At 69.2% G+C, this 115,343-nt stretch carries 88 protein-coding genes and 1 pseudogene (2 of these 89 only partly in view); 39 read left to right on the top strand and 50 right to left on the bottom strand.

The window, feature by feature from the left end; translation table 11 throughout:
• The 3 genes in view from SK803_RS03610 to SK803_RS03600 are tightly spaced (each overlapping or abutting the next) and all read right to left on the bottom strand, a layout consistent with a single transcriptional unit that may run on beyond the window.
• Positions 1–529, bottom strand: the 5' portion of a protein-coding gene (locus tag SK803_RS03610) for a carbohydrate ABC transporter permease (protein ID WP_319964279.1). It extends 293 nt beyond the left edge of the window; only the first 529 of its 822 coding nucleotides appear in the window; the start codon lies at positions 527–529; its stop codon lies off the left edge, out of view.
• Entirely contained in the window at positions 526–1,470 is a 945-nt protein-coding gene (locus SK803_RS03605) for a carbohydrate ABC transporter permease (RefSeq protein WP_319964278.1), read from the bottom strand. The genes SK803_RS03610 and SK803_RS03605 overlap by 4 nt, the downstream gene beginning before the upstream one ends.
• On the bottom strand, positions 1,467–2,705 hold the full coding sequence (locus SK803_RS03600; RefSeq protein WP_319964277.1) for an extracellular solute-binding protein: 1,239 nt from the start codon (positions 2,703–2,705) through the stop codon (positions 1,467–1,469). Before SK803_RS03600 ends, SK803_RS03605 begins: the two co-directional genes overlap by 4 nt.
• 178 nt (positions 2,706–2,883) lie before the next feature.
• On the opposite strand from SK803_RS03600, the gene SK803_RS03595 reads away from it, so the two are divergent.
• Complete coding sequence (locus SK803_RS03595) at positions 2,884–3,645, top strand: GntR family transcriptional regulator (protein ID WP_319964276.1); 762 nt, start codon at positions 2,884–2,886, stop codon at positions 3,643–3,645.
• On the opposite strand, the gene SK803_RS03590 is transcribed toward SK803_RS03595, so the two are convergent.
• A complete protein-coding gene (locus SK803_RS03590) occupies positions 3,646–5,343 on the bottom strand; it encodes a cation:proton antiporter (protein ID WP_319964275.1) in 1,698 nt (565 codons plus the stop codon).
• Between the two features lie 131 nt (positions 5,344–5,474).
• On the opposite strand from SK803_RS03590, the gene SK803_RS03585 reads away from it, so the two are divergent.
• On the top strand, positions 5,475–6,653 hold the full coding sequence (locus SK803_RS03585; protein ID WP_319964274.1) for a chymotrypsin family serine protease: 1,179 nt from the start codon (positions 5,475–5,477) through the stop codon (positions 6,651–6,653).
• On the opposite strand, the gene SK803_RS03580 is transcribed toward SK803_RS03585, so the two are convergent.
• The 4 genes from SK803_RS03580 to SK803_RS03565 form a co-directional block, all read right to left on the bottom strand.
• Entirely contained in the window at positions 6,634–8,262 is a 1,629-nt protein-coding gene (locus SK803_RS03580) for a purine-cytosine permease family protein (RefSeq protein ID WP_319964273.1), read from the bottom strand. The two genes, SK803_RS03585 and SK803_RS03580, sit on opposite strands and share 20 nt — an antisense overlap.
• A 74-nt stretch (positions 8,263–8,336) precedes the next feature.
• Positions 8,337–9,311 carry a hypothetical protein gene (locus tag SK803_RS03575; RefSeq protein ID WP_319964272.1) on the bottom strand — a complete coding sequence of 325 codons (975 nt, stop codon included), beginning with the start codon at positions 9,309–9,311 and terminating at the stop codon, positions 8,337–8,339.
• A 295-nt stretch (positions 9,312–9,606) separates the two neighbouring features.
• On the bottom strand, positions 9,607–11,580 hold the full coding sequence (locus SK803_RS03570; protein WP_319964271.1) for a WD40 repeat domain-containing serine/threonine protein kinase: 1,974 nt from the start codon (positions 11,578–11,580) through the stop codon (positions 9,607–9,609).
• A gap of 123 nt (positions 11,581–11,703) precedes the next feature.
• The gene (locus tag SK803_RS03565) at positions 11,704–12,366 is read right to left on the bottom strand and encodes a class I SAM-dependent methyltransferase (RefSeq protein ID WP_319964270.1); all 663 of its coding nucleotides are present in this window, start codon (positions 12,364–12,366) and stop codon (positions 11,704–11,706) included.
• Positions 12,367–12,436: 70 nt separating this feature from the next.
• Between SK803_RS03565 and SK803_RS03560 the strand changes: the two genes are divergently transcribed.
• The 3 genes from SK803_RS03560 (at position 12,437) to SK803_RS03550 (ending at position 16,544) form a co-directional block, all read left to right on the top strand.
• A complete protein-coding gene (locus tag SK803_RS03560) occupies positions 12,437–13,348 on the top strand; it encodes a helix-turn-helix transcriptional regulator (protein ID WP_319964269.1) in 912 nt (303 codons plus the stop codon).
• A gap of 74 nt (positions 13,349–13,422) precedes the next feature.
• Positions 13,423–13,920: a GtrA family protein gene (locus SK803_RS03555; protein ID WP_406601476.1), complete on the top strand. Its 498-nt coding sequence runs from the start codon at positions 13,423–13,425 to the stop codon at positions 13,918–13,920.
• 146 nt (positions 13,921–14,066) lie between these two features.
• Positions 14,067–16,544 carry a helix-turn-helix transcriptional regulator gene (locus SK803_RS03550; protein WP_319964268.1) on the top strand — a complete coding sequence of 826 codons (2,478 nt, stop codon included), beginning with the start codon at positions 14,067–14,069 and terminating at the stop codon, positions 16,542–16,544.
• Here the strand turns inward: SK803_RS03550 and SK803_RS03545 are convergent.
• The 11 genes from SK803_RS03545 to SK803_RS03495 form a co-directional block, all read right to left on the bottom strand.
• Entirely contained in the window at positions 16,492–16,833 is a 342-nt protein-coding gene (locus tag SK803_RS03545; protein WP_319964267.1) for an EthD family reductase, read from the bottom strand. The genes SK803_RS03550 and SK803_RS03545 overlap by 53 nt on opposite strands.
• 10 nt (positions 16,834–16,843) lie before the next feature.
• A complete protein-coding gene (locus tag SK803_RS03540) occupies positions 16,844–20,902 on the bottom strand; it encodes a type I polyketide synthase (protein WP_319964266.1) in 4,059 nt (1,352 codons plus the stop codon).
• Positions 20,903–20,915: 13 nt separating this feature from the next.
• The gene (locus SK803_RS03535) at positions 20,916–35,711 is read right to left on the bottom strand and encodes an SDR family NAD(P)-dependent oxidoreductase (RefSeq protein WP_319964265.1); all 14,796 of its coding nucleotides are present in this window, start codon (positions 35,709–35,711) and stop codon (positions 20,916–20,918) included.
• A gap of 201 nt (positions 35,712–35,912) precedes the next feature.
• Positions 35,913–36,158: a DUF2630 family protein gene (locus SK803_RS03530; protein ID WP_406601479.1), complete on the bottom strand. Its 246-nt coding sequence runs from the start codon at positions 36,156–36,158 to the stop codon at positions 35,913–35,915.
• Positions 36,159–36,464 (bottom strand): nuclear transport factor 2 family protein, encoded by a 306-nt coding sequence (locus tag SK803_RS03525; protein ID WP_319964263.1) that lies wholly within the window; start codon positions 36,462–36,464, stop codon positions 36,159–36,161. It abuts the gene before it with no gap.
• A 43-nt stretch (positions 36,465–36,507) separates the two neighbouring features.
• Positions 36,508–36,696 (bottom strand): hypothetical protein, encoded by a 189-nt coding sequence (locus SK803_RS03520; protein ID WP_319964262.1) that lies wholly within the window; start codon positions 36,694–36,696, stop codon positions 36,508–36,510.
• Positions 36,693–37,784 carry an inorganic phosphate transporter gene (locus SK803_RS03515; RefSeq protein ID WP_319964261.1) on the bottom strand — a complete coding sequence of 364 codons (1,092 nt, stop codon included), beginning with the start codon at positions 37,782–37,784 and terminating at the stop codon, positions 36,693–36,695. Before SK803_RS03515 ends, SK803_RS03520 begins: the two co-directional genes overlap by 4 nt.
• 50 nt (positions 37,785–37,834) lie before the next feature.
• The gene (locus tag SK803_RS03510) at positions 37,835–38,179 is read right to left on the bottom strand and encodes a VOC family protein (RefSeq protein WP_319964260.1); all 345 of its coding nucleotides are present in this window, start codon (positions 38,177–38,179) and stop codon (positions 37,835–37,837) included.
• Positions 38,180–38,421: 242 nt separating this feature from the next.
• Complete coding sequence (locus tag SK803_RS03505; RefSeq protein WP_319964259.1) at positions 38,422–38,847, bottom strand: hypothetical protein; 426 nt, start codon at positions 38,845–38,847, stop codon at positions 38,422–38,424.
• A gap of 2 nt (positions 38,848–38,849) precedes the next feature.
• Positions 38,850–39,281, bottom strand: coding sequence for a hypothetical protein (locus SK803_RS03500; RefSeq protein ID WP_319964258.1), 432 nt, complete (start codon positions 39,279–39,281; stop codon positions 38,850–38,852).
• A gap of 42 nt (positions 39,282–39,323) precedes the next feature.
• Complete coding sequence (locus SK803_RS03495; protein WP_319964257.1) at positions 39,324–41,885, bottom strand: ATP-binding protein; 2,562 nt, start codon at positions 41,883–41,885, stop codon at positions 39,324–39,326.
• A gap of 163 nt (positions 41,886–42,048) precedes the next feature.
• On the opposite strand from SK803_RS03495, the gene SK803_RS03490 reads away from it, so the two are divergent.
• The 3 genes from SK803_RS03490 to SK803_RS03480 are packed head-to-tail and all read left to right on the top strand — an operon-like array spanning position 42,049 to position 43,877.
• Positions 42,049–42,897: a lytic polysaccharide monooxygenase auxiliary activity family 9 protein gene (locus tag SK803_RS03490; protein ID WP_319964256.1), complete on the top strand. Its 849-nt coding sequence runs from the start codon at positions 42,049–42,051 to the stop codon at positions 42,895–42,897.
• Complete coding sequence (locus SK803_RS03485) at positions 42,897–43,436, top strand: DUF305 domain-containing protein (protein ID WP_319964255.1); 540 nt, start codon at positions 42,897–42,899, stop codon at positions 43,434–43,436. Before SK803_RS03490 ends, SK803_RS03485 begins: the two co-directional genes overlap by 1 nt.
• Before the next feature lie 36 nt (positions 43,437–43,472).
• Entirely contained in the window at positions 43,473–43,877 is a 405-nt protein-coding gene (locus SK803_RS03480) for a PRC-barrel domain containing protein (RefSeq protein WP_319964254.1), read from the top strand.
• On the opposite strand, the gene SK803_RS03475 is transcribed toward SK803_RS03480, so the two are convergent.
• The gene (locus tag SK803_RS03475; RefSeq protein WP_319964253.1) at positions 43,874–44,245 is read right to left on the bottom strand and encodes an anti-sigma factor antagonist; all 372 of its coding nucleotides are present in this window, start codon (positions 44,243–44,245) and stop codon (positions 43,874–43,876) included. The two genes, SK803_RS03480 and SK803_RS03475, sit on opposite strands and share 4 nt — an antisense overlap.
• 366 nt (positions 44,246–44,611) lie before the next feature.
• Here SK803_RS03475 and SK803_RS03470 point away from each other — a divergent pair, with 366 nt between their 5' ends.
• The gene (locus SK803_RS03470; RefSeq protein WP_319964252.1) at positions 44,612–45,529 is read left to right on the top strand and encodes a sensor histidine kinase; all 918 of its coding nucleotides are present in this window, start codon (positions 44,612–44,614) and stop codon (positions 45,527–45,529) included.
• Here the strand turns inward: SK803_RS03470 and SK803_RS03465 are convergent, their stop codons facing one another.
• The 4 genes from SK803_RS03465 to SK803_RS03450 all read right to left on the bottom strand — a co-directional run bounded on the left by SK803_RS03465 (position 45,530) and on the right by SK803_RS03450 (position 47,057).
• On the bottom strand, positions 45,530–45,994 hold the full coding sequence (locus SK803_RS03465) for an MSMEG_6728 family protein (RefSeq protein WP_319964251.1): 465 nt from the start codon (positions 45,992–45,994) through the stop codon (positions 45,530–45,532). It lies immediately after the preceding gene.
• Positions 45,995–45,998: 4 nt separating this feature from the next.
• Positions 45,999–46,442, bottom strand: a complete 444-nt coding sequence (locus SK803_RS03460; protein ID WP_319964250.1) for a general stress protein — start codon at positions 46,440–46,442, stop codon at positions 45,999–46,001.
• A gap of 43 nt (positions 46,443–46,485) precedes the next feature.
• On the bottom strand, positions 46,486–46,620 hold the full coding sequence (locus SK803_RS03455) for a DUF3072 domain-containing protein (RefSeq protein ID WP_082373616.1): 135 nt from the start codon (positions 46,618–46,620) through the stop codon (positions 46,486–46,488).
• Between the two features lie 107 nt (positions 46,621–46,727).
• Positions 46,728–47,057, bottom strand: a complete 330-nt coding sequence (locus SK803_RS03450; protein ID WP_319964248.1) for a hypothetical protein — start codon at positions 47,055–47,057, stop codon at positions 46,728–46,730.
• Positions 47,058–47,171: 114 nt separating this feature from the next.
• Between SK803_RS03450 and SK803_RS03445 the strand changes: the two genes are divergently transcribed.
• The gene (locus SK803_RS03445) at positions 47,172–47,528 is read left to right on the top strand and encodes a DUF6401 family natural product biosynthesis protein (RefSeq protein WP_319964247.1); all 357 of its coding nucleotides are present in this window, start codon (positions 47,172–47,174) and stop codon (positions 47,526–47,528) included.
• Positions 47,529–47,574: 46 nt separating this feature from the next.
• Here SK803_RS03445 and SK803_RS03440 read toward each other — a convergent pair whose 3' ends face one another.
• The 3 genes from SK803_RS03440 to SK803_RS03430 all read right to left on the bottom strand — a co-directional run bounded on the left by SK803_RS03440 (position 47,575) and on the right by SK803_RS03430 (position 50,590).
• The gene (locus SK803_RS03440) at positions 47,575–48,402 is read right to left on the bottom strand and encodes a mechanosensitive ion channel family protein (protein WP_319964246.1); all 828 of its coding nucleotides are present in this window, start codon (positions 48,400–48,402) and stop codon (positions 47,575–47,577) included.
• 79 nt (positions 48,403–48,481) lie between these two features.
• Complete coding sequence (locus tag SK803_RS03435) at positions 48,482–48,658, bottom strand: hypothetical protein (RefSeq protein ID WP_319964245.1); 177 nt, start codon at positions 48,656–48,658, stop codon at positions 48,482–48,484.
• Between the two features lie 153 nt (positions 48,659–48,811).
• Positions 48,812–50,590: a hypothetical protein gene (locus SK803_RS03430; protein WP_319964244.1), complete on the bottom strand. Its 1,779-nt coding sequence runs from the start codon at positions 50,588–50,590 to the stop codon at positions 48,812–48,814.
• A gap of 143 nt (positions 50,591–50,733) precedes the next feature.
• Here SK803_RS03430 and SK803_RS03425 point away from each other — a divergent pair, with 143 nt between their 5' ends.
• The 7 genes from SK803_RS03425 to SK803_RS03395 all read left to right on the top strand — a co-directional run bounded on the left by SK803_RS03425 (position 50,734) and on the right by SK803_RS03395 (position 59,695).
• Complete coding sequence (locus tag SK803_RS03425; protein WP_319964243.1) at positions 50,734–51,726, top strand: LacI family DNA-binding transcriptional regulator; 993 nt, start codon at positions 50,734–50,736, stop codon at positions 51,724–51,726.
• 30 nt (positions 51,727–51,756) lie between these two features.
• Complete coding sequence (locus tag SK803_RS03420) at positions 51,757–53,355, top strand: FAD-dependent oxidoreductase (RefSeq protein WP_319964242.1); 1,599 nt, start codon at positions 51,757–51,759, stop codon at positions 53,353–53,355.
• Positions 53,356–53,370: 15 nt separating this feature from the next.
• On the top strand, positions 53,371–54,576 hold the full coding sequence (locus SK803_RS03415; protein ID WP_319964241.1) for an ABC transporter substrate-binding protein: 1,206 nt from the start codon (positions 53,371–53,373) through the stop codon (positions 54,574–54,576).
• On the top strand, positions 54,573–55,460 hold the full coding sequence (locus SK803_RS03410) for a carbohydrate ABC transporter permease (protein WP_319964240.1): 888 nt from the start codon (positions 54,573–54,575) through the stop codon (positions 55,458–55,460). Before SK803_RS03415 ends, SK803_RS03410 begins: the two co-directional genes overlap by 4 nt.
• Positions 55,450–56,298: a carbohydrate ABC transporter permease gene (locus SK803_RS03405; protein WP_319964239.1), complete on the top strand. Its 849-nt coding sequence runs from the start codon at positions 55,450–55,452 to the stop codon at positions 56,296–56,298. Before SK803_RS03410 ends, SK803_RS03405 begins: the two co-directional genes overlap by 11 nt.
• On the top strand, positions 56,295–57,185 hold the full coding sequence (locus SK803_RS03400; protein ID WP_319964238.1) for an alpha/beta hydrolase: 891 nt from the start codon (positions 56,295–56,297) through the stop codon (positions 57,183–57,185). Before SK803_RS03405 ends, SK803_RS03400 begins: the two co-directional genes overlap by 4 nt.
• A gap of 215 nt (positions 57,186–57,400) precedes the next feature.
• Positions 57,401–59,695, top strand: coding sequence for an excinuclease ABC subunit UvrA (locus tag SK803_RS03395; RefSeq protein WP_319964237.1), 2,295 nt, complete (start codon positions 57,401–57,403; stop codon positions 59,693–59,695).
• A gap of 12 nt (positions 59,696–59,707) precedes the next feature.
• On the opposite strand, the gene SK803_RS03390 is transcribed toward SK803_RS03395, so the two are convergent.
• From SK803_RS03390 to zapE, 4 genes are all read right to left on the bottom strand, one after another.
• The gene (locus SK803_RS03390) at positions 59,708–60,772 is read right to left on the bottom strand and encodes a family 2 encapsulin nanocompartment cargo protein terpene cyclase (protein ID WP_319964236.1); all 1,065 of its coding nucleotides are present in this window, start codon (positions 60,770–60,772) and stop codon (positions 59,708–59,710) included.
• A complete protein-coding gene (locus SK803_RS03385; protein WP_319964235.1) occupies positions 60,772–61,626 on the bottom strand; it encodes a geranyl diphosphate 2-C-methyltransferase in 855 nt (284 codons plus the stop codon). The genes SK803_RS03390 and SK803_RS03385 overlap by 1 nt, the downstream gene beginning before the upstream one ends.
• 183 nt (positions 61,627–61,809) lie before the next feature.
• On the bottom strand, positions 61,810–62,589 hold the full coding sequence (locus SK803_RS03380; RefSeq protein WP_319964234.1) for an ion transporter: 780 nt from the start codon (positions 62,587–62,589) through the stop codon (positions 61,810–61,812).
• Between the two features lie 60 nt (positions 62,590–62,649).
• Positions 62,650–63,591 (bottom strand): cell division protein ZapE, encoded by a 942-nt coding sequence (gene zapE / locus SK803_RS03375; RefSeq protein ID WP_319964233.1) that lies wholly within the window; start codon positions 63,589–63,591, stop codon positions 62,650–62,652.
• 32 nt (positions 63,592–63,623) lie between these two features.
• Between zapE and SK803_RS03370 the strand changes: the two genes are divergently transcribed.
• Positions 63,624–64,565 (top strand): pirin family protein, encoded by a 942-nt coding sequence (locus tag SK803_RS03370; RefSeq protein WP_319964232.1) that lies wholly within the window; start codon positions 63,624–63,626, stop codon positions 64,563–64,565.
• A gap of 99 nt (positions 64,566–64,664) precedes the next feature.
• Positions 64,665–65,066, top strand: a complete 402-nt coding sequence (locus tag SK803_RS03365) for an SsgA family sporulation/cell division regulator (RefSeq protein WP_319964231.1) — start codon at positions 64,665–64,667, stop codon at positions 65,064–65,066.
• On the opposite strand, the gene SK803_RS03360 is transcribed toward SK803_RS03365, so the two are convergent.
• Complete coding sequence (locus SK803_RS03360; RefSeq protein WP_319964230.1) at positions 65,063–65,977, bottom strand: lysyl endopeptidase; 915 nt, start codon at positions 65,975–65,977, stop codon at positions 65,063–65,065. The genes SK803_RS03365 and SK803_RS03360 overlap by 4 nt on opposite strands.
• A gap of 664 nt (positions 65,978–66,641) precedes the next feature.
• Here SK803_RS03360 and SK803_RS03355 point away from each other — a divergent pair.
• Genes SK803_RS03355 through SK803_RS03345 form a run of 3 tightly spaced genes read left to right on the top strand, consistent with a single transcriptional unit; the run spans position 66,642 to position 69,899 of the window.
• On the top strand, positions 66,642–68,300 hold the full coding sequence (locus SK803_RS03355; protein ID WP_319964229.1) for a discoidin domain-containing protein: 1,659 nt from the start codon (positions 66,642–66,644) through the stop codon (positions 68,298–68,300).
• 43 nt (positions 68,301–68,343) lie between these two features.
• Positions 68,344–69,423 carry an NAD(P)H-dependent amine dehydrogenase family protein gene (locus SK803_RS03350; protein ID WP_319964228.1) on the top strand — a complete coding sequence of 360 codons (1,080 nt, stop codon included), beginning with the start codon at positions 68,344–68,346 and terminating at the stop codon, positions 69,421–69,423.
• Positions 69,420–69,899 (top strand): carboxymuconolactone decarboxylase family protein, encoded by a 480-nt coding sequence (locus SK803_RS03345; RefSeq protein WP_319964227.1) that lies wholly within the window; start codon positions 69,420–69,422, stop codon positions 69,897–69,899. Before SK803_RS03350 ends, SK803_RS03345 begins: the two co-directional genes overlap by 4 nt.
• A 19-nt stretch (positions 69,900–69,918) precedes the next feature.
• Here the strand turns inward: SK803_RS03345 and SK803_RS03340 are convergent, their stop codons facing one another.
• The 6 genes from SK803_RS03340 to SK803_RS03315 all read right to left on the bottom strand — a co-directional run bounded on the left by SK803_RS03340 (position 69,919) and on the right by SK803_RS03315 (position 80,110).
• The gene (locus SK803_RS03340) at positions 69,919–71,463 is read right to left on the bottom strand and encodes a GMC oxidoreductase (protein ID WP_455032240.1); all 1,545 of its coding nucleotides are present in this window, start codon (positions 71,461–71,463) and stop codon (positions 69,919–69,921) included.
• Between the two features lie 440 nt (positions 71,464–71,903).
• Complete coding sequence (gene fxsT, locus SK803_RS03335; protein WP_319964226.1) at positions 71,904–76,220, bottom strand: FxSxx-COOH system tetratricopeptide repeat protein; 4,317 nt, start codon at positions 76,218–76,220, stop codon at positions 71,904–71,906.
• On the bottom strand, positions 76,217–77,245 hold the full coding sequence (locus tag SK803_RS03330; protein ID WP_319964225.1) for an AAA family ATPase: 1,029 nt from the start codon (positions 77,243–77,245) through the stop codon (positions 76,217–76,219). The genes fxsT and SK803_RS03330 overlap by 4 nt, the downstream gene beginning before the upstream one ends.
• Entirely contained in the window at positions 77,242–78,741 is a 1,500-nt protein-coding gene (locus SK803_RS03325) for a VMAP-C domain-containing protein (protein ID WP_319964224.1), read from the bottom strand. Before SK803_RS03325 ends, SK803_RS03330 begins: the two co-directional genes overlap by 4 nt.
• Before the next feature lie 83 nt (positions 78,742–78,824).
• The gene (locus SK803_RS03320) at positions 78,825–79,241 is read right to left on the bottom strand and encodes an effector-associated domain 2-containing protein (protein ID WP_319964223.1); all 417 of its coding nucleotides are present in this window, start codon (positions 79,239–79,241) and stop codon (positions 78,825–78,827) included.
• Between the two features lie 5 nt (positions 79,242–79,246).
• On the bottom strand, positions 79,247–80,110 hold the full coding sequence (locus SK803_RS03315; RefSeq protein ID WP_319964222.1) for a LysR family transcriptional regulator: 864 nt from the start codon (positions 80,108–80,110) through the stop codon (positions 79,247–79,249).
• Positions 80,111–80,185: 75 nt separating this feature from the next.
• Between SK803_RS03315 and SK803_RS03310 the strand changes: the two genes are divergently transcribed.
• Positions 80,186–80,803, top strand: a complete 618-nt coding sequence (locus tag SK803_RS03310; protein ID WP_319964221.1) for a dihydrofolate reductase family protein — start codon at positions 80,186–80,188, stop codon at positions 80,801–80,803.
• 84 nt (positions 80,804–80,887) lie between these two features.
• Positions 80,888–83,872 (top strand): TIM-barrel domain-containing protein, encoded by a 2,985-nt coding sequence (locus tag SK803_RS03305; RefSeq protein WP_319964220.1) that lies wholly within the window; start codon positions 80,888–80,890, stop codon positions 83,870–83,872.
• Here SK803_RS03305 and SK803_RS03300 read toward each other — a convergent pair.
• On the bottom strand, positions 83,850–84,551 hold the full coding sequence (locus SK803_RS03300) for a FadR/GntR family transcriptional regulator (protein WP_319964219.1): 702 nt from the start codon (positions 84,549–84,551) through the stop codon (positions 83,850–83,852). The genes SK803_RS03305 and SK803_RS03300 overlap by 23 nt on opposite strands.
• Positions 84,552–84,681: 130 nt before the next feature.
• Between SK803_RS03300 and SK803_RS03295 the strand changes: the two genes are divergently transcribed.
• Genes SK803_RS03295 through SK803_RS03285 form a run of 3 tightly spaced genes read left to right on the top strand, consistent with a single transcriptional unit; the run spans position 84,682 to position 88,719 of the window.
• Positions 84,682–85,968 (top strand): SLC13 family permease, encoded by a 1,287-nt coding sequence (locus SK803_RS03295; RefSeq protein ID WP_319964218.1) that lies wholly within the window; start codon positions 84,682–84,684, stop codon positions 85,966–85,968.
• A gap of 5 nt (positions 85,969–85,973) precedes the next feature.
• Positions 85,974–87,377 (top strand): acyl-CoA synthetase, encoded by a 1,404-nt coding sequence (locus tag SK803_RS03290; protein WP_319964217.1) that lies wholly within the window; start codon positions 85,974–85,976, stop codon positions 87,375–87,377.
• A complete protein-coding gene (locus tag SK803_RS03285) occupies positions 87,361–88,719 on the top strand; it encodes a carboxyl transferase domain-containing protein (RefSeq protein ID WP_319964216.1) in 1,359 nt (452 codons plus the stop codon). Before SK803_RS03290 ends, SK803_RS03285 begins: the two co-directional genes overlap by 17 nt.
• Positions 88,720–88,785: 66 nt before the next feature.
• Here SK803_RS03285 and SK803_RS03280 read toward each other — a convergent pair whose 3' ends face one another.
• Positions 88,786–89,439 (bottom strand): winged helix-turn-helix transcriptional regulator, encoded by a 654-nt coding sequence (locus SK803_RS03280; RefSeq protein WP_319964215.1) that lies wholly within the window; start codon positions 89,437–89,439, stop codon positions 88,786–88,788.
• 120 nt (positions 89,440–89,559) lie between these two features.
• Between SK803_RS03280 and SK803_RS03275 the strand changes: the two genes are divergently transcribed.
• Positions 89,560–90,780, top strand: a complete 1,221-nt coding sequence (locus SK803_RS03275; RefSeq protein ID WP_319964214.1) for an MFS transporter — start codon at positions 89,560–89,562, stop codon at positions 90,778–90,780.
• Here SK803_RS03275 and SK803_RS03270 read toward each other — a convergent pair.
• Positions 90,767–91,354, bottom strand: a complete 588-nt coding sequence (locus tag SK803_RS03270; protein ID WP_319964213.1) for a helix-turn-helix domain-containing protein — start codon at positions 91,352–91,354, stop codon at positions 90,767–90,769. The two genes, SK803_RS03275 and SK803_RS03270, sit on opposite strands and share 14 nt — an antisense overlap.
• A 68-nt stretch (positions 91,355–91,422) precedes the next feature.
• Between SK803_RS03270 and SK803_RS03265 the strand changes: the two genes are divergently transcribed.
• Positions 91,423–92,355, top strand: a complete 933-nt coding sequence (locus tag SK803_RS03265; protein ID WP_319964212.1) for an alpha/beta fold hydrolase — start codon at positions 91,423–91,425, stop codon at positions 92,353–92,355.
• Here the strand turns inward: SK803_RS03265 and SK803_RS03260 are convergent.
• Genes SK803_RS03260 through SK803_RS03240 form a run of 5 tightly spaced genes read right to left on the bottom strand, consistent with a single transcriptional unit; the run spans position 92,345 to position 97,657 of the window.
• On the bottom strand, positions 92,345–93,817 hold the full coding sequence (locus tag SK803_RS03260; protein ID WP_319964211.1) for an amidase: 1,473 nt from the start codon (positions 93,815–93,817) through the stop codon (positions 92,345–92,347). The two genes, SK803_RS03265 and SK803_RS03260, sit on opposite strands and share 11 nt — an antisense overlap.
• Positions 93,818–93,821: 4 nt before the next feature.
• Positions 93,822–94,688: an alpha/beta fold hydrolase gene (locus SK803_RS03255; RefSeq protein ID WP_319964210.1), complete on the bottom strand. Its 867-nt coding sequence runs from the start codon at positions 94,686–94,688 to the stop codon at positions 93,822–93,824.
• Positions 94,689–94,699: 11 nt separating this feature from the next.
• Positions 94,700–96,100, bottom strand: a complete 1,401-nt coding sequence (locus SK803_RS03250) for an amidase (RefSeq protein WP_319964209.1) — start codon at positions 96,098–96,100, stop codon at positions 94,700–94,702.
• Positions 96,097–96,672: a TetR/AcrR family transcriptional regulator gene (locus tag SK803_RS03245; protein ID WP_319964208.1), complete on the bottom strand. Its 576-nt coding sequence runs from the start codon at positions 96,670–96,672 to the stop codon at positions 96,097–96,099. Before SK803_RS03245 ends, SK803_RS03250 begins: the two co-directional genes overlap by 4 nt.
• 49 nt (positions 96,673–96,721) lie before the next feature.
• A complete protein-coding gene (locus SK803_RS03240; protein WP_319964207.1) occupies positions 96,722–97,657 on the bottom strand; it encodes a patatin-like phospholipase family protein in 936 nt (311 codons plus the stop codon).
• A 228-nt stretch (positions 97,658–97,885) separates the two neighbouring features.
• On the opposite strand from SK803_RS03240, the gene SK803_RS03235 reads away from it, so the two are divergent.
• The 3 genes from SK803_RS03235 to SK803_RS03225 all read left to right on the top strand — a co-directional run bounded on the left by SK803_RS03235 (position 97,886) and on the right by SK803_RS03225 (position 101,957).
• Positions 97,886–99,487, top strand: coding sequence for an ABC-F family ATP-binding cassette domain-containing protein (locus SK803_RS03235; protein WP_319964206.1), 1,602 nt, complete (start codon positions 97,886–97,888; stop codon positions 99,485–99,487).
• Positions 99,488–99,561: 74 nt separating this feature from the next.
• The gene (locus SK803_RS03230; RefSeq protein ID WP_319964205.1) at positions 99,562–101,211 is read left to right on the top strand and encodes an ABC-F family ATP-binding cassette domain-containing protein; all 1,650 of its coding nucleotides are present in this window, start codon (positions 99,562–99,564) and stop codon (positions 101,209–101,211) included.
• Positions 101,208–101,957 (top strand): DUF899 family protein, encoded by a 750-nt coding sequence (locus SK803_RS03225; protein ID WP_319964204.1) that lies wholly within the window; start codon positions 101,208–101,210, stop codon positions 101,955–101,957. Before SK803_RS03230 ends, SK803_RS03225 begins: the two co-directional genes overlap by 4 nt.
• Here SK803_RS03225 and SK803_RS03220 read toward each other — a convergent pair whose 3' ends face one another.
• The gene (locus SK803_RS03220; protein ID WP_319964203.1) at positions 101,958–102,686 is read right to left on the bottom strand and encodes a class I SAM-dependent methyltransferase; all 729 of its coding nucleotides are present in this window, start codon (positions 102,684–102,686) and stop codon (positions 101,958–101,960) included. It abuts the gene before it with no gap.
• 281 nt (positions 102,687–102,967) lie between these two features.
• Between SK803_RS03220 and SK803_RS03215 the strand changes: the two genes are divergently transcribed.
• Complete coding sequence (locus SK803_RS03215; protein ID WP_319964202.1) at positions 102,968–104,221, top strand: cytochrome P450; 1,254 nt, start codon at positions 102,968–102,970, stop codon at positions 104,219–104,221.
• Between the two features lie 7 nt (positions 104,222–104,228).
• Here the strand turns inward: SK803_RS03215 and SK803_RS03210 are convergent, their stop codons facing one another.
• The 3 genes from SK803_RS03210 to SK803_RS03200 are packed head-to-tail and all read right to left on the bottom strand — an operon-like array spanning position 104,229 to position 108,186.
• A complete protein-coding gene (locus SK803_RS03210; protein ID WP_319964201.1) occupies positions 104,229–104,906 on the bottom strand; it encodes a DUF899 domain-containing protein in 678 nt (225 codons plus the stop codon).
• 46 nt (positions 104,907–104,952) lie between these two features.
• Positions 104,953–107,451 (bottom strand): FtsX-like permease family protein, encoded by a 2,499-nt coding sequence (locus tag SK803_RS03205; protein ID WP_319964200.1) that lies wholly within the window; start codon positions 107,449–107,451, stop codon positions 104,953–104,955.
• 3 nt (positions 107,452–107,454) lie between these two features.
• Entirely contained in the window at positions 107,455–108,186 is a 732-nt protein-coding gene (locus SK803_RS03200) for an ABC transporter ATP-binding protein (RefSeq protein WP_319964199.1), read from the bottom strand.
• Between the two features lie 233 nt (positions 108,187–108,419).
• Between SK803_RS03200 and SK803_RS03195 the strand changes: the two genes are divergently transcribed.
• The 6 genes and pseudogenes from SK803_RS03195 to SK803_RS03170 all read left to right on the top strand — a co-directional run.
• A complete protein-coding gene (locus tag SK803_RS03195) occupies positions 108,420–109,796 on the top strand; it encodes a serine hydrolase domain-containing protein (RefSeq protein WP_319964198.1) in 1,377 nt (458 codons plus the stop codon).
• Positions 109,797–109,804: 8 nt separating this feature from the next.
• The gene (locus SK803_RS03190; protein WP_319964365.1) at positions 109,805–110,671 is read left to right on the top strand and encodes a serine hydrolase; all 867 of its coding nucleotides are present in this window, start codon (positions 109,805–109,807) and stop codon (positions 110,669–110,671) included.
• Positions 110,668–112,239 (top strand): ABC transporter substrate-binding protein, encoded by a 1,572-nt coding sequence (locus SK803_RS03185; protein ID WP_319964197.1) that lies wholly within the window; start codon positions 110,668–110,670, stop codon positions 112,237–112,239. Before SK803_RS03190 ends, SK803_RS03185 begins: the two co-directional genes overlap by 4 nt.
• Positions 112,236–113,183 (top strand): ABC transporter permease, encoded by a 948-nt coding sequence (locus SK803_RS03180; RefSeq protein WP_319964196.1) that lies wholly within the window; start codon positions 112,236–112,238, stop codon positions 113,181–113,183. Before SK803_RS03185 ends, SK803_RS03180 begins: the two co-directional genes overlap by 4 nt.
• Complete coding sequence (locus SK803_RS03175; RefSeq protein ID WP_319964195.1) at positions 113,183–115,093, top strand: dipeptide/oligopeptide/nickel ABC transporter permease/ATP-binding protein; 1,911 nt, start codon at positions 113,183–113,185, stop codon at positions 115,091–115,093. The genes SK803_RS03180 and SK803_RS03175 overlap by 1 nt, the downstream gene beginning before the upstream one ends.
• Positions 115,086–115,343, top strand: a pseudogene (locus SK803_RS03170) (ABC transporter ATP-binding protein) (its annotated part continues 471 nt past the right edge of the window); the annotation flags it as partial. The gene SK803_RS03175 and the pseudogene SK803_RS03170, both read left to right, overlap by 8 nt.

Raw genomic sequence — 115,343 nt, 5'->3', positions numbered from 1 at the left:
GCCCGCGCGAACAGCCGTCGACCTGCGCGGCTTCCTCCAGGTCGACGGGGATCGCCGCCAGGAACCCGCGCAGCGTCACGATGGTGAACGGCAGCGTCATCATGAAGTAGACGAGCGTGAGCATCCAGAGCGTGTCGAGCATGCCGGTGTCCCTGGCGATCACGTAGATCGGGATGAGCAACGCCTCCCACGGCGTCATCTGCGCGACGAACACCATGAGCACGAACGCCCTCCGCCCCTTCCACCGCAGGCGCGCGACGGCGAACGCCGCCAGCAGCGCGACGAGCAACGCCAGCAGCACCGCCCCACCCGCGACCAGGAGGCTGTTGCGCCAGAAGGAGAAGAAGCCCTTCGCGGCGATCGCCGTGCCGAAGTGGTCGAACGTGACCGAGGCCGGGAAGAACGTCGGTGTCGCGCCCTGGATGTCCTTGGTGGGCTTGAAAGCCGTGAGCACCATCCAGTACACCGGGAAGACGGAGATCACGAAGACGACGAGCGCCGCCGTGGTTTTGGAGATCCGGCCGATCATGCTTCCCGCTCCTGCCGGTAGAGCTGGCGGAAGTACGCCAGCAGCGCGAGCACGAGCAGCACGACCATGAGCATCGACACGGCCGCGCCCAGGTCGTAGCGCTGCAACGACTGCGCGACCTGGAACGCGTAGACCGGCAATGTCGTCGTGGCCTGCCCGGGACCGCCCTGGCTGATCACCCAGATCTGCACGAACGCCTTGACGACCCAGATCACCTCAAGGCACGTGATCAGGCCGAACATGGCGCGCAGCATGGGAAACGTGATGGTCGAGAACACCCGCCACGCGCCAGCGCCGTCGATCCGCGCGGCCTCGTACAGCTCCTGCGGCACGGTGATCATCGCCGCGTACAGCGAGAGCGCCGCGAACGGGATCGACTGCCAGACGATCAGCGTGACGAGGATCCCGAACGTCGCCTCGCCGTCGGCGAACCACGTGTAGTCGCGGTACTCCTCGAAGCCCATCGCCACCAGCGCCCAGTTCACGACGCCGAGCCGCGACTGGAAGAGCCACTGGAACACCGTGGTCGCCGCGATGATCGGCGTAGCCCAGGTGAGCACGAGGCCGCCCATCACGAGCAGCCTGAGCCACCTCCCGAGCCGGATGAGCAGCAGCGCGACCGAAGTGGACAGCACCATGATCAGCACGACGTTGATCGCGGTGAACCACAGCGTCCGCTTGACGACACTCCAGAACTCGGGATCGGACAGCACCTTGACGTAGTTCGCGAGCCCGACGAACTTCGCGTCGCCGCGCACCAGCTGCGGCAGACCGAACTCCTGCAACGAGATGATCACGTTGCGCACCAGCGGGTACAGCAGCAAGTACGCGGTGGCGAGCAGCGTGGGTGCGATCAGCACGTACGGAAGGATCGGGCGTTTGCGGCGTCTTGGCGCGGCCGGCGCAGTCGCCTGCACCGGCCGCTCGGCCAGGAGCGTCATTTGCCCGAGTTCAACGCTTGGGTGATGACCTCGTCGGCCCTCGCGGCCGCTGTCTTCGGATCAGTGCCGGTCAGCACCGCCGTCTGGAACTCCTTGATCGGGTTGCGCGCCTCGACCGCCGCCCAGTTCGGCGAGTTCGGCGTGGCGTGCCCGTTGGCCGCGCCGACCGCCATCGCCGCCGTGCCGGGGTCGCCACCGACGTCCTTCGCGAGCGACTTGCGGTTCGGCACGTAGTTCATCGCCTTCGCCAGCTCGACCTGCCACTTCTCCCCGGCGAGCGCCTTGACGACCTCGTAGGCGCCGTCCTGCCGGCTAGACGCGAGCGGGATGATCAGGTCGGAACCGCCGGTGAACACCGCGCCGGGCTTGTCCGCCGTCTTGCCGGGGATCGGGAAGAACCCGATCTTGCCCTCCAGCGCCGGGTTGGCCTTGGTGACGAGCTTGGCCGCGCCGGGCACCGCGATGAACTGCGCGACCTTGCCGCCCGCCACCACGTCGGTCTGCTGCGGCTTGGCCTCGTCGGAGTCCTTCGGCCCGTCGCCCAGCGCCTGCAGCTTCCGGTAGAAGTCCATGCCCGCCAACGCCTCCGGCGTGTTCAGCGAGCCCTTCCACTTGTCGCCGTCCTGCTCGGCGAGGTCACCGCCCTCGTCCCAGACGAAACCGGAGAGCGTGTACCAGTTCTGTCCGGGCAGGTAGATGCCCTGCTGGTCGCCCTGGTCGAGCTTCGCGGTGGCCGCGAGCCACTCCTCGCGCGTCTTGGGCACGACGACCTGAGCCGCCTCGAACAGGTCCTTGCGGTAGATCACCACCCGGTTCGCCGCGTAGAACGGCACCCCGAACTGCTTGCCGTCCACCGCACCGGGTTCCGACAGGCCGGGAATCCAGTCGTCCCCCTGCAGCTCGCCCTTCTTGCCCGACAGATCGGTGACACCCTTGCTGGCCACGTACTGGGCGACCTGCGTGTTGCCGACCTCGATCACGTCCGGCGGATCCGTGCTGGCCAGCGCACTGGTCACCTTCTGCGTGATGCCGTTCCACTCCTGGATCTGGATCTTCAGGTCGAGGTTCGCGTGATCACGTTCGAACTCGCTCTCGAACCTCGTCACGAAGTCCTCGGTGGCCGTGTCCTTCATCAGCCACACGGTGATCTCCTGCTTCTCATCACCCCCTCCCGCGGACGTGCCGCAGGCGGACAGGGCAAGCGCCAGAACGAGCAAGGCAGCGGAGCGCGACACGACTCACCTCTCGCTGGGATATGACCAATTGGTCAGGTCCAATGGAGTGGGTAGAAAGTGGCATAGACCACTTCTCAGGTCAATACCCTGCTCGGACGCGTGAGAGCGCTCCCGATCTTGCTCAGACTGGTTACTTACCACTGGTATGCGATACTGGCCGCCGACGAAGCGGAGAGGCATGGCCGAAGCGATCCTCAAACGCGAGCGGGTCCGCGACTACCTGCTCGAACTGATCGAGACCCACCCGGCGGGCGCCCCGATCCCCGCCGAACGCGTGCTGTGCCAACAACTCTCGGTGTCCCGCCCCACCGTCCGCTCAGCCGTGGAAGAACTGGTCAACACCGGCCTGCTGATCCGCCAGCACGGCCGCGGCACCTTCGTGGCCCGCGCCAAGATCACCCAGGAAATGGTCTCCGACACCGGCTCCATGTCGCTCCCCCAGGCCTCCGGAACCTGGTCGTCACAGGTGCTCGAACACGCCCGCATCCCGGCCGGCGCCCGAGTGGGCCGCCGCCTGCGCCTCTCCCCCGCCGCCGAGATCCACTACATCGCCCGCCTGCGCCTGGTCGACGGCGAACCCATGGCACTGGAGTACCTGCACGTCCCCGCCCTGGTCGCGCCCGCGTTGACGTTGCACGACATGGAGTCCGGCGACTTCTACGAACGCCTGCGCGAGCACGGCGTCCACGTCCGCGATGCCGTGCAGTCGATCGAGCCGACCGTGACGAACGAGTCCGAGGCCGCGCTGCTCGGGGTACCGGAGCTCGCGCCGGCGCTGTTGTTCGAGCGGCTCACGACGGACGAGGAAGGGCGGCAGGTCGAGTACGTGCACTCGATCTACCGGGGTGACCGGTATCGGATCGTGTCGAAGCTGACCTTGGGCGCGTCGCCGCGCAACACGGTGGACGTGCAGGCGAAGGTCGGCAACGACCCGTTCTGATCACAGGAACCGGGCACTCTGGCTGTCGATGAACGTCTGCGCGCGCTCCAGGGTGTGCGAGGCGTAAGTCCCGCTGGCGCGCGCGTCCAGCAACGCGTTCTGCTGAGCCTCCATCATCAACCGCTGCAGCTCACGGCGTTGGTGCATCGCGCTGTCCGGGTCCTGTTCGACGAACATCTTCTCAACCCCCTCACTCATCGCGAGCGTCCGTTCCCGAGTCTGCGCCAGCAGTTCCGAGTCGAACTCCTGACCGTTCTCCCGGCACAGCTCCGGGTTGCCCAGGAAACTGTGGGTCGCTGTCATCAGCTCGCCCGCCAGCCGCGCGTACTCCCGCCGTTCGTGTTCGTCGTCGTTGCCGCGGACGCCGAGCCACCGGATCACCAGCGGCAGCGAGCCGCCCTGCACGACCAGGGTGACGATCGCGACCGTGAACGCGATCAGGATCAGTTCCGTGCGGTGCGGCAGATCGGTGGGCAACGTCTGGGCGGCGGCCAGCGTCACGACACCGCGCATCCCCGACCACGCGAGCACCGCGCCGCCGCGCCAGCCGAGTCCTTCGCTCGCGTAGAAGGCGACGTCGGCCTGTTTGCGTTGCAGCGCGCGGACTCCCCGGTCGTACCGCTTCTCGTCGCCGGGACGGGGGCCGCGGGTGGTGAGGCGGTCCAGAAAGGACTCGATCTTGTCGGCGAACGCGTCCGCACGGCGTTGCTGACGGCGCAGCAGTGCGATCAGCGGGATCACGAACGCACCGCGCAGCACGACCAGCGCCAAAGTCACCAGCAGGCCGATCACGAGTGTCCGGGCCAGGCCTTCCTCAGCCACGTCGTTGACGACCGAGGTGAGCTCGAAGCCCATCAGCAGGAAGACGCCGTTCTCCAGCAACAACTGGATCGTGCGCCAGTTCGTGCGTTCGGAGATGCGGTCGTGCGCGGTGAACTTCCTGGCGCTCAGGTGCCCGGTGATCAGGCCGGCCACGACCACGGCGATCACGCCGGACGCGTGCACCTCCTCGGCCGGGATGAACGCGAGGAACGGCACGACGTACGAGATCGCGGTCGTCAGCACGGGCTGGCCCTGGATCCGCGACCGCGCCCACACCGACACGATGCCGACCGCCGCCCCGATCACCACACCCACGGACACGGCGAACGCGAAGTCGCCGACCGCCCCGCCGAACGACACGCTGGCCGTGATCGCGACGATGGCCGTGCGCAGCAGCACGAGCGCGGTGGCGTCGTTGACCAGTCCCTCGCCTTCGAGAATCGTCACGAGTCGTGGCGGCAGACCGAGCTTCTTGCCGATCGAGGTGGCGGCGACCGCGTCCGGCGGGCTGACCACCGCACCCAGCGCGAGGGCGGCCGCGAACCCGATCTCCGGCAGCAGCCACCAGATCAGCAGCCCGGTCCCGAACGCCGACACGGCCACCAGCAGCACCGACAGCGACCCGATGGTCGCGAAGTTGCGCCGGAAGTCCACGACCGGCACGTTCACCGCCGCCGAGTACAGGATCGGCGGCAGCACGACCGTCAGGATCCATTCCGGCTCCACGAACACGTGCGGCGCGCCGGGCAGCTGACTGCAGCCCATCCCGACGATCACGAGCAGCACGGGCGCCGCGACGCCGAGCTTCGGCGCGAAGTACGACACCGCCACGATGATCAGCACCGCCGCCACGGCGAGCAAGGCCAGCTCCTGCATGACGTGCAGTTTGTCTGATGGAGCGTGATCTTGCCCGCGAAGCAATGAGGGAAATCCCGGGGTGCTGATCACACTTCGCCGCGTGGTCCCCTGCGCCGACCGGAAAGTCCGGTTCAGAGGGGGAGATCACCATGCGCAGAACTTTGCTGGCAGCCGCACTGGCAGCCGGGACACTGCTCGCCGTCCTGCCTGGCCAGGCTTCGGCGGCGCTTTCGGTTGACGACGCCATCCCACCGGTCGCCGACCGGATCTTCGAACTCGGCCACGACCGCGGCTTCACCAGCCAGCGCACCGACTACCAGCACCGCGCCATCACGGTCCGCTGGTCCGGCGCCGTCCCGCAGGACGTCCAGCGCTACGCCGACGCCAAGCCCAACGGCGTGTCCATCACCATCGTGCCCGGCGCCAAGTACTCCCGCGCCCAGGCCGAGGCAGCCCGCACCAAGCTCCAGACCAGCGCGTACGGCCGTCAGCTCGGCATCGTCTCCACGTCGTTGCGCCAGGACGGCAGCGGCATCGAGGTCAACGTCGCGAACACCCCCACGACCTTCGCGGTCTCCGAGGCGCAGCAGGTCGCGGGCATCGAGGACGTGCAGATCAACTACGGCGCCCGCGCGCCGGAGGGCTACTCACGCCCCAACGACGCGGCTCCGTGGAAGGGCGGCGCCCGCATCCGCCACAGCGGCCGTGGCTCATGCACGTCCGGCTTCGCGGTGCTCAAGGGCAGCGTCGGCAAGCTGATCACCGCCCGCCACTGCGACCCGGCGGCCAACGCCGCGGTGACCGACGGCGCCGGCCAGCAGATCGCACCGGGCGGCGCGTCCGTCGCGGGCATCCCGGCCGTCGACTCGCTCATGATCGACCCGTCGGCCTCGCCCGCCACCACCGCGAAGATCTACCGCGGCGCCTGGAACAGCAACACGACCTCGACGGTGAAGAACTACGCGTCGAACTGGCCGGGCGACCCGGTCTGCAACTCGAGCTCCAGCACCGGCGAGCACTGCGGTGAGGTCTACGACGACAGCCAGAACATCAGCTTCGGCGGCGTGACGGTCAACGTCATCCAGGTGAAGGCGACCTCCGGGATCATGGGCGGCCAGGGCGACAGCGGCGGTCCGATGTTCAAGAAGCTGTCCAACGGCGTGCAGGCGCGCGGCATCCTGCTCGGCCCGGACACCGACTACGCCCAGACCACCTCGTGCGGCACCACCGCGCCGGACGCCCAGGGCATCTACTGCTCCCGCTACATCAACTACGTGCCGATCAGCACGATCCTCAACGCGTGGGGCGTCAGCCTGGAAGTGGGCTGACCGCGGGCAGGACGTGGCGGCCGTCGCGATCGGTGCTCAGGCACAGCGAGCAGATCTCGCCCCCGATCGCACTGGCCGCCATGTCCGGCCGCTCGTAGGACTCCCCGCACACCACGCAGTCGTACCGCGTCCCGCTCGGGTTCCCATCGGCGTCCAGCACCGGTTCCGCGATCCCGTCATCGGTGCGGCGCAGGTAGAACCGGCCACGGGTGAGCACCGCGAGCAGCGGCGTCAGCACGATCGGGATGCCGACCGCCACCAGCGGCGAGTAGGGCTGCACGGCCGCGCCGAACAGTCCGAAGTAGACGGAGATGGACAGGATCGACGACGCGAGGAACGACCCGACGCCCACCGGGTTGACCGCGTAGAGCATGCCCCTGCGGAACTCCGGCTGCTTCGGCGACAGCTTCAGCACGTACTTGTTGATCGCGATGTCCGTGGCCACCGTGACGACCCACGCCATCGCGCAGTTGGAGTAGAAGCTCAGGATCTTGTTCAGGAAGCTGAACATGTCCGCCTCCATCAGCACCAGCGCGACCGCGAGGTTCACCAGCACGAACACCAGCCGCCCCGGATAGTGCTTCGTGACGCGGGTGAACGAGTTCGTCCACGCCAGCGACCCCGAGTAGGCGTTGGTCACGTTGATCTTCACCTGGCTCAGCACCACCAGCACGAGCGCCAGCGGCACCACCAGCCACGCAGGCATGAACTGCTTGAACACCCCGGTGAACTGCTCGATCGGCTCCACCGCCGCGACCTTCCCGACCGCGTCGAGCACGTAGACCGCCATGAACACGCCGATCGCCTGCTTCAGCGCGCCGAACACCACCCAGCCCGGGCCCGCCAGCACCATCGCGGTCCACCACGCCCGCCGGTTCTCCGCCGTGCGCGGCGGCATGAACCTCAGGTAGTCGATCTGCTCACCGATCTGCCCCATCAACGACAGGCAAACGCCGGCGCCGAGCATCACCGCCGCGGTGTTGACACCGCTGTCCCCGTAAGCGAGAAAGCGGCTCACCGAATCCGGCTCCGAGATCACCAGGAACAGCAACGGCGCCACCATCAGCAGCAACCACAACGGGTTGGTCCAGCTCTGCAGCTTCGCCAGCACTTTCATCCCGTAGATCACCAACGGGATGATCACCAGCGTCGAGGTCGCATACCCCAGCCACAACGGCAACCCCAGCGCGTACCGCAGGCCCTGCGCCATGATCGAGCCTTCGAGCGCGAAGAAGATGAACGTGAAACTCGCGAAGATCACGCTCGTGATGACCGACCCGTAGTAGCCGAACCCGGAGCCGCGCGTGATCAGGTCGAGGTCGATGTTGTACCGGGCCGCGTAGTACGCCAGCGGAAACCCGGTCACGAAGATGACGATCGCCGCGAACCCGATGGCCAGCAACGCGTTCCCGGTGCCGTGGGTGAGGCCGATGCCGGCGCCGATCGAGAAGTCGGCCATGTAGGCGATCCCGCCGAGCGCGGACGCCCCGACGACCGCCGGTGTCCACCGCCGATAGGTCCGCGGGGCGAACCGCAAGGTGTAGTCCTCCAGCGTCTCCTTCGACGCCGCGGGGACGGGCGTGCGCTCCACAACCTCGTCAACCGTCATGGATCTCGACGCTAGGGAGCCCCCGTTTCAGCCGATCAAGGCGCGTGTGACGGGAGTGTTTCGCGAGCTTCCCACTACCTGGAACGCTCCACAGTGGACGGAGGGCTCAGGGCGTCGTGCAGTTCCCAGGCCGCGGCCTCCAGACCCGCGACCGCCCGAGCGCATCCCTCCTGGCCGACCCGCTCCAGCTCGACAAAGGCCGCGTCCAGGCTTCCGAAAGCGGAATCGAGCGCCGACTGGGCCCACCCCTGTTTCCACAGACGGTGCTTCAGGGCTTCCGCGTGGACGTGCGGATCCGTCGTCTCGCCGCGGTCGCCCGCGCGCAAACCGTTGATACCGGCGAACAACGCGGTGAGATGCAGCGTGACCGGATCCAGGTGCTCGTCGCGGTCGGCAATCCGCCAGCGCATCCCGAGGCCCGCGACCAGCGTGGCGAAGGGATGGACGCCCAGCTCCACCCGCTTCTCCCCGCTCTTGCTGAGGAACACGCCGACCTCGTTCACGACGTCTTCGGCGAAAACTCCTGCCACACCCACCGCGATCACCACGGGAGCGATTTCCCGCGCACGGGCACAAACGCGCCGCGCGACCACGCGCACCTTGCCGGGTCCGGCGTAAAGCGATGTCGGCTCGACCTGGTTGCGCACCCGCATCCCGAAGGTCATCAGGTCCAGTCGCGCCTCTTCGACCCGTCGCCGCTGATCGTCGTCCGTTCGCACCGCCTTCAACGCGATGACGGTCCTTTCGACCATCTCCCTGGCGGGTGGCGGCGGTGGAACGCGATACCCGAACGCCTCCAGCATCGGAGCGAGGTCGGCCGTCGCCCATCCCAGCATCGCGTTGAGCCGTTCGACCGGCAACGGTTCCGCCGCGGCGTCCGCCAGCCGGTCCCACAGGTCGCAGTCCCGCGCGACGGCGGTCAGCTTCTCCAGCAGATCGTGCAGTCGCTTCCGAAGCTCGGCCGTGGTGGTCTGCTCGAGCTCGACCACGCGGGCGAGCACTCGTTCGGCTTCCTGCATCTCGCTGGCCAGCCGCAGTTGAGCAAGCATGACGACCTCCACACCGACACCGGTCCGGTGAACCGCTATCGCCCTCCCGCGGACAGCCGTTACGGTCAAGATCATGGATGATCTGGTGACGTTCATGAAGGAACGCAGGCGCGCCGACGAAGCGGCCGCAACCGCGTGAGCAGCGCGATCCGCCACCATCACGACGTGGGCCCAGAAGGTGGCCACCCTCTGACCACCCACCAGATCCCGGCCGAGGTGCTGACCACCAGAATCCCGAGGCGTTCGCGGACACGTTGGACCGCAACGGAATCGACGTGGCCGAGCTGGAAGGTCCCTAGCGCGGCAGCTTCCAGATCCGGACGGACTTGTCGTCACCACCGCAGGCGATCCGCTCGCCCTTCGGGTCGAACGCCACCGTCTCGATCCGCGCACCGGCGCCGACCACGGTGGCACGGACGGACTTCGACGCCACGTCCCACAACTGCACCGCGTTGCCGTGTCCCCAGGTGGCGATCGTCTTGCCGTCCGGGTGGTACAGGGCCTTCGTGATGATGTCGTCGCCCTCGGTCCGGTCGAAGACGGCCTTGCTCTGTCCCGAGGCCACGTCCCAGAGCTGCATGCTGTTCTTGCCGTCGTCGTCGGGAACCGCGAGGGTCTTGCCGTCCGGGGAGAACGCCACGCCGTCGCCGGTCGAGTCGTTGATGGTCTGGACGGTCTTGCCGGTCGCCGGATCGACGATCTTGATCTCCTGGTACTTCGTGCCGGCGTAGGCGAGCATCTTGCCGTCCGGGCTGAACGCGAGTTCGCTGCTGCCGTTCGCCTCGGTCAGGCCGATCTTGACCTTGCGGGTGGCCACGTCCCACACCTTGAGGCCGCCGGTGTGGGTCAGGCCGACGATGGTCTTGCCGTCCGGGTGGAAGCGCAGGCACTTCATGATGGACCTGGCGTCCTCGAGCGCGCCGATCTGGGTGCGGTCGGCGAGGTTCCACAGGTACGTGGTGCTGTCGCCGGTCCGGTTGCCGCCCGCCGCGAAGATCTTGCCGTCGGGGCTGATCGCGACCGCGCACGCCGAGGCGCCGCCCGGCCCGTCCGGGTTCTGGACCGTGCCGATGAGCTTGCCCGCGGCGGCGTCCCAGATGCGGACGACGGCGCCGCCGCGGCCGAGACCGTCCTCGGCGCTGACGAGGATCTTGCCGTCCGGGGTCCACGCGATCGACGAGACGGACGCCTTGTGGTCGGAGAGCTGGATGTGCTCGGTGATCTCTTCCGGGAGCCCCGGTTTCGCCACCGACGAGGTCGTCGACTCCTCGGAGCCGCCCTCCTTGTTGGAGGCGAGCTTGTTGTCGTTCGTGGACGGCAGTTGGGCGCCGTCGCCGTCGTTGTTCTTCGAGGCGATCCACCACGCGGCGCCGCCGCCGAGAGCCGCCACCGCACCGGCTCCGGCCAGCAGGAACGTGCGTCTGCCGGGCCCGGATCTGACCGGGACCGGCACGACCATCGGGGCACCGGAGAGCAGCGCGAGGGCCTGGTCCACCGACGCGCGCTCGGCCGGGTTCTTGCGCAGCAACGCGCCCAGCAACGACGAGAGGTGCCCGGCGCGCACCGGGGGCGGTGGTTCCTGGGTCAGCAGCATCGACAGCGTCGTCATGAAGTCCTGGCCCTGGTACGGGGGCCGGCCCTCCACGGCGGCGTACAGGGTGGCGCCGAGCGACCACATGTCGGTCGCCGGGGTGATCGACGCGCCGGTGCCCTGCTCGGGCGCCATGTACGCCGGGGTGCCGACGATCGAGCCGTCGGTGGTCAGCGGCACGTCGCCGGTGAGCCGCGCGATGCCGAAGTCGGTGATCACGACCCGGTCGCCGGACAGCAACACGTTGGCGGGCTTGAGATCCCGGTGCACGATGCCGGCCTGGTGCGCCGCCCGCAACGCACCCAGCATCGACGTGGCGACGTAGGCGACCTGGTCGACGGGCAGCGCGCCCTGGACCTTGATGGCGTCGGACAGCGAACCGCCCCGCACGAACTCCATCACGATCATCGGCGCGCCGTTGCACTCGACGACGTCGTGCACGGTGACGATGCCGGGGTGGTTGAGGTGGCCCGCGAGCTGCGCCTCACGCATGGCGCGCTGGCACAGCAACGCCCGCTGCTGCGGGTCGAGACCGGCGGGCAGCAGCAGCTCCTTGACGGCCACCTCACGGCCGATGACCTCGTCCCGGCCGAGCCAGACCCGGCCCATCCCGCCGGTGCCGATCACCTGGATCAGCCGGTAGCGCTGCGCCACCAGACTTCCTGTCGCATCTGTCACGGCGCGCAGCTTAGATGGGAACACGCTCCCATTCGCGCGTATCCCTCAAGTTCGAGAATTACCGGAACTGTTGGTAGCAAAGAAACATTGTGTGTTCTCAATCGGTCGGCAATGGACCTGTCGCTAGTGGACTCTCGCGACCTCGATGCCGACCTCTCCGAACATCCGCAGCTTCCGCGCACGGGTGGGCTCCACGGTGAACCCTGCCGCCGCGATCCGCTTCGCCACCGCATCCCCCACGTTGTCCCGCAGATGGATGTGCAGGTCCCCGCTCGCTCCGCGTTTCCTCCTGCCGTGGCCATGACCGTGGTCGTGCAGGACGGCGTCGGCCAGCACCAGCACGCCGTCCGGTCGCAGCACGCGGCGCACCTCGGCGAGCATCTCGTCCTTCGCCGAGGTCTCCAGGTGGTGCAGCATCAGGCTGGAGAACACCACGTCGAACGACCCGTCCGGGAAGGCCAGTTCCTGCGCGAACCCGCGATCCAGCTGTGCGGTCAGTCCCGCCCGCCTGATCTTGCGCTCGGCCCTGGCCAGCATCTTCAGATCGGGATCCACCCCGGTCAGCTCCACGTCGCGGTGCCGTTTTCCGGTCGCGCGCAGGAGATTCCCCGTTCCGCACCCGACGTCGAGCACGCGCTGACCGTCCCGCAGCCCGGCCAGCGTGATCATCTGGTCGTGCACGCGAGCGAGACCGGACACCGAGTGCATCACGTCGTACAGCGGCATCAGGTAGTGCTTGCCCATTCCGGGCAGGTAGTCCCGTTCCTGGGACGATGTTTCGGCCATACGTCCATTCTGACTGGGCAGCCACCACGGTTTCTGTGCCGATCCACGGTTTGAGTGGGATGATTTGACGGTGCGGACCCGACGATCAGCCCTGCGCGCGGACGAACCGGCGACCTACACGTGGCAGCCGGTGCCCGGCGAGCTCTCCGTGGCGGTCATGACGCTGGGCCACGACGCCGACATCAACGGCGCCCACGAGGCGCACTCGCACGACTTCCCCGGCCTCGCCTTCTTCTCCGGCGACGGCGGCATCGTGCGGACCGGCAAACAGGTCCGGCACGTCGAGGCCGGCGACCTGTTCGTCATCGCGCCCGGCGACGTGATGGGCCAGGCCCACCGCGACGACCTCGTCGGCGCGCAGGGCTGGGGCGTGTTCTTCACCGCCGACGTGCTCGGCACGGACATCCCCGGCGCGCACATGGCGTGGCGCACCCACCCGCTGCTGTTCCCGTTCGTCCGCGGCGGCGCGATCGGTGCGTTGCGGCTCAAGGTGCCGCCGCCGGACCGCAGCGAGTGGATCGCCCGCATCGAGGCGCTGAACGACGAACTGACGCACCGCCGCGAGGGCTACCGGGAAGCCGTGTCCGCCCATCTGGTGCTGCTGCTGGTCGGGGTGTCGAGGCTGGCCGCGGACGTGGTCGGTGACCTGCGCGAGAACGCGGAACCGTTGCTGGCCGAGGTGTTCGACGTGATCGAGCGGCGTTACCCGGAACCGCTGTCACTGCGCGAGGTCGCGGAGGCCGTCCGCATCTCCCCCGGCCACCTGACCTCGACGGTCCGCAAGCGCACCGGCCGCACCGTGCAGGAGTGGATCACCGAACGCCGGATGGTCCAGGCGCGGCGGCTGTTGTCCGTGACCGAGCTGACGATCAGTGACATCGGGCGGCAGGTTGGGTTCCCGGACGCCGGCTACTTCGCCAGGACGTTCGGCAAGCTGCACGGGATGAGCCCGACGTCGTGGCGAAGGGTGAATGGCGGCTGAACTCCTGCGAACGGCCTGGCGAGCCGTGGGCGTTTCGTCGGATTCGGCGTGCGCGGTCGTGGCACTGTCGTGCCATGACCGGCGGGGAGCAGACCATCTTGAACACCAGCGAAAAAGACCTCGGGACGAGGTTCCACGACCTGATGGAGGTCGTCGTCCGGCGGCTGCCGTTCGGTCTCGCCAAGGTCGTCGCTCCCAGCTTCCTCGGCTTCGCGCTGATCAACGGCTGCACGTTCGGCATCGACCTGCTGCTGCTCGCGTTCTTCCGCGGCGGCCTCGGCCTGCCGGTGCCGATCGCCTTCACGATCGCCTACGTGCTGGCGTTCGGGCTGAGCTTCGTCCTCAACCGCGCGCTCAACTTCCGCTCGCACGCACCGGTCGGACCGCAGGCAGGCCTGTACGCGGTGGCGATCCTGATCAACTACCTGGCGTTCATCCTCGGCGTCGGCAGCGCGCTGACCGAGATCGGCCTCCAGTACCTGCTCTCCCGCGTCGTCGCCGGTGCCTGCGAGGCCGCCTTCATGTACAGCGTGATGCGCTGGGTCATCTTCCGCGACACCAGGGAGCACTGATTTCGTCAGCCTGGCAACCCGGCAATCAGTGCCAAATCAATGCCATGGCGTGACAGCTCAAGGTCGTCACTTTAGGTTCAGAACCAGTCATTCTCCGTCAACGGCGTAGCCCACCCGGCGGTGCGCGATGCCTGGAGGACCGGCTGATGCGACTGGTGGAACGGGAAGAACAGCTCGCTCGACTCGACCTGCTGTTCGCCGACTGCCTGGCGGGCCGGGGTCGAATCGCACTGGTCAGCGGCGCGCTCGGCAGCGGCAAGACCGCGTTGCTGCAGGAGTTCGGCGAGCGCGTGGCCTTCGCTGGAGCGGCTTTCGTCAGCGCGGTCGGGTCGTGGGCCGAGCGCGGGCTGCGGTTCGGGGTGATCAGCCAGATCCTGCACGACAAGGCCGTTTCCGCGCTCGGCCACCGGTTCGTGGGGGCGGTGCTCTACCGGACCGCCCTGCTCGGCCCCGCGCTGCACGTGCTGTGCCTCGGTCTGCTGGAACTCACCGAACGGGTGCCGCTGGTGATCGGCATCGACGACGTCGACCTCGCCGACCAGGCGTCGCTGAACTGCCTGCTGTCGCTCGCCAGGCGGCTGCGGTCGGCGCGGGTGCTGTTCCTGCTCACCGAGTCCCCGCAACCGCGGTCGTCGTTCCGGGTCGAGCTGCTCCGTCTGCCGCAATGCACCTCGGTGGTCCTGAAGCCCTTGACCGAACGTGGTGTCGCCGCGTGGCTCGGCGAGCGCGAAGCCGGGCGGATTCACGCGCTGACCCGCGGCAATCCGTTGCTGGTGCGCGCCGTGGCGGACGACGACCTCCCTCAGGCCGTGCTGCGCTGCCTGCACCGGGGCGGCCCGCTCGTCCGGCACACCGCGCGGGCGATCGCGGTGCTCGGCGAGTTCGCGTCGCCCACGGCGATCAGCAGCCTGATCGGGGTCGACACCCACGCGGTCACGCACGCCGTACAAGTACTGACCACGGCAGGTCTGGTGGACGGCGGCAGGTTTCGGCACGCCGGCACGCGGGACACCGTGCTTGCCGACACCACCCCGGCCGAGCGCGGCAGCCTGCACGCCCGCGCGGCACGCATGCTGCACGACCGGGGAGAGGCCGCCGACGTCGTGGCCTGGCACCTGCTCGAAGGCCCGCCGCGCCGGCACGAGTGGGTCGTCCCGGTGCTGCGGGCCGCTGCGCGGAACAGCCCGGCAGAGTTCGCTCTGCGCTGCCTCGAACTCGCGAGGAAGTCCTCTGTGGACCCGGTGGAGACGGCGGCGATCACCGCGGAACTCGCCCGGCTGGAGTTCCGGTCGAACCCGCTCGCGGCAGCTCGCCACCTGACCGCTTTGCGAGAGGCGATGCGGGCCGGGCACCTCGATCAAGCCGAGATCGTCATGGTGGTCAGCCAGCTGCTGTGGCACGGCCGCACCGGCGAGGCGCTCGATCTGGTGCGGGACGACCCGGACGTCGAGCTGTGGCTGGCTTCCGCGTACCCGTCGCTGGCCCGGTGGCGGCACCACCCCGACTCGCCGCTCACCATGCTCCTCCGTGGTGACGAGTCCGCTGCCAGTCGCGCCGAGAGGTTCCTGCGGCGTGTGCAGCTCACCGGGGACATGCCGTGGGCCGCGGTCTTCGCGTTGCAGACGCTCATCTACAGCGATCATCTAGACACCGCGACGGCGTGGTGCGACACGCTGCTGGAGCGGTGCGGCGATCACTTGGCGTGGCAAGCGATGTTCTGCAGCCTGCGGGCGGAAATCGCGCTGCGCCAGGGTGATCTGCGGGCCGCACGGCGGTTGGCCAGGGTGGCGTTCCGGCTCCTGCCACCGCACGCCTGGGGCACCGCCGTCGTGGGACCGTTGAGCTGCCTGATCCTCGCGTGCACCAGGGCCGGCCGATACGTCGAAGCCGCCGAGCACGTCGCCCAGCCCGTCCCGGAAGCGGCGCTCCAGAGCCGGTTCGGGCTGCACTACCTCCATGCGCGCGGCGAGTACCACCTGGCCACCGACTGGCACGAAGCCGCGCTCGCCGACTTCCGGGCGTGCGGCGACCTGATGCGCGCGTGGGGCCAGGACCACCCCGGTGTCGTGCCGTGGCGGGTGCAGGCCGCGCGGGCGTTGCTCGGCCAGGGCCGCCCCGACCGCGCCCGGCACCTGCTGGTCGACCAGCTGGCGTCGGCCAGCAGGCGATCACGCACGAGCGGCTTCGCGTTGCGCGTGCTGGCGTCCGTGAGCGAACCCGCGCTGATGGCGCGCATGCTCGCGGAGTCCGCCGAGATCCTCGACGAACGCGGTGACAGAGTCGGCCTCGCGCACGCCCTGGCCGACCTGAGCGCCGCACTCGGCCACCACCCGCGCGCCCGGATGATCGCCCGGCGCGCCTGGCACGTAGCCCACGAGTGCGACGCCCGCCCGTTGCTCCCCGCCGACGTGCCGGACGCGGCCGAACTGGTGGAGGAACTGACCGAGGCCCAGCGCCGGGTAGCCGCGCTCGCCGCCGACGGCCACACCAACCGGGAGATCGCGCGCAAGCTGTTCGTCACGACGAGCACCGTCGAGCAACACCTCACGCGCGTCTACCGGAAGCTGGAGATCAAGCACCGAAGCGAACTCCCGGCGGGATCTCGTCCACGACCTCGCCGCTGAACAGCACGAACCCGGCGTCGGCGAAGTTCGCCATGTCGGCCTGCGCGGCCTGCCCCTCCGGTGTGCTCATCGCGGCCAGCAACGCCTCGGCGGAGTCCGCCGTGATGTCCACCTTGACGTAGAACGGCGGCGGCGTGCCGTCCGGGTTCGGGCCGAGTTTCGTGGCGGTGGCACCGCGCAGCCCGAGCTCGACGACCTTGCGGGCCAGCGGCGTGTGCACGCCGAAGAAGTGCTCGTCGAACGCCTCCGGGTCGGCCGGGTGGTGGTACAGGCAGGTGAATACGTACATGGTGTTCCCTTCAACGTGGGAAATAGCCGGTCTGCTCGAAGAACCGGATGTAGGTGTCCAGCAGCTCGTCGGTGATCTCCGGGCACGGGAAACCGGCTTTGCCGGTGCCTTCGACGTCGTAGGTGATGGGCAGTTCTTCCGACCGCGTGCGGTCGGTGAACACGTCCAGCAACGGGTTCGCGGCGTTGCCGGGATCGCTGCGGATCCTGTCCGCCCACTGCTCCCTCGGCACTTCGTCGAGGTGATGGCCGTGGTGTCGCAGCCGCTTGACCAGTTGGCCGAGGCTCACGGGTTTCGCGTTGTACAGGTGGTACGTCGCGTTGCCGGACTGTTGGGACAGACCGACGATGGCCGTGCTGACGTAGTCGACCGGCGCGATCGTGAACAGGGCCTTCGCTTCCGCGGGAACGGCCTTCGCCTGCAAGCAACCCTGGAGACTGCGCCAGATGAAGTCGTTGGTCTGGCACGCACCGTTGTCCTGGCTGCCGCACACCGTGTCCGGCCGGAACACCGTGACAGGCAGGCCGCGCCGTTGTGCTTCTCGCACCAGCTGCTCGGCGACCCACTTGCTCTGCTGATACCCGGTCGGCAGCTCCTCCGCCGGCCCGGTCTCGGCCGCGGTCGCCTTCGGACCTCCAGGCTGCGCGAACACACCGGTGGTCGACACGTAGTGCACCGGCACCGCACGATGTCGCGCGGCCAGGCGCAGCACCTCTTCCGTGCCTTTGACGTTGGCCGCCTTGAGATCCTGGTACGGATACAGCCAGTTGACCTGCGAGCCCGCGTGGTAGACGACGTCGATGGTGCGCGCCAGTTCGTCGAACCGTTCTTCGCCGAGCCCGAGTGCCGGCTCGGCGAGATCTCCTCTGACGACCTCGACCCTGCCCAGATCAACCGCCAACCCGTACCAGTCCAGGTTCTTCTTCAAGCGCGCCAACGCTTCTGTAGCATCTCCGGCCCTGATGAGGCAGTGCACCCGCGCTGTCGTGCGGTCAAGGAGGTCCCGCAGCAAGAACGCTCCGAGGAAACCCGTCGCGCCAGTCAGGAAGATCTCTTCAAGCTTGCCGGTCGCCTTGACGGCCGGCCGAATGTCATCAGCCAGCGCGACTTCCTTGGTGAAGTCGGTCTTCTTGATCGTGCTTTCGCCGTTGAGGAACGCAGCCAACGCGGCGGGACTGGGCTGGTCGAACACGATGGTGGCCGGCAGCCGAAGCCCGGTCGCCCTGGCCAGCCGGTTGCGCAGCTCCACCGACAGCAGCGAGTCGAACCCCATGTCCCTGAACGACTTCCCGGCGTCGAACTCATCATTCTCAAGCCTGAGCACGGCTTTCGTCGTCACGCACACCAGCTCGAACAGGTCCTGGACTTCCTCCGCCACCGGCTCAGCCGTGTCGTTCGCGTCGAGCCAGTAGCGACGCCGCTGGAACGGGTAGGTAGGCAGCTTGACCTTGCGCGCTCCGGGAAACATCGCCGCCCAGCCAACCTCCACCCCACCCACGAACGCCTCCGCGAGCGCCCTCACGAACCGCTCCGGCCCACCATCGTCCCGATGCAGCGTCCCAGAGACAGCGGCTCCCTCCACCGTCTCCTCGACCGCGACCGTCAGCACCGGGTGCGGGCTGATCTCGATGAACCTGCGGTGCCCGTGGTCCGCGAGCGTCCGGACAGCCGACTCGAACAACACCGTCTGTCTCAGGTTCCGGTACCAGTACTCGGCGTTGAGTTCGGTCGTGTCCACCCACTTCTCATCCACCGTCGAGAAGAACTCGATCTCCGCCCGTCCAGGCCTGATGCCTTCCAGTGCCTTGATCAGTTCGCTGCGCAGTCCCTCAACCTGCGGCGAGTGCGACGCGTAATCAACCGGGATCCGCCGACCTTCAACGTCTTCGAGCGCTTCCAGGTCACCCGACAGCACAATCGACGTCGGCCCGTTGATCGCCGCCACCGACAACCGCGAATCCTTGGGCAGCTCCCGCACCACGACCATGCCGCCGCCCTTACCCGCAAGCCTCCGCGCGATCAACCTGCTGCGCCGCGCCACCACCTTCGCCCCGTCCTCAACGGACAGCGCCCCCGCCACCACCGCGGCAGCGATCTCCCCCTGCGAATGCCCAACGACCGCCCGCGGCTCAACCCCGTTCACCCGCCACAAATGCGCCAACGACACCATCACCGCCCACAACGCCGGCTGCACGACGTCAACCCGCTCCAGCGCCGCCGCATCCCCCAGCACCTCGAACAGGTCCCACTCGACCTCCGGCTCCAGGGCCCGCGCACACTCCCGCATCCGCTCCGCGAACGCCGGCTGAGCCGCGATCAGCCCTTCCGCCATGCCGACCCACTGCGCTCCCTGCCCTGGGAACACGAAGCAGATCTCGCCCTCGGCGTCCGCGACACCCTCGACCACCTGGTCACCCAGCACAACGGCCCGGTGCTCCAACATGGCCCTGGTGGTGACCAGTGAGAACGCCACATCGTCCGGCTCAACCTCAGGGCGTTGCTCGAGGAAACCCTTGATCTGCTCGATCCGCGCCCGCAACGCCTTGACGCTCCTCGCAGACACCACCAACGGCACCTGCCCCGCCGTGCCGCCACTCGCCCTTGCCCGCCTGGTTCCCGGAATCGATTCAGCCTCGCAGGCCCCCTGGGGGGATCGGGTCCCCACTCCAATCATCTCAACCAGGTCTGACAATTCCGGGCCGTCCCCACCCTCCAAGATCACGTGCGCGTTCGTCCCCGACACCCCGAACGACGACACCGCAGACCTGCGCGCACGCCCCCGCGACGGCCACGGCCGCACCGACGTGAGCAGCTCAACTGCCCCCACCGACCAATCCACGTGCGGAGTCGGCTCATCCACATGCAGCGTCATCGGCAACACCCCGTGCCGCATCGCCATCACCATCTTGATCACGCCACCGACACCCGCCGCCGCCTGCGCGTGCCCGATGTTCGACTTCAAGGACCCCAGCCACACCGGATCCGGCCTCTGCCCGTACGTCGCCAGCAACGCCTGCGCCTCAATCGGGTCACCAAGCACCGTCCCGGTGCCGTGCGCCTCCACCGCGTCCACATCGGACGGTTCCAGCCTTGCCCGCGCCAACGCCTGCCGGATCACCCGCTGCTGCGAAGGCCCGTTCGGCGCCGTCAACCCGTTCGAAGCCCCGTCCGAGTTGACCGCCGACCCCCGCAGAACAGCCAAAACCTCATGCCCGTTCCGCCGGGCATCAGAAAGCCGCTCCAGCAACAACACCCCGACACCCTCGGACCACGCCGTGCCGTCAGCCGCAGCAGCGAAAGCCTTGCACCGCCCATCGGCCGACAACCCGCGCTGCCGGCTGAACTCCACGAACACCGCCGGACTCGCCATCAGCGCCACCCCGCCGGCCAAAGCCAGCGAACACTCCCCGGCTCGCAACGACTGCGCCGCCAGGTGCAGCGCCACCAGCGACGACGAGCAAGCCGTGTCGACGGTCACCGCGGGCCCCTCGAACCCGAACGTGTAAGCAACGCGCCCCGACGCGACACTCCCCGCGCTCCCCGTCCCCAGATGCCCCTCCGCCCACGCAGGAATCCGGCCCGACAACCGCGACCCGTAGTCGTTGTACATCACCCCGGCGAACACCCCGGTCCTGCTGCGCCGCAACGACAACGGGTCGACCCCCGCGTCCTCGAACGCCTCCCACGACGTCTCCAGCAGCAACCGTTGCTGCGGATCGATCGCCAGCGCCTCTCGCGGCGAGATCCCGAAGAACCCGGCGTCGAACTCCGCCGCGTCGTACAAGAACCCGCCCGACCGCGGGTAACAGGTCCCACGCACCGCAGCATCGGGCGAGTACAACGCCTCCAGATCCCACCCGCGGTCCGCCGGGAACGGACCGATCGCGTCCACCCCGTCCGCGACCAGCCGCCACAGCTCCTCCGGCGACCGCACCCCACCGGGATACCGGCACGCCATCCCGACGATCGCGACAGGCTCGTCCAGCCGTGCCAGCAGTTCGTCGTTCTCGCTCCGCAACCGCCGGTTCTCTTTGACCGCGACCCGCAACGCCTTGACGACCTGATCCACGTGCCCCTCCGCCTCAGTGCCCACTGGTGCCCAGGACGAGCCGCACCAGGTCGTCGGTGTCCATGTCGTCGATCGCGTCGGTCTCGTCCACCACGTCGTTCGGCACCAGCTCAGCCCTCAGGAACTCGACCAACGCCTCGACAGTCGGATGGTCGAACACCAACGTCGACGGCAACCGCACCCCGGTCGCCGCACTCAGCCTGTTCCGCAGTTCGACGGCCGTGAGCGAGTCGAATCCGAGTTCTTTGAACGTCCGCCCGGCCGACACCCGCCCCGAGATCCCGAGCACTCCAGCGACCTCGTCGCGCACCAGGCCGAGCAACACCTGCCGCGAGTCCCCAGCCACCCGCACCGGCGCCTTCGACTCCGTCCGGACCCGAATCAGCCCACGCAGCAACGGATGCACCGTCACCTGAGCCGACGCGTCCAACGGCACAGGCACCACGACAGCCTCACCACACCCCAACGCCGCGTCGAACAAGCGCAACGCTTCCTCAGTGCCCAACGGCCGAATACCGCTGCGAGCCATCCGCGCGCGATCAGCATCGCCGAGGTGCCCGGTCATACCGCTCTCGTCCGCCCAAAGCCCCCACGCAAGCGTCACAGCCGGCAACCCACGCGCCCGCCGATGCCGCGCCAGCGCGTCCAAGAACGCGTTGGCCGCCGCGTAGTTCGCCTGCCCAGGCCCACCGAACGTGCCCGCGGCCGACGAGAAGTACACCGTCGGCACATCCGGCAGCAGCTCGTGCAGATACCAGGCCGCATCAGCCTTGCCCCGCCACACCCCGTCAACGCGCTCAGGCGTGAGCGACGAAATCACGCCGTCGTCGAGCGTTCCCGCCATGTGCACCACGGCATCCACCGGACTCTCAGCCAGCAGCCGCTCCAACGCCGCCCGGTCCGCCACATCACACGCCACCACCGAGACCTCGGCACCGAGCTCTTCCAGCTCAGCCCGCAGCTCCGCGGCCTCACCCCGCCTGCTGGCCAGCACCAACCTCGTCACACCATGCGCGACAACAAGATGCCGCGCCACGAACCCACCAAGCGTGCCCGTTCCACCAGTGATCAGCACCCTGCCTTCGAGGCGGAAACCCTCGTCCGTTACCGACGGCCTCGCGAGTCGTGGCACCAAAACCTCGTTGCCCCGCAACGCGAGCTGCGGTTCTCCGGACGCCACCGCCGCCGCCAGCAACCCCTCCGGAACTCCGTCCTCGACATCGACCAACACGACCCTGCCGGGATTCTCCGACTGCGCCGACCGCACCAACCCCCACACCGCCGCGCCAGCCAGGTCCGGATCGTCCCCCGTAGCGTTCTTCGTCACGAGCACAAGCGGTTCCTGCTCGCCCGCAGCCCATTCCTGCAGCACCGCCAACGCCTGATGCACGTGCTCCACCTCGACCACGTCACCCGGAGGTTCAGCCGACGCGACCGAAATCGGCGTCCACCTGACCGCATACAGCGAATCGGGCACGAGCCGATCAGACGACACAGGCCGCAGCACCAACGAATCCACGTTCACCACAGCACGGCCGTCCTCATCCACCGCGGCCAGCGACACCACGTCACTCGCGATCGAGGTCAACCGCACCCGCAACACCGACGCCCCACTCGCCGCCAACGACACCCCGTTCCAGGCGAACGGCAACCGACCCTCACAGCCGGTCTGCCCGTCCAGGAACATCGCGTGCAACGCGGCATCCAGCAGCGCCGGGTGAAGCCCGAAGCCCGTCTCCCGCCCCTGAAGCCGAACCTCCGCGAACACCTCCCCGTCGCCACGCCAGACCCGTTGCAACCCTTGAAACCGCGGCCCGTAGTCGAACCCGATGCCACTCAACCGCTCATAGAGGTCCCCAACCGCAATCTCTTCCCCAGCAGGCGGCCACTCGATCCCCACCTCCTGCGGCACACCAGGCGCCACCACCCCGCCGGCATGCAGGACCCACTCAGCACCCCGCGAATAGACCTCGATCGACCGCCGACCCGTGGCGTCCGCCTCACCAACCACCACCTGCAGCTCAACTGCCGCCTCTGGCACCACCAGCGGCGCCACGATGGTCAGTTCCTCCACCACACCACAGCCGACCTCCCGAGCCGCCTGCAACGCGAGCTCGAGAAACGCGGTGCCCGGCAACAACACCGACCCCAGCACCGCGTGATCAGCCAGCCACGGATGCGCGGACAACGACACCTTGCCCGTGAACAGGACCCCGCCCGAGCCCGCCAAGCTGGTCCCGTTGCCCAGCAACGGATGCCCGGCCGCACCGAGCCAGTAATGTTCATGCTGGAACGCATAAGCAGGCAGGTCGACCCGCTGCTTGCCAGGGCAGCACCGAGCCCAGTCGACGTTCGCACCGCCGACCCACGCCTGCGCCAGCGACTCCAGGAACCGATCCCAGCCGCCGTCATCCCGACGCAGCGACCCGACAACGGTCCCGTCAACGACGTCCTGAACCCCGATGGTCAGCACCGGATGCGCACTGACCTCGACGAACACCCCGTACCCGTCCTCGGCAAGCTGCTTCGTCGCCTGCTCGAACCTGACCGTGTTGCGCAGGTTCTCGTACCAGTACCGCGCATCGAGCCCTGCCGTGTCGAACCGCTCGCCCGTCAACGTCGAATAGAAGTCGATCTCAGCGCTGCACGGCTCAATCCCCTGCAACGCCTCAAGAATCTCGTCCCTCACGGCCTCAACGTGCGGCGTGTGCGACGCGTAGTCCACCGGAACCCACCGCGCATGCACGCCATCGGCCTCACAGGCCGCCAACAACCCTTGCAGCGCCTCGACCTCACCAGCAAGCACCGTCGCAGCAGGCCCGTTCACCGCCGCAACGTGCACCCGCCACCGCCGCGCGAGCACCGCAGCCCGATCAGCGGACGCCGCCACCGACACCATGCCACCCGTGCCCGCAAGCTTCGCAATCGCCGCGCTGCGCAGACAAACCACCTTCGCACCATCCTCAATGGACAATGCGCCCGCGACCACCGCAGCCGCGATCTCCCCTTGCGAATGCCCGACAACCGCCTGCGGCTCAACCCCGAACTCCCGCCACAACCCGGCCAACGACACCATCACCGCCCACAACGCGGGCTGCACGACCTCGACCCGGTCCAGCGCCGCAGCGTCCTGAAGCACCTCGAACAGCTCCCAGCCCACCCACCGTCCCAGCGCTTTGGCGCACTCCCCCATCCGAGCAGCGAAGACCGGCGACGACTCGGCCAACTCCACCGCCATGCCCACCCACTGCGAACCCTGGCCGGGAAACACGAACGCCACTCGCCCGGTGCCCCCGGCCTGACCGGAAGCGATCACGGCGCCGTCCAGGAGAACAGCCCGATGCGCGAACGTCGACCTGGCCGCAAGGGTGCCGCCAACTTCCGCCGCACCAAGGTCAGGATGTTCACTCACGAACGCCACGAGTCGCTCGACCTGCGCCCGCAACGCCGCCTCGGTCTTGGCCGAAACCACCCACGGCACCCCGACCGCCCGAATCGATTCGCGCTGAATCGATTCGGAATAACAGGCCCCCTGGGGGGATCGGGTCCCCACTCCAATCATCTCAGCCAGGTCTGACATTTCCTGGGCGCGCGGAGCCTCCAAGATCACGTGCGCGTTCGTGCCGCTCATTCCGAACGACGACACGGCCGCCCGGCGCGGCGCAGCCCCAGCGGGCCACGGCCGGGCCTCGGTCAGCAGCTCCACCGAGCCCGCCGACCAGTCCACGTGCGGCGTCGGCTCATCCACATGCAGCGTCCTCGGCAACACCCCGTGCCGCATCGCCATCACCATCTTGATCACGCCACCGACCCCGGCCGCCGCCTGCGCGTGGCCGATGTTCGACTTCAACGACCCCAGCCACACCGGTTCCGGACGCTGGCCATAGGTCGCGATCAGCGCCTGCGCCTCGATCGGGTCACCCAAAGCAGTGCCAGTTCCATGCGCTTCGACCACGTCGACATCAGCCACGGACAACCCCGCCGCCCCTAGTGCCGCATGGATCACCCGCTGCTGTGACGGACCGTTAGGTGCCGTCAGCCCGTTTGACGCGCCGTCCTGGTTCACCGCCGACCCGCGCATGACCGCAAGCACCTCGTGGCCGTTGCGTTGGGCATCGGAAAGACGTTCCACCAACAACACACCCACGCCCTCAGCCCATGCGGTGCCGTCAGCAGAAGCCGCGAACGGCTTGCACCGGCCATCAGGCGCGAGCGCGCGCTGCTTGCTGAACTCGGCGAACGCGATCGGGGTCGGCATCACCGTTGCTCCCCCAACCAGGGCGAGCGAGCACTCACCGTTCCGCAACGCCTGCGCAGCCCAGTGCAACGCCACCAACGACGACGAGCACGCCGTGTCGACCGTGACGGCCGGCCCCTCCAGCCCGAACGCATAAGCCACCCGGCCGGAAGCAACACTCGCCGCGCTGCCGGTGCCGAGATAACCCATGACCTCCTCGGGCACGCGGCCGTACAGTCGAGCCGCGTAGTCGTGGTAGACGACACCGCTGAACACGCCGGTTTTGCTGCCGCGCAACGACAACGGGTCGATGCCGGCCCGTTCCACGGCCTCCCAGGACACCTCCAGCAACAGCCGCTGCTGCGGGTCCATCGCGAGCGCCTCACGCGGGTTGATCCCGAAGAAGTCCGCGTCGAACTCCCCCGCGTCGTGCAGGAACCCACCCTCGCGGACGTAAGACTTCTCAAACTCCCAACCGCGGTCCACCGGTGGCCCGCTGATCGCGTCGCGCCCCTCGGCCACCAGCCGCCACAGGTCGTCCGGCGACGCAACGCCACCGGGGTACCGGCAGGCCATCCCGACGATCGCGATCGGCTCATCGGAACGAGCCACCTCAACCGATTCCCTGCGCTCCCCGCCCAGGTGCTCCGCCAGCGCCCGCGGAGTCGGATGGTCGAACAACAACGTGGCGGGCAACGCCATGCCGGTCGCGGTCGACAGCCTGTTGCGCAACTGCACCGCCATCAGCGAGTCGAACCCGCACTCGCTGAACGCGCGCGCCGGATCAACCGCGTCCACACTCTCGTGTCCAAGCACCACCGCCGCATGCGCGCGCACCAGGTCGAGCAGGTCACGCTCAGGAGCGCTCACCACGGCCGTTGGTGCCGAACCGTCCAACCAGTACCGCTTGCGCTGGAACGCGTAGGTCGGCAGGTCGACGCGACGCGCATCCGTTTCCTCGAAGAACCGCGTCCACTCCACCGGCACGCCACGCACGTACAACTCCGCCAACGCCGTCAGCAACGCAACAGGTTCGTGCCCGTCGCGCAACGCAGTGGCGAACACGCATCCGTCCACCGAGGACAGGTTGTCCGCAGCCAACGCGGTGAGCACGCCACGCGGCCCCAGCTCCAGAAACGCCGTCACACCTTCGTCCCCCAGGGTTCGCACCGCGTCGCCAAACCGCACGGTCCGCCGCACATGCTCAACCCAGTAGTCCGGCGAGCTGATCCGACCGGCCACCACCGGAATCGACGGTTCCCGATAGGTCAGGCCTTCCGCGACGCGCCGGAAGTCGTCCAGCATCGGTTCGACGAGCGGCGAGTGGAAGGCATGGCTGACGTCCAGACGTTTCGACTTGGCGAACCGAGCGGCAATCGCCAGCACCTCGCCCTCGTCACCGGAAATCACGACCGCATCCGGCCCGTTCACCGCCGCGAGGCCGACCCGCCCAGTCAGCAACGGCACGATCTCCCGCTCGCCGGCCTGGATCGCCACCATCGCGCCGCCAGCGGGCAACGCCTGCATCAACCTGCCACGCGCCGAGACAAGCGTCGCCGCGTCCTCAAGCGACAACACCCCGGCCACGTGCGCTGCCGCCAACTCGCCGACCGAGTGCCCCGCGAGGAAGTCAGGCCGCACCCCGAACCACTCCACCAGCCGGAACAACGCCACTTCCACCGCGAACAGCGCGCTCTGCGTGTCCGCGGTCCGGTCGAGCGAACCGCCACCGAACACCACATCCCGCAACCCGTAACCCAGGTACGCGCACACCTCGTCGAACGCCTTCGCAAACACCGGGAACGCCTCATACAGCTCGCGCCCCATGCCCGGCCGCTGGCTGCCCTGCCCGCTGAACAGGAACGCCACCCGGCGCCCCGCCACCGCGACACCCTCCACGACGTGCGGGCTCACCCTGCCCTCGGCAAGCGCCTCCAACCCATCACCGATGACCACGGCGCGGTGCTCAAGTGCCGCCCGCGTGGTGACGAGCGAGTAGCCGAGGTCCATTCGCCTGACGTCCTCGCACTCCAGCAGCTTGTTCGCTTGAGCCCGCAACGCTTCCGCGCTCTTCGCGGACACGAGCAACGGCGCCGCGCCTGCCCCCGCAAAGCCAGCCACGCCTGTGCGAGCCACGTCCTCGTCGCTCGCCCCGCGTACCTCCCCCGCTGCTCGCCCGCTACTCGGAATCGATTCGGATTGACAGGCCCCCTGGGGGGATCGGGTCCCCACTCCAATCATCTCAACCAGGTCTGACAATTCCGGCGCGCCCGCGGATTCCAAGATCACGTGCGCGTTCGTCCCCGAGACACCGAAAGACGACACCGCAGACCTGCGCGGACGGTCCACCGACGGCCAGGGCCGAGCTGAAGTCAGCAGCGACACCGCGCCCGAAGACCAATCGACGTGCGGCGACGGCGCGTCCACGTGCAGAGTCCGCGGCAACAACCCGTGCCGCATCGCCATCACCGCCTTGATCACGCCACCCACCCCAGCGGCAGCCTGCGTGTGCCCGACGTTCGACTTCAAAGACCCGAGCCACACCGGATCAGACCGCCGCCCATAGGTCGCCAGCAACGCCTGAGCCTCGATCGGATCACCCAGCACCGTCCCAGTGCCATGCGCTTCGACGAGATCGACATCGGCAACGGACAGGCCTGCCGACGCGAGCGCCCGCAGGATCACGCGTTCCTGCGAGGGGCCGTTCGGTGCGGTGAGACCGTTCGACGCACCATCGGAGTTCACGGCGGAGCCGCGGACGACAGCCAGTACGGGGTGGCCGTTGCGTTCGGCGTCCGACAGTCGCTCCAGCAGGAGCACGCCGGCGCCCTCGGACCATCCGGTGCCGTCGGCCGACGCGGCGAAAGCCTTGCAGCGGCCGTCTGGGGAAAGTCCGCGTTGGCGGCTGAACTCGACGAACGTGGCGGGTGTCGCCATCACCGCGACGCCGCCGGCCAGGGCTAGTGAGCATTCGCCGTTCCGCAGCGCTTGTGCGGCCCAGTGCAGGGCCACCAAGGACGAGGAGCATGCCGTGTCGACCGTGATGGCCGGGCCTTCGAGGCCCAGCGAGTAGGCGACGCGGCCGGACGCGACGCTGCCCGCCGTGCCGAGGCCGAGGTAGGCCTCGACGTCGTCCGGGATCTCGTCCAGCCGGGACGCGTAGTCGTGGTACATGACGCCGGTGAACACGCCGGTTTCGGTGCCGCGCAACGATGACGGGTCGATGCCGGCGCGTTCGACCACCTCCCAGGAGACCTCGAGCAGCAGGCGTTGCTGCGGGTCCATGGCGAGCGCCTCGCGGGGTGAGAGGCCGAAGAAGTCGGCGTCGAACTCGCCTGCGTCGTAGAGGAAGCCGCCGTGGCGCGTGGAGGACTTGCCTACGCGGTCTGGATCGGCGTCGTACAGGGCGTCGACGTCCCAGCCGCGGTCCGCCGGGAACTCGCCGATCGCGTCGACCTCGTTGAGCACCAGGTCCCACAGGTCTTCTGTCGAACGGACACCGCCTGGGTAGCGGCACGCCATGGCGACGATCGCGATCGGTTGGTCTGAGGAAACCTGCTTCGTGGTGACCTGGACCGGGCGGGTGCCACGCAGTTCCGCGTGGAGGCGTTCGGCCAGGGCCTGTGGTGTCGGGTGGTCGAAGACGAGCGTGGCGGGCAGGCGGAGGTCCGTGGCTGCCGACAGGCGGTTGCGGAGTTCTACGGCGGTCAGCGAGTCGAAGCCGAGTTCGGCGAAGGCGCGGCTGGGTTCCACGGCGTTCGGGGTGTGGCCGAGAACGGCGGCGGTGTTGGAGCGCACCAGGTCCAGCAGAGCGGGGAGCTGGTCCTGTCCGGGGACAGCTGACAGCCGGCTTGGGCGGCGGGCGCGGATCAGGTTGCGCAGCAACGGATTTGTCGAGGCCCGGAGGTCGAGCTGGGCCGCGACGAAGGTGGGTTCGTTCGCGCGCAAGGCCGTGTCGAACAGTGCGAGGCCGGTCTCGTCGGACATCGCGATGGTGTTGTCGCGGGTGCCCGCGCCGGCGAGGTGGGTGGTCAGGGCGCTCGTTCGCTCCCACAGACCCCACGCTATGGAGATCGCGGGCAAACCGCGTGAGCGGCGGTGCTGCGCCAGGGCGTCCAGGAAGGCGTTGGCGGCGGCGTAGTTTCCCTGGCCCGGGCTGCCGAACACGCCCGCCACCGACGAGAACAGCACCAACGGGACGGTGGGCGCGAGTTCGTGCAGGTTCAGCGCGGCGGTGGCCTTGGGGCTCAACACCGTGTCGAGGCGTTCGGGGGTCAATGAGGTGATCACGCCGTCGTCGAGGACGCCCGCGGCGTGGACCACGGCCGTCAGATCGGGAATGCCGTCGAGCAGCGCCGCCAGTTCGGCACGGTCGGCGGCGTCGCAGGCTGCGACTGTGACGCGCGCGCCCAGTTCGGCTTCCAGGTCCGCAGCGCTGCCAGTTCGGCTCGCGAGTACCAGCTGCCGCACGCCGTGCTTGGTGACGAGGTGCCGGGCGAGCAGGCCGCCCAGCGTGCCGGTGCCGCCGGTGATCAGGACCGTGCCATCACCCAAGTCGAAGTCCGAAGTGGACGATTTGGCACGTTCCAGCCGTGGAGCGTATGCCTTGCCGTCGCGCACCATCAGCTGCGGCTCGCCGGCCGCGATCGCCGCGGGTAGCACGGAGTCGGCGTCGATCAGGATGATCCGGTCTGGATGTTCGGACTGCGCCGAACGCACCAGGCCCCACACCGCGGCGCCGTCGGGATCGGGGTCGTCGAGGTCGACCGCGCCCTGAGTGAGCACGACGAGACGGGTGTCCTCGCCGATCCATCGCTGTAGCTGTTCCAGGGCGGCGTGGACGTTTTGCGGCGACACCACGACCACGTCATCCGGCATGTCGGTGACGTCGGGCAGCGTGATGGGCGTCCACGTGACTCGGTACAGCGAGTTCACGGGCGCCAGGTCCTTGAGCGGAGTTGGGCGCAGCACAAGGGATTGCACGGCCGCGACTGGCAGTCCAGCGCCGTCGGCCAGCTGTACCGCGATGTTCTCGCCGTTGCGGGTCAGCCGGACGCGGAGTGCGGTCGCGCCCGCCGTGAACAGCTCTACGCCGTTCCACGAGAACGGCAGAAGTGTTTGCCCCTGCTGCGTTTCTCCCCAGCCTGCCAGCGCGATCGGGTGCAACGCGGCGTCGAACAGGGCCGGGTGCAGGCCGAACGCGGCGGGATCGCCTGGCAGGCGCACCTCGGCGAAGAGTTCGTCGCCGCGTCGCCACAACGCGGTCAGGCCCTGGAACTCCGGGCCGTACTCGTAGCCACCGGCGGCCAACGTGTCGTAGGCGTCGCGGAGGTCGATGGCGGTGGCGTTCGCCGGTGGCCATTCGTGGAGGTCGAAAGGCTTCATGACGGCAGTGGTCAGCGTGCCGCTCGCGTGTCTGCGCCATTGCTCGCCTTGGCGGCTGTGCACGGTGAAGGAACCGTGCTGATCGACCGCGAGCTGGACTTCGACGGTGCCGCCTGCCGGGAGGACCAGCGGCGTCTCGATGATCAGCTCGTCGATCGCGTCGTAGCCGACTTCCTCGCCCGCGGCCAGCGCCATCTCGACGAACGCCGTGCCGGGCAACAGGACCGTGCCGGACACCGCGTGGTCGGCGAGCCACGTTCGTTGCGAGAGGCGGGCGGTGAACACTTTCGTGCCCGCGTCCGCGAGTTCGACGGACGTGCCGAGCAGCGGGTGACCGTCCGGGCCCGGCTCCAGCCAGTAGCGCCGGCGCTGGAAGGCGTAGGTGGGGAGGTCGACGTGGCGGCCGTCGAACTGCCAGTCGACGTGCACGCCCCGCACCCACAGCTGGGCGGCCGAGGTGCGGAAGCGGTCCTGGCCGCCGTCGTCGCGGCGGAGGGTGCCGAAGCCGGTCAGCAACACCGGGTGCGGGCTGATTTCGAGGAGGATCCGGTCGTCCAGTTCGCGGACGACCGGGTCGTACTGGACCGTCTCGCGCAGGTTGCGGTACCAGTACGCGGCGTCCAGGGTGCCGCCCCCACAGGTGGACAGGAACGGGATCGCCGGTTCGCGGGGCTCGATGCCGGCGAGCGCGGCCAGCAGTTCGTCGCGGAGTTCTTCGACGTGGGCGGAGTGTGAGGCGTACTCGACGGGGATCCGCTTGCCTGCCACCGTGTTGAGTACTTCCAGGTCGCCGGACAGGACGAACGAGTCCGGTCCGTTGATCGCGGCCACGGACAGGCGTGGATCCAGGTGCTCGGGCAGTGCGGTTACGGCGATCATGCCGCCCCTGCCGGCGAGCCTGGTGATCAGCTTGGCGCGCAGGGCTACCACGCGTGCTCCATCCTCAATGGACAGAGCGCCTGCCACGACCGCCGCCGCGATTTCGCCCTGGGAGTGGCCGATGACGGCTTTCGGTTCCACGCCGTGCGTCTGCCACAGGTGGGCGAGCGATACCATTACGGCCCACAGCGCGGGTTGGACGACCTCGACGCGTGCCAGTGCTTCTGGATCTTCCAGCACGTCGAACAGGTTCCAGTCGACGTGTGGTCGCAGCGCCTGGGCGCAGTCGGCCATGCGTTGGGCGAATGCCGGGGATTCGGCGATGAGTTGCGTGCCCATGCCGGCCCACTGCGAGCCTTGGCCGGGGAACACGAACACCACTTCTTGGTTGTCTGCCCTGCCGGACGCGAGCTCGGTGTGGCCGTGGAGCACCGCGCGGTGGGGGAAGGCCGAACGGGTCGCGAGGGTGGTGGCGACGTCTGCGGGGTTCGGCTCGTGCCTGTCCACGAAGGCGAGCAGTTGGTCGATCTGGGCTTTCAGCGCCGTTTCGGTCTTGGCCGACACCAGCCACGGCATCGCTCCGTTGCCGCTCCTGTCCTCACCCCTGCTCGCGGATTCCAAGATCACGTGCGCGTTCGTCCCCGACACACCGAACGACGACACCGCCGCCCGCCGCGGACGCCCCAGCGATGGCCAGGGCTGCGAGGCCGTCAGCAGCGAGACCGCGCCCGAAGACCAGTCGACGTGTGGTGTCGGCGCGTCCACGTGCAGAGTCCGCGGCAACAACCCGTGCCGCATCGCCATCACCATCTTGATCACGCCACCCACCCCGGCGGCAGCCTGGGTGTGGCCGATGTTCGACTTCAAAGACCCGAGCCACACCGGATCAGGCCGCTGCCCATAGGTCGCCAGCAACGCCTGAGCCTCGATCGGATCACCCAGCACCGTCCCAGTGCCATGCGCTTCGACGACGTCGACATCGGCAACGGAGAGGCCGGCCGACGACAGCGCCGCGCGGATCACGCGTTGCTGGGCGGGGCCGCTGGGCGCGGTCAGGCCGTTGGAGGCGCCGTCGGAGTTGATGGCCGAGCCGCGCAGGACGGCCAGCACCCGGTGGCCGTTGCGACGAGCGTCGGACAGGCGCTCCAGCAGCACCACGCCCGCGCCTTCGGACCAGCTGGTGCCGTCCGCGGCGGAGGCGAAGGCTTTGCAGCGGCCGTCGGCGGACAGGGCGCGTTGGCGGGAGAATTCGATGAAGGTGGCGGGTGTGGCCATCACGGCCACGCCGCCGGCCAGGGCCAAAGAGCAGTCGCCGCGACGTAGGGCCTGGGCGGCGAGGTGCAGGGAGACCAGGGACGAGGAGCAGGCGGTGTCGACGGTGATGGCCGGGCCCTCGAAGCCGAAGGTGTAGGCGACGCGGCCGGAGATGACGCTGCCTGCGGTGCCGATGTCGTCGCGGGTGCCGTAGTCGTGGTGCATGGCGCCGGTGAACACGCCGGTTTGACTGCCGCACAACGACAGCGGGTCGATGCCCGCGTGTTCGAAGGCTTCCCAGGAGACTTCCAGCAGCAGGCGTTGCTGCGGGTCTGTGGACAGCGCTTCGCGGGGTGAGATGCCGAAGAAGTCGGCGTCGAACGAGCCCGCGTCGTGCAGGAAGCCGCCAAAACGGGTGTCCAGGGCGTCCAGGTCCCAGCCGCGGTCGGACGGGAACGGACCGATCGCGTCCACCTCGGAGGACACCAGGTGCCACAGGTCTTCTGGCGAACGCACGCCGCCTGGATAGCGGCACGCCATGCCCACGATCGCGATCGGCTCGTCTGATGGCGCCGCAACATCGACGGCCGGAACGGAGCCGAACAGCTGGGCGTGCAGGTGTGCGGCGAGGGCTGAGCAGGTCGGGTGGTCGAACGCGCAGGTCGTGTCCAGCGGCACGCCCGTTGACGCCACCAGGTCGTTGCGCAGCTCTACCGCGCCGAGAGAGGACAGGCCCAGTTCGCGGAACGGGCGGTCGACCGACAGCGGCGAGGAGCACAAACGGGCTGCGGCGGTGCGAACGATCTCCAGCAGCACGGTGTCGCGCTCGGGCGGGGACAGCGAAGTCAGGCGGTCGCGCAAGGGTGTGCCGGACGGTTCGGTGGCGGGGACGGTGACGCGCAGGCAGGTGTGTGAGGTGGTGAGGGCGTCCAGCACATCGGCGGCGCCGTCGCCCCACTCCAGTGAGACCGCGGGCAGGCCCTGCGAGCGGCGGTGCCGGGCCGCCGCGTCGCAGAAGGCGCCCAGGTCGGGACGGGACGCGGGCCAGCACAGCACGAGCGGGGTGCTGACGGTGAGATCGGCTGTTTCCGGGGAGGTGTGGATGATCAGGGCCGCTTCGGAGGGTGTGCAGTCGCCAGGAAGCTCGCCGGCCATCGGGCCGGAGCCAAGGACTGCGACTGGTCCCAGCGACTCGTGCACGGCGGGCAACCTGACCAGCCTCGGCGCGAGCACCACGCCGTCACGCACGGCCAGTTGTGCTTCGCCGGACGCCACAACCGTTGGCAGGTCAACGGTATCCGTGTCAGTGTCGACGAGTACGACGCGGTTCGGTCGCGCCAGGCCCCACACCGAAGCAGCAGCCAGATCCAGAACACCCTCGGTGTCGTTCACGGCGATGGCGCGACGCGTCACGATCACGAACCGGGCGGACGGCGCGGGATCCGAGGCCAGCCACGCATCGGCCTGGGCCGCGAAGTCTCCACTGTGGACGATCGTGAGATCGAACTCAGACCCGGCAGCGACAACCGGCACCCACTCGACGCCGTGCAGCGGGCGGGAAGAGGCACGCAGCCGAGAAGGTTGCGAGGCCAGCCGGTGACGGAAGATCTTGCCGGACGGAGTTCGCGGCACGTCGGAAACCTCGCGCAGCTCCGCAGGAACCTTCGCCGCGGACAGCTGTGCACGACACCCGGAAAGCACGGAAGCGGGGTCAAAGTCCAACCCTGGCACCACATACGCGACGGGAACCTCGCCAAGCACGTCGTCGGGCTTGCCGGCCACGGCCGCGTCGAGGACACCGGGAAGCTGGAGCAACACACGTTCGATCTCGGCGGGATGGATGTTCTCGCCGCCGCGGATGATGAGTTCCTTGGTGCGGCCGGTGATCGTCAGGTAGCCCTGCGGATCGCGCCGGGCCAGGTCGCCGGTGCGGTACCAGCCGTCCACCAGCGCGGGAGGCTGGTTGTGGTAGCCGGTCATGAGGTTCGGGCCGCTGACCCACACCTCGCCCTCGGAGCCGCATGGGACGTCGACGCCGGAGGAGTCCACCAGACGCACGCTCACGCCCGGCACCGGCAGTCCGCAGGAACCCGGGACGCGCAGGCCAGAAGGCCAGTTCACAGCGATCATGCCGCACGTCTCGGTGCTGCCGTAGCCGTCGAGCAGCGGTACGCCGAAGGCCGCTTCGAAGCCGGCGGACAGCGCGGCCGAGCAGACGGAACCGGCGGTGAGGCAGACGCGCAACCCAGACGCGACACCTCCGGCACGCACGAGTTGGTGGTACATAGTGGGAACACCGGCCAGGAACGTGACGTCCGAGCGCAGCTCCGCCAGCACGGCTTCGACGGAGAACCCGCTCTGGATCCGTGCGGTGGCACCGACCGCGGTCACGCCCAGCACGCACAGGCCGTGCGCGAGGCTGTGGAACAACGGCGCGGGCCACAACACCACGTCGGAAGGCGAAAGCCCGTAGATCGGCGCATAACAGGCGGCGACCGACCACAGGCAGCTGCGCTGGGTCGACAGCACGCCCTTGGGTTTGCCGGTGGTGCCGGACGTGTAGAGCATCCACGCGGGCTCGTCCAGCCCGAGATCGTCCCGAGCCGGAGCGGAACCACCAGACGCCAGAACGGAGAACGACAACGCGTCAGCGGGAACCGAGTCACCGACGACGATGAGCGACCGGACATCGAGGCGCCGCAACTGATCCAGGTGCGCCGCATCGGTGATCACGACCGCGGCACCGCTGTCCGACAGGAAGTGCGCGATCTCGGCAGAGGAGGAATCCGGGTTCAACGGCACGCCGACCGCGCTCGCCCGCGTGATCGCCAGGTAGCTCTCGATCACCTCGACCCGGTTGCCGAGCAGGATCGCCACCCGCCCGCCGCGCGGCACCAGACCGGCGAGGTGACCGGCCAGCCGCCGGGTGCGCAGCTCCAGGTCCGCGTAGGTGACGGAGCGCCAGGGGTCCGAGAACGCGACCTTGTCACCTGAGTGCGCGGCGTGCGCCTTGAGCAGGTCGGGCAACGGCCGGATCAGCTCGGCACGCAACATGGACGCACACCTCCGTGAAGTCTCGGTGCGTCCAAGCCTCGCCGCGAAACGCGGCCGCCGATCCCCCTAAGCGACCCCTAGGGCGGCGGGGTCCAGCTCACTCGGCCTCACCACGCCGATCGGCGTTCGCACAGGCCGAGCGCAAACAAAAAGCGCCACCGGGAAATATCCCAGTGGCGCACGTGAAAAGCTGGAAAACGGCTACTGCAGGTAGCCCTCGACCTCACCGACGGAACGGGCCGGCACGTCGTCCGCGTCCTGACCCTGCGAACGGGCCGCGCGGCGTCGGCGCAGCAGGTCCCAGCACTGGTCGAGAGCTTCTTCGAGGGCGCGCAGGCGGTCCTTCTCCTCGGCGGAGGAGATCTCGCCCGTCACCACGCGTTCGCGGAGCTCGTGCTCCTCGGCGACCAGCTCGTTGATGCGGCCCAGCACGGATTCGTCGGTTATCTACGCCTGTCCCGTCTCGAAGCGCTTCACTCGCCCCGACTCTACGTCGAAACGCCAGTACGTGCGCATCTCGCCCCATGTGTCGTTGCGGTACCGGATGATCAGGGACTTTCCGTCCGCGGAGGACGATTCGACCTCCATGTGGCCGTTGTCGTCGAAGATCTCCTTGGCGGTCCACGCGCGCAGGTCGCGGTCGGTGCCGTCGTCGTACATGGACGCGTCCGGCGTGAGCAGGCCGAAGAACGCCGTCCTGTCGCCCGCGTTCACCGCGGCGATGAACGCGTCCACGGTCGGATCGCTGGTCATGAGTGCCTGTATACCGCTGACGCCGGATCGTCGCAGGGGCCAGTCAATGCACGGCGACCAGATAGATGCCATACGCGATGAGGGCGGCACACGCCACAAACGACACGGCAGGCACAACGCGGTGACCTCGGTCCGCGACGGCCAACCCCGCCGAGAACAACGTCACCACGCCCGCGCCGAGCACCAGTGACACGGCGAAGACCTCGCCCAGCCCGGTCCAGTCGATGTTCATGAAAGCGCTCCTCGGACGTTGTGCGCGCCGACAGGATTGCGCCGGGACAGGATCCAGGCCCCGGCGCCGACGACCACGCCGATCACCGCCACCACGAGCACGCCGGCGGTCCCCCGCGCGGCGGTCTCCCCGGCCAGCGCACCGACGACAGCGGCCGCGGGCAGGGTGAGCACCCAGGCCGCGGCCATGCGCCCGGCGACGGTCCACCGCACGTCCGCCAGCCGCTTGCCGACTCCCGACCCGACCACGCCGCCCGCGCACACGTGCGTGGTGGACAGTGCGAAGCCCAGCTGCGAGGACGTGAGGATCACGGCGGCCGCACCGGTCTCGGCCGCGAAACCCTGCGTGGGCTCGACATCGGTGATGCGGCGGCCCATGGTCTGGATGATCCGCCACCCACCCAGCCACGTGCCCAAGGAGATCGCCAGCCCCGCGGACACGATGACCCACAGCGGCGGTTCGGCGCCGGCCGGCAGCGATCCGGCCGTGATCAGGGTCAACGTGATGACACCCATCGTCTTCTGCGCGTCGTTGGTGCCGTGCGCCAACGACACCAATGAGGCTGACGCGATCTGCCCGTACCGGAACCCACGAGTCGCGGTGGACGCACGGCGAGTCAGGCGATAGGCGACGAACGTGCCGACGGCCGCCACCAGCCCCGCGATCAACGGCGACGCAACGGCGGGAACGAGCACCTTCTCGACCACGGCGGTGAACCGGACCGCGTCCGAACCCGCCGCCACCCAGGTCGCGCCGATCAGGCCGCCGAACAGGGCGTGCGATGAGCTGGACGGCAGCCCGAGCAGCCACGTCGCGAGGTTCCACACCACCGCCCCGACCAGGCCGCCGAACACCACGGCGGGCCCGATCCGCGTCTCGTCGACGAGCCCGCTCGAGATGGTCTGGGCGACCTCGATGGACAGGAACGCGCCTACCAGGTTCAGCACCGCCGACACCCCGACCGCGACCCGTGGCGGCAACGCGCCGGTCGCGATCGAGGTGGCCATGGCGTTCGCGGTGTCGTGGAAGCCGTTGGTGAAGTCGAACACCAACGCGGTCACCACGACGACGACAACTACGACTTCCATGAACGCCGGAGTTGCCGCACGGGGTGAACACACACCCACATCGAGATGAACTACGGCAGGGCTGCCAGCGACAGGCTGTTCCCGTCCGGATCCAGCACTTCCACGTGCCGGACGCCGTTGGAGTACGTCTCGACGGGCTCGTGGGTGACGCCGCGCTGAACCAGCCGGGCCAGAGTCTCGTCGAACTCGGTCCCGGACACCCCGAACGTGATCGTCGAACCGCCCACCCGGGACGACCGCACGTCACGGTCGTCGATCACGAGGCAGGCGTTCTGCCCGACCTGCCAGAGGTACTCCTCGCCGATGATCTCGTCCGCCTCGCGGCCGAAGAACACCTCGTACCACTCCCTCGACCTGGCCAGGTCGCTCACACACATCACGCTGTGCAGGTCCACGCGGTCCACCCTCCCAGTTCTGGTCGAGAGGGTGGACCACACGTGCGGACGGAACTCATCGGTGTCAGCTGCTTCGAGGCAGGTTCACGATCGACGGGACAACGGCGCTGCCGGTCCAGACCCCCAGGCCGGACCGGCGGCGCGTCTTCGGATTCAGCGTGTCCATCACCGTCAGAGCGTGTCTCCCGGCCCCCTGACCAGGAAAGACGTTCGGACGACCCCGGACACATCCGGTCAGCCGGTCAGAGCCGCCACGGCGAGCAGTTCTCCGTGCCCGCTCCGACGCACACCCTCGCGTAGAGCGCGTCGGCGTCGCCGAAGACGGCGGAGGCGTCCACGGTCGCGCCGAACCCGGACGCCACGGCGACCTGCTTCACCCACGACTCCCCGCCCGCGTCGGCGCGCACCCACAAGTACGCGTCCAGACCGTCGTCAGCGGTGTCCTTGAGGTACGAAGGCTCGCGCACCATCGGTGCCTTGCCGTAGAACCTGCCGTACACGGTCGCATCGGCACCGGGCATGGACACGGCGATCACGAAGTGGCACTGGTCGTCGGCGCCAGGGTCGTACACGGGATCGCCGCCGCATTTGTTCAAGGCCTGGGCGGCAGGGGCGACGCACAGCCCGACCGCCAACGCGAGAGACAGCGAGACAGACAGCTTCTTCATGGTCAGCCCACCCATCGCGAGCAGTTGGCTTCACCAGGACCGAGACACACCCGCGCCTGGAACGTCGTCACGAACACCCCGTCCGGCGAGGTCCACTCGACGTCGGTCCGCGCGCCCGGTCCCGAGGCGACCGCGATCGGTTCCTTGTGCTTCGTGCCGGTGTACGGCCCGTAGAGCACCCACAGGTAGGCGTCGAGGCCGTCGTCGGCGGTGTCCTTGACGAACGTCGGAGTGCGCAGCACCACCGTGAGTTCCGCGGCGAACTGCCCCTCCGCGTGTCCCTCGCCGCCGGCCGGCGAGTCCAGGTTCAGCACGAACCTCCCCGGACACCCCGATCCGGGGTCGTACACCGGATCACACGTGGCGTGCGCGGGCGGCGCCACGAACGCCCCCAGAGCCAGCGCGGCAGCCATCGACACAGTCACTTTTCTCATGAGCCCCCTTGTGCTCACGGATCTACCAAGCGCGGCACCGGCTCACAAGCTGTTCGGACGATCCCGGACACCCCGATACCCCGCGTCCGCCAGCACCTCGCTCGCCCGCCGACGGGTGTCCTCAGCGGCCGCCCAATCACCGCGAGCCTCATATGCCCTGGTCAGAGCCACCAGAGCCAGTCCGGTCATGACGTTCTGGCCGGACTCCCGAGCCCGATCGCCCGCCTCGGCCGCGTCCCTCAGCGCCGCGTCGACGTCACCGGCGGCCAGATCCAGCCACGCCAGCTCGACCAGCGCGTCCGCCACGCCGTGCCCGTACCCGATCGCCACCGCCATCCGCCACGCCCGCCGCAGCTCGTCCCGGCGGCCGCGGACCGAGGCGGCGGTGATCACCGCGTCGATCTCCACCCGGCCGGAGCCCTTCGCGAGCGACAACGCCTGTTCCGCGCACCGCAGCGCCTCGTCCGGCCGTCCGGCGTCGCGGTGCACGCGGGCGAGGTCGTCGAGCGCCGCCGCCTCGCTCACCCGGTCCTCGTGGTCGTGGTTGAGCTGCCGGGCGCGTTCCAGGAAGTGCGCCGCCTGGTCGAGATCGCCGAGGTAGCGGTGCACGACACCGAGCGCTCCCAACGAGTTCGCGGCCGACCGCAGCTCGCCGATCTCCTCCCGCAGCTCCACGGCGGCCTGCAGGTCGGCGGCGGCCTCGACCAGCCGTCCGAGCCGCATCTCGGTCTGCCCCAGGTTCCCGAGTGCACGCGCGCGCCTGGCCGTGTCACCGATTTCGGCGTAGAAGGCGAGCTCCTCGCGGAAACACCGCACCGCGTCGTCCAGCGAACCCAGCTCCGCGTAGACGCCGCCCAGGTTGCCGAGCGTGCTGAACTCGCGGAACCGGTCCCCCGCCGCCCGGCTGAACTCGACCGCGTGCTCGAAGTGCTCGGCCGCGGCGCGGTAGTCGCCCGTGCCCCAGTGCGCGGTGCCCAGCGACAGGTGCATCGTCGCGGACGCGCTCGCGTCCCCGCGTTGCGTCGCGGCGGCCAGGCCCACGCGTGCCACCGCCAGCCATTCCGCGGTGTGGCGCCGCAACCAGTAGCAGCCGCGCAACGCGTCGGTGAGCAGCCACGCCATCGGTGCGCCCGCTTGTTCGATCATCGACACCAAGGTCGCGCGCTCGGTGTCGAACCACTGCAACGCTTCGGTGGCACCGGCAAAAGCGTGCTGAGGGGTGACCGTCGCGAGCACCGAGAAGTCCGGACGCACGGCGCGTGCGGCTGCGACCGCCATGTCGAGGTACTGCTCGTAAAGCCTCACCAGCGAACCGTCGGAAGGACTGTCCTCAGCCGTGTACCGCTCACGGGCGTAGAGGCGGAGCAGGTCGTGCAGTCCATACCGGCCGGCCGCCCTGACCTCGACCAGGTGTGCGGCGACCAGGGTGCGCAACGCGGCCTCGGCACCGGGAACGTCGAGCAACGCGGCGGCGGCACGAGCGGGCAGTTCCGGTCCTGGTGCGACCCCCATGCGCCGGAACAACGTCCGGGCGAGCGGATCGAGCGCCGCGTAGGAGTGGCCGAACGTGGTGCGCACCGCGGCGTCCTCGTCGCCCTCCACCTCCAGCGCGGTGAGGCGGTCCCCCGCGGTAAGCTCCGCCATCAGTTCCGCGATCGTCTGATGTGGACGGTCGGCGAGGTTCGCGGCGGTGATCCGCAGGGCGAGCGGGAGATAGCCGCACAGCCGGACGAGCTCGTCGACGGCGTCCTCCTCGCGCAGCACCCGTTCCGGGCCGAGCACGCTGATCACCACGGCCGGGCCCTCCTCCGGGGTGAGCACGCCGAGTTCCAGCCGGTGCGCGCCATCGCGCGCGACGAGCCCTGCCAGGCGATCCCGACTCGTCACGACCGTCATGCAGCCCGGCCCGCCCGGCACGAGTGGACGGACGTGTGCGGCGCTCGGCGCGTTGTCCACCATGACCAGCACACGCTTGTCGGACGTGATCGACCGGTACATCCCGACCATCGCGTCCTGCTGCAACGGGATGTCCTCACCGGGCACGCCGAACGCGCGGATCGCCAGCGCCAGCGCCTGGTCCGGGGTGACCGCCGGGCCGGACGAGTACCCGCGCAGGTCCAGGTAGACCTGACCGTCCGGGAACCGGTTCGCCACCTGGTGCGCCCACTGCACGGCCAGCGCGGTCTTGCCCACGCCGGGAATCCCGCACACCACCGCGAGCCTGCTGCCGCCCTCCAGCAACGCGGTCAGTTCCTTGAACGCCTTGGCGCGACCGCTGAAACCCGGCACGACCGCGGGCAGTTGCCGTGGCACGTGAGCCGATACCGCGGGGCTGCGGGCCGGTTCGGACTGCGCCCGGCGCCACGCGGCGAGCCACGGCTCCGCCTCGGTCGTCTGGAACGCCTTCAACAGCCCCTGGAAAACCTCCAGCGCCGGCGCGGTCTTCCTCCGTGGACTGAGCGCGTCGGCCAGGGTGCTGCGGGCGAGCCCGGACAGCTTCTCCATCTGCCGCAACGACGGATTGCCCGCCCACACCTTCAGAGCGCGCAACGCGGCGATCAGCTCGTCGAGCGTCTGCACGTCGTCCGGTCTCGGGCGGGACATGACTGAAGCCTAATGATCTCGGCGGTCCCAGGTGGCGCGATCGGACCCGGTTGGCTCTCGAAGTGGTCCGACCACTTGTTTACACTCGTGAACGGGCCGCCGAACCCGCCGCGCGAGCACGTCCGCAAGGAGTGCCCGCCGCCTCCCCCTGCCAGGAGGAGCTATGAAGGCACGGAATCGGCTCGCCCTAGCGAGTCTCACCGCATCCGCCGCTCTGGCCGTCGCGTTCCTCGTCCCCACCACGGTCGCCAGCGCCCACGGCACGATGTCCGACCCCGCCAGCCGGGTCTACACGTGCAAGAACGAAGGCCCGGAGAACCCGAAGTCCGACGCGTGCAAGGCGGCGGTCGCCGCCGGTGGCACGCAGGCGTTCTACGACTGGAACGAGGTGTCGCTGCTCGACGCGGGCGGGCGCCACCGCCAGATCATCCCGGACGGCAAGCTGTGCAGCGCGGGCCGCGACAAGTACCGCGGACTCGACCTGCAACGCGCCGACTGGCCCGCCAAGCGCGTCTCGGCTGGCTCGCTGACCGTCACGTACCACGCGTCCGCACCGCACTCGAACAGCAACTTCGAGTTCTACATCACCCGTGAGGGCTGGAGCCCGACACAGCCGCTGCGCTGGTCGGACCTCGTGCACCTGCAGACGTTCAACAACCAGAACCCGACCACGTTCACGAACTGGACGCTGAACATCCCGCAACGCTCCGGCCGCCACATCATCTACTCGATCTGGCAACGCGTCGTCGGCAGCGCGGAAGCGTTCTACACGTGCTCGGACGTCGACTTCGGCGGCGGCGGCAACCCACCCCCGACGACCACGACCACCACGCCTCCGCCGACCACCACCACGACTCCCCCGCCGTCGAGCGGTACCTGGGCGGCCGGCACGACCTACCAGATCGGCAACCAGGTCACCTACAACGGCGTGAACTACGAGTGCCAGCAGGCGCACACCGCCCTCGCCGGGTGGGAGCCGCCGAACACGCCCGCGCTGTGGCGTCGTCTCTGATGCGGTTCGCCGCACTCCTGCTCGTCCTCGCGATGTCCGGTTGCGCCGCTTCGCCGGTGCGGCCGGACACCGTGTTGCGCGGCGATCCGCTGGACGTGATGTTCCTGCAGATGATGGTTCCGCATCACGAGCAGGGCGTCGCGATGGTCGCGCTGGCCGGGGACCGGGCACAGGACAGCGACCTGAAGATGCTGGCCGCGGCCATCGCGTCGACCCAGGCGACCGAGGCCGACACGATGAAGGGCTGGCTGAGCTCGTGGGGTGAGCCGCTGACCGCGCCACCGGACTCGCACGCCGGTCATGGCGGCATGCGCCGGTCCGACCCCGAGGAGGTCGCCAGGCTGGCCGCGTTGCGCGGCGCGGAGTTCGACCAGCGGCTGCTCAACGTCATGATCGCCCACCAGGACGACGCCGTGCAGATGGCGCGGTGGGAAGCCGGCGGTGGCGCCCACGAGGAGGTGAAGGAGCTCGCGGGCCGGATCGGGAAGTCCCGCACCGCGCAGATCGGCATGATGAAGAAGTTCCTCGACAGGGCCTGACGGGGTACCCGGTCGGCAGCCAGTAAGGAGGCCGACATGCAGCCAGTCCCGTTCATCCCCTGGAATTGGCGTGACCCGTCCTGGACGGACCAGCCGGAACACGACGAGGAGATGCTCGCCCAGCGTCCCGACACCAGCCTGATCGGGTACGAGGTCGAGGCGACCGACGGAAGCATCGGCAAGATCGACGAGGACAACGCCAAGGTGCCGCACGACTGCCTGATGGTCGACACCGGACCGTGGATCTTCGGGCGCAAGGTCGTGCTGCCGGTCGGCACCGTGCAGCGCGTGGACCACCAGGACAAGAAGGTCTTCGTCGACCGCACGAAGGAGCAAATCAAGAACGCTCCTGAGTACGACCCGGACAACCACGAGGACTACCGGAAGCGCACGGACGAGTACTACAGCGAGAGCTACCGGTTGATGCCGCCGATGCTCTAGCGGGCAGTCTCCGGCGCCGCGAACTCGGGCACGCGCGGGCGCACACCCAGCACGTCCGTCAGTTCCAGCACCTGCAACGGCCGCAGCACGGCCGCGGTGTTCGCGACGACCATCAGCGCGCTGCCCCGTCTCAGGCACATGTCCTGGTGGTCCAGCAGCAGTCCGATGCCCTGGGCGCCCAGGAAGTGCAGATCCGTCAGATCGACCACGACGGGTGCGGGCGGGGCGACCGCGTGAACGGCGCCGTCCAGCAACGTGGACAGCTCTTCGGCCGTGGAGCAGTCCAGCTCACCGGCAACGCGTACGACGACAGCGGCGCCCACGCTTTCGCTTCTGGTGCGGAAGGGGACATGCTCGTCGGTGCGCATACGCAACCTCTCGCTGGGAAAGCACGACCGCCACGGGCTGGCTGCTCAACCCGGATCGACCGTAGCGCAGTCCGGCGGTGATCGCGGTTCAGCCGCCTGTACGGGGCTGATCGGACGAGAGGTTCCCTCGGATGGAGCACGGGTGGTCACCGCGGGATCGGAGGCCACCACGCTGGTGTGTCCGCCGGGTTACCATCGATCGGAGCTACCCGCGGCGAAAATCGCGCGGCTCAACTCCCCGCACCCGGCCGACAACTCACAGTGCGCGCTGTTCTCTCGCGACTCCGTGAGCCGAGGACTTCAGGAGCTGGCACTGGACAACACGGCACCCGCCCGCGGCGCCCCGCAAGACGTGGGGCGCCCCAGATGACGGGCTTCTTCCACGAGACCGCGCTCTACGGCTCCGACGACGACTTCCTGGCGATCGCGGTGCCGTTCGTCGAGGGTGGCCTGCGCGCGGGCCAGCCGACCCTGATCGCGTGCGCGGCGAAGAACAGCACCCTGCTGCGCGGGGCGCTGGGCGAGGACAACGCCGTGATCTACCTGCCCGGCGCCGACCAGTACGCCCGGCCCGCCGACGCGATCGCCAGCTACCGCGAGATCTTCGGCGGCCACGCCAAGGCGGGCGCGACCCAGATCCGCACGATCGGCGACGTGCCGCACCCCGGCTTCGGTGTGCCGTGGGACTGGTGGGGCCGCTACGAGAACGCCGTCAACCAGGCGTTCGCGGAGTTCCCGCTGTGGGGACTGTGCCCGTACGACACCAGGATCACCTCGCCAGAAGTGCTCGCCGACGTCGCACGCACCCACGAGTACGTCGCCACCGCCTCTGGTGAGCATCTGCCCAACCCGGACTTCTGCAATGGCCAGCCGCTCAGCACACCCGTCCCGGACGTGCTGGAACAGGCCGCCCCGCGGGTCTCGTTGATCAACCCGACGCCCGCGGCCGTACGTGAGGCGGTCGGCGCGGCGATCGCGGGCACCCTGCTCACCGAGGACAACGCGCACGACGTCGTGTACGCGGCGAGCGAGATCGTCACGAACGGCCTGAGCCACGGCGTCGCGCCGGTGCGGTTCCGACTGTGGGCGGACGACTCACGCGTGGTGGTGACGGTGACCGATCAGGGTTCCGGCCCGGTGGACCCGCTGGCCGGTCTGGTTCCGACGGCGGCGAGCCGGTCGGCCGGGCTGGGGCTGTGGATCCTGCACCGCACGTGCGACTACGTGTCGATGGGACGCGACGAGGACGGGTTCACCGTCCGGGTGAGCGTCGGCGGCCACTAGTCAGGCCACGGCGGAAGCCGGCCACACGTACGGCAGGTCGTCCGGCACGTCCGGGAAGAACCGCCGGTAGTGCTCCGGATCCTTGCGCACCAACGCGGACTGGTGGCTGCGATGCAGTGCGTCGTCTCCCAGCCAGCCGGGCAGGTCCCCCGCCGCGGCCAGTTCCTCCTGGGAGCGCACGACCGTGATCCCCTTGGCCCGCGCCAGATCCGACCGCATGGTCACCTCGCAGGTGTCGAGAAACCCGTGCTCCCGCCACACCGAGCAGACCTCCAGGCCGTACCGCACGAGCGCTTCCTCGTGACCGGACCACATCCGCACAGCGGGGTGGTGGCGCCAGCCGTGTCCCGGCACCACCAGCGCCCGCTGCACCTGCAACGTCTCGACCCGCTGCTTGCCGAGCCTGCGTCTGTCCAGCACGCGGGCCGTCTCGGCGAAGTCCGGGTACGGCAGGAAGGTCTGCACGGCCTCAGAGGACGTACCGCGCTGCCCGGGCGGCCTGCGCCTGGTCGACGTGGACCTCGTACCGCTGCGCCTGCAACGTCATGACGCTGGAGAAGTCCCGCCGTCCACGCGTGCTCCAATGCGCGACGAACCCGAAGACCGCACCCCAGAACGCACCGATCACGAGACTGATCAGCAGCAACCACAGCCACCCGGCGCCGGCGGTGAACAGCCCGAACAGCAGTCCGATCAACACACCAAACCACGCGCCGCTCACCGCGCCTGCCGCCGCGGCCCTGCCACGGGTCATCCGCCCGGTGACCTGCTCGACGGTCCTCACGCCCTCACCGACGATGCGCACGCTCTCAACCGGGAAGCCGTCGTCCGACATCCGGTCGACGAGCCGTTGCGCGTCGCCGTAGTCGGGGTAGCTCGCCAGCACGTTCGACCCGGTCACCTTCTGTTCCATGTCCACACCGAACGGTTACCCGCGAACAGGGCGCCTGACACGATCAACTGCCCCGTCCCGTCTTCTCCTGCAGACGGTCGATCAGCTGCGAGGCCTCCACCTTGGTCAGTTCACCCGGCACCTCCTCGCCGGCTTCCTGGGCGAGTGTGTGCAGGTAGGACTCCTGCGGACCGGTCATCGGCTCGTCACCGGTCGTCCAGTCCTCCGGGTCCTTCTCCGGCGTGCGGTTCACTGTCGTCCCCTTTCACTCGAACGCCCGTTCGAGATACCCAGGGCGACAGCGGATCAACCACGCAACGCGACATCACCGGGAAGAGCCGGGCTCGGCACGACCACCGGCCGTTGCACGCGGGACAGCATGCGGTGCGCGACCGTCAGCAACGTCCGCGCTTCCAGTCTCTCGCCGTAGCCGAGGTGTTCGTCGGCGGCCTGGACGCTGGCCAGGACCTGCTGCGGCACAACGGCATCGACGGTCAGGCAGCCTGCCAGCGCCTCGCGCAGACCCGTGCGGGCGTCGTCCGCTTCGATGTTGGCGAGAGCTGTGCACACGGCGTTGTCCAGCTTCTCCAACGCGGTCACGCGCACCTGTTGCAACGACATGTCGTCGAGGGTCATCACACACCTCCGCAGCCGGAAATTCCGCGCCGACTGCTTGACGCACCCGCGTGCGAGTACCCGGTTCGAGCGCCCTCAAACCAGGGCTTCACCTGCCGCCGCTACCGTGGCGGGATGCGTGTGACCTGGCGTGAGAAGAACGCTCGGCAGTGGATCTCCGAGCTGTCCGACCGGATCGGCATGGCCGGGTGGGCGGCGCTCGCCGTCACACCCGCGCTCGCGGCCGAGGTCGACCAGCACGGCGCCGCGGTGCGCGACATCCTGCTGTTCGGCGTCGAGGGTGCCGGTGCGGTGGGCGCGGTCGTGCTGCTCGCGGCGTACGGGCGGGGGCTGCTCGACAACGCGGCCGATCTCGAGTGGACACCTGCGTCGTGGCTCGGCGTCCGGCTGATGGCGATCTGTCAGCTCGCTCACGCGCACGACGTGAAGCCGCTGACCGACGACACGTACGCGCTTCCGAACGTCACATGAAAACGAGGCGCACCCCAGCGGGCGCGCCTCGTCGTGACACGGTCGATCAGACGTCCTCGGGCCTCCGCGAGCCGAGCACCGGGTCCTGCGCCGGCACCGACCGCTCGGTGACGGGCACCGGCTCGGTCACGGGATCCGGCGCGACGGAAGGGGTCTCCGTCCGCGGGCGGACCGCGTCCTCACGGCCGCGCTGGTAGGCCTCCGCCTGAGCCTTGGCCTGCGGCAGTTCCTGCTCCGCGCGCCCGAGCCAGCCTTCCCACCGCTGCTGCATCGGCCGCACCAGGCCACCGCCCACGCCGACGACCAGGATGCCGCCGACCGTCGCGAGCACCGCGATCAGCACCGGCGTGGTCACCGTGGTGGCGACCCCGATCTGGTTCAGCGCCGCGATGATGCCCAGCGCCCAGATGAAGATCGACGCGATGTTGGCCAGCACCCGGCCGTAGGAGAGCCCGCCGAGCGCACCGCCGATGAAGTCCTTGACCGCGTTGGCGACCGCACCGGCCACCACGACGATGATGATCGCGACCGCGGCCTTCGGCAGCCACGACACGATGCCGGTCAGCAGCTCGGAGACGGGGTTCGGGCCCCACACGCCGAACGCGATCTGCAAGGTGATCAGCAGCAACGCGTAGTAGACCAGCTTCGCGAGCAGGTCAGAGGCGTCGTACTTGCTGTTCGCGAGCATCTGCCGGATGCCGCCGCGTTCCACGAGCCGGTCGAAGCCGACCTTTTCGAGCACCTTGTCGACGAGCTTGGCCACCGCCTTGGCGACGAACCAGCCGATCAGCAGGATCAGCAGGAAGGCCGCCAGCTTCGGCACGAACGTCGCGACCGCGCGCCAGGCGTCGGTCAGCCCTTGTTGGAAGTCCACGTCGAACTCCTTTCACCTGGGAGCCCGACGCGGGCGTCCCGCACCAGGCAGTACCCGGTGCGGGACGCGTTCACACGGATCAGGACACCTGCCGCAGCTCGCGGTCGCTCGCCACGAGGTGCTCCCAGGTCCGGCCGCGCTGACTGGGCGGCGCGGAACCGTCGGCGGTGCACACCGGGTACACCAGGCCGAAGGGAACCGGCTGATCGAACTCGTCACCGGTGCGAACGTCGACGACGCGACGCAGGTGTGCCATCACAACCACTCCTCACGACCGACGGGGCCGCACGCGTCCGGGCAACCACCCGGACGGGGGACCTGGGGTTTGGGATCACCGAATACCCCGTGAACAGCGCGGACATGCCTCCCGCCGTTGCGACATAAGAGTGAACTGACTGTCTGAAGTGGACTAACGCACGGAAACCGTCAGAGTGAGGATCCCGTTGTGCGGCACGGTGAGGATCCGCATGCGGCGCCCTGGATAGGTGATCGTCGACGCCGTCCGCAGCACGGGGTCGAGCGACTGGGCCCAGTCGAACCGGACCACCGTCGCGCCGCGGGTCAGCGTGAGCCCGCGGGAGTCGAGCGCCACGGTGTCCGAATCCCTTACCACCAACGGAATCTGCTCGGTCGCGGCGGAACTCGCCCGCACCGACCGGGTGATCCGATCCCCCACCGTCACCTCGGTCACGACCGATCCCGACGGCGTCCGGTAACGGAACCGGTACGGCTCACCACCCAGGAACTCGGCCTGCTGCACCCCGTCGGAATCCGGTACCTGGCCCGGAAACACGGTCGCCCAGCACGCGTGGTTGTTGTTGTTCATCGACTGCACGAGTGTGCCCGCGACCGGGTGCCACAGGAACGTCAGCCCGGTGCGCGCCAGCGAGGTCGCCCGCCGGGTTCCGAAGTAGCCACCGAGGTAGAACCGCGGCCGCCGCACGAACAGGAAGTCCTGGCCCTGATCGCTGCGCCGCTCGGTGAAGTGCGCGCGGTGATACGGCAGGCGTGCGATCGCGGCCGTCCGTTCGGAACGGCTCGGGTACCGCTCGCCGTAGATCGCGTGGGCCAGGATGCGCGGCGAGGTGTCCGGCTTGACCAACGCGGGCACCGGCGCCGGGTCCGCCGCCCACGCCGCCCGTGCCGCGGCCAGGTCCTCACGGCTGGAGAGGAACGCCGCGAGATCGGGGACCACCGGCACGAACTGGTTGTTCAGCGCGGTCCGTTCGGGATCGGGCCGGACGTCGGCGTAGAACTTCGAGGACGTGCGGGAGTTCGGCGCGATGTTGGCGAACCAGCCGGACCCGTCCGGTTCGCGCAGCAGGTTGTAGCCGAGCCAGTCCGTGTACTTCCGGGTCATGGCAACGAGGTTGGGGTCCTCGGACTGACGCCACGCGTCGGCCAGCTCCGGCAGCATCACCTCGAAGTTGTAGTTGGTGTCCGCACCGGACTCCTCGTAGAAGAACCCGGCGGGGCTCTGCCCGGTCGAGGCCAGCCGGGCGAACGCCTCGGTCAGCCGTTGCCGCAGCCCCGCGTCCGGGTCCTGCTTCAGCGCGAGCGCGGCCCCGGCGAGACCGGCGGTGGTCTGGTTGGCCCAGGTGAGCGGGCGTTGCCAGACGCCGCTGTTCGACCCGTCGAGGAACCACGTCATGGCGCGGTGCAGTGACGCCGAAATCTGAGCCTGCCGTTGTGGCAGCACTCCGGCCCGGCCGAGCAGGGCGTTGGTCTTGCTCAGGTACCCCATGGCGAACCCGGTGGCCGCCAGCGAGTGCTGGTCCCGGGAGTACTCGGGCCACGAACCGTCGCCGTGCTGAAGCCCGAGGTAGTGGCCGAGCCCGGCGTCCAGCGCGGCCAGCACCTGCGCGTTGCCGCGGTACGGGTTCCACGAGCGGGACTGGGTGGCGAACCACGCCAGTGTGTAGACGTGTTCCTGCACGCGGGCGTTGTACGGGGCGTTGGGGTTGCGCCACCAGCCGCCGCCGAAGAACCCGCTGGAGTTCATGTCGGCGACCATCGGCGAGACCAGCATCAGGTACTGGGCGAAGCGCTGTTCGTCCGGCGCGAACGAGCGCCGGTCCGGGGTGACGGGCGGGGGCGCCGGCAAGGCGTGCGCCGACGCCGGCAGGGTGGCGAGCAGTCCGATCGCGGTGGCACCGGTGATCAGGCTGCGACGACTGAATGCGTTCACGGGCCTACCTCCTAGGGGGAGACTCTCGGGACCCTCGCCCTGCCAGGCTGCACCCGTCAAGATGCTAATTCGAATTATTACAGGCTTGACGGCAGTCGGGGCGCTGTCGCAGACTCTCGGCCAATTCGAATTGGCAGGTGGACATGGCCAAGAGGCTCACCCAGCAGGACATCGCGCGGATGGCAGGCGTCAGCCAGGCCACGGTGTCGCTGGTGCTCAACAACCGGCAGGACGCCGGCGTCCGCATCGCGCAGGAGACGCGGGCGCGGGTGCTGGAGGTGATCCGCAGGACCGGCTACGTCGCGAACCCGATCGCGCGCCGGCTGCACGACCACCGCAACCGCATCCTCGGCGTGTTCACCTACGAGGCGGTCTTCCCCAGCACGCGCGCGGACTTCTACCAGCCGTTCCTCGAGGGCATCGAGGAGCAGGCCGAGGAGATCGGCTGCGACCTGCTGCTGTTCACCAGCGCCAAGACCGGCGGCAAGCGGCGGATCTTCAGCGACGACAGCAGGATCCGGCTCGCGGACGGGTGCGTGCTGCTCGGTCGCACGCTCGATCGCGACGATCTCGCGCAGCTGTTGACCGAGGGCATCCCGTTCGTGTCGATCGGACGTCGTGACGACGCGGGCGGTCCCGTGCCGCACGTCGGCGCCGACTACCGCGCGGCGGTGCGGAACCTGGTGGACCGCGCGGTCGCTCTGGGCCACCGCAAGTTCGCGTACATCGGTGCGGGCAACGGCGCGGAGTCGTCCGCGGACCGGTTGCGCGGGTTCCGCGAAGCCGTTGCCGCACATGGTGTCGACGGCACGCACGTGCCGTTCGCCGGACTCGACCAGCTGCGGGACGCGGGCATCACCGCCGTGCTCACCGAGGAGGTCTCCGACGGTGCCGCGCTCGTCCTCGCCGCCCGCGGGCGCGGCCTGTCCGTCCCCGGTGACCTGTCCGTGCTCACGCTCGGCGCGGCCACCCGGCCCGCTCCCGAGGAGATCGGCCTGACCGGGTTCACCATCCCGCGGCGCGAGATGGGCCGCCGGGCGGTGCAGGCGCTGACCGAGGTGCTCGAGAACGCCACCACCCCACAGGAACTGCTCCCCTGCGAGTTCGTCGAGGGCTCGACGCTGGGCGGGGTCTGACCAGGCTCAGGCCGCTGATCAGGAGGAACGTTGTCCGACAGGAACACAGACGTCGTCGTCGTGGGCGGCGGGCTCGGTGGCGTCGCCGCCGCGCTGGCGCTGCTGCGCGCCGGTCGCCGGGTCGTGCTCACCGAGGAGTTCGAGTGGCTCGGCGGCCAGCTCACCAGCCAGGCCGTGCCGCCCGACGAGCACAGCTGGGTCGAACGCTTCGGCGTCACCGCGAGCTACCGGGCGTTGCGCGACGGGATCCGCGACTACTACCGCCGCCACTACCCGCTGACCCCGCGGGCGCGGGCGTGGCGTGAGCTCAACCCCGGCGCGGGCAACGTGAGCAGGCTCTGCCACGAGCCGCGCGTCGCCGTGGCGGTGATCGACGAGATGCTCGCGCCGTACCGGGGCAGCGGGAAGCTCACCGTCCTGCAACCCGCCAGGCCGATCTCCGCGCGCACCGACGGCGACCGGATCGTGTCGGTCACGGTCGACCACAACGGCGAGCACATCGAGCTCTCCGCGCCGTACGTCCTCGACGCGACGGAGACCGGCGAGCTGCTCCCGTTGTCCGGCACCGAGTACGTGACCGGCTTCGAGTCCACTCTGGACACCGGAGAGCCCAGCGCGCCCGAGACCGCCCAGCCGGCGAACATGCAGGCCATGTCGGTGTGCTTCGCGATCGACCACGTCGACGGCGACCACACGATCGACAAGCCCGCGCGGTACGGCTTCTGGCGCGACTACCAGCCGGAGTACTGGGGCGACCGGATGCTGTCGTTCCGCTCCCCCGACCCGCGCACGCTCACCACCGCCGAGCGCACGTTCACCCCGAACCCGGACGAGGACCCGCTGTCCGTCCTGTCCGACCAGCGGCTCAGCGCGGGCGACAGCAACCTGTGGACGTTCCGGCGCATCGCCGCCCGGCGCAACTTCGTCGACGGCGCCTACGACAGCGACATCTGCCTGGTCAACTGGCCGATGATCGACTACTTCGAGTCGCCGGTGATCGACGTGCCGGACGCGGAGAAGCACATCGCCGCGGCACGGGAGCTCTCGCGGTCGGTGCTGTACTGGTTGCAGACCGAGGCACCGCGCCAGGACGGCGGCACCGGGTTCCCCGGCCTGCGGCTGCGCGGTGACGTCACCGGGAGCGCGGACGGCCTGGCCCAGGCGCCCTACATCCGCGAGTCACGGCGGATCCGCGCCGAGTACACGATCGTCGAACAGGATCTCTCGCTCGCCGTGCGCGGCGACAAGGGCGCCGTGCAGCACGCCGACGCCGTGGGTGTCGGCATGTACCGCATCGACCTGCACCCCTCGACCGGCGGCGACAACTACCTCGACGTCGCGAGCTGCCCGTTCGAGATCCCGCTCGGCGCGCTCGTCCCCCAGCGGGTGGAGAACCTCCTGCCCGCGGGCAAGAACATCGGCACCACCCACATCACCAACGGTTCCCACCGGCTGCACCCGGTCGAGTGGAACGTCGGAGAGGTCGCGGGCGCGCTCGCGGACTTCTGCCTGGCGCACCGAGTCACCCCTCGCGCGGTGCGCAACACCCCCGGCCTGTTCGCGGACTTCCAGCACCGGCTGGAACGCGACGGGGTCGAGCTCCGCTGGCCGGACGTGTCCGGTTACTGACCCAGGGAGACAACGATGTCCCGACTTCCAGCGCTGATCGTCGCGGTTCTGCTCGCCCTCACGGCGTGCGGTGGTTCCTCTGCCCAGTCCGGTCCGAAGTCGCTGCGCATGACCGTGTGGACCGCCAACGAAGCACATCTCAAGCTGCTCAACGAGATCGCGACCGAGTACAAGGCGTCGCACCCGGACGTCACGGAGATCAAGTTCGACTCGATCCCCGCCGACGGCTACACCACCACCCTCACCACCCAGATCGCCGGCGGCAACGCGCCGGACCTGGCGTGGATCCTGGAGGAGTCCGCACCGGACTTCGTCTCCTCCGGCGCGCTCGCCCCGATCAGGAGCAAGATCGAGAAGGCCGACGAGCTGACCCCGAGCGGGATCAAGCTCTGGGAGAAGGACGGCGAGCTCTACGCCTACCCGTTCTCCACCTCACCGTTCGGCCTCTTCGTCAACACCAGCCTGGTCAAGGACGTCCCGGCGAAGTGGACGTGGGAACAGGCGATGGCCGCGGCCGCCGCGTCCGGCAAGGGCCTGGTGCTGCCGGACTTCAAGTACCAGAACTGGGCGGTGCTCTCGGCGATCTGGCGCGGCTGGGACGCCAACGCGTGGAGCGAGGACGGCCGGTCGTGCGGGTTCGCCAGCAGGGAGATGAAGGACGCGATGTCGTTCATCCACAAGGCGATCTTCACCGACAAGGCGATCCCCGGCCCCGGTACGACGGTGGACTTCTTCGCGGGCAACGCGGCGATGGCCGTCAGCCAGATCTCACGGGCGGGTGCGTTGAAGGACGCCAAGTTCACCTGGACGCTCGTGCCGCTGCCCACCGGTCCCAAGGGTGACTACGCGGTGATCGGGCAGGCCGGCGTGGGCGTCATGAAGCGGTCCAAGAACGCCGAGGCCGCCGCCGACTTCCTCGGCTTCTTCACCAACGAGGCCAACTCCGCCAAGCTCGCGCAGTTCTTCCCGTCCGTGCGGTCGTCGCTGCTCAACGCCCAGACGCTGGCCAAGAGCAACCCGCTGATCAGGCCGGAGCAGCTGCAGTCGGTCGTGGTCGAGGGCATCAGCAAGGGCGTGGTGAAGCCGAGCCACCAGGGCCAGGAGGAGCTGAACCAGACGATCCGCGCGGCGCTGGACCCGTTGTGGAAGGCCGACGCGAACGTGTCCGCCGTGCTCGACGACGTCTGCGTGAAGATCAAGCCACTGCTGGAGCGCAAGTGACGTTCTGGACGTATCGCAGGCGCGACAACCTGGTCGGGTACCTGTTCGTCGCGCCTGCGTTGCTCGGCAGCCTCGCGTTCGTGCTCATACCGCTGGCTTTGGTCGGCTGGTACAGCCTCAACGAGTGGAACGTGCTCGGCGGCACCTTCGAGTTCATCGGTGGCGAGAACTACAAGCAGCTGCTCGCCGACGAGAAGCTGCGTGAGTCGCTGGTCGCCACCGCGTGGTTCGCCGCGGGGCTGGTGGTGCTGAACCTGTCGCTGGCACTGCTGCTCGCGGTGCTGCTGAACCAGAAGCTGCGGGGCACCACGCTGTTCCGCACGCTGTTCTTCTCCCCCGTGCTGGTGTCGCTGGTGGCGTGGACGCTGGTGTGGCAGCTCATGCTGCAACCAGAGGGCAGCGTGAACGGCCTGCTCGGGTTCTTCGGCGTCCACGGCCCGAACTGGCTGCGCGGCGACACCACCGCGATGGTCTCGGTGATCGTCGTGCAGGTGGTCAAGAACGTCGGCCTGAACATGGTGCTGTTCCTCGCGGCGCTGCAAGGGGTGCCGGCACCGCTGTACGAGGCGGCCAAGATCGACGGAGCCGGGGCGTGGACCAGGTTCCGCCGCATCACCATCCCGTTGATCAGCCCGACGATCCTGCTCACGTCGATCATCACGATCGTCGGCTCGCTGCAGGTGTTCGCGCAGATCGCGGTGCTCACCCAGGGCGGGCCCGGCACGTCCACCACCGTGTTGATCTACTACCTGTACCAGCAGGCGTTCCAGTTCCACCACTTCGGCTACGGCGCGACGATCTCGGTGCTGCTGTTCGTCATCGTCGCCGCGCTGACCCTGCTGCAGTGGCGGATGCGCCGGAAGTGGGTGCTCCATGAGTCGTGACGTCAAGAAGCGCGGTGTCACGAAACGCAGCGTCGCGCTCTACGGACTGCTGTGCCTGCTGTGCGTGCCTTTCGTGTTCCCGACGTGGTGGATGGTCACCTCGTCGATGAAGCCGATCAGCGAGATCTTCTCTCTGTCGCTGCTGCCGGCGGAGTGGACGTTCTCCACGTACGAGCAGGTGTTCCGGATGCAGCCGTTCGGGCAGCAGTACTGGAACAGCCTCTACATCGCGGTGATCGTCACGGTCGGCACGATGGCGGTCGCCGCGATGGCCGGGTACGCGTTCGCGCGCATCAGGTTCCCCGGCCAGAACGCGCTGTTCGTGGTGGTGCTGACCGGCCTGCTCATCCCGAGCGAGGTCACGATCGTGCCGTTGTTCCAGCTCTTCCAGTCCCTCGGGATGACCAACACGCACTGGCCGCTGATCATCGTGCCGATCTTCGGCGCACCGTGCGTGCTGGCGATCTTCATCATGCGCCAGTTCTTCATCGCGCTGCCGCCCGAACTGGAGGAGGCCGCGCGGATGGACGGGCTGGGCCGCGCCGGGATCTTCTACCGGATCGCGCTGCCGCTCTCGAAGCCCGCTCTCGGGGCGGTCGCGATCTTCACGTTCCTGCACTCGTGGAACCTCTACCTGGAGCCGATCGTGTACCTGTCCACACCGGACATGTTCACGCTGCCGCAGGCCTTGACCCAGTTCGTCGACATCTACGGCGGTCCCATGTGGAACCTGCAGCTGGCTGCGGCGACGATGACGGCCGTGCCGATCCTGGTGGTGTTCGTGCTGGCACAACGGCAGTTCATCGAGGGCCTCGCGCACACGGGCGTGAAGGGGTGATCGATCCCGAGATCGCGGCGTTGGTCGACCTCTCCCGGCCACCGCTGACTCCTGACGGGATCGCGGAGCGCCGGGCCACCGGTCGAGTGGTCACCGACGCCGAACTGACGCGGGACGGCACGGTGACGTTCGAGGAGTCCGACGCGGACGGCGTACCTGTGCTCGTGCTGCGCCCGGCCGGATCCTCGCAGGGCCAGCCGGTGCTGCACCTGCACGGCGGCGGGATGGTCGCGGGCACGCGGCGCAGCGACCTGCACGTGCTGGCCGAATGGGTGTCGGAACTCGGCGTGGTGCTGATCTCGCCGGAGTACCGCCTGGCCCCCGAGCACCCGCATCCGGCACCGGTGCAGGACTGCTACCGGACGCTGACGTGGATGGAACGCAACGGTCTCACCTCTCCCGTCGTCGCGGGCACGTCGGCGGGCGGAGGGCTGGCGGCGGCGGTGACGCTGATGGCCCGCGACTACGGCGGACCGGCCATCCGCGGGCAGCTGCTGATGTGCCCGATGCTCGACGACAGGTGCGAAACGCCGTCCAGCCACCAGTTCCTGGCCGGCACCACCTGGGTGCGCACGTCGAACCTCACCGGCTGGACCGCGCTGCTCGGTGACGCGCGGGGCGGACCGGACGTGTCCCAGTTCGCCGCCCCGGCACGGGCGGCCGACCTGTCCGGCCTGCCGCCCACCTACGTCGACGTCGGCTCGGTGGACGTGTTCCGCGACGAGGCCGTCGACTACGCGGCCCGGATCTGGCGCGCCGGTGGAGATGCCGAACTGCACGTGTGGCCCGGCGGGTGCCACGGGTTCGACCAGCTAGCCCCGGAGGCGGCGCTGTCCCGCCGGGCCCGCGCCGCGCGGATCGAGTGGTTGCGCCGCCGGGCCGGCTAGTGGTGTGGCGTGGAACGTTGCCGGGGAATGCGCGGTCAGACGGGTGCATCGCGGTGCCGCGCGCATGGCCGCTGGGGTGTTGTTCCGCGACAAAGCGGGCCGGGTGCTGTTGCTCGAGGCGAGATCCTCTCCGGGCAACGCATCGCGTAGCCACTGGGCCACTCGCCCTATCCCGGCTCAAGTGCGGTTCGACCAGAGCGCGGGAACATCGTGCGATGGGCCGTGATCGCAAGTCACCACAAGGATCTGACAAGTCCGCCGCGGACAGCCACGACGTGATCGAGGTGCGCGGGGCGCGGGAGAACAACCTGCGAAACGTCTCGCTGGACATCCCGAAGCGCCGTCTCACCGTGTTCACCGGTGTGTCCGGTTCCGGGAAGTCGTCACTCGTGTTCGGCACCATCGCCGCCGAGTCGCAGCGGCTCATCAACGAGACCTACACCGCGTTCCTGCAGGCCATGATGCCCAGCCTCGGCCGGCCGGACGTCGACGAGCTGCGCAACCTCAGCGCCGCCATCATCGTCGACCAGGAACGGATGGGTGCGAACTCCCGGTCGACCGTCGGCACCGCGACCGACGCGCACACCATGCTGCGCATCGTGTTCAGCCGGCTGGGCAAGCCGAACATCGGCACGTCCGTGGCGTTCAGCTTCAACTCCACAGAGGGCATGTGCCCGGAGTGCGAGGGCATCGGCAGCGCCCGCGGCCTGGACATGAACGAGATGTACGACGTGGAGAAGTCCCTCAACGAGGGCGCCATCACGATCCCGAACTTCCACCCGCGGTCGCAGTACTGGCAGACCTACAACATGTCCGAGTTCTTCGACATGGACAAGAAGCTCAAGAACTTCACCAAGAAGGAGTGGGAGCTCTTCCTCCACGCCCCGGCGGAGATGCTCAAGCGGGACAAGTTCAACTTCAAGTACGAGGGTCTGCTGGTCAAGTTCGACCGGATCTACGCGGGCAAGGAACGCGACACCGTCCAGCCGCACGTGCGGGCGTGGATGGACCGCGCGATGACGTTCACGACGTGCAACGCCTGCAACGGCACCAGGCTCAACCAGGCCGCGCTCGGCTGCAAGATCAGGGGCAAGAACATCGCCGAGCTGTCCGCGATGCAGATCAGCGACCTGGCCGAGTTCCTGCGCAAGGTGACCAACGCCGAGGTCGCGCCGCTGCTGTCCAACCTGCTGGGCACCCTCGACTCGCTCGTCGAGATCGGCCTCGGTTACCTCAGCCTCGACCGCGAGTCCGGCACGCTCTCCGGCGGCGAGGCGCAGCGGGTGAAGATGGTGCGGCACCTGGGTTCCGCGCTCTCCGACGTCACCTACGTGTTCGACGAGCCGACCACCGGCCTGCACCCGCACGACATCGAGCGCATGAACAACCTGCTGCTCATGTTGCGGGACAAGGGGAACACGGTGCTCGTCGTCGAGCACAAGCCAGAGGCCATCGCGATCGCCGACCACGTCGTCGACCTCGGCCCCGGCGCCGGCGTCAACGGCGGCGAGCTCTGCTACACCGGTGACCTCGCCGGCCTGCGCAAGTCCGGCACGCTCACCGGCAACCACCTCGACCACAAGGTCGGCCTGCGCGACCAGGTCCGCACGCCCAAGGGCAAGATCTCGGTCAAGGGCGCGAAGCTGCACAACCTCAAGAACGTCAGCGTGGACGTGCCGCTCGGCGTGCTCACCGTCGTCACCGGCGTCGCGGGCTCCGGCAAGTCGTCGCTGATCCACGGCTCGCTCGGGTCGCAGCCCAACGTGATCAAGGTCGACCAGTCCGCCATCCGCGGCTCGAAGCGCTCGAACCCCGCCACCTACACCGGGATGCTCGACTCGATCCGCAAGGCGTTCGCCAAGGCCAACAACGTCAAGGACTCGCTGTTCAGCGCGAACTCCGACGGCGCGTGCCCGAACTGCAAGGGCATCGGCCTGATCTACACCGACCTCGCCATGATGGCGGGTGTCGCGACGGTCTGCGAGGAGTGCGACGGCAAGCGGTACACGCCGAAGGTGCTCGGCTACAAGCTCAACGGCAAGAACATCGCCGAGGTGCTGGCGATGCCCATCGCCGAGGCCGCCGAGTTCTTCTCCGACGGTCCCACCAGGGCGATCCTGGGCCGGCTGGTCGATGTGGGCCTCGGCTACCTCGGGCTCGGCCAGCCGCTCAACACGCTGTCGGGTGGTGAGCGTCAGCGGCTCAAGCTGGCGATCAACATGACCGACAAGGGCGGCGTCTACGTGCTCGACGAGCCGACGACGGGCCTGCACCTCGCGGACGTCGACAAGTTGCTCGAACTGCTGGACCGCCTGGTGGACAACGGGAACACCGTCGTCGTCATCGAGCACCACCAGGCCGTGATGGCCCACGCCGACTGGATCATCGACATGGGTCCCGGTGCCGGGCACGACGGCGGCAAGGTGGTCTTCACCGGCACGCCGCACGACCTGATCGCGTCGGGCGACACGCTGACGGCCCAGCACCTGCGGACCTACGTCAAGGACTGACCACCAGCCTGATCATTCGTATCGCGGGTGGGTGGTGTGCCATTCGAAGCCACCACCCATCCAGGCTTTCGTTCCCTTGAGGAACCGCTGCAGCTCCACCGAAGGCACGGCCAGCAGCGCCTTGTGCCCCGCCTCGAAGTCGCGCACCAGCTGGTTGTGCAGCTCGACGGTCCGTGCGGTCGCCTCGGCGATCGAGCACTCACGGTCCGCCGCGATCTGCAGCACCATGTTGCAGACCGGCTTCTCGTCGGCGGCGTCCTTCTCCACCGACACCAGGTCGTTCACCATCACCGCCGCCGTGCCCGCGGACGTCAGCAACTGCCGTACGCGCGGGTCGTAGTACAACGGCGCCGGCAACTCATACCCGCCAACGGCGTCGATGAGCGTCATCGACGTGTAGAAGGTGTCGTGCTGACGCGTGGCGAGGTACTGCCACGCCGGCGGGTAGTTGCCGGTGTGCCGCCACGCCGCATAAGCGCCCCACGACACGAACATCGCGAACGTCGAGTAGCAGGCTCGTTGCACCACGGTCGCCGTGCTGCGGGCGGCCAGGTGCGCGATGCCCGACCGCAGCCCCACGAGCACCGGGTCCGCCGCCAGCGCCTCCTCCAGTTCCGACGTGAACTCCGCCGCGGGCGCGACCGGGTCCATCGCGGCCATCGCCAGAGCCAGCCGCGGCGGCAGCTCGGCCGGGACCGCGCCCATCTCGGTGCTGTCGGCGTACAGGTCGTCGGCGGCCCACCACGCCGCGTTGAGCTTCGCGGCGATCAGGAGCTGGTCGACGTCGTCAGTGTCCACGTGCGTGAGCACCACGAAACGGCCGAACTTGCCGCCCAGGAACCGTTCCGGCTCCTCGAACCCGCAGTCCCCCGCCCACGCGACGAGGCGCTCGTCCACGGCGGCGGCCAGCAGGTCGTCCTCGCGTTCGCACACCGGCACGTACAGCGGCGGCGCCGTGCCGTCACCCCACGGACGTTCCGCGTATCCAGGTTCCGGTGGCAGGACAACAGCCTCGGGCCGCCCGAGCCGGGCAGCGGAGGTGCCCAGCCCGGACGGCCCGGTGAGGAGATCCTTCATCAGACGCGGTCCGCGGCGATCAGGAGGTAGTGGAAGCTGCCTTCCTTGTACGCGGTGAGGAACGGGTCCTCGATGCCGGTCGCGACCGACGACTTCGCGCGCAGCTCCCAGTACGGGATGGTCTCCGCCGTCAGGTCGACGACGCTGATCGGCACGAACCCGTTGTCCGCCAACGCCTTGAAGTACTCGCTGCGCGGGTGGATGTTGCAGATGTAGTGCTGGTCGATCTGGCTGACCGCCCGCGAGCGCAGCCCGGTCAGGTCGTTGGAGCAGCCGGTGATGCAGACGTACCGGCCGCCGGGCGCGATCAGCCGCGCGAACTCGCCGTACAGCTGCTGGAGGTCCACGTACATCGTGGTCTCGTTGGTCCAGATGCCGTTGAACGACCCGGTCTCGAAGCCGGTGTCGAGCATGTTCTTGAAGTGGAACCGGACCTGGTCGGAGATGCCGCGCTCGGCCGCCTGGCCGTTGGCGAACGCCACCTGCTCCTCGGAGATGCTGACGCCGTCGACCTCGCAACCGAACCGGGCGTTGGCCATCACGCTCGTGCCGCCGCGCCCGGAGCCGCCGTCCATCAGCCGGCCGCCGATCGGGACGTCGCCGAAGTGGTCGAGCAGCACCTCCGCCTGCGCGGTCTCGAGGCGGTGCATCTCGGCGATGATCGCCGCGTCGCGGACCTCGGCCGGCGCCTCCAGCACGGCGGGGTCGTACGCGCCGAGCCCGTAGTGGTGGTGGTAGAGACCGTCGACCTCGCCCAGCTTGATGTTGACCGGGTCCTTCTCCTTGTTCCAGTAGTCAGCGACGGAACGCTGGTAGTCGGTGCGCAGAACCGGCTTCACAGTGGGGCTCGCCATGACCAGTGGTGCTCCTGTTCGTTGGAACGCTCGCTGCCGAACAGCAACCGACTCTTGCAGCCTTTGGCGGACACGGCGATCCGCCGTTCAGGCTTGGTTCGGACACGAACGGGTGCGACGAAAGCGTCCCTCAGTGGGCACCGATCGGTGTACGGCGGCGTCGCCGATCGGGATCCCTGGCTGTCAGGCGTTCTGGCGCATTGCCCGCACTTCGTCCCGCAGTGCCCGGACCTCCTGCAACAGCAGGTCGTCGTGTGTCGCGGCGCGAGGTGCGGGCAGGTGCTGCACGTCCGACTCCATCGCACTGCACACGACGGCGATGAACAGGTTGAGCATCGTGAAGGTGCCGACCATCAGGTAGCAGAGGAAGAAGATCCACGCGAGCGGCTGGTGCACCATCAGGTCGCGCATCACGTCCGACCAGCCGTCGCCGGTGGTGATCTGGAACAGCGTCAGCAGCGTCGAGCCCAGGTCACCGAACCGCGGGTCGCCGGAGTCGCCGAACAGGTTGCTCGCGATCACGCCGCCGATGTAGAGCAACAACATCAGCAGACCGGTCAGCGAGATCAGGCCTGGCACCGACTTCACCAGCGCGGTCACCACCCTGCGCATGCTCGGCACCATCGCCACGAGCCGCAGCGCCCGCAGGATCCGCAGCGACCGCAGCACGGACAGCGGACCGGCGGCGGGCAGCAGCGCCACGGCGACGATGACGAAGTCGAAGACGTTCCACGGGTCGCGGAAGAACCGCCAGCCGAACGCGTACAGCCGCGCGGCCAGCTCGGCGACGAAGACGGCGAGCGCCAGGTGGTCGATCGTGCTGAGCAGGTCACCGTGCTTGGCGACGAGGGCCGGTGAGGTCTCGGCCCCCAGCGTGATCGCGTTGACCACGATCACGCCGATGATCATCCACTGGAACCGTGTGCTCTCGACGACCTCGCCGATGCGGGCGCGCAACGTCATGCCTGACTACTCCTTGCCGGGGGGACAAGGGCTCTATCGGCCGACCAGGCGCCGAGCTGATCACCCGGTCGTGTTGATCAGCTCCAACCGGCTGGCGGTGCGGGCGAGGTCGAGCGCGCTGCCACCGACGATCTCGTGCAGCGGGTGCTCACTCACCAACGTCAGCCGGACGTCCTTGTCCACCAACACGTCCACGACGTTCGCGAACCGTTGCTGGGCCTCGCGATCGCACGTCGCCGGCCTCGGCACGGCGGTGATCACCCAGTCTTCGTGGCTCTCGGCCAGCACCAGGTAGTCCTGCGTGGAGGTCGGCTTCTCGCACAGGTCGCCGAAGTGGAACCAGACGCGGTTCCGCCTGGTGCCGAGCGCGGTGATGTCGCGGCCGTTGACGGCGAGGGTGATCGGCGTGGCCGGCGGTTCGGCTTCGGTGACGATCTCGCCGGTCTCGAAACGCGATCGCGGCCGGCCGTGGAGGTGCCGGTAGTCGGTGCCGCCGTCCAGTTCCACTGGGTCCATCAGTTCCTTGACCAGCGCGATGCCCGGCAGGAAGTGGTCGTGGTAGAGCGGGTTGGGCAGCAGGCCGTCCGGCGGGTAGTTGGACGTGGCGATGATCATCACGCCACGTGCTTGGAGCGCCTCCAAGAGTCGGGTCATCAGCATCGCGTCGCCGATGTCGTGCAGGTGGAACTCGTCGAACGCCAGCACTCGGGTCCGGCCGATCAGCTCACGCACGGCCTTGGCGACAGCGCCGCGCTCGTGCAGCCGTTCGGAGATCCGCGTGTGCAGCTCCTGGAAGAACGCGTGGAAATGCACACGGCGTTTGTGCTTCACCGGGAGCGCGTCGAAGAACGCGTCCGCCAGGAAGCTCTTGCCCCGGCCGACCGGTCCGTGCAGGTAGACACCCCGGCGCCGCTTTCCCAGTTCTTCGAGCCGCGCGACGGCGTGCAGCTGTGCCTCGTCGAGCTCGTATCCGCTGCTCGACACCCATGCGTGAAGATCCACTCTTACCCCCGCGCCAGCTTACGATCGACCCCGTGAGCAATGTCGAGGCCGAACCGGCAGAAGTGACGTGCACCTCCACCCCAGGCGACGTTGAGGTGCTGGAACCGCGCGAGGTGCCGTTGGGCGGCCCGCGGGCGATGTCGGTGCGCCGCACGCTGCCCCAGAAGCAGCGCTCACTGATCGGCGCGTGGTGCTTCTGCGACCACTACGGCCCCGACGACGTGAAGATGGACGTCGCCCCGCACCCGCACACCGGCCTGCAGACCGTCAGCTGGCTCTTCACCGGCGAGATCGAGCACCGCGACAGCCACGGCGTGCACGCGTTCGTCCGCCCCGGCGAGCTCAACCTGATGACCGGCGGCCGCGGCATCTGCCACTCCGAGGTGTCCACCACCTCGTCGTCGGTGCTCCACGGCGTGCAGCTGTGGCTCGCCCTGCCCGACGCGCACCGCGACGCCCCGCGCGACTTCCAGCACTACGCCCCGCCGACCGTCGTTCTCGACGGCGCGGCGCTCCGCGTCTTCCTCGGTTCACTGGCCGGTTCGACGTCGCCTGTGACCACCTTCACACCGCTGCTCGGCGCCGAGATCGTGCTGCCCGCAGGGGCAACGATCAAGCTCGACGTGGCCCCGGAATTCGAGCACGGCGTCCTGCTCGACACCGGTGACGTGATCGTCGGCGAGACCGCTCTCGCCCCCGGCGCACTCGGCTACCTCGGCACCGGCCGCACCACGCTGACCCTCTCAACCCAAGACGGCGCACGGGTTGTGCTGCTGGGAGGCGAGCCGTTCGGCGAGGAAATCGTCATGTGGTGGAACTTCGTGGGCCGCACCCACGACGACATCGCGGCCTGTCGAGACGAGTGGCAGGCCGAGACCGACAGGTTCGGCCGCGTCGACGGCTACGACGGAGCACGCCTACCTGCGCCGCCGCTGCCTGGTGGCCGTCTGCGTCCGCGCGGCAACCCCGCGTGACTGTTGTCAAAAGTCATAGTTTTACGGGCTTGTAAATCACGTTCTGATCGCTTTTCCTGATCGAGGCATCCACGGAGGTTGCCGGACGTCTAAGGGGGCATGAAGAACGTGACTCGAGTGGGCGCCGACTCCGTCTTTGCGTTCATCGCTCCCTCAGGGCGCCCCATGCCCGTCGAGGTCGAGCTCGGCTACCGCGCCGACGACCCGCACGCCGTGACCATGACGTTCCGGATGGGACGCCAGGAGACGGTGTGGCTGGTCAGCCGCGACCTGCTCGCCGACGGACTCATCACCACCAGCGGCGCGGGCGACGTGCGCCTGCGTCCCCACAACTCCACGACCGCGGTCCTCGAGCTGCAGTCCGACATCTCGCACGCGGTGTTCCACGTCCGCTCGTCCGAACTGCAGGAGTTCCTGAACTCCACCTACGACGTAGTCGCCCCCGGTTGCGAGAACGACTACGTCGACTTCGACGCCGAACTGCGCAAGCTGCTCGACTAACTGACCCCGTTGCGGATCGCGCGTGCGTAGGCCGCCGCGGTCCCCTGCGCCGAGCACGCCTTCATGTCGTCGTAAAGCCACATGAAGCCACCGGTGATGCCGGCCGAACCGCGCCACGACCGCATCTTGCTCTCGACGGTCGCGGGCGAGTCACCCGCCGAACACCCCGAACCGTGCTTGCTCCACAGCCCCGGATCCACGGTCATGCCGAGCGCGCGGTTCCAGGCCGCCGGGTTGTTGCCGGCGCCGCCCGCATAACCCTGCAGGTACACGCGATCGACCATCGCGCCGCCCAGGTTGTTCCTGAGGCTCGCCCAGAACGACTGGTTGGTGTACGGCGCGAACGTGAACTTCGAGTACCCCAGCCCGGCCGCCATGCGCGCGAACGCCGCCGTCGGCCCCACCTGGTAGAACGACTCGTCGTCGTTGTTGATCGCGTCGGCACCCGTGGCGCTCTTCAACGCCTGGAAGTTGCGGTACAGGATGCTCGACGAACCGGTGCCCTGCGAGCTGATCAGCCTGGCGATGTTCTCCCAGTCCGGCACCGCCCAGGCCCCGATGCTCACCTCGATGCGGTTGACCGAGGTCGGCGCCTGCTTCAACGTCCGCAACCGCGCGGGCCAGCCGGCGTCGCCGACGTACCTGCCGTTCGACACGATCAGGACGTCGTTGTAGTACAGGTCGCCGTTGGGACGGACGTGAATGCTCCACAGGATCACCGTCGTGAACCCGGAGGAGCGCAAGGTGTTCATCACGGCTTGGCCGTCCGCGTAGAACGGGCCACCACCGAAGACCGCCGATCGCGGCGACTGCTGCGCCGCGGCGGGTGTCGGGTCGAGCGCCGCCACACCGGCCAACGCCAGCACGGCTGCGAGGAGAGCGGGGAGAGCCGGGAACCAGGGCCGCCTCATCAACGCATGTCCCTTCGTCGGGCGGCGGCCTCTTCCTCACCATAGCGACCTGATCAAGCAGCTCGGCGCCGGTGTGCCAGCACCTGTACGTCAGCACTGGTCTGCCAACACCGGCACGTCAGCACCGACATCTCAGCACCGGCATGTCAGCACCGGCACCTCAGCACCGGCACCTCAGCACCGACACCTCAGCTCCGGTCTGCCAACGCCGGCCTGCCAACACCTACATCTCAACACCGGTATGTCAGTGCCGGCCACGGTCCGGTCCGGCCGCCCCCGCGTTCCTCCTTTCTGCGGGAGGCGGATGACCATGTTCTTGTGACATCCACCAGACGGCGGCAGGCGTGGATCCGGACGAGGTTCACTCGTCCGAGTGAGCCCTGAACCACCTAGCTCCTGAACCACCGAGCCTCAGAACCGCCGAGCTCCTGAACCACCGAGCCTCAGAACCGCCGAGCTCCTGAACCATCGACCTCCTGGGCCGCTGGCCTCGCACTGACCTCGCGCTGTCCTCGCACTGGCCGGCCCGCGGTTCCCGAAGGCCGCGACCCACCCGACGAACGGCCGGTCGTCCCCACAACAAAAGTTCCGGTCCGTCAACTTCTTGCGTGATCCTGTTCACATCTTGCACTCTGGGATCGAATCGCCGACAAAGGAGTTCGCGATGCCCCTGTCCCGCCGAACACTGCTCAGCACCGCCATCGCCGCCCCCGCGCTGGGGCTCCTGCCCGCCCCTGCGCGCGCGGCGAGCCCGCCCGGCGACGTCGTCGGCAAGATCACCGTTGGATATCAGGGCTGGTTCGCCTGCCGGGGGGACAACTCTCCCATCGACGGCTGGTGGCACTGGAACGACGACTGGAGCCAGCCGCCCGCACCGCCGACCAGTTCCGTCGTCGCGTGGCCGGATGTCCGCGACTACGCCCGCACCTACCAGACCGCGTTCGCCAACCTGAACAACGGACGGCCCGCGACCCTCTTCTCCAACTACGACAGGCAGACCGTCGACGTCCACTTCCAGTGGATGCGCGACAACAACATCGACACCGCTGCGCTGCAACGGTTCAACCCGACCGGCGGCGAGGGGCCGATCCGGGACGCCGTGACCGCGCACGTGCGGCCTGCCGCGGAGGCGACCGGGCGGAAGTTCTACATCATGTACGACGTCACGAACTGGCAGAACATGCAGTCGGAGATCAAGACCGACTGGCTGAACAAGATGTCCGCGTACACGTCGTCGCCCGCGTACGCCCGGCAGAACGGCAGGCCCGTCGTCTGCATCTGGGGGTTCGGGTTCAACGATCCCGGACGGCCGTGGGGGCCGGAGCCGTGCCAGGACGTCGTGAACTGGTTCAAGGCGCGGGGCTGCTACGTGATCGGGGGTGTGCCCACCCACTGGCGTCTGGAGATCGAGGACTCGCGACCGGGTTTCGCAGGCGTGTACCGGTCGTTCGACATGATCTCGCCGTGGATGGTCGGCCGGATCGGCACGCCGGCGGACACGGATCGCTTCTACACCAACGTGAACACACCCGATCAGGCCGAGTGCAACGCTCGTGGGATCGACTACCAGCCGTGCGTGCTGCCAGGCGACGTGGGGGCGCGGCAACGGTTGCACGGCGACTTCATGTGGCGGCAGTTCTACAACATGGTTCGCCTTGGCGCGCAAGGCATCTACATCTCGATGTTCGACGAGTTCAACGAGGGCAACCAGATCTGCAAGACCGCGGAGACGCAGGCCGACGTGCCGGCGGGCTCCGGTTACCTTGCGCTCGACGAGGACGGCACCCGTTGTTCCGCCGACTACTACATGCGACTCACCGGGGACGGCGGCCGGATGCTCAAGGGGCAGCTCGCGCTCACCGCGATCAGGCCCACGCAGCCGTGGCTCGGTGGTCCGCCCGCGCCCGACGTCGACCTGGCCGCCGGTCGCCCGACGTCCCAGAGTTCGCAGACACAGCATTACGGGAGCGGTTTCGTCGTCGACAACGATCCGCACTCCTACTGGGAGAGCGCGAACAACGCCTTCCCGCAGTGGGTTCAGGTCGATCTCGGCACCGCGGCGGCGTTGCGACGTGCCGTGCTCGCGCTCCCACCGAACCCCGCCTGGGGGCGACGGACCCAGACCCTCGCGGTGGAGGGCAGCACCGACGGTCAGTCGTTCAGCACGTTGCTTCCCGCGGCCGGGCACGTCTTCGATCCCGCGAGCGGCAACACGGTCACGCTCTCACTGCCCGGCACGCAGGTCCGGCACCTGCGGCTTTCCTTCACCGGCAACACGGGGTGGCCGGCCGGTCAGTTGTCGGGGCTGCGGGTGTACACCTGACGGACCCTTGTAAACTGAAACGTGTTCTAGTTATTCTACCGGCATGATCGCCACAGTGGTGTGGGGCACCGGAAACGTCGGCCGTGCCGCGATTCGCGCCGTCGAGGCCCATCCGGGACTGAAACTGACGGCCGTGGTCGTCCACAACCCCGAGAAGGCCGGCCGGGACGCGGGCGACCTCGCCGGGCTGGAGCACGAGCTCGGAGTCGCGGCCACCACCGACATCGAGGCGGTGCTGGCCGCGAGCCCGCGCGCGGTGGTCTACGCGGCGTCCGGCGACATCCGCCCGGACGACGCGCTCGCCGACATCACGAAGGCGATCAGGGCGGGCGCGGTCGTCGTCACGCCCTCGCTCTACGCGCTGTACGACCACCGCAGCGCGCCGCCCGAGTTGCGAGAACCGGTTCTAGCGGCCATCGAGGAAGGCGGCGGGTCGCTGTTCGTCTCCGGCGTCGACCCCGGCTGGGGCAACGACGTGCTGCCGTTGATGATCAGCGGGCTGGGCAGCCAGATCGACGCGGTGCGCTGCCAGGAGATCTTCGACTACTCCACCTACGACCAGCCCGATGCGGTGCGATGGCTGATCGGGTTCGGGCAACCGCTCGACTACCAGGCGCCGATGCTCATGCCGACGGTGCCGACCATGGTGTGGGGCGGGCAGATCCGGTTGATGGCCAGGGCGCTCGGCGTCGAGATCGACGAGATCCGCGAGACCGTCGACCGGCGCGCGCTCGACACCACGGTGACGACCAGGACCATGGGCGAGTTCGAGGCGGGCACCCAGGGCGCGATCCGGTTCGAGGTGCAGGGCGTCGTCGGCGGCGAACCGCTCATCGTCATCGAGCACGTCACGCGCATCCACGCCTCGTGTGCGACGGACTGGCCGATGCCGCCCTCCGGCGACGGCGCGCACAAGGTGATCATCGAGGGCAGGCCGCGCATCGAGGTGGCGGTCGAGGCCGTCGACGAGGGCGAGAACCGTTCCGCGGGCGGGAACGCGACCGCGGTCGGCCGCATCGTCAACGCCATCGACTGGCTGGCCGCCGCGGAACCCGGACTGTACGACGCGCTCGACGTCCCGTTGCGGCCCGTGGCCGGCAAGCTCGGAAGGAGCCATCGATGAACGTGGACATCCCCGAGGGCAAGGACCCCATCGGGTACGTGTGGGGCGAGATGGTGCCCGGCATCGGCATCGCCGCCGCGAACCTCTCGCTGGCCGTGTACCAGCACACCACGCTGGGGCTGCGCGAGTTCGAGGCCGCACGGCTGCGGATCGCGCAGATCAACGGCTGCATGTTCTGCCTCGACTGGCGGACCGAACGCGAGGGCGTGAAGGTCGAGGACGACTTCATCGACGCGGTGACCCAGTGGCGCACCACCGACGCTTTCGACGACCGCGCGCGGCTGGCCGCGGAGTACGCCGAGCGGTACGCACTGGATCACCACGGTCTCGACGAGGAGTTCTGGTCCCGCATGACCGAGCACTACAGCCAGGTCGAGATCGTCGAACTGACCATGAGCATCGGGGCCTGGCTCGTGTTCGGCAGGTTGAACCGGGTGTTCGGCCTCGACGCCATGTGCGTGCTACCGAAGTTCTGACCGAGTCCACATCGGACCGTCAGAGATCGGTGGCGATGATCTTCTCGATGTTCCTCTCGGCCAGCGCCGTGATCGTGACGAACGGGTTCACCACGGTGCTGCCGGGAATCAACGACCCGTCGATGACGTACAGGCCCGGGTATCCGTGCAGGCGACCGTAGTTGTCGGTGGCCTTGTTCAGGATCGCGCCGCCGAGCGGGTGGTACGTCAGGTGGTCGCCCCAGATCTTGTACACGCCGAAGAGGTCGGTCCGGTAGATCGTCCCCTCCTTCGCGTTGATCTTGTCGAAGATGCTCTTGGCGGCGTTGATCGACACCTCTTTCCACGCGGTCTGCCAGTTGAGGTCGACCTTGCCCGCGGCGGCGTTCCAGGAGAACTGGGCGCGGTTCGGGGTCCTGGTGATCGACAGGTAGAACGACGCGTAGGTCTCGATCCCGGTCGGCAGCGGCGCCACCTCGGCGAACGCGCCGCCGGCCGCCCAGTTGTCGATGCCGAGCGTGGGGATGGACGACTGGAGCTTGCCCGTCGGGTCCCACATGTGGTTGGCGCGCCCGCACATGACGTTGCCGTTGTCACCCCAGCCCTTGCCGACCTCGCCGTTCAGGTTCGGCAACGCGCCGGTGGCCTTGAGCTTCACCAACAGCTTGCTCGTGCCGACGCTGCCCGCCGCGAAGAACACCTTGGCGGCCGTGATCTGCTTGGTGGCGATCGGGTCGCCGTTGGTGTTGAGCTGCTCGATGAAGACCGTGTAGCCACCACCTGACGCCGGTGTCACCGACACGACCCGGTGCAGCGGCGAGATGGTGACCCGCCCAGTCGCGCGCACCTTGGCCAGGTATGTCTTCTGCAGCGACTTCTTGCCGTAGTTGTTGCCGTAGAGGATCTCCCCCACCAGCGCCGACTTCGGGACGGTCCCCGCGGCCTCCCGCTCCATGTAGTTCCAGTCGTACACGGTCGGCACGAACACGTACGGGAAGTTGGAGCGCTGGGCGTGCTTACGGCCGACTCGCGCGTACTGGTAGGCCTCGGTGCTCTCGAACCACGCCGACCTGATCAGGCTGGCGCCGAGCTCGGCGTTGGCGCGCGGGTAGTAGGTGTTGTACATCTCGTCGGGGTTCACCGTCGGGAGCACGCCGCCGAAGTACTCGCGTTTCGGCGTGACCGCCATGCCTCCGTTGACGAGCGAGCCGCCACCGACGCCGCGGCCCTGATAGACGGTGATGCCGGCGAACTCCTCGGCGTCCAGCACGCCGGTGTAGCGCGGGATCGCCTTGTCGATCGGGAAACCCAGGAAGTTGCTCAGCGGCTGTTTGGTCTTGGTGCGCAGCCAGAACGACCGCTGGTCCGGCGTCGTCGTGTTGGCGAAGATCTTGCCGTCCGCACCGGGCGTGTCCCAGGCCATCCCCATCTCGACCATGTGGACGTCGACACCGGCCTGGGCGAGGCGCAGCGCCGCCACGCTACCGCCGTACCCGGTGCCGATCACCAACGCGGGGATGACCGCGGCATCGGTGATCGAAGTGGACGCTCGTGCCGCCGCCGAGCCGAGGCCACCAAGTGCCACGGCACCAAGAATAGAACCTGTTCCAGCAATAAAACTACGGCGTGAAGAACCCTCGAAACCGTTGTCACACGTCATTGTGTGGGTCATGTGATCTTCCTCACTGTGGGCACATGAGAACAAGTTATACCTGTGCTTGTGGGACAAGTCACTACCTGGTAGTCCCGGTTCATTCGGGGAGCCCAGTGCTGGTGGTGGACTTGAGGTCCCGGTCCGGAGATCGCGCGGACATCCCGGACGGCCCAGCGCGAACACTCGATCCGGGAATGTTCGGACACGCACGGTCGCCCGGCAATCGAGCGATGCCCGAGGTATCCCAAGGTGCGGATGCGAGACCGTGACCGCGTTGCGGGTGGGCTGTCAGTCCGTTGTGGACGCTCTGGCCGAGTGGCGCGACATCCGGCTGCGACACGTGGTCGCGCGGATCGAGGACGGTCGCGGGCTCACAGTTCCATGGTGTCGACGTCGCAGATGGCCCTCACGTGCTGGCCGGCCGCGATGGTCGCGGGGTGGTCCGCCCCCAGCACCTGGAGGAAGCTCGCCACGGTCCGCGTGTGCAACGACTCCGCCTCGGCGTCCGCGCCGTCCTGCCGGAGGTCGAGCGAGAGGTTCAGCGCGATCGCCAGTGTCGACGGGTGCTCCTCACCGAGCACCCTGGCCGACCGTTCCAGCAGGTCCTCGTTCAGCGCCCTGGACCGGACCTGAACTCGAAGCGCGGCGAGGTCGCTGGCGAGATTGGTGGCTGCCGCCAGAGCGAACGGGTGGTCGCTGCCCAACGCCGCGCGGAGGCTGCTCACCGCCACCTCGTCCAGCTCGCGGGCCTGCTGCAGCGCGCCCAGCGACCGGTGCACCGAAGCCAGGTTCATCGCCGCGATCAGCGTGTACGGGTGGCCACTCCCGCGAATCCGCCGGAACTGGTCGTAGCCGTCCGACGCCGGCTCCAGCGCCAGGTGCAACTCGCCCGCGTGCCGATAGTCGACGGACACGTTCGACAACGCGGTCACCGTGTCGATGTGCCAGTTGCCGTGCCTGCGGCCGTACGCGATGACGCACTCCTTGGACAGTTCCAGCGCACCTGCGTGGTCGCCGAGCATGCGCAAGGTCACCGCGAGGTTCCGGGCCGCGCCGATCGTGTACGGGTGGTACTCGCCGAGAAGTTCCCTTTGGCGGGGCAACGTCTCCTGCAGCTGGCTGCGTGCGCCTTCGTGGTCACCACACTCGCGAAGATCAACGGCGAGTGCGGTGACCGACAGGTAGGTGAACGGGTGATCCTCACCCAGTACGGCCCTGGTGCGCCGCAGGGTCTCCGCGTCGAGTGACCGAGCCTTCACGAAGTCACCCATCAGCCGGTGACAGGTCGCGAGGTTGTGCGCGTGCTGAAGCGTGGAGGGGTCGTCCTCTCCCAGGATCTCGCACGACCTGTCGTAGACGGTTTGTTGCAGTGCGAGTGCCTCGGCGAACTTCCCGTGTGTGCGCCTGTCGGCCGCCACGGTGTCGAGCATGCTCAACCACATCTCGTGGTCTTCACCCACCACCTCACGGACCAGCTCCAGATTTCGCTCGTTGAGGCGCATGGCTTCGTCGCCCCTGTCGAGCCTGCGCAGGGCGATCGCGTGCAGACGTGCCATGTCGATCTTCTCGATGTCGCTCTCGGCGGAGTGCGACAGCACCTCCTCCGAGAGGCCCAAGGCGCCGCGGTCGTCGCCACTCGCGAGCAGGTAGCGGACGAGGTTGCTCATCAGCACGCGCACCCAGCGGTCCTTGCACTCCGCTGCCCGTGACGCCGTGGCGTGCGGCAGCAGGTCGGCGTACGTCGACCAGTTCCTCTGAGCCTCGGGGTCGCCGGGATCCGCGTGGGCCAGCAGCACGTGCACCGCGTGCCGCAGTTGGTCCTGTTCAGCCGTGTCCAGGTGGCTTCTCAGCACCATCTGCACCAACCGGTGCAGCTGCAGGGTGTTGCTCCGGTGGTCGATCTTGGCGAGGCTGTACCTGTTGATCTCCCGCACCGCCCGGTGAAGCCTGATCGGGTCCCTGAACGCCTCCGTCAGCTCGTCCGGTACCGGAACGTTGCGCACACCGTTGAACCAGCTGCGTGGAATCGGTTCGGGGCTGAAGAACGCACAGACCTGGAGCAGCTGCAACGCTGCCGGGTGGTCCGTTCTCAACCGGTGCAGCGGAACGTTCCAGGCCGCCGCGACGGAGATCTCGTAGTCGACCGGCGTGCTGGCGTCCAGCAGCTCCATGCGGTGCTGTTCGAACAGTTCCAGGTACTCGGAGACCGGCATCCCGGTCTGCGAACGCCAGGCGGCGGCCTGCTCGACCGCGAGCGGCAGGTCTCCGAGCGCGGCCGCGAGGCGGTCGGCGTCGCTGTCGGCGATGGTCGGGTCCCGGCGTTGCAACAGCTCGATGCTCTCCGCGCGGGTGAACAGGTCCACCGCGATCTGCCGCGCGACAGTCGCCCACTCCGGGTTGCGCGAGGTGACCACGACATGTCCGTTGCCGGCCGGGAAGAAGGGCCGCACCTCGTCAAGACGGTCGGCGTTGTCGAACACCAGGATCCAGCCGGCGTGTGGTTTCCCCGTCCGCAACGCTTCCAGCACAGCGGGAATAGCGGTCTCGGCCGATCCCACGGGCAGGCCCAGCCTCTTGGCCAGTTCCACGAAGCTCGCTCTGATCTGCGCCGGGTGCTCGGCGGAAATCCACCAGACGAGGTCGTACTCGCCTGCGTGCCGGTAGATGTACTCGATGACGGTCTGCGTCTTGCCGATGCCGCCCATGCCGTGCAGCGCCTCCGGCAGCACTGCGGCCGTCCCCGGTTCGAGCAGCCGCGCGCGCAACGTCTCCAGCACCGCCTGGCGACCGACGAAGTTGGGGTTGCGCAGTGGAACCGGTCCCCAGATCGACGGCTGGCCAGTCGGCTCACGGCCCTGGCCCAGCGAGACCGCCAGCGGGATCACGTCACCCTCTCCCGTCGTGTGTTCGGCATGTGCGGCTGGTTCTGACGCCGCTGCCTCCTCCACGATCGCGTCTGACGGGGAAGAGGCCGATTCCACTTCGATGCGTGCGTTCGCCAGTCGGCGGGCGCGCCGGGCGTACGGCCCGGAAAGTGCTCGTAGTACGGCTTCCTGCACTCGTAGGTAAGGCCGGTTCTCGTCGGTCTGTTCTGGATCGTCTGCCTCGTCCGGCGCCGCGATGGCGTCCCGGAGGTTCCGCAACGCCGGATGTGTGTCACCCGCGTGTTCGCCCAGCACCATGGCGACTCGCACGGTGTCGGACCGTCGCACCGTGCCGAGCAGTTCATCGCGCACGCCGTCGTGGAAGTCGTAGGTGATCTTGGGGGCGTTCTCCTCCGCACGGCTCGTGGGAGGAGGGACCACCGGAACGACCTGTTTGAGCAGCCCGCCGAGCATGACCTCGGCGAGAGTGGACAGGCTGGATCCAGGCAACAACTTCCGCTGCACCAACGTCATGAGCGGCAGGCTCAACGGTGCCGCGGCGAGCAACCCGGCGAGTGAGAAGGCCTCCACCGACGCGTGGGTGCGGAAGCGGAGCACGCGGTCGCGGGCCGACAGAAGTCCCGCACGCCCGTTCGGCGGTGCCACCGTGATGTCGTCGGCCACAGGGGAAACCAGGGTCGCCGTCGTCTCGACCCAACCGCCGTCGTCCGAGGTGAGCAGCTTCGCCCAGCCGGCCATCCAGTCCGGGGACAGGCCGAGCACCGGGACGGGAACCGCGTTCTTCAGCTCCTCCGGGGTGATCTCCGCGTCGGGCTGGACGGCCCTGACCTTCAGATGCCTGTTCGCCGCGCCTGACCTCCTCGCCGACATCCGCACCCGGCGGGTCGTGAGTGCGCTCCAGTGCCACAGCCGGTGCTCCAGCACCTGGACGACGGCCACCGGCATGGTCCGGCCCCAGCGGGCCAGAAGCCCTGCTGCCGCACCGCTGTGCCACGCAGGGCCGATCGCGTCGGTGAGCACCAGCACCAACCGTCTGCCGGTCGGTTCGACGAGGCGGGACCAGTGCCACGCCTTGCCCGCCGCACCGACTTCCAGCAGCAGGTCGTCCGGCGATTCCTTGGAGCAGTCGAGCTGGTAGTGCCGCACGTCGCGGAAGGCGCCCTGACGCCGCAGCAAGCCGAGGAACTCCCGTGCCGTCCGCCGCCAGATGTCCATCGAGGACCCGATGTCGGTGACCAGCGCGACGTCGAACCGGCGCCACGGCGCGGGCTGCCACTCCGGCAGCCACAGCCCGTCCTGCGCGGCGCGGACGGCCGTGCCCTCCTCGTCGAGGACGGTGCGCCACGGGGACGGCGTCTTGCGCATGAACGGTCGCAACGCGTGCGCGATCCCCCGCGCGTCGGGCAGTGCGGGAAGGGTCGGCAGCACGAGCGGGCCGGCCTCGGATCGCACGACGAGCGAGGCGAACGCCGTGTGGCCCAACGGATCCGGCTCCGGTTCCGGCTCCTCGTCCACCTCCTCCTCAGCGTCGTCGCCGGTGTCGGCGACATCGGTTTCCGGCACGTCCGCCGCCGGCTCGGTCAGCGGCGTGGGCGCGGCGGGCTCCGCTGTCTCCCGCAGGTTCTCCGGCGGGCGGAGCTTTCCGCTGAGCCACAGGACATCGCGCAGTTCGTGATAGGTCAGGCCGGCGGTGCCGATGCCGTCGTCCAGACCCCGCGCTCCGGCGAACTCCCCGAGCACGGCGGAGTCACCGGCCTCCGGCTCATCGGCCCGGTCAAGTGCCTCCGGGCGGCCTTGGCTCATTCAAGCTCCGCCGACAGGGGATGCCAGATCGCGGTCAGCAGGTCGTTCCAGTCGGCGTCGTGCTGGTAGGCCCCGGAGGTCACGAGCTGCGTCGCCAGGTGGACGGCGTTGAGCAGCTGGTCGGAGGCCAGACCGCCGAGCTGTCCGCTGCGTTCCAGGAAGTCCGTGATCAGCCGCGCCAGGTCGACGCCGTCCGCCTCGCCGAAGTGCGCCGCGACCATGCTTCCCAGCTGGTCGAAGTCCGGCGGCCCGACGTGCAGCTTCAGGCACCGGCGCAGGAAGGCCGGCGGGAACTCGCGCTCGCCGTTGCTGGTGATGATGACGATCGGGAACTCGCGGCAGCGCACGACTCCCTCCCGCACCACCGCGGAACCGCCGCGGTCGGCGGTCAGCACCCGCATCTCGGACTGCTTGGCGGCGAACCGGACGAGTTCGGGGATGTCGTACTCCCCCTCCTCGAAGACGTTGAGCAGGTCGTTGGGCAGGTCGATGTCACCCTTGTCGAGCTCGTCGATCAGCAGAACCCGAGGAAGGTCGTACGGCAGCAGCGCGGTGCCGAGCGGGCCCAGGTGGATGTAGTCACCGAGATCCGAGTCGGCCGGGATCTCCGGAGAACGGTCCGCCGCGGCCTGCACCCGCCCGATCGCGTCGTAGAGGTAGAGGCCGTCCTTGAGCGCCGTGCGGCTCGTGACCGGCCAGCGCAGCACCGGTCCCAGCCCCAGCTCCCTGGACACGAGATAGGCCAGCGACGACTTGCCGGTGCCGGGATTCCCGGTCACCAGGAGAGGGCGGCGCAGGTAGATCGCCGCGTTCACCATCGACACCTCGCGGGGATGGGGCTTTCTCCTGGTGGCCCGCAACGCTCCGACTCTGCGGTCGCCCTCACCCCTGTCGTCGTTCGGCCGGAAGACCTCACCGGAACCGGTGAACTTCCGCCACGGCGGAGCTTCCGGCACCTCGGCCAACGGCGAGGAGGCCACCCGGCCGGTGCCTTGGTAGACCTGCCATCCGGTATTCGCGTTCACGCCACCGACACCCTTTCCGGTGGCGCCGGATACAGCGGCACCACGACTCTCACCGGATCGTCCAGCAGTACTGTCAGTTTCTCGCCGACATGTCCAGGTACCGCGCCCTGTTCGAACGCGGTCACCCTGGCCAGGCGAAGCCGCTCCAGCAGATCGTGGGGATCGCCGGCACCGTGCAGGAGGCTTTCGGCCACGGCCACGAACTCCACTGAGTCACACCTCTCGCGATGCCACAGAATCAGCGGAACACCAGCGCGCAGGGCAGCCGCGACTTCATCGCGACCGACCATCTCCGCGGACGGCGGAGCGCTCAGCACCAACGAGACCAGCTTCGGCGTGCGCGCGAACGCGGAAGTCAGCCTCCGCAGCCCGTCCTCGTTCGCGGGCCTGCTCCACCACGCGGATTCCCGCTGCACCGCACCGGTGTCGCTGAGCTGGGACCGCAACTCGTCCCACCGGTCGTGCCACCACCGGTACCACTTCAGCGTCGCCATTCGTTCCAGGCTCCGCACGACCACCGGATAACGGCAGCCCATCGGTTCGGGAATCAGCGAGTCCGTCTCCCACGGCCACTGATCCACGTCGAGGTTGATGATCTCGCTCGGCAACACGAACTCGATGCGGATGTTCGGGCGGAACCTCGCCCATTCCGCTTCAACCTCTTCCACCAGTTCGGCGACGCGCACTTTCACCGACTCGAGATCGCCGACGACGTCCTCACCGCGCATCGGTGACCAGTCGCCGGACTGGCCGAGCTGCCGCCAGTGCGACAGCCGGTACTCCTCGCCCGCCGCTCCCTCGCGCTGAACCTGGAGGATCAGGTAGGCGTCCGACCGGGGCGGCGGCATCGTCCTGGCAGGCGCCTCCGCTGCCGCGCGGCGCACGGCGACGAGTTCGGCGGACAGTCCCATGTGCGCGGCCTGCCGGTCGGACCACAGCCGCAGTTCCGCCGCCAGTTCCGGCCGGACCCTCATCGCGAGGTGTTCGACGAAGACGAGCGGTTTGGGTGTTCCACTCGGGTCGGCGTTGAGCGTTTCCAGCGCGCGCAGCACATCCACGTAGCCGGCCTGCGCGGACAAGCTCGGCGCCGTGAGACCGACGACGGCGTGGTAGATCTCGGCGACGTCCGGCAACACCGCCCCGTCCAGCAACCGGAACAGGTTCTCGCTTTCCTGCTGCGACCACAGTCTCGGTGCGGTCATCGACTGCACGACGTCCCGCAGTTCGGCCACGTGGACGGAGCCCTGCTCGATCCGCTCCAGCACGACCATCAGGGTCGTCAGTCCGTCGGGATGTCGTTTGCACACCTCGGCCACGCTGTACAGATGGCTGGTGACGTTCGCGTGCTCTTCGAACGGCAGGTCGCCGAGTTCGTCGCACATCATCCGCACGAAGAGATTGCGTCCACTGCGATCCTTCAGGGAGGGAATCCGCCGCAAGCCTTCGACCAGGGGCCATAGAGCACCGCGATCAGCGCTCTGCTCCGCCAGCGGCATGTGCGGCCTCCTGTTCGAGGTCGGTGATCGAAGTACGGCAGTGATCCATCGCTGTCACCGCAACGCTTCGAGGACGCCGAACGTTACATAGGCGCGGGGCGTCCGCCTGTCAGGCGCCGCACGGCTTCAGCCGAATGGCGCACCGGAATCGAATCGCCCTCCAGTTCCCGCAGCACGCGGAGAAGGTCGGCCAGGCCGCCCTCGAAGTCCTGGCACGTGCGCACCAGTTCGAACACGTGCAGGCGGGCGCGCTGGTGGTGTGGCACGGCATCGCCGATCTCCGGACGCAGACGCGACAACACCGTGCGGCGGCCCGGCTCATCCCGGATGGAAGGCACCGTCAACAGGGCGTTGACCAGGTCCGTCACCTCGTCGCCGGTCGTCGGCAGCGGCGGTGCCGAGTGGAGGTGGACGTCGCCGTTGATGACGCCTGCCTGCACCAGATCGCCGTGCACCTCGCCGGACATGTCGTTGGTGGACTGAGTCGGCTCCTCCGTCATGTCCATCAGGCTGACACAGTCGCTTCTGCCAGAGCGGCCATCACCGCGGCGACACCGGGCGGATCGGGCGGGTCGCCGTAGGTCGCGATGTGGATCTCGCGCCCGAACCCGGTGTCGGTGGCGTGCACGTCCGGCCGCCGGTGGGCCTGCAACGCGAGCCCTGGCAGGAGCGCGACCCCCGCACCGGCCGCCACGAGCGCCTGCACGACGACGATCTCGTCGCTGTGCGAGACAACGCGCGGCGTGAAGCCTTCTCGGCGGCACACGGCGTCCAGTTCCTCCTGGCAGCGCTCGCACCCGCCGATCCACGCGGAGTCGCGGTGGTTCGCGAGGCTGTCGTCCGGCTGGCGGCTGACCAGGTTGATCGTGTCGTCACCGATGTGGACGAACCGGTAGCCCTCCTCCACCGGGTCGCCGGCGTGCCGGAAGACGAGGGCTACCTCGATCTCGCCGTGCCGCAGCATCTGCAACGCCTCGACCGGGTGCTGCTCGAACAGGCTCAGCTCAAGCCCGGGGTGCTTCCCGGCCAGTGCGACGGCCGCGCGAGGCACGATCGTGCTCAACGTGGAGGCGTTGGCGGCCAACCGGACCTGGCCCGCCTGCAGGCCGACCTGGGCGGCGAGTTCGTTGGTCGCGGCGTCGACGCGGCCGACGATCTCGGCCGCGCGGTTGGCCAGCAGGAGTCCTTCCGGCGTCAGGCGAATCCCGCGCCTGACCCGTTGCACGAGCTTGACGCCCGTGGCGGTTTCGAGCCTCGACAGGTGGTGGCTCACCGACGGCTGCGAGTAGTGCAGTTGCCTGGCCGCTTCGGTCACCGAGCCGTGCCGGGCGACCGCGGCCAGGACCTTGAGGTGCACGAGGTTCAGCACACATCAACGTTATCAATGTGTCCGAGCTGAAGTTGGCATTGGACGTCATACAACAGCTGTTCCATGCTGGTGCGCATGACCAAGGTGACGTGCGACCTCTCGATCTCACTCGACGGCTACTCGGCCGGGCTGGACCAGACCGAGGACCGCCCGTTCGGCGACGACGGCGGTGACGGCTGGGGCAGCAAGCTGCACGCGTGGATGGAGGATCCCGCGGAGTTCGAGCGCCAGATGGACACGCTGAGCCAGAGCAAGGCGTTCATCATGGGGCGCAACATGTTCGGCCCGGTGCGCGGTGACTGGGACCGTCCGTGGAACGGGTGGTGGGGCGACAATCCTCCTTACCACGGACCGGTTTTCGTGCTCACCCATCACCCGCGCGACCCGCAGCCGATGGACGGCGGTACCACGTTCCACTTCGTCACCGACGGCATCGAGGCCGCGTTCGAGCTGGCGCGGGAGGCGGCCGGGGACGGCGACATCTCCATCCACGGCGGGGCTTCCACCATCAACCAGTACCTCGCTGCGGGCCTGATCGACGAACTGCGGCTGCGGATCGTGCCGATCACGCTCGGCGCCGGCACGCGGCTGTTCGACGGGGTCGGCCAGCTGAACCTCGAGCAGGTCGAGTCGCGGGCCGGGAGCTCCTTCACGCACGTGACCTATCGCGTGGTGGGCCGAACGGCGTCTTGATCGCTCCACTTCGTCAGGCCAAGGTGAGAGGTGTTCACGTACCTGAACACCTCGGAAGCCGACGGCGTCAGACGAGGAGCACGGATGCGGAAACGCGCGACAGTCGTCCCACTGCTGGCACTGCTCAGCCTGATCCTGCCCGCCCCTGCGACAGCTCAGCCGACCAACACGGTCGTGTCCGGGCAGGCCAGGTTCCAGATCCTCTCCCCCACCCTCGTGCGAAGCGAGTTCGCCGGGGACCGCAGGTTTGAGAACGCGGCCACTTACAACGTTGTAAATCACACCTTCCCCCGCACGGCCTACAGCTCGCGGGTCGAGAACGGCTGGCTGGTCATCACGACCTCGGCGATGACCTTGCGGTACCGCGTGGGTTCCGGACCGTTCCGCGCGGACAACCTCGAACTCAGGACGGCCGGCACGACCGCGTCCCCGTGGCGGCGGGTGGTCTGTGCGACCGGGCAGCTGTGCGAGGCCGAGGACCAGCAACGGGAGGGCATGCTGGTGGCGGCCGACCACACCGGCCACACCGGCGCGGGCTTCGTCGCCGGGTTCTCCTACGCCAACAACGGCGTCACCGCCACCGTCCGTGCGACCAGCGCGGGCAGGCACCGGCTCGTCGTGAAGTACGCGAACGGCCAGGGCGGCGACGGCAAGCACGAGAACCGCACGCTCGGCCTCAGCGTCGACGGGCAGTCGGCACGGCAGATCACGTTGCCCGCGACCGCGGACTGGGGTGACTGGAGGCAGGCCGAGACCGAGATCGACCTGTCCGCCGGTGAGCACCGGGTCTCGCTGACCCGGCGCGCCACCGATTCCGGCAACGTCAATGTTGACAGCCTGGCCCTGCTCACCGCCGGCCAGGCTTATCCGGGTGACCGGGCGCTGGACGACTGCCGGTTCGGCACCAGCTGCGAGGCGGAGAACGGCGCGCTCACCGGTCCGGCCAAGATCGCCGACGAGCACGCCGGATTCGCCGGGACCGGGTTCGTCGCCGAACTGGTCGGCGGCACGCGGTTGCGCCAGCCCGTGAGCGGGGTTCCGGCCGCGGGCACGTATCCGGTGGTTCTGAGGTACGCCAACGGGGTCGGGGGCGACGGCAGGCACGAGCCGCGGACCGTCTTCCTCAACGGACAGGCGGTGACGTTGCCGGTGACGGCGAACTGGGCGACGTGGGCGACCACGACCGCGCGGATCGCGTTGCCCGCGGGCACTTCCGACCTCACCGTCACGTGTCCGGCCACCGGGTGCCACGTCAACCTCGACACGATCGGGATCAACAACTCCACCCAGCACCTGGCGCTCGGCGGCTACCGGCGTTCGCTGGACGGCTACACCGGCGACAACGGGGATCCCCGCCTCTACCCCGGGCTGATGTACCGCGACGGCTGGTACCTGCTGGACGACACGAGTTCCGCCTACACCAACGGCACTCCACGGCCGGATCGCGGCGCACAGCCGTACCAGGACGGTTATGTGTTCGGCTACGGCCAGAACCACAAGACCGCGCTGGGCGACCTGGCGACGTTGACCGGCGGGCCGAAGTTGTTGCCGCGCTGGGCTTACGGCGTCTGGTACTCCGAGTACATCGACCGGACCGCAGCCGACTTCCGCGACCGCATCCTGCCCGCGTTCCGCCGGCACGGTGTGCCGCTGGACGTCCTGGTGGTCGACACCGACTTCAAGGCGCGCAACACGTGGAACGGCTGGCAGATGGACCAGGCGAAGTTCCCCGACCCGCAGGGGTTCCTGGACTGGGTGCACAACGAGGGCATGCACAGCACGCTCAACATCCACCCGAGCATCCAGGGCACCGACCCCGACTTCCCGAAGGCGCAGGCGACCGCGAAGGGCAAGCTGGCCAAGGGATCCTGCGCGGACTGCTACGTGTTCGACTGGGCAGACCCTGACCAGCTGCGCGCGTACGTGGAGCTGCACCAGAAGATGCCCACCGACTTCTGGTGGCTCGACTGGTGTTGCGACGGCTCGGGATCGTCGATGCGCGGGGTCACCGCGGACACGTGGATCAACGAGCAGTACGCGAAGATGGGCGCGTTCGCGTTCTCCCGCGGGTTCGGTTCACTACAAGCCGGTGGTTACAGCGGTTCCGGGCCACTGCAGACCGGACCGTGGGCGGAGAAGCGCACCACCCTGCACTTCACCGGCGACACGTCGTCGACGTGGGGCGCGATGAAGGGCACCATCGGCTACACCTCCGCCGAGGGCGTGTCGACCGGGATGTCCTCGATCAGCCACGACATCGGCGGCCACAACGACACCACCGGCCTGCGCGGGTCCGAGACCTACCTCGACAACGGCCAGGTGCGGTACACCACCAAGCTGCCGGACGACCTGTACGCGCGGTGGGTGCAGCTGGGCTCGTTCCAGCCGATCACCCGCCTGCACAGCAACCACGGCGACCGCCTGCCGTGGCAGTACGGACCGGCCGCGCAGGCGTCCGCGACGAAGTTCCTGAACCTGCGCGAACGCCTGGTGCCGTACATCTACACGCTGGCGGAGCAGGCGAACCGGACCGGCCTGCCGGTGGTGCGTCCGGCGTATCTGGAGTACCCGTCCAGCCCGGAGGCGTACTCCACTGTGGACAGCCAGTTCCTGCTCGGGCCGGACGTGCTGGTCGCGCCGATCACCACGCCCGGCGACACCGGCTCGACGCGGGTGTGGTTCCCGCCCGGCCAGTGGACCGACTACTTCACCGGGCAGGTCTACCAGGGCAACACCTGGGCGACCGTCAGCGCGGGCCTGGACACCATGCCGGTGTTCATGCGCGCGGGCGGGATGCTGGTCGAACGCACCGACAACGTCACCAACGACGTGCAGAACCCGACCGGCTCGCTCACCGTGCACGTGACGGCCGGTGCGCGCGGCGAGTTCACGCTGTACGAGGACAAGGGACGCACGCGCATCCAGCAGTTCGGCGACACGATCGTTCTGCTGTCCAACAAGGTGTCCAAACGCGACTGGAGGTTCGTCGTGCACAAGGCGGACGGGTCCAGTCACGTCGTCAACGCTGGCAACACTCCGGCGGTGGTCAGTCTTCGGGCACCCAGGTGAGCAGTCGCACCTTCGCGACGGTGCGGACGTGCTTGCGCATCGCGGCGGCGGCCTTCTTCTGGTCGCCCGCCGCGATGGCCTCGTAGATCGCGGTGTGCTGAGCCAGCGAACGGGACGGGCGGCCCGGCTGGCGCAGCGACTCGGTGCGGCTCTCGGTGATCTGGCCGGCGATCGCCTTCATGAAGTCGGCCAGTAGCGAGCTGTGTGCGGCGGCCGTGACAGCGGCGTGGAAGCGGCGATCCCCTTCCACGCCGTTCTCGCCCTCGGCGATCTCGTCGCGCATGAAGTCCAGGGCCAGCCGGATGTCCTCCAGCTCGGCGTCCGTGCGGCGTTCGGCGGCGAGTTCGGCCAGCTTGGTCTCGAGGGCCTCACGGGCCTCCAGCACCTCGGGGAGGCGCTTGCGGCGTTCGACCAGCTGCTCGACCGGCTCCACGTCCAGGGTGTCGCGCACCAGGTAGGTGCCGCCGCCGTGCCGGGCCTCGACCAGGCCCTGGACCTCCAGGACCACGATCGCCTGCTTCACCGACGCGCGGCTCACGCCGAGGCTCGCGGCGAGGTCGCGTTCGGGCGGCAGCTTGTCGCCCGCCTTCAGCCCCGCCTCGCTGACGTGCGCGCGCAGGCGTTCGAGCACCTGCTCGTACAGGCGGGACTTCACCATCGGCCGCAGTGCCTCGGACATCTGCCCAGGATAACCGGTCAAGTGGCTCAGCCACTAGGCCACCTCTTGACAGCTGGTGGACAGTGGGCGGAAAGTGGCTGAGCCACTTGGCCACTGTGCCCTAGGACAGCCCCAACGACGGGAGCCCCTGATGTCCGCCGAACTCATCTCGATACTCGTGCTGGTCGTGGTGTTCGTGATCGCCACGACCAGGTCGATCAACATGGGAGCGCTCGCGTTCGCCGCGGCCTTCGGGGTCGGCACGCTGGTCGCGGACATGAAGGCCGACGACATCTTCAAAGGCTTCCCCGGCTCGTTGTTCGTCGTGCTGGTCGGTGTGACGTTCCTGTTCGCCATCGCCCGCGCCAACGGCACCACCGACTGGCTGGTGCACGCGGCGATCCGGCTGGTGGGCGGTCGGATCGCGTTGATGCCGTGGGTCATGTTCGCCATCACCGGCGTGCTGACCGCGATCGGCGCGGTGAGCCCGGCCGCGGTCGCCATCGTGGCGCCGATCGCGATGGGGTTCGCCGCCAAGTACAGGATCAGCCCGCTCCTGATGGGCGTCATGGTGGTGCACGGCGCGCAGGCCGGCGGGTTCTCCCCCATCAGCATCTACGGCACGATCGTGAACGGCATCGTGGCCAAGGAAGGCCTGCCGGGCAACGAGATCGTGCTGTTCCTGGCCAGTCTCGTGGTGAACCTGCTGATCGCGGCCGTGGTGTTCGTGGTGCTGGGCGGCATGAAGCTGGCCCGGCAACCGCTCGACGCGCCCGCTCTGGTCCGCACCGGCGGCGGTGGCTCGAGTGAGGACGAGCCCGAGGAAGAAGAACGGGTCTCGCTGACCACGCCGCGCATCGCCACCCTCGTCGGACTGGCCGCGCTCGTGGTGGCGGCGCTGGTGTTCGACCTCGACGTCGGCCTCGCCGCGATCACGGTGGCCGTGCTGCTCAGCGTGGTGTGGCCGGAGACGAGCAAGCAGGCGATCACCCAGATCACCTGGCCGACGGTGCTGCTGATCTGCGGCATCCTCACCTACGTCGCCGTGCTGCAGACGATGGGCACGATCAAGTGGGCGGGCGACTCGGTCGCCAGCGTCGGCGCTCCCCTCATCGCCGCGCTGCTGATCTGCTACATCGGCGCGATCGTGTCCGCGTTCGCCTCGTCGGTCGGCATCATGGGCGCGCTCATTCCGCTGGCCGTGCCGTTCCTGCTGCAAGGTGACGTCAGCGCGGTGGGTCTGATCGCGGCCCTCGCGGTGTCCGCGACCGTGGTCGACGTGAGCCCGTTCTCCACCAACGGCGCGCTGGTGCTGGCCGGTGCGCAGGACGTCGACCGCGACAAGTTCTTCAAGCAGCTCATGGTCTACGGCGGAATCATGGTCGCGGCAGCGCCGCCGCTGGTCTGGCTCGCCCTCGTCGTTCCCGGAATCTGGTGAGCCTGATGTTCCCCTTGTCCTCCGACCGCGTCGCACTCCGCTTCGGCGACCGCGTGCTGACCCACACCGAACTGGCTTCCCGCGCGGGAGCCCTGGCACAGCAGCTGTCCGGGCTTCCCAGGGTCGCGATCTGGGCCACGCCGACCATCGAGACCTGCGTCGCCGTGGTCGCCGCGCTGCTCGCCGGGGTGCCCGCCGTGCCGATCAACCCGAAGGTCGGCGAACGCGAACTCGCGCACATCGTGTCCGACAGCGCGCCCGCGAACATGCTCGTGGCTCCCGGTGCTCGGCTGCCGTCCGGTCTGCGGTCGGTGCCGCGCCGGGACGTCACGCTCGACGCAGGCGCCTTCGAGCCGTTCGCCGAGCCTGGCGGCGAGGCTCCCGCGTTGATCGTCTACACCTCGGGCACCACGGGCTCCCCCAAGGGCGTCGTGCTGCCGCGCCGGGCGATCGTGTCCACTTTGGACGCGGTGGCCGAGGCGTGGCAGTGGACTTCCGACGACGTCCTGGTGCACGCGCTGCCGTTGTTCCACGTGCACGGGCTGATCCTCGGCGTGCTCGGCCCGTTGCGCCGCGGTGGCACGCTGTGGCACCTCGGCAAGTTCTCGACGGCTGAGCTCACGCGGGCGTTGGACGGCGACGGCACGATGATGTTCGGCGTGCCGACCATGTACCACCGCATCGCGGAGGAGGTCGGCGAGAACACGGGCCTCGGTGCCGCGCTGGGCAAGGCTCGCCTGCTGGTGTCGGGTTCGGCGGCGTTGCCCGTGCGCGACCACGAACGCATCGCCGCGGCCACCGGACAACGCGTGGTCGAGCGCTACGGCATGACCGAGACGCTGATGAACACCAGCGTGCGCGCGGACGCCGAACGCCGGCCCGGCGCGGTCGGCGTGCCGCTGCCGGGAGTCGAGGTTCGCCTCGTCGGCGACGACGGTGGTGTGCTGGACGAAACCGGTGCGGTGGGCGAGATCCAGGTGCGCGGGCCGAACCTGTTCACCGAGTACCTCAACCGGCCCGACGCCACCGCCGAGGCGTTCGCGGACGGCTGGTTCCGCACCGGCGACGTCGGCACCCGCGACCTCGACGGCTACTACCGCATCGTCGGGCGCAAGGCGACGGACATCATCAAGAGCGGCGGGTACAAGATCGGCGCGGGCGAGATCGAGAACGCCCTCCTCGAACACCCCGCGGTCGCCGAGGTGGCCGTGACCGGCGAGCCCGACGACGACCTGGGCGAGCGGATCATCGCCTGGGTCGTGCGGGCCGGTGAGGTGCCCGCCGACGAGCTGGTGGACCACGTCGCCCGGCTGCTCACCCCGCACAAACGGCCGCGGGTCGTGCGGTTCGTCGAGTCGTTGCCGCGCAACGACATGGGCAAGGTGATGAAGCGTGCGCTCCGGACGTGAGCCGGCCCGCGCGGTGATCGATCTGGTGGCGTCGGGGTTCGCGGAGCTGCCCGACGACTCCTCGCCGTCCACGGTGGATGGTCCGCTGGGCTGGCACGGGTACGACCTCGCGGTGGCACAGGCGTCTGAGCGCACCGGCGAGCGCGAGTCCGTCGTCTGCGGCGTCGCGGAGATCGGCGGCGTCACGGCCGTGGTCGTGGCGTTCGAGTTCGGTTTCCTCGGCGGTTCTCTGGGAACCCGCACCGGCGCTCGCATCGAGCAGGCGTTCACCCATGCCCGCGAACTGCGCCTGCCGGTGGTGTCCCTGGTCGCGACCGGTGGCAGCCGCATGCAGGAGGGCACCCCGGCCCTGATGCAGCTCCCGCGCATCGCGCGCCAGATCGCGTTGACGCGCGGAGCAGGCCTGCCGCATGTCGCCGTTCTGCGCGACCCCACGACCGGCGGCGGCTGGGCCACGCTCGGCGCGGGCGCGGACGTCGTGCTGGGGCTGCGAGGTGCCCAGGTCGGGTTCGCCGGATCACGGGTCCGCCCGCCGGGTTACTCGGTGACGCAACAGTTCGCGGCCGGTCTGGTCGACCAGCTCGTGCCACCGGACGAACTGCGCGACCGGCTGGAACGGTGGCTGAAGCTGCTCACCACACCCGCGGGCGAACCCGCACCTGTGCCAAGGGCCTTGGGTGCGAAGACGGTCCCGGAGACCGGATGGGACGCGGTGCTGCGGGCCCGTGCGCCGAGCCGTCCGCGTGCCGAGGAGTACCTGGCCGCCTACTTCGACTGGCACGAACCGATCAACGGCGACCGCGCGGGCGGTGTCGACGCCGGCGTGCTGTGCGGGTTCGGGCACCGCGACGGCAGGACAGTCGCCTACGCGGCCCAACGCGGCACGGCCACCCGACCGGCGGGGTTCCGCACGGCCGCGCGCCTCGTCAAACTCGCCGACCGGCTCGGCATCCCGGTGCTGACGCTCGTGGACACACCGGGCGCCGCCAACGACGCGGCGGCGGAGAAAGCAGGGATCGGCGCGGCCATCGCGGAGATGTTCACCGCGATCGCCGCCACACGCGTTCCGGTGACGACGTTGCTGATCGGCGAGGGCGGATCCGGTGGCGCACTGGCGTTCGCCGCTCCCGACCGGATGTGGGCGACGCCCGACAGCTACCTCGCGGTGATCTCGCCCGAGCTGGCGGCGGCGATCCTGAAGCGCGACCCGTCGCAGGTGCGGGCGACCGCGGACCAGTTGCGGCTGCGGCCGCAGGACCTGGTCGAGCTGGGGATCGCGGCAGGCGTCGCCGAACTCGACCAGGCCCCTGAACACGCGACTGATCAGGCGACGACCAGGTAGGTGAGCGCCTCACCGCGCACGCCCTGCCCGTCGCGGCGGGCCTGCCGCTGCCCGGCTCGATCGCGGCTAAGCAGCCCGCGGAATCGTGAACACCCGCACGAACGTGTCGAGCAGCTTCTTGCGGCCGCTCAGGTCCACCAGCCCGTCCCTGACCATGGTCATGATCCCCCGGTAGGACGCCGGCGCGTCGGCGGGGACGTGGGCGGTGATGATCAGGTCGGGCTTGACCGGGGCGGCGCCGAGGCCGGTCGTGAGGTCGCCGTCGGTGATCACGGCGTGCACCACGACGTCGCGGACGTGGATCTCCCAGCACGCGGTCAGCCCGGCGGCCTGGGCCGGCTGGAACACGGCACGGAGGTTGAGCACGAGGCCTTCCGGTGAGATCACGTCGCCCGGTTGCGGTTCGCCGAGCTGGGTGGCGCCCCAGCGGGCCAGGGCCAGCACGGCCGGTTCCAGGTCGCGGCCGACGTCGGTCAGGGCGTAGACGACGCCGCGCTGCGGGGCCGGGGCCACCTGGCGTTCCACGATGCCTGCCTGTTCCAGCTCCTTGAGCCGGGTCGCCAGCACGTTCGTCGGGATTCCCGCCAGGCCGGTCTGCAGCTCTGTGTAGCGACGCGGCCGGACGACGAGGTTGCGCACGATCAGCAACGCCCACCGCTCGCCCACCAGCTCCAGCGCTCGGGCGAGACCGCAGTACTGACCGAAGTCACGTCGCTTCACGCACTCAGCGTAGCAAGCTTGCCGACGCGCAGCCAATGGCGTAAGCGGAAGCACACTTGCAAAAACGAAGTGACCCCGTTTACCGTCGTTGCCCTCACCCTCGAACGTGAAGGACGTGCGATGACCGCGCTGCTCGAACGCACCAACAACACGGCCTCGCGCTGGCCGTTCCTGTCACGTGGTGCCGGCTTCGCGGGCATCTCGACGGCGATGGTCGTGATCCTGGTGGCGGCCGGGGCGCCGACGCCGCTGCTGCCCATCTACCAGCACCAGTGGGGGTTCCAGCCGTGGGTGCTGACTCTCGCGTTCGGCGTCTACGCGTTCTCGCTGCTGGTCGCGATCCTGGTGATCGGGTCGCTGTCCGACCACATCGGACGGAGGCCGCTGATGATCAGCGCACTCGCGATCGACCTGGTGGCGATGCTGATGTTCCTCGCGGCGCCGTCGATCGGCTGGGTCATCGCCGCGCGGGTCGTGCAGGGTGTGGCCACCGGCGCGGCGTCGAGCGCGCTCAGTGCGGCCGTGGTCGAGCTCGCGCCTGAGCGGTTCAAGAAGCTCGGCGCCCAGATGACCAGCATGGCGCCGCTCGCGGGGCTGGCGATCGGCGCGCTCTTCGCGGGTGTGCTGGCCGAGTTCGCGACCGACGCGCCGTTCGCGGTGTGGCTCGTGCTCGCCGTGGTGATCGCGGCGCTGACGGTCTTCGCGGTGTTCACGCCGGAGACCGCGACGCGCAAGCCGGGTGCGCTGGCATCGCTGAACCCGCGCATCTCGCTTCCCGGTCAGGTGCGCAGGCTGTACTGGACGACGGTGCCGGGGATCGTCGGCGGGTTCATGACGATGACGCTGTTCATGGGACTGGTGCCCGCGCTGCTGGTGGCCGTGTTCAAGGTGGACAGTCCGATCCTCGGCTCGCTGCTCGCGGCGTTCGCCCTCGCCACCGCGACCGCCGGCTCGGCGCTCACGAGCCGGTTCCGCCCGCCAACGCTGAGGATCGCCGGTCTGAGCGCGATGATCGTCGGCGCCGTTCTGTTCATCGGCAGCATCGGCGCCACCTCGCTGACGCTGCTCTGGGCCGCGGCGATCATCGGCGGCGGCGGGATCGGCGTCTCGTTCGCCGGCACGACCCGAGGGCTCGTGCCGGAGGTCGCGCCGCACGACCGCGCGGGGCTGTTCACCGCGGTCTTCTTCGTCGGCTACCTCGCCATGGGCAGCTCGGCGATCATCGCGGGACTGTTCATCGGCGTCGCCGGAGCGGCGTCCACGGCGACGGGTTTCGGTGTCGTCATCGCGATCGTGACGCTGTTCGGCGTGGTCGCCGCCGCCCGGCTCAACCGGAGCTGATCCGGTCGGCGTGGATGTGCGTGCGCATGCCCTGCGGGTCGAACAGGATGACCAGCTCGACCGCGCCGCCGTCGGCGCTGCCCAGCCAATGCGGTGACGACGTGTCGAACTCCGCCGCCTCACCGGCGGACACCGTCAGGTCGAGGTCGTCGAGCACCAGCCGCAAGCGTCCGTTGAGGACGTACAGCCACTCGAACCCGTCATGGGTCTGCAACGTGGGTTCGAGTGGTTCCGGCGTGGCGGGGATGAGCATCTTGAACGCCTGCACCCCGCCCGGCCGCCGGGACAGCGGCACGAACGTCATCCCGAACCGGTGGATCGGCTTGAGGTGGATGCGGGGATCACCGGTGCGCGGGGCGCCGACGAGGTCGTCCAGCGGCACGTCGTAGGTGCGCGCCAGCGGAAGCAGCAGTTCCAGGGTGGCGCGGCGTTGCCCGCTCTCCAGCCGGGACAGGGTGCTTTCCGAGATTCCGGTCGTAGTCGCGAGGTCGGCGAGGGTGATGCCGCGATGACGCCGCAACGCACGCAGGCGCGGACCTACCCCGTCGAGCACTTCTTCCGTTTCGCGGTTCACGAGCCGCCATCTTGCCAGAGCGGCAAGTTTTCGTGCCAGATCCGGCCACTGTTGACCAAGGTGGCCACATGACACGCAAGACAGCGGCCCTGGTGCTCGCACTCCTGCTCACCCTCGCGGGCTGCTCGTCCGGGCCCGCGCTCCACGACGGTTTCCGGCACGAGCACACCGACGTCGACGGCGTCCGCATGCACTACGTGACCGGCGGCAGCGGGTCCCCGGTGGTGCTGCTGCACGGCTGGCCGCAGACCTGGTACGGCTGGTGGCCGATCATGCCCGCGCTCGCCGAACGCCACACCGTCTACGCCCTCGACCTGCCCGGCCTCGGCGACAGCACCGGTACACCCAGCGGTTACGACAAGGCCACCCTGGCGCGGTACGTCCACGCGCTGACCAAGAAGCTCAACCTGCGGAAGCCCGCGATCGTCGGACACGACCTCGGCGCCGCGGTCGCGTTCCAGTACGCCAGCCAGTTCCCTACCGACACGGCCAGGCTCGGCTACCTCGACCTGCCGCTGCCCGGACCGGCGATCGACGGCCCCACCTACCGGAAACTGAGCTGGCACATCGCCTTCCACGCACAGCCCGAGGTGCCGGAGGCCGTCGTCGGCAACGACGTGCGCGCCTACCTGAAGCTGTTCTACCCGCAGGTCTCCTTCAACGGCACGGCTTTCGGCGGGACCTCGACGCGGTCCCCGTTCACCGACGAGGAAATCGACGAGTATGCGCGCACGTACAGCAAACCGGAGGTCCTCAAAGGCGGCTTCGAGCTGTACCGCACCCTCGACAAGGACGTGAAGGACACCGAGAACGCCACCCCCGTCCAGGCGCCGACCCTGGTCATGGCCTCCCAGGGGCAGGCGCAGACCATCCGGGGCACAGCGGCCCCGCGGATGACGAACATCGTGCGCGCGTTGGACGTGCCGAACGCCGGGCACTGGCTGGTCGAGGAGAACCCTCAGTTCGTCACCGCGGAACTGCTGCGGTTCCTCAGCGAATGACCGGCATCCGGTCCGCCCACGGCAGCGCTTCCTCCAGCTGGGCCGCCAGCCGGATCAGCAGCGACTCCCCCGCGAGCGGCGCCACGAACTGGACGCCGAGCGGCAGCCCGTCCGCGGTCCAGTGCAGCGGCAACGAGAGCGCTGGCCGGCCGGTGATGTTCGCCAGCTGCGTGTACGGCACCCAGCCGAGGTTGTCGGAGATCATGTCGTCGACGAGCTTGGTGTGCTTCAGGAACCGCGCGGTGCCGGTCTTGAGCAGCACGTCGGTGGCCCGCTGCAACGACACCGGCAGGTCGAACGAGCCGACCTTGGGCGGCGGGGTCGCCAGCGTCGGCGTCAGCAGCAGGTCGTAGGACTCGAAGTACGTGCTCAACCGGCGGGTGTGCTCGTGCCGACGCTGAACCGCGTCCACGTAGTCGACGCTGCTCGTGGCCCGGCCCAGCGCGGCCATGAGCAGCGTGTCGCGCTCGAAGGCGATGTCCGGCGCGCCCGTCAGCCGCTTGGCGTCGGCGACCTTCCACGCGAGGTTCACGAACCACGTGAGCAGGAAGTCGCGGGCCAGCGCGGCGTCGTCGTAAGGCGCCTCGGGCAGTTCCTCGACCTCGTGGCCCAGCTCGGTCAGCACGCGCACCGCCGACTCCACCGCCGCGTACGCCTCGGCGTGCGGTTCCGGGTTGATCGCGGACGGCACCCGGACGCCGATCCGCAGCTTGCCGGGCGCTTCACCGACGCAGGACGCGAACGACGCCGCCGGCATGGCGGGCGAGTACGGCCCGGCCAGCTCGCCGCCGCAGATGACGTCGAGCATCGCGGCCGTGTCGCGCACGGTCCTGGACACCACGCCCTGCACCGCCGCGCCGTGCATCATCTCGGCGGTCTCCGGGCCGAACGGGGTGAGCCCGCGCCCCGGCTTGAGCCCGACGAGTCCGCAGCACGCGGCCGGGATCCTGGTCGAGCCACCACCGTCGTTCGCGCCGGCGCACGGCACGATCCCGGCAGCGACCGCCGCGGCCGACCCGCCCGACGAACCACCGGGCGTGCGTTCCAGATCCCACGGATTGCGCGCGGGACCCCAGGCCGTCGACTCGCTGATCGCCTTCGCGCCGAACTCCGGCAGGTTGGTCTTGCCGAAGATCACCAGGCCCGCGTCGAGCCAGCGCTGGACGACGGTCGAGTGCTCGGTGACCCGGTGCGCCTGCAACGAACGCGACCCGTTGGAGGTCGGCAGACCCGCGTAGTCCTGGCCCAGGTCCTTGATCAGGAACGGCACGCCGGCGAACGGCCCGGTGAGGTCGTCCAGCGACGGGACGGGCACGTCCCGCACGATCGCGTTGAGCCGCGGGTTCACCGCCTCGGCGCGTTCCCTCGCCACCGCGAGAAGTTCCGCCGCGGACACCTGCTTGTCCGCGACGAGCTGCGCCAGCCCGGTGGCGTCGTGCTTCCGGTACTCGTCGAAGTCCACGCGCTCAAGGTAGCCGCTCGACGACCCCGAAGATGGTTTCGCGCACGACGGCGGGGTTCTCCTGCGGGATGAGGTGCCCCGCGTCCTCGACCACGATCATCTTGCCGCGCGGGACGGCGGCCATCAGGTCGGCCGCCCACTGGTTGAACTTCGGCCGCCACTCGGCCATGCCCCGCTCGACCAGGCCCGCCTGCAGGCACACCGTCGGCACGTCCGGCGTGCCCTTGTCCTGCAGCCGGCGCATCACGGGCAGCGCGGACTCGATCTGCCGCGCCTCCCGGCTGCCCGCCCGCATCGCCCTGACGCTCGCGTAGTCGCGGGTCATGATCGCCACGTCGGCCTCGGCGATCTCCGGCGAGACGCCGTTGCGGAACGTCAGCCTCTTGATCAGCCCCTTGCCGCCGATGCGGGCCAGCAACCCCAGCAGCGTGAAGAAGCGGGCCGCGATCTTGGCGTTCCTCGTCGACATCACCTCGGCGAGGGTCGAGTCGACGAACACCATCCCCGCGACCCGCTCCGGGTGGCGGTCGGCGAACAGCCTGATGATCGGCCCGCCCCAGCTGTGCCCGACGAGCACCACCGGCTCGGTTTCCGTGGCGAGCACCGCGGTCAGGTCGTCGACGATCCGGTCGAGCGTGCGGTCGTGCGGGTCCTCGTCGCTGCCGCCGTAGCCCGCGCGGTCGTAGGACAACGTGCGGTAGCGGGCGCTGACCTCGCGCTGGGTGTGGATCCACGACGATCCGGGCGCGCTCATCCCCGCCTCGAACACGACCAGCGGCCCGTCGCCCTCCCCCGCCACCACGGTTCTCAGCTTCCGCCCGTCCGGCAGGGTGACGATCCGCTCGGTCAGGCCGGGCCCGGGATCGAGCATCGTGCTGCCTTTCACTGGTTCCAGCAGGGCGGGTGGCGTTCTTCCCAGAGCGCCGCGCTCTCCAGCTGCGCGGCCAGGGCGAGCAGGTCGGCGTCCTGGCGGTGGCGTCCGATGAGATGAACGCCGTGCGGCAGACTTTCACCGTCCACATGCGACGGAAGGGAAACCGCAGGCACACCAACGAGGTTCACCCACGGCGTGTGGCAGGACCAGCGCAACATCCGCTCGGCCTCGTCGCCGTCGTAGTACCCGATCGGGACCGGCGCGCCGTTCGTCGTGGGCGTGAGCACGACGTCGTAGTCGTCGACCCCGGCCAGCATCGTGCTGGCGTAGCGGGCGAGCAGAGCCTGGGAGGTGACGATGTCGTTGGCGGACAACGTGTCGTTGATGGAGAGGAGCTGTTGGGAGTACGACGACAGGAGATGTGTGCGGTCCTGCAACATCATCGCTTGCACCGCCACCCCCACGGAGTACGCGAACCACGTGACGATCGCCTGCCGCACCGGCTCGTCCCACCGGGCCGGGAGCGGGATCTCGCGAACGTCGTGACCGAGCCCGGTGAGCACTTCCGCCGTGCGCCGGACCGCGAGTTCCGCTTGTGGGTCAACGTCCTGGTCGAGTCCGGTGTCCGTCCACATCGCGACCTTGAGCGGGCGTTGGAGCGTCTTGGTGAAGCCGCCGGGGTGGCTCCAGCCGTAGAGATCGCCGGGTGCGGGATGCGCCATCACTTCGAGGAGAAGTACGGCGTCCTCGACCGTGCGCGCGATCGGGCCCTCGGTGGAGGCGACGAAGAACGACGTGGCGGGTGCCGCGCTGACCAGGCCGCGGCTCGGCTTCACCCCGACGAGATGGCAGGTGGCGGCAGGCGTGCGGATCGAACCCGCGCCGTCGCTGCCGTGCCCGACCGGCAGGAGTCCCGCCGCGACCGCCGATGCCGTGCCGCCGCTGGACCCGCTCGAGTAGCGGTCCAGCGCGTAGGGCGTCACGGACGGACGCGGGGTGACGTCGTTCTCGGTGTAGCAGGTGGAACCGAACTCCGGCGTGTTCGTCTTGCCGAGCACGACCGCGCCCGCCTGCCGCAGCAACCCGACGGCCCAGGAGTCCTCCCCCGGCACGAACTCGGCCATCGCCGCCGAGCCGAACGTCGTGCGGATGCCGGCGGTCGGAGACAGGTCCTTGATGCCCAGCGGCAGCCCGAGCAACGCCGGCCGCTCACCGGCGGCCAGTCGTTCGTCCGCGCGATCGGCCTCTTCCAGCGCCGATTCGGCACTGACGGTCACGAACGCGCCCAGCTCGGCGCCGAGCCGGTCGATGCGCGCCAGGTAGTGCTCGGTCAGTTCACGGGAGCTGATCTCCTTGGCGCGCAACGCACGCAGCTGTTGGGCGGCGGTGAGCTCGTGGAGGTCGCTCACGGCGTCACCGGCGTTGCGGTGAGCAGCTGGTGCGCCGACCGCGTCACCACGTCGAGCTCGCCGGGCGTCATCGGCCGGCCACCGAACATCCGCCGGTGCATCAGCGGGCCTTCCAGCAGGTTGCCGACCAGCGCCAGGTCCGGGACCTCGGCGATCTCACCGCGCCGCACGGCCCTGGCGATCGCGTCCACCACCGGCTGCGACCGCCGCGCGACCAGGGCGCGGAACGTGCGCTCCGCCTCGGGGTCCTGGCGCAGGTCGGCGAGGAAGCCGACCAGGCCGTCGTTCCACGGCTGGTCCCAGGCCTCTGCCAGGTCGGTGACGAACGCCCTGAGGTCGTCGAGGAGCGAGCCCGTGTCGAAGTCCGGCACCGGCGGCAGGAACTCGTCGAACACGTCGGCCACCAGCCGCGCCTTGCCGCGCCACCGCCGGTAGACGTCGGTCCGATGGGCGTTCGCCTGCGCCGCGACCTGGGTCAGCGTCAGCGCGTCGTAGCCGCCGGCGGTCAGCAACGACCACGCCGTCGCGAGCAACCGCTGTTCGAGCTCCGGGTCCCGCGGACGTCCCGCCACCGTCGGCCTCCATTTAGCAACAGGTTGTTGCGTTAACGTAGCACGAAGGTCATCGCGGCTCCAGGACACAGGTCGCCAGTTCGTTCATCGCGGTGTCGATGCCGATGTCGACTACCTTGCGCAGCAGGTCCGGACGGCGTTCGGTGCGGCCGACCCGCAGGCTGCCGAGCGGTGGGCGGATCTGCAGGCAGGCGGGGCGGGACGCGAGAACCTCTTCCTCCTCGATCCTGCCTTCCCTGCGGCGCAACCACGTCTCGACGACACCCGGCGCGTGCCGGGCGAACCAGCGCGACAGCACCATCCGTTCGCTACGAGACGGCGCCATGGGAACCTCGTCGGCCCGCACGGTGCGCAGGACGACGATGTGCGTGGCCTTCTGGGCGATCGCCGACCGCACCGGCACCATCTCGCTCATGCCGGCGTCGACGTACGGACGGCCGTCGATCATCACCGGTGGTCCGGCGAGCAGTGGCATCGCGGTCGACGCCCGCAGCGCGGCCTGCAGGCTCGGGACGTCGTGGATCCGGCCGAACAGGTCGGCGGATTCGCCGGTGAGGGCGTCCGTGGCCATCGGGTGGAACTCGACCGGATTGTCCAGGATGTCCTGGAAGCCCATCGGCATGACCTCGGTGTAGATGGTGTGCACGAGATGCCTCGTGTCCACGACCGGTTGCCGGCGGAAGGCGCGCATCGGGTTGATCGTGGACCGCATGACGGCCGGATCCCACCACGCGTGCTTGCTGCTGTCCGCGCGGCCGCACAACAACCACGCGGCGTTCAGCGACCCCGCCGAACTGCCGTAGACAGCGTCGAACATGGGCAGCAGCCCGAGCCGTTCGATCGCGACGGTCATGCCGCTCGAGTAGGCACCGCGCGAGCTTCCGCCTTCGATCAGCAACACCAGGCGGGCGTCGTCAGTGCGCTGTCCTGGCGTGGTTTGGTGCTGTTTGCGGTCACGCAGCAGCTGGAGCACGTCGTCAGTCACACAGTCGAGTGAACGTCACGCGGCCGCTCGCCGCTACCGGATTGCCCACTCCTGCTAGCGTGGAAGTGGAGATCATCGAAGAGGAGCTCGACGTGCTGGTGGGTGAAGACGACATCTCAGGGTGAGCCCTGGATGTGACAGGCCATCGAACCCGATGGCCGTCTTGTCGTCCCCTTGTCCACTCGCGCCGCGACTGGTCGCGCGCAGGCACATCCCGAGGTCTCACCCATGTCCATCGTCCTGTCGAACCTGTCGTTCGCCTGGCCGGACAACACCCCTGTGTTCGACGGCCTGTCCGCCACCGTGCCGGACGGCCGCACCGGTCTGGTCGCCCCCAACGGCGCCGGCAAGTCGACGCTGCTCAAGCTCGCGGCCGGAGCGCTGACGCCGAACGACGGCAGCGTGTCCGTCGACGGCGTGCTCGGCTATCTCCCGCAGGACCTGCCGCTCACCGCCGAGCTGACCGTCGCCGAGGTGCTCGGCGTCGCGGCGGTGCTGAGCGCGATCAAGGCCGTCGAGTCCGGTGACGCCGGCGAGGAGCACTTCACCACCATCGGCAACGACTGGGACCTCGAGGAACGCACTCGCGCCCAGCTCGACCGGCTGGGGCTCGGCGACCTCGCGCTCGACCGGGTGCTCGGCAGGCTGAGCGGCGGTCAGATCGTGTCGCTGGGGCTCGCGGCGCAGTTGTTGAAGCAGCCGGACGTGCTGCTGCTCGACGAACCCACCAACAACCTCGACCTGGACGCGCGGCACAAGCTCTACGCCGTGCTCGACGACTGGCGCGGGTGCCTGCTCGTGGTGAGCCACGACCGGGCGTTGCTCGACCGGATGGACCGGATCGCCGAGCTCGACGGCGGCGAGATCCGCTTTTACGGCGGCAACTTCAGCGAGTACGAGCAGGCCGTGGAAGCCGAGCGCGAGGTGGCGGAGAAGAACATCCGCAGCGCCGAGCAGGAGGTCAAGCGCGAGAAGCGGGAGATGCAGCAGGCCCGCGAACGCGCCGCCCGCCGTGCGTCGAACGCCCAGCGCAACCTGTCCAACGCGGGTCTGCCGAAGATCTTCGCGGGCAACATGAAGCGCAACGCCGAGGTGTCCGCCGCCAAGGCCGACGGCACCCACGCCGCCCGGCTCAGCGCCGCGAAAACCCGGCTGGACAACGCCGAGCGCTCGTTGAAGGACGAGCAGAAGATCAGCCTGGAACTCCCGCAGACCGCCGTTCCCGCCGGCCGCACCTTGTTCGACGGCTCTGGCCTGCGGGTGCGGGACTTGTTCGACGGCCTGGACCTGACGATCCGCGGACCGGAACGGATCGCGCTGGCCGCCCCGAACGGCGCCGGCAAGTCGACGCTGCTGCGGGTGATCCACGGTTCGCTGACGCCGGACACCGGTGAGGTGAAACGAGCCGACGGCCGGGTCGCGTACCTGTCGCAGCGGCTGGACCTGCTCGACGACGGCCGCACGGTGGCGGAGAACCTGGCCGCGTTCGCCCCGGCGATGCCGCCCGCGGACCGGATGAACCTGTTGGCGCGCTTCCTGTTCCGCGGCGCGCGAGCCCATCTGGCGGTCGGCGTGCTGTCCGGTGGCGAGCGCCTGCGGGCCACGCTGGCGTGCATCCTGTTCGCCGAACCCGCGCCACGACTGCTGCTGCTCGACGAACCCACGAACAACCTCGACCTGGTCAGCGCCGGGCAGCTGGAGAGCGCGCTGAACGCGTACCGGGGCGCGTTCGTCGTCGTCAGCCACGACGAACGGTTCCTGAGCGAGGTGAAGATCGACCGCTGGCTGCGGCTGGACGGCGGCAAGCTGCTGGAGGCCGCTCGTGGGTGAGGCAGCCGCGGTCGGCGGCGAACACCTGCGTCTCGCCGCTGGAAGGGCGACCTGGCGGCTGCGGGAGGCCCCACGTGGCTGAAGCAGCCCTGATCGCCCACGAACTCGTCCGCACCTTCGGAGGGCGGCGCGTGCTCGACGGGGTGTCGCTCACCGCGGCACCCGGCCGGCGCATCGGCCTCATCGGCGAGAACGGCGCGGGCAAGTCGACGCTCCTCCGCCTGCTCGCTGGCGTCGACCAACCCGATGGCGGCACCGTGGAGCGGCCACCTGACCTGGGCTTTCTGCACCAGGAAATGCCCTACGCCGAGTCCGCGACCGTCGCTGACGTCCTCGACGACGCGCTCGCCGACGCACGCGAGGACCTCGCCGAACTCGACCGTCTCGCCGCCGTCATCGACGAGCAGCCGGACCTCTACGCCGAACGACTGGAGCTGGCCGAGCGGCACGAGGCCTGGGACGCGGACCGCCGGGCCGACATCGTCCTCGACGGACTCGGGCTTGGCGCTGTCACGAGGGATCGCACGCTCGGTTCGCTGTCCGGTGGCGAGCGCCGCAGGCTCGCGCTGGCCGCGCTCGTGGTCCGCAGGCCGTCGGCGTTGCTGCTGGACGAGCCGACCAACCACCTCGAAGATGCCGCGGCCGCGTTCCTGGAGGAACAGTTGCGCGGCCTGCCCGGCACCGTCGTGCTGGCGAGCCACGACCGGGCTTTCCTCGACGCCGTGTGCACGGACCTGGTCGACCTCGACCCGGCGGTCGACGGGCCCACCAGGTTCGGCGGCACGTACAGCGAGTACGTCACGCAGAAGCGCGCCGACCGCGACCGATGGGAACGCCGATACGAAGAAGAACAGGAGGAGCTCACCGAGCTGCGGGAGTCGCTCGGCCTGATCGGCGGTCGCGTCGCGCCGAACCGGGTGATGCGCGACAGCGACAAGATGGGCTACGGCGTGCGCGCGAACCGCGTGCAGAGCCAGATCTCCCGACGCGTCCGCAACGCCACGCGCCGGCTCGAAGATCTGGAGCGGCGCAGCGTGCCCGCTCCCCCGCGGCCGCTGAGTTTCCGGCCGCCGGGGCTGACGCCGACCGAGTTCTTGTTGTCACTGCGCGAAGTCGACGTTCCCGGACGGCTCCGGCTCGGCTTCCTGGACGTGCGCGACGGCGACCGGCTCCTCGTGACCGGCCCCAACGGCGCGGGCAAGTCGACGCTGCTGCTCGTCCTGGCCGGGCAGCTCGAAGCGGCGGGCGTGCGGCGGCATCCCGGTCTGCGGACCGGGTTGCTCGACCAGGACACCCGGTTCGCCAACCCGCGTCTCACCGCGCGGGGCACCTACGGCCGGGCGCTCGGTGCCGAACGGGTCGCGCAGGTGCCGTTGGAGTCGTTGGGACTGTTGCACCGGTGGGATCTGGGCAAGCCGGTCGGCACGTTGTCGGTCGGCCAGCAGCGGCGGCTCAAGCTCGCGTTGCTGGTGGCCGATCCACCGGACCTGCTGCTGCTCGACGAACCCACCAACCACTTTTCGCCGACGTTGTGCGACGAACTGGAGGCCGCGCTGGGGCCCGGACCAGGAGCGATCGTGCTGGCCAGCCACGACCGCTGGCTGAGGGCGCGCTGGCGGGGAGCGGAAATCTCCCTTCAGGCGAAAGCCATGTCGAAACGGAGCCGGCGGCTTCGACACCTCTGTGCAAGGAGAACAACCGATCTCCACGGAGGACAACCATGACCGGACAGCCGCCCATCGTCGACCTCGCCACCTGGCAGCAGGCTCGCGACGAGCTCCTGGTCCGCGAGAAGGCCCACACGCGTGAGGGCGACGCGATCGCCGCGGCCCGCCGCCGGCTGCCGATGGTCGAGTTCGACGGCAAGGTCGAGGTCGTCGGGGCCGGCGGGCCGGTGCCGTTCCTGGACCTGTTCCAGGGGCGCGACGAGCTCGTGGTCTACAAGCACATGTGGTGGGACGGCGCGCCACACCAGGGGCAGTGCGAGGGCTGCACCCACGTGCCATGGCACTTCGGCAACGCCGCATACCTCAACGCCCGCGGGGTCTCGTTCGCCTACCTGACCGCGGGCGCCTGGGAGGAGGTGGCCCCGTTCGTCGAGTTCATGGGCTACACGCAGCCCTGGTACTCGGTGCGCGGGGTGGAGGGGCCGGCCGGTGGGGACATGGGCTACCTCACCAGCTACCTGCGCGACGGTGATCGCGTGTTCCTCACCTACTCCACGACCGGGCGCGGTTGCGAACGGGTCAACGGGTCGCTGGCGCTGCTCGACCAGACCGTGCGCGGCCGGGGCGAGGACTGGGAGGACCACCCCGAGGGCTGGCCGGAGGCGAAGCCCGCCGGGTGGTTCTGGCGCACGGACGCCGACGGGAACTCGACGTGGGGCGAGACGGGCCGGCCGACGGCGCAGTGGACCAGGCCGGGGGCGACGCCGGAGAAGACCCTGGGGCGGCAGGGGCACTGCCACTGATCAGCTCGTGGCCGTGACGAGGACGCGGCGCAGTCCGTCGAAGTGCGACAGGACTCGCCGCGCCTCGTCCTGCATCGACCGCACGGCCGGGTCGTCAGGAGCGTCGACGGCGAGGGCTTCCTCCCACAGCTGCTTCTCGACGACCCGCCACTCCGGTTTCTCGACGACCTCGACGTCGGCGAACCCCGCCTCCGGCAGCTGCCTGGCCAGGTCCATCTCCCGCATCTTCGCCGGCAGCCGTTCGTCGGAGGGGTCGACCGGCTCCCAGCACGTGATCACCAACCGTCCACCGGGGACCAGCACCCGCCGGCACTCCCGCAACGCGGCCGGCTTCGGCGACGCGAACTGGATGGCGTCGACGACGAGCACCGCGTCGACGCACGCCGTGTGCAGGCCCGTGGCGGTCATCGAACCGACCCGGAAGTCGCCGCCGGTCCGCTGCCGCGCCTGTTCGATCGCGACGGCGGAGAAGTCCACCCCGACGAGCCGGCACCCGGTGCGGCGCATGACCTCCAGGCCGTACCCGCCGCGCCCGCACGCCAGGTCCAGCAACACCTGACCCGGCAGGAGACCCAGGGCCGCCACGACTTCGGCCAGCCCGGCGCCGCCGAGCAGGCTGGTCGACTCCAGGCCCGGCGGCAGGGCGAGCACGCGGTGCACGAGTTCATCGGCCACAGGGGACGCGACGCGATCGGCGTACCAGCGGTCGAAGCCCTCGGCACTCGTCATCCCCCGACGATGCCAGGTTGTGCGGTTGAACTCACCGGCAATCCCGGCGCGCTGTACCGTTCGGAACACCCTCCGCACCGCTTGTACTGGTTTTGATCGACATCTGGACCAAAGTATGACGGCGCGTTAGGCCCAGGTATGACGACTAGCGAGCGGCGTCGTCGTTATTGTCCGTTCCGGTGGTCGTCACCGCCACGTCACCTTTCCGCCGAAGGGACAGCCGCCTCATGAGGGACGTTCTGCAGTCAGCGACAGATGTCCGGTCGCGCGTGACCGGATGGATGGGGAAACGGTTCCTCGCGCATCTGAGCAAGACCGGGTTCGACCTCGGGTCGTCCTGGTTCGTACCCTCGCGCGTGCTGGCCCCGCTGCGGCGCAACGGCTTGAACCCCGTGCCCGAGCTCGCGCGGATGCAGGCCCACGGGCCGGTGACGCGGCTGCCGCTGCCGGTGACGGTGTGGCTGGTGACCGGCTACGAGGCGTCCAAGCAGGTGCTGGTCGACTCCGAGTCGTTCAGCAACGACTTCACCCACTTCAAGGAGATGGGCCTGTTCGCGGACGAGGCGCCGGGCGGGCTCGGGTTCAGCGACCCGCCGGAGCACACGCGGCTGCGCAAGGTGCTGACGCCGGAGTTCACCATGCGGCGGCTCTCGCGGCTCATCCCGCGGATCGAGGCGATCGTCACGGACCAGCTCGACCTGATGTCCATGAAGGACGGTCCGGTCGACCTCGTCGAGGACTTCGCCATGCCCGTGCCGGCGCTCACGATCTGCGAGCTGCTGGGCGTGCCCGCGAGCGAGCGCGAGGAGTTCCAGCGCCGCAGCGTGGCGCGGTTCGACCTGGGCGGTGCCGCCACGACCTCGCTGTCCGCCGTGTCGCAGTCGGTCGTCTACTTCCGCGAACTGGTCCGCACCCTGCGCAAGGCCCCCAACGACGGTCTGCTGGGCGAGCTCATCCGCAAGCACGGTGACGAGCTGGACGACGACGAACTGGCCGGTCTCGCCGACGGGCTGCTCACCGGCGGGTTCGAGACGACGGCCAGCATGATCTCGCTCGGCACGCTCGCGATGCTGCGCGACCCCGGTCTGTTCGGCCAGGTGCGCGACGACGACCAGGCCGTGGGCGGCGTGGTCGACGAACTGCTGCGCCACCAGTCCGTCGTGCAGGTGGCGTTCCTCCGCGTCGCCCGCAAGGACATCGACGTCGCCGGGACGAGAGTGCGCGCGGGAGACATCGTGGCGTGCTCGCTGTCCCAGGCGAACCGCGACCCTGGCGTCTACTCCTCGCCGGACGACATCTGCCCGGAACGGCAGGCCGGCCAGCACCTCGCGTTCGGTTATGGCGCTCACCGGTGCATCGGGGCCGAGCTGGCGAAGATGGAGCTGCGGATCGCTTACCCGGCGCTCGTGCGGCGCTTCCCGGAGATGAGGCTCGCGGTCGAACCGGGCGACCTGTCGTTCCGCAAGCTCTCCATCGTCTACGGGCTGCACTCGCTGCCGGTCCACCTCGGCGAGCACACCAGCCCGATCCTCTGACGGCTCGTCAGCCGGCGTCCACCGGGGTGCCGTACTCGTCGTGGCGACGCCACCACTGGTACGGCGCTTCCTGCGGACAGCCCTCCGGCGAGTCCTCCCAGTCCTCCTGGCGGCCGAGCGGGGTGAGGTCGAGCAGGCTCCACACGTTGCCGATCTGCTCCGCCGAGCGCGCGTTGGTGAAGTAGGTGCGGTAGACCTCGTCGCCGTCGCGGATGAAGACGTTGAGGCCGAAGTACTCGTCGACGCCGAAGTCCTTCGAGAAGTCGTCCCGCGTCGTGTACCAGGGCACCTCGTCCCAGCCCATGCGGTGCCGGTAGCGCTTCACGTCGTCCTGCGGAGCGGGCGAGACGAGCACGAACGTGGTGTCGCGGGCGTTGAGGTGGGCGAGGTGACCGAGGTTGTCGGTGAACATCGCACAGCCGCTGCAGCCGCCCTTGGGCCAGTCCGCGACCCCCGGCTCGAAGAAGTGCCGGTAGACGATCAACTGGCGCCGCCCGTCGAACAGGCCGGGCAGGCCGACCTGTCCCTCCGGCCCCTCGAACGCGTACTGCTTCTCCACCCGCACCCACGGCAGCCGGCGGCGTTCCGCTGCCAGTGCGTCCTTGGCGCGGGTGTGCTCCTTCTCCTTGCGCAGAAGCTCCTGGCGGGCCGCGTCCCATTCGTCCGCCGATACGACAGCCGGCATGTGCGAGCCGTACCCGTACCGCCGACCCGGCAAACTCCGCCGCTGGTCACTCACGGCTGCCGATGGTGTCGATCGGCTTGGCGCGCAACGACAACCGCGTGGACACGGCGATCGACACCACCCCCAGCAACGCCGCTCCGGCGAGCACGCCCAGGTACACCCAGACCCCTCCGGCGGGCAGCGGCACACCGGTGAAGCCGATCGCCAGCAACGTCAACGGAAGCGCGGCGACCAACGACCCCAGCGCCGCGGCGAGACCGACGGTCACCACCGCTTCCGCCCGCATCATCCGCACGACCTGACGACGTCCGGTGCCGACCAGACGCAGCAGGGCGAACTCACGTCGCCGCGCGGCCGTCGACATCACCAGCGTGTTCGACACCGAGATCGCGACGTACCCGAGGATCACGCCGACCGCCACGAGGTTGAGCAGGAACTGGGTCCGCTCATCACTCCGGTCCTGCACCGCCACGCTGCCGGTCACGGCCAAGCCGGGATAACGGCTGGTCAGCTCACGCAAGGCCGTTGCGTCGCCGGATTTCACCAGCACGGCGCTGTCCATCCCCGCAGTGGTGTGAGCACGGGCGTCGGCGGCAGACAGCACGTGGTCGCCGAACGCGAGGTCGTGGTCGTAAGTCGCGATCACCCGCAGCTTGGCGGGCTGACCGTCGGCGAACCAGAACTCGACGGTGTCACCGACCTTCTTGTCCTCCCACCTGGCGTGGGCGTCGCTCAACGCCACCGTGCCCGTGGTGAGGTCCTTGAGATCGCCCGTGACGACATCGAGGTCGACCGCGCCGCCTGCCGTCGCGTCGAGGCCGTTGGCCGGGCCGCGGTTCACCTCGACGGTGTCGCCGGTCTTGCTGGCGGTGATCACCTGCGTGCGCACCAACGACGTCGCGGTCACGCCCGGCATCCGCCGCACGGCGTCGGCGACCTCGGCAGGCACGCCCGCCACACCGGTGATGACGTGGTCCGCCGTGATCGATCGGGTCGTCTCCTGCCGCACGGCCGCGGTGAAGGTGGTCTGGCTGTAGTAGTTGACCACCGCGAACCCGATGGCGAGCATCAACGGCGTCACCGCGGCCGCCAGCCGCCGGGAGTTCTTGAGGACGTTCGCGGACGCCAGGTAGCCGCTCACGCCGGAGAACCTGCTCAGCGCCGGTGCGATCAGCCGGACCGCGCCGCCGATCACCCTCGGCCCGGCCAGCGACAGGCCGATGATCAGCACCAGCGTCGCCATCACCGACATCGCCGCGCCGAGTTGACCGCGGATGAACAACGGCAGCGTGGTCGCCACGGCGCCGATCGCCATCAGGACGTACCCGATGGTCAGGCGGATCCGGCCGACGTCCTCGCGTTGCACCGCAGCCTCCCCCAGCGCCTCGACGGGGTTGATCGAGGACGGGCGCCGCGACGCGCTCCAGGCTGCCAGGCGGGCCGCGCCGATGCCGATCAGCAGGGCGGCGACCAGCGGTAGCGGGCTGATCGAGAGCTCGAAGTCGGCCGGGACCACGCCGATGTTCGCGAAGGCGTCGCGCAGCCCGTGGCCGACCGCGATGCCCAGGAGACTGCCGATCACGCCGGCGATCACGGACACCACCGTCGTCTCGACGCCGATCAGCTTGCGAACCTGCCTCGGTGTCGCGCCGACGGCCCGCAGCAGGGCGAACTCGCGGCGGCGTTGCTCGACGGTCAGGGCGAGCGTGCTGGCCACGACGAAGATCGCGACCAGGACCGCGTAGCCGCCGAACGAGCCGGCGAGGATCGCCAGGATCGCCTTGGTCTGGCTGACGTCGTCGAACTCGGCCGCGCTGCGGTCTGCTCCCGTCGACACCGTGACGTGGTCGGCGGCGAGGACGTCCTCGATCCGATCAGCGACATCGCCGCTGGTCAGGACACCGATCGCGCTGAGCTGGCCGGACCGGCCGGCGAGGTCGGCCGCCGTGGCGGCGCTGAAGAACAGCGTCGCCTGGCGGTTTCCCCTTCCCTCGACAACGCCGCTCACGCGATAGCTCACCGGGGCGGACCGGGTCATGATCCGCACCTGGTCACCCGGCGCCACGCCCGCCTGCTCGGCCAGTCCCGAGTCGAGCACCACCTCGTCGTTGGTCCGCGGCTCACTGCCCGCCTTCAGCGTGAACGGCGCGAGCACGGCCGACTCCCAGTTGTGGCCGAGCGACGGCTTGTCAACGAGCGCCTGCCCGTCCGGCCCCACCACGACGGCGGGGAACGTCCGCTCGGGCACCGCGGCCGTCACCCCCGGCACCTGGGCGATCTTGGCGACCAGCGCGGAGGGAATGGCCGGCTGTTCGGCCGCGTGCTCGAACGCCAGCACGTCGCCACCTGGCGGGCGCACCGTCCGATCGCCGGTGACGACCACGTCAGCGGCCGCATAGCGCTGGGTCGGCACGCCGCCGCGAAACCCGGACTCCATGAGGATGCCGCAGGCCGCGACGAGCGCGGTCCCGCAGAGGATGGCGACGAAAGCGCCGATGAACCCGCTGGTGCGGGCCTTGACGGTCTGCCAGGCAAGATCCAGCATCGCTTACCACTCCCCCAGGTGCGTCATGCGCTCGGCGACCTTCTCCGGCGTCGGTCCGTGCAACTCACCGGCGAGCCGTCCGTCGGCCAGGAACAGGACGCTGTGCGCCGCGGAGGCGGCGACCGGGTCGTGCGTGACCATCAGCACGGTCTGCCCCATTTCGTCCACAACGGACCGCAGGAGCGTCAGGACCTGATGCGCGGTCCGGGAGTCCAGGGCGCCGGTCGGTTCGTCGGCCAGCACCACCTCGGGCCGGGCGACCAGTGCCCGCGCGATCGCGACCCGTTGCTGCTGACCACCGGACAGCTCGGACGGGTGCCGGTCGAGCAGGTCGGCCAGCCCAACCCGGTCGACGACCTCGCGCAGCCAGCCCTTGTCGGCCGAACGCCCGGCCAGCCGCAGCGGCAACGTGATGTTCTGCCGCACGGTCAGCGACGGCAGCAGGTTGTAGGCCTGGAAGACGAATCCGATCCGGTCGCGCCGGATCTCGGTCAGCCTGGCCTCCTTCAGCCTGCCGAGGTCGGTCTCGCCGAGCAGCACGCGGCCGGACGTCGGCCGGTCCATGCCCGACGCGCAGTGCAGGAAGGTGCTCTTGCCCGAGCCGGAAGGTCCCATCACCGCGGTGAAGGTGCCCCGCCGGATGTCGACGGTCACCTCGTCCAGCGCGGTGACGGCGCCCCCACCAGAGCCGTACACCTTCCGCACCGCCTGCAGCGACAGCGCGTCTGCCCTCATCACGTTCTCCTTGGCTCGCAACGACTTCTGCGAAGAACGTAATTTCGGGGACCACGAAGATCGATCACGCAGGCTGCCCGGACCGAGGTAGAGCCTGCTCCACCCCGAGGGCGGCTTCGTCGGGCCGGACAGATCCGGACCCGCAGTTTCGTCGGCCACGACGAGGTGGCCGCCGGGGCGCCGAACCTAGCGTTGGCCGCGACCGGAGTCACGTCGAGGTGGATGAGGCGCGGATGTCCAAGCTGAGCGAGATCAACGACTGGCTGCAGCAGAACCTGCCGAGGCTGGTGGCCGAGTACGAGGTGCCGGGCGCCACCGTGGCCGTCACCGTCGGCGACGAGGTGGCCGAGGCCGCCGCCGGGGTGCTGAACAAGAACACCGGCGTGGAGACGACGACCGACTCGCTGTTCCAGATCGGGTCGATCACCAAGGTCTGGACGACGACGCTCGCGATGCAGCTCGTCGACGAGAACCTGCTCGACCTCGACGCGCCGGTGCGCGACTACCTGCCCGGCTTCCGGGTGGCCGACGAGGACGCCGCCGCCCGCATGACCGTGCGGCAGCTGATGTGCCACACGGCGGGCTTCGAGGGTGACCTGTTCACCGACACCGGCCGCGGTGACGACTGCGTGGAGAAGTACGTCGCCACGTTGCACGACACTCCCCAGCTGTTCGCGCCCGGCGAGATGTTCAGCTACAACAACGCCGGCTACTGCGTGCTCGGCCGGATCGTCGAGGTCATGCGCGGCAAGTCGTACGACGACTGCCTGCGCGAGCACCTGTTCGCGCCGCTCGGACTCACCCGTGCGGCGGCCGACGCCTACGAGGCGATCATGTTCCGCGCGGCCGTCGGGCACCTCACCCCGGACCCCGAGGCCGGGCCGCAGGTGGCGCCGGTCTGGGCGCTGGTCCGGTCGAACGCACCGGCCGGGTCGATGCTCGCGATGTCGGCGCGCGACCTGCTCACGTTCGCGCGGATGCACATGAGCGGCGGCGCTGACGTGCTCTCGCCGGAGAGCGCGGCGGCGATGCAGCAGGTTCAGTCGCAGGTGCCGGACCTGGCGCTGATGGGCGACGCGTGGGGCCTGGGCTGGGAGCTGTTCCACTATCCACAGGGGACGGTCATCGGCCACGACGGCGGCACGATCGGGCAGAACGCGTTCCTGCGGCTGGTGCCGGAGCACGGTGTCGCGGTCGCCTTGCTGACCAACGGTGGCAAGACCGTCGACCTGTACCAGGAGGTCTTCCGGCACGTGCTGCGCGAGCTCACCGGCGTCGAGCTGCCCGCGATGCCCGAACCCGCCGCAGCACCGAAACCGTTGGACGGCAAGCGGTTCGAGGGCGTCTACGTGTCGGCGGTCGGCGAGCGGATCGTCACGCAGGACGCGGACGGCCGGATCTGGATGGAGACCGTGCCGAAGGGGATCATGGCCGAGCTCAGCCCGGAGTCCGCCGGCAGGACCGAGCTGGTGCCGTGGCGCGACGACACGCTCGTCGCCGCGGAACCGGTGCTCGGCATCCACATGCCGCACGCGTTCGTCGGTGACGACGGCCAGGGCCGTGCCCTGTTTCTGCACACCGGTCGTGCGGACCGGCGGGTCGCCCGGTGACCCCGGAGATGTTGACCGACGTGTTCGCCGAGGCGGGCGCGGAAGGATCCGTGCACGCCCGCGAGATCGGGACGGACCACGAGTTCGCCTTCGGTGCCGACGACCAGGTCGTGCTGGCATCGGTGTTCAAGATCCCGGTCGCCGTCGCGTACGCCGCCGAGGTGGCCGCGGGACGGCTGGACCCGGCCGAGCGGACGCGGGTCACCTCCCACTACCGGATCGGCGGGATCGGCACCGCGGGGTGTGCCGACGACGTCGAGATGAGCTGGCGCGACCTCGCGTTGTTCATGATGACGATGAGCGACAACGCGGCGACGGACGTGATCTTCCACCGCGTAGGCCAGGCCGCCGTCGACAAGGTGCTCTCGAACCTCGGCCTGCACCGCACCCGCATCCTGGGTTGCTGCGAGGACCTCTTCGCGTCGATGTCCGTCGACCTCGCCATGACCCCGCTGGAGGCCGAGGAAGCACTCGGGGCTCCCACCTGGGATCTGATCCACAAGATGGCCATTGTGGACCCCGAGCGCACGACTTCCTCGACACCGAGGGAGATCACCACGCTGCTGGAAGCCATCTGGACCGACCGCGCGACCGTTCCCGAGGCGTGCGAACGGGTTCGGTCGATCATGGCCCAGCAGGTCTGGCCGCACCGGCTCAGTTCCGGCTTCCCCGCCGACGTCCAGGTCGCCGCCAAGACCGGCACGCTTCCGAGCGTGCGCAACGAGGCCGGCGTCGTCACCTACCCGGACGGCCGCAGCTACGCGGTCGCCGTGTTCACCCGCGCCAAGTCGCTCGACCTCAGGCAACCCGCCGTCGACGCGGTCATCGGCCGCGCCGGACGCCTCGCCGTCGACCACCTCCGGAGCACGCCATGAAACGCACCGCCGTAGTCGTGTCGATCGCCCTCGTCGCCGCCGGATGCGGCGCCTCCGGCAGTTCCGAGTCGGGCGCTCTGGCCGACGGCAAGACGTTCACCATGTCGATCGGCCAGGATCCGGGCACCCTCGATCCCGCGATCACCGTCCTGTCCGCGGCCCGCTGGGTCGGCCGGTTCCTCTACGCCAGGCTGATCGAGCGCAACGAGAAGGGCGAGATCGCCGCCGGTCTCGCGGAGAAGTGGGAAGCCAGCACCACGACGGCGACCTTCACCGTGCGCAAGGGCGTCACCTGCTCCGACGGCACGCCGCTCACCGCCGCCGACGTCGCCGCCAACATCACGTTCGTCGGCGACCCGAAGAACAAGTCGCCGCTGGCCGGAGTCCAGGTCGTCCCCGGCACCTCGGCGACCGCGGACGAGGCGACCCGCACCGTCACCGTGACCAGCGGCGCACCGGACGCGTTCCTGCTGACCAACGTCGGCACGCTGCCGATCGTGTGCGCCAAGGGCATGAGCGACCGCGCGTTGCTGGCCAAGGGCGAGCAGGGCACCGGCATGTTCACGATGTCCGAGATCGTGCCGAACGACCACTACACCCTCACGCGGCGCAAGGACTTCGCGTGGGGACCCGGCGACTGGCAGCAGAACCAGCAGGGCCTGCCGGACAAGGTCGTGGTCCGGGTGATCGCGAACGAGACGACGGCGGTGAACCTGCTGCTGTCCGGGCAACTCACCGCGGCGACGGTGGCGGGACCGGACCAGGAACGCCTGCTCGCGCAGAAGGTTGATCACGTCGACTACGCGACACCGTTGGGAGTGCTGGCGTTCAACCAGTCCTCCGGCCATCCCGGCCAGGACCCGGCGGTGCGCCGCGCACTCGTGCAGGCACTCGACCTCGCGCAGGTGGGCAAGGTGCTGACCAACGGCAAGGGCAGGCCGTCCAAGAGTCTGGTGACCATCGAACCCCGGCCCTGCACCGGCGACAACGTCACGCCGAACCTGCCGGGCTTCGACAAGGCCGCCGCGGCCGCCGCTCTGGACACCGCCGGCTGGCGGGCCGGACCAGATGGCACGCGGGCCAAGGACGGCAAACCGCTGTCCGTCAAACTGCTCCAGCCGACCGTCCTCGGCCCGACGCTCACCGCGGGAGCCGAGCTGATCCAGCAGGCGTGGCAGGGCATCGGCGTCAAGGTGGAGATCCAGCCCGTCGACTCGGCCGGCGTCAACCAGTCGCTGTTCGGCACCGGCGCGTGGGACGTCTCGATGGCGCCCCTGACGCTCTCGCTGCCGAGCCAGCTGGTGCCGTTCGCGTCCGGCGCGGTGCCGCCGGACGGCGTGAACTTCGGCCACGTCACCAATCCGACGTTCGAGTCGGAGTCCAGGCAGGCCGCCACGATGGCGGGCTCGGCAGGGTGCGAGCACTGGGGCAAGGCCGAGGCCGCCCTGGTCAAGGACACCAGTTTCGTGCCGTACTTCGACACGCTGGTCCCGACCTTCGTCAAGGGCGCCCGTTTCACCGTGAGCGAGGGACCCGACCCGACGTCGATCCGGATGTTCGCCTCGTGAGCACCTGGCTGCCGTTCGCCCGGCGTCGGTCGGTGCGGTTCCTGACCTCGCTCTGGGTGCTGGTGACCGCGGCGTTCCTGATGATCCACCTGATCCCCGGCGACCCGGTGCGCGAGTCCCTGGGCCTCACCGCACCACCCGACCTGGTCGCCGCCCGCCGCGCCGCACTGGGTCTCGACGACCCGTTGCCGGTGCAGTACTGGCACTACCTGACGGGCCTGTTCCGCGGCGAGTTCGGCACCTCCCTGGTCAGCGGCGTCCCGGTCGGCGACCTGATCGGCGACCGGCTGCCCGCGACGGTGCAGCTCGCGGTGCTCGCCTTCCTGGTCGTGATCGTGATCGCCGTGCCGGTGGGTGTCGTGATGGCGGTGCTGACCCGCGGCGGCCGCCGGCGCGGCGGCGAGCTCGCGTTCACGTCGTTCAGCGTCGTGTTCGCGGCGATCCCGGAGTTCCTGCTCGCCGTCGGGCTGGTGAGCCTGTTCGCGGTGCAGCTCGGGCTGTTCCCCGTGGCGGGCAACGACTCCGCCGGCTCGTGGGTGCTGCCGGTGCTCGCCCTGGCGATCGGCCCGGCCGCGGTGCTGGCCCGGATCGTGCGGGTCGAGCTGCTTTCCGTGCTGGGCAACGACTTCGTCCGGACCGCACGGGCCAAGCGGTTGCCGTCGCGGCTGGTGTACGCGCGGCACGCGCTGCCGAACGCCGTCACCGCGACTTTGACGTTGGGCGGCATGATGCTCGCCGCTCTGGTCGCGGGGACTGTGCTGGTGGAGAACGTGTTCGCGTGGCCTGGGTTGGGGTCGACGATCGTGGGGTCGATCCAGCAGAAGGACTACCCGGCGGTGCAGGGGATCGTGCTGGTGTACGGGGCCGGGGTGCTGCTGGTGAACCTGGTGGTGGACGTGGTGCTGGCGCTGCTCGATCCTCGTTCGACGATCAGGGAGGCGTGATGCGAGCTCTCCGCACCCCTGTCGGCGCCGCGTCCGCCGTCCTGCTCACCGTCCTGGTGGCGCTGGCGTTGTTCGCCCCTCTCCTCTGGGGCGACCGCGCCGCCGCCATCGACACGGACGCGTTGCAGCAGGGCCCCTCCGCCGACCACCTGCTCGGCACCGACTCCCTCGGCCGCGACATCTTCTACCGGGTGCTGGTGGCGACCCGGCTGACGATCGGGTTCGCGCTGCTCGCCACGCTGATCGGCGTCACGACCGGCATCGTTCTCGGCGCGGCGCCGGCCGTGCTGCCCCGCCTGGCCGGCCGGCTGGTCACCTCGGTGGTGAACATCGCCGTGGCGTTTCCCGGGCTGTTGCTGGCGTTGTTCTTCGCGGTCATCTTCGGGGCCGGTACGAAAGGCGCGGTGCTCGCCATCGCGTTCGCCATCGCGCCGTCGTTCGCCCGGCTCACCCAGACCCTGACCGCGTCGGTCAGCGGGCGGGACTACATCGCCGCCGCTCGGGTGTGCGGGGTTGGCCGGTTCCGATTGCTGACACGGCACGTGCTGCCGAACATCGCCGAACCGCTGGTGATCAACGCGACCATGGCGGCGGGCTCGGCACTGATCGCACTCGCCGGGCTGTCGTTCCTGGGCATCGGGGTGCAGGCGCCTTCGTACGACTGGGGACGGCTGCTCGGTGAGGGGCTCAACCGGATCTACGTGACGCCCGCGCCGGCACTGGGAGCCGCTGTCGCCGTGGTGGTGGCCGGGCTGGCGTTCAACCTGTTCGGTGAGGCCGCCGCGGCCGCCGCTGGTGATCGGCAGCAGGCCAGGCCCAGGTCGCTGCCGCCGCGGGAGTCCACTGTGGATTCCGGAGGCGGTGACGACGGGGTGCTGACCGTGCGGAACCTGCGGGTGGCGTTTCCCGGGGCCGCCGGGTGGGTCACGCCGGTGCGCGGGGTGTCGTTCACGGTGCGGCAGGGCGAGATGATCGGGGTGGTCGGCGAGTCGGGGTCGGGCAAGAGTCTCACGGCGCTGGCGGTGTCGCGGCTGGTCGAGCGTCCCGGGGTGGTGACGGCCGATCGGCTGGAGTTCGGCGGGAAGCCGTTGCTCGGGACATCTGATCGGGAGCTGGGGACGTCGCTGGCGATGGTGTTCCAGGATCCGATGACGTCGTTCAACCCGACCAGTCGTGTCGGACGGCAGCTGGCCGAGGTTTCCGAGGTGCACCACGGGTTGTCGCGCAAGGCGGCCTTCGAGCGCGCGGTGGACCGGCTCAAGGCGGTGCGGATTCCGTCGGCGGCCAAGCGGGCTCGGCAGTACCCGCACGAGTTCTCCGGCGGGATGCGGCAGCGGGCGATGATCGCGATGGGGTTGATGGGCGAGCCTCGGCTGGTGATCGCGGACGAGCCGACCACGGCGCTGGATGTCACCGTGCAGCGGGAGGTGTTGCGCTTGCTGGCTCGGATCAGGGCGGAGCGGTCGGCGGCGGTGTTGCTGATCAGCCACGACATCACCGTTGTCGCGCAGACGTGCGATCGGGTGCTGGTGATGTACGCGGGGCGGATCGTCGAGGAGTTGCCGATCGACGAGTTGTTCACGTCGGCCCGGCATCCGTACACGACGGCGCTGCTCGCCGCGGTGCCCGACCTGGACACGGATCGGGAGGCGCCGCTCGCGGTGATTCCCGGACGGCCGCCGGAGCCCGGCGAGATCGAGGCGGGCTGCCCGTTCGCGCCGCGGTGCCCGCTGGCGCACGAGAGGTGCCGGCAGGAGCCCGAGCTGATCGCGGTGGACGACGGGCATCGGGTGGCGTGCTGGCGGATGGAGGCGGAACTGGTGGACGCCGCGGTGGGAGCGCCGGAAGCACGCCAGACCGGTGAAACACAACGGGCATCGGGGCCGAGCGACGGAGGATCCGATGAGTGAGCTGAGGTTCGAGAGCGTCAGCCTGCACTACGGCGCACTGCGGGCCGTCGACGACGTCAGCCTGACCGTGCCTTCTGGCCAGGTCGTGGGGCTGGTCGGTGAGTCGGGGTCCGGCAAGTCGACGCTCGCCGCCGCGGCGGTCGGTCTCGTCCCGCCCACCGGCGGCCGCGTCCTCCTCGACGGTGCCGACGTCCAACGGCTGCGACCACGGGATCGCCGGCTGCAGATGGTGTTCCAGGACCCGTACTCG

Origin of the sequence: Lentzea miocenica (assembly GCF_033949945.1) — a bacterium.
Classification (GTDB): Bacteria; Actinomycetota; Actinomycetes; order Mycobacteriales; family Pseudonocardiaceae; genus Lentzea; species Lentzea miocenica.
Note: the sequence above shows the minus strand (reverse complement) of the source record. Positions and strands in the feature narration are given on the sequence as shown.

Excerpts from the sequence above, each read along its gene's own strand:
- SK803_RS03265 (WP_319964212.1), top strand. The coding sequence starts at position 91,423 with ATGACACGCAAGACAGCGGCCCTGGTGCTCGCACTCCTGCTCACCCTC.
- SK803_RS03460 (WP_319964250.1), bottom strand. The coding sequence starts at position 46,442 with ATGGAACAGAAGGTGACCGGGTCGAACGTGCTGGCGAGCTACCCCGAC.
- SK803_RS03300 (WP_319964219.1), bottom strand. The coding sequence starts at position 84,551 with ATGTCCGAGGCACTGCGGCCGATGGTGAAGTCCCGCCTGTACGAGCAG.
- SK803_RS03255 (WP_319964210.1), bottom strand. The coding sequence starts at position 94,688 with ATGCTCGATCCCGGGCCCGGCCTGACCGAGCGGATCGTCACCCTGCCG.
- SK803_RS03585 (WP_319964274.1), top strand. The coding sequence starts at position 5,475 with ATGCGCAGAACTTTGCTGGCAGCCGCACTGGCAGCCGGGACACTGCTC.
- SK803_RS03555 (WP_406601476.1), top strand. The coding sequence starts at position 13,423 with ATGACCGGCGGGGAGCAGACCATCTTGAACACCAGCGAAAAAGACCTC.
- SK803_RS03525 (WP_319964263.1), bottom strand. The coding sequence starts at position 36,464 with ATGACCAGCGATCCGACCGTGGACGCGTTCATCGCCGCGGTGAACGCG.
- SK803_RS03360 (WP_319964230.1), bottom strand. The coding sequence starts at position 65,977 with ATGAGGCGGCCCTGGTTCCCGGCTCTCCCCGCTCTCCTCGCAGCCGTG.
- SK803_RS03455 (WP_082373616.1), bottom strand. The coding sequence starts at position 46,620 with ATGACCGGTCCGCAGGAGTCCTACCTGCACACACTCGCCCAGGAAGCC.
- SK803_RS03385 (WP_319964235.1), bottom strand. The coding sequence starts at position 61,626 with ATGGCGAGCCCCACTGTGAAGCCGGTTCTGCGCACCGACTACCAGCGT.
- SK803_RS03520 (WP_319964262.1), bottom strand. The coding sequence starts at position 36,696 with ATGAACATCGACTGGACCGGGCTGGGCGAGGTCTTCGCCGTGTCACTG.
- SK803_RS03485 (WP_319964255.1), top strand. The coding sequence starts at position 42,897 with ATGCGGTTCGCCGCACTCCTGCTCGTCCTCGCGATGTCCGGTTGCGCC.
- SK803_RS03190 (WP_319964365.1), top strand. The coding sequence starts at position 109,805 with ATGTTGACCGACGTGTTCGCCGAGGCGGGCGCGGAAGGATCCGTGCAC.
- SK803_RS03195 (WP_319964198.1), top strand. The coding sequence starts at position 108,420 with ATGTCCAAGCTGAGCGAGATCAACGACTGGCTGCAGCAGAACCTGCCG.
- SK803_RS03275 (WP_319964214.1), top strand. The coding sequence starts at position 89,560 with ATGACCGCGCTGCTCGAACGCACCAACAACACGGCCTCGCGCTGGCCG.
- SK803_RS03590 (WP_319964275.1), bottom strand. The coding sequence starts at position 5,343 with ATGCAGGAGCTGGCCTTGCTCGCCGTGGCGGCGGTGCTGATCATCGTG.
- SK803_RS03290 (WP_319964217.1), top strand. The coding sequence starts at position 85,974 with ATGTTCCCCTTGTCCTCCGACCGCGTCGCACTCCGCTTCGGCGACCGC.
- SK803_RS03580 (WP_319964273.1), bottom strand. The coding sequence starts at position 8,262 with ATGACGGTTGACGAGGTTGTGGAGCGCACGCCCGTCCCCGCGGCGTCG.
- SK803_RS03210 (WP_319964201.1), bottom strand. The coding sequence starts at position 104,906 with ATGCCGGCTGTCGTATCGGCGGACGAATGGGACGCGGCCCGCCAGGAG.
- SK803_RS03365 (WP_319964231.1), top strand. The coding sequence starts at position 64,665 with ATGAAGAACGTGACTCGAGTGGGCGCCGACTCCGTCTTTGCGTTCATC.
- SK803_RS03545 (WP_319964267.1), bottom strand. The coding sequence starts at position 16,833 with ATGTACGTATTCACCTGCCTGTACCACCACCCGGCCGACCCGGAGGCG.
- SK803_RS03310 (WP_319964221.1), top strand. The coding sequence starts at position 80,186 with ATGACCAAGGTGACGTGCGACCTCTCGATCTCACTCGACGGCTACTCG.
- SK803_RS03295 (WP_319964218.1), top strand. The coding sequence starts at position 84,682 with ATGTCCGCCGAACTCATCTCGATACTCGTGCTGGTCGTGGTGTTCGTG.
- SK803_RS03205 (WP_319964200.1), bottom strand. The coding sequence starts at position 107,451 with ATGCTGGATCTTGCCTGGCAGACCGTCAAGGCCCGCACCAGCGGGTTC.
- SK803_RS03550 (WP_319964268.1), top strand. The coding sequence starts at position 14,067 with ATGCGACTGGTGGAACGGGAAGAACAGCTCGCTCGACTCGACCTGCTG.
- SK803_RS03565 (WP_319964270.1), bottom strand. The coding sequence starts at position 12,366 with ATGGCCGAAACATCGTCCCAGGAACGGGACTACCTGCCCGGAATGGGC.
- SK803_RS03345 (WP_319964227.1), top strand. The coding sequence starts at position 69,420 with ATGAACGTGGACATCCCCGAGGGCAAGGACCCCATCGGGTACGTGTGG.
- SK803_RS03505 (WP_319964259.1), bottom strand. The coding sequence starts at position 38,847 with ATGAAGAAGCTGTCTGTCTCGCTGTCTCTCGCGTTGGCGGTCGGGCTG.
- SK803_RS03605 (WP_319964278.1), bottom strand. The coding sequence starts at position 1,470 with ATGACGCTCCTGGCCGAGCGGCCGGTGCAGGCGACTGCGCCGGCCGCG.
- SK803_RS03390 (WP_319964236.1), bottom strand. The coding sequence starts at position 60,772 with ATGAAGGATCTCCTCACCGGGCCGTCCGGGCTGGGCACCTCCGCTGCC.
- SK803_RS03200 (WP_319964199.1), bottom strand. The coding sequence starts at position 108,186 with ATGAGGGCAGACGCGCTGTCGCTGCAGGCGGTGCGGAAGGTGTACGGC.
- SK803_RS03235 (WP_319964206.1), top strand. The coding sequence starts at position 97,886 with ATGTCCATCGTCCTGTCGAACCTGTCGTTCGCCTGGCCGGACAACACC.
- SK803_RS03325 (WP_319964224.1), bottom strand. The coding sequence starts at position 78,741 with ATGCCGCTGGCGGAGCAGAGCGCTGATCGCGGTGCTCTATGGCCCCTG.
- SK803_RS03415 (WP_319964241.1), top strand. The coding sequence starts at position 53,371 with ATGTCCCGACTTCCAGCGCTGATCGTCGCGGTTCTGCTCGCCCTCACG.
- SK803_RS03175 (WP_319964195.1), top strand. The coding sequence starts at position 113,183 with ATGCGAGCTCTCCGCACCCCTGTCGGCGCCGCGTCCGCCGTCCTGCTC.
- SK803_RS03215 (WP_319964202.1), top strand. The coding sequence starts at position 102,968 with ATGGGGAAACGGTTCCTCGCGCATCTGAGCAAGACCGGGTTCGACCTC.
- SK803_RS03405 (WP_319964239.1), top strand. The coding sequence starts at position 55,450 with ATGAGTCGTGACGTCAAGAAGCGCGGTGTCACGAAACGCAGCGTCGCG.
- SK803_RS03595 (WP_319964276.1), top strand. The coding sequence starts at position 2,884 with ATGGCCGAAGCGATCCTCAAACGCGAGCGGGTCCGCGACTACCTGCTC.
- SK803_RS03470 (WP_319964252.1), top strand. The coding sequence starts at position 44,612 with ATGACGGGCTTCTTCCACGAGACCGCGCTCTACGGCTCCGACGACGAC.
- fxsT (WP_319964226.1), bottom strand. The coding sequence starts at position 76,220 with ATGAGCCAAGGCCGCCCGGAGGCACTTGACCGGGCCGATGAGCCGGAG.
- SK803_RS03220 (WP_319964203.1), bottom strand. The coding sequence starts at position 102,686 with ATGACGAGTGCCGAGGGCTTCGACCGCTGGTACGCCGATCGCGTCGCG.
- SK803_RS03355 (WP_319964229.1), top strand. The coding sequence starts at position 66,642 with ATGCCCCTGTCCCGCCGAACACTGCTCAGCACCGCCATCGCCGCCCCC.
- SK803_RS03380 (WP_319964234.1), bottom strand. The coding sequence starts at position 62,589 with ATGACGTTGCGCGCCCGCATCGGCGAGGTCGTCGAGAGCACACGGTTC.
- SK803_RS03320 (WP_319964223.1), bottom strand. The coding sequence starts at position 79,241 with ATGACGGAGGAGCCGACTCAGTCCACCAACGACATGTCCGGCGAGGTG.
- SK803_RS03445 (WP_319964247.1), top strand. The coding sequence starts at position 47,172 with ATGCGTGTGACCTGGCGTGAGAAGAACGCTCGGCAGTGGATCTCCGAG.
- SK803_RS03490 (WP_319964256.1), top strand. The coding sequence starts at position 42,049 with ATGAAGGCACGGAATCGGCTCGCCCTAGCGAGTCTCACCGCATCCGCC.
- SK803_RS03500 (WP_319964258.1), bottom strand. The coding sequence starts at position 39,281 with ATGAGAAAAGTGACTGTGTCGATGGCTGCCGCGCTGGCTCTGGGGGCG.
- SK803_RS03435 (WP_319964245.1), bottom strand. The coding sequence starts at position 48,658 with ATGGCACACCTGCGTCGCGTCGTCGACGTTCGCACCGGTGACGAGTTC.
- SK803_RS03515 (WP_319964261.1), bottom strand. The coding sequence starts at position 37,784 with ATGGAAGTCGTAGTTGTCGTCGTCGTGGTGACCGCGTTGGTGTTCGAC.
- SK803_RS03225 (WP_319964204.1), top strand. The coding sequence starts at position 101,208 with ATGACCGGACAGCCGCCCATCGTCGACCTCGCCACCTGGCAGCAGGCT.
- SK803_RS03395 (WP_319964237.1), top strand. The coding sequence starts at position 57,401 with ATGGGCCGTGATCGCAAGTCACCACAAGGATCTGACAAGTCCGCCGCG.
- SK803_RS03495 (WP_319964257.1), bottom strand. The coding sequence starts at position 41,885 with ATGTCCCGCCCGAGACCGGACGACGTGCAGACGCTCGACGAGCTGATC.
- SK803_RS03575 (WP_319964272.1), bottom strand. The coding sequence starts at position 9,311 with ATGCTTGCTCAACTGCGGCTGGCCAGCGAGATGCAGGAAGCCGAACGA.
- SK803_RS03350 (WP_319964228.1), top strand. The coding sequence starts at position 68,344 with ATGATCGCCACAGTGGTGTGGGGCACCGGAAACGTCGGCCGTGCCGCG.
- SK803_RS03425 (WP_319964243.1), top strand. The coding sequence starts at position 50,734 with ATGGCCAAGAGGCTCACCCAGCAGGACATCGCGCGGATGGCAGGCGTC.
- SK803_RS03480 (WP_319964254.1), top strand. The coding sequence starts at position 43,473 with ATGCAGCCAGTCCCGTTCATCCCCTGGAATTGGCGTGACCCGTCCTGG.
- SK803_RS03450 (WP_319964248.1), bottom strand. The coding sequence starts at position 47,057 with ATGACCCTCGACGACATGTCGTTGCAACAGGTGCGCGTGACCGCGTTG.
- SK803_RS03475 (WP_319964253.1), bottom strand. The coding sequence starts at position 44,245 with ATGCGCACCGACGAGCATGTCCCCTTCCGCACCAGAAGCGAAAGCGTG.
- SK803_RS03305 (WP_319964220.1), top strand. The coding sequence starts at position 80,888 with ATGCGGAAACGCGCGACAGTCGTCCCACTGCTGGCACTGCTCAGCCTG.
- SK803_RS03185 (WP_319964197.1), top strand. The coding sequence starts at position 110,668 with ATGAAACGCACCGCCGTAGTCGTGTCGATCGCCCTCGTCGCCGCCGGA.
- SK803_RS03535 (WP_319964265.1), bottom strand. The coding sequence starts at position 35,711 with ATGTTGCGTGCCGAGCTGATCCGGCCGTTGCCCGACCTGCTCAAGGCG.